An 89,640-nucleotide genomic window follows, 5' to 3' on the forward strand; every position below is an offset into this window, starting at 1 on the left:
GCTCGAGCAGAGATTGCCATTCTTGATTAGTGTGTCGTTGTGCCATATTCAAATCTCCTAATAGTTTGAGATCTGATCTTATGATTCGCAAAAATAAATGAACATGTGGGGTTTATGGGGCGCTTACGTTAATATCAATACGAAGCACTAGAGCAGTTAGAGGGTAATTTTTATTTAGCTGCTCACAAACTTCTTTTAAGGAAATCAATTTAAAATTATCATTTTCATTAAAACCACACTTAGGCGTATACCAACAAACTTTAGCGTTCTGTTCCTTGCGTAAGCGTATAGCGTGCTCCCAAACAAGATCTAAACGTGACTTACCTTCATCAAGTTCAGTATTGGGCACATCATAAAAACAATTGGCAATACCTGTGCCTCCTAAAGCACCATATTTATCTCCCACACCAAAATTACTAGGCTTTTCATAAGGCAGGTACTTTACATTCAAACTACCTTGATAAGTTTTACTATCTTGTGCTTTATTTATTTGTCTTTCTTGACCTATCAGCACTAATTTTTCAATCACATTAGTGCTGACAAGATTATTTACCGGATTAATAGCAATATCTAGCTGTTCAGTTTCTCGTTCTCGCTCCAACTTAACCATACGAAATTGTTCATTATCATTTGAAATGCCTTCTTTTTTGCTAATTGATTTAGGAGCAAGAATCAAATTAACAGCATTTCCTTGTGGCTGACTAATTCCTGTTATTTGCGCACAAAGAACGCTATCCCCTAAAGGAATCCCATAAAAAGAAAGCTGAATAGATTGGTTGTGCCAATATGGAATTATATATGAACTATCATGTTCTTTAGCTAAAATTATTTTGTTATTTACATCTTTTATAATTTTTCTTGTGTATCGATCGTACTTCAGATGATGTAAAAATATGGCATCTTTATGCGATAAATTTCGAGGTAGTATTACAGGACACTCACAGTCAGTTTCAGGTTCATCATTTAGATGTAATTTTTGCTCAACTTTACTCCAGTTATAAACAGAAATTATGCGTTTAATTTCACAGGAATAACCGTAATGAGCCATAAAAAACTGCAATGGATGAATTATGAATGAAATGTCGTTTTCAGTTACTATTAAAAGGCGATTTTTATCAACTTCAAATTTCGGTATATCGTTATAATGTACATAATCCCGATATTTAAAAGGATGATTTCCCGCATCATCCGAAATGGATCTAATTAATAAATTTTGTTTTTTTTCGTTAATCTTGACCTCATAGCGTTGTAATTTAAAGCGCTGTTTAGATTCGCCATTAACCCAAATACTACCAAAAGGGATTTTATGTAAATAATTTATAGGAACTTTTACAATCAGAAAGCTCTGACGCTCTTCACCATTCTTTGCGATATACGTTGGATTAGTTAATTGAACAAACTTTATTTCAACGAGTGTGTTAGATTGTTTTGTTGCAAGTCTATGATAATACCAAATAGCAACGTACTCACTTTCGCGGTAAAAAAAACCACCTACTTTACCACTTTCAAAGAAACGCAATAGTGAAAGCGAACAACGCCACTCTTCTCTTTCAAGTTGATGAGAATCAAAATAAGACACAGAATCACCAATTCATACACATTTAATAGTTGTTGAATTATACAACTATTTAGTTATGGTATGACAATTATTTGTATCTTTTGACGATTATTAGTAACTTTAACAACCGCCTCCCACTAGCGCCGCCATTGAACTGGAATGATGGGGCGATCGAAACGGACGATTTTTCCAATTGTGATGGTTAATATCGACATCGGTTAATGAGGCAACCGAGGCACTTTCTAATGCTTCATCATCTTCCATTTCCGGCAATAAATCACATAAACGAGACGCCAGCATGGTCTTTCCAGTACCGGGTGGCCCGAGAAAAAGTAAATTATGCGAACCGGCGGCGGCGATCTCTAATGCGCGCTTACCTTGTTGCTGGCCAATAATATCTTGTAGATCTCGTTCATTGGTTTTTACTGGCTCTTTTTCCGGTGAGATAAACAGTTGCAGATTTTGCTGGCCACATAAATCGGCGCACACTTCGAGTAAACTTGATGCCGACTTGTGTAAACCTTGCCCCACCAATGCAGCTTGATCGCCATTTTCATGTGGCACCACCAAACAGCGTGCGACTTTCTTACACGCTAAAGCGGCGGGAAGTACCCCTTTGACACGGCGCAAACCCCCCGATAACGCTAACTCACCAATAAATTCATACTGCGCTAGCTTGTTCAGCTTAATTTGCTGTGAGGCGGCTAAAATACCCAATGCGATCGGTAAATCAAAGCGCCCACCTTCTTTGGGTAAATCGGCTGGTGCTAAATTGACCGTGATACGTTTAGCGGGAAACTCAAAGTTCGAATTTAAGATCGCACTGCGCACCCGATCTTTTGATTCTTTGACTGTGGTTTCTGGTAACCCTACTAACGAAAAGCCCGGCATACCGTTGCTAATATGGACTTCGACAGTGACCTCGGGGGCTTCAACCCCAACACAAGCTCGACTGTGTATGATTGCTAATTCCATTAATTTCACCCTTATTTACGCTCGTGATGGTCGAAATTCTTATTTCTATTGTCCTGTATACAAGGTTTGAAGTGCGCCGTATGGTGAAAAAAGTGTGAGTTTTTGCTTGTAATATAACCGGGCTCTGTGATATCACTAGTAATACAGTTTACTAACGTCTTATTTACATACTGATTTACAGACTCATTGACATGGATAAGTAATGCACAAAGTCGCTCGATTCAACACTCTCATTCTCGTGGTCATTATTCGATCCGCGCGGGGATTAGTGAGCGACAAGTAAACACCAACACTAATAAGCCCCCGCACTCAAGTCCGGGGGCTTTTTTTATCAATAAGACATAAGCGAAAACAATAAAAATAATTTCAGAAGTTAAGTGACCGATCAAAGTTGAATACAGAGAAAAGTGCAAAGGGTCATAACTAGCCTTTTCTCAAGCGTCCAAACATGAGACTGCGTCTTTTCGGAGTATTCAAATAAATCAACCACTAAATGGAATCGAGAATAATTTCAGGGAGAGACAAAAATGAACGGATCGGAGCTGGTAGTCAGCGCATTGCAACAAGAAGGCATCAAAACCATATTTGGCTACCCCGGTGGTGCGATCATGCCAATTTATGATGCGCTATACGATGGTGGCGTTGAGCACATCCTATGTCGCCACGAGCAAGGCGCAGTAATGGCCGCGATTGGTATGGCACGCTCAACTCAAGAGGTGGCAGTCTGTATGGCAACCTCTGGCCCTGGTGCCACCAATTTAGTCACAGGTTTGGCCGATGCATTAATGGATTCTATTCCGATTGTTGCCATTACCGGACAAGTTGCCAGTACTCATATCGGCACCGATGCATTCCAAGAAATGGATGTAATTGGCATGTCATTATCTTGCTGTAAACACAGTTACTTAGTGACGGATATTAACGATCTTGCCCCGACCCTCTCCGAAGCATTTGAAGTGGCAAAATCAGGACGCCCCGGTCCAGTTTTAGTTGATATTGCTAAAGATGTTCAATTGGCCGAAGCGCCAGTTAAAATCTTGCCAGAATTCACTCCTCCTGCAATCCCAGTTGCCAGTCAAAATGCGATTGAGCAAGCACAACAAGTATTAGCCAATAGTCACAAACCGGTATTGTATGTCGGTGGTGGTGTACAACTGGCCAAAGCGACCGATTCAGTACGCCAGTTTTTGACTCACAACCCAATGCCAGCGGTCAGTACTTTAAAAGGGTTAGGCAGCATTGAACGTCATTATCCACATTATCTAGGTATGCTCGGTATGCACGGCACTAAAGCGGCGAACTTAGTGGTGCAAGAAGCGGATTTATTAATCGTGGTCGGTGCGCGTTTTGATGATCGAGTGACCGGTAAATTAGATACTTTTGCGCCACATGCCAAAGTGATCCACCTTGATATTGACGCGGCCGAGTTTAATAAACTGCGCTTATCTCACGCCTCGTTGCGCGGCGATCTCAACTTGCTACTGCCGCAATTAGAACTGAGTAATGATATTTCTGAATGGGTGGCACATTGCGATCGCTTACGCAGCAAATTCAAATGGCGTTATGACCACCCAGGCGATCTTATCTATGCACCAAAGCTACTTAAACAGCTCAGTGATATGATGCCAGATAACTCGATTGTCTCAACCGATGTCGGGCAACATCAAATGTGGGCAGCGCAACATATTCAACCGCGCGCGCCGCAAAACTACATTACTTCCGCCGGTTTAGGCACTATGGGATTTGGCTTACCCGCGGCAATGGGCGCTAAAGTGGCTCGCCCACAAGATGAATCGATCCTGATCACCGGTGACGGTTCTATTATGATGAATATTCAAGAGCTTGGCACATTAAAACGCCGTCAAATACCAGTAAAAATGGTACTACTCAATAACCAACGTTTAGGTATGGTGCGCCAGTGGCAATCACTGTTCTTTGATGGCCGCCACAGTGAAACGATTTTGGATGATAACCCTGACTTTATCATGCTGGCAAAAGCGTTTGATATTCCTGGTAAAACCATCACTCGTAAAGAAGAAGTTGAGCCCGCTCTCAAAGAAATGTTAGCCAGCAAGACCTCTTATTTACTGCATGTTTTAATTTCAGAAGAACAAAATGTTTGGCCATTAGTGCCACCGGGCGCGGCAAACCAAGATATGTTGGAGAACTCATAATGGACAGATATCAATTAAACATCCGAGCCGATGATCAGCCGGTTTTATTAGAACGAGTATTGCGTGTTATCCGACATCGTGGTTTTATTATCAGACAAGTGATCGCCACAGTGAATCATGAAAGTAATGTAGCTAACGTTGAAATCATTGTCGACAGCAACCGTCCAATCAGTATTTTGATTAATCAGATCGAAAAGCTATGGGATATTCTCACGGTTGAAACAGAATTATTGCAGACTCATCTCTCTGAGTAGATGGATCAATATCTTTATAAAGGAAGAAAAAGAATGGCGACTAGCACAGCAGATTTTATTTGGTTTAATGGTGAAATGGTTCCTTGGGCGCAAGCAAACGTCCATGTATTAACCCACTCTATGCACTACGGCACCTCAGTTTTTGAAGGGGTTCGTTGTTACGATACCCCAAATGGCCCGATTGTCTTTCGCCACCGTGAGCACATGGAACGCCTAAAAGATTCGGCTAAAATTTATCGTTTCCCTATCCCATACACGGTCGATGAAATCATGGAAGCGTGCCGCGAAACATTACGCGCCAATAAACTCGATTCTGCTTACATTCGTCCATTAGGTTTTATTGGCAATGTCGGACTTGGGGTTTGCCCTCCGGTTGATTCTGAAATGGAACTGATCATTGCCGCTTTCCCTTGGGGCTCATATTTAGGTGAAGAAGCTTTAGCTAATGGCGTCGATGCGATGATTTCTAGCTGGAACCGCGCCGCGCCAAATACCATCCCAACCGCAGCAAAAGCAGGTGGTAACTACCTATCTTCATTGCTAGTTGGCGGGGAAGCTCGTCGTCACGGCTACGATGAAGGTATCGCATTAAGTGTTAATGGGTATATCTCTGAAGGCGCGGGCGAAAATATCTTTGTGGTTAAAGGTGGAAAAATTGTAACACCACCGGCCACCAGCTCAATTTTACCCGGCATTACCCGTGACTCGATTGTAACGCTAGCCAAAGACTTAGGTTATGAAATCATAGAAGCCGATATTGCTCGTGAAGCGCTATACCTTGCTGATGAAGTATTTATGACAGGTACCGCAGCTGAAATCGTACCGGTGCGTAGCGTCGATCAAATTACCGTCGGCGAAGGCAAACGCGGCCCAATCACCGAGCATATTCAATCCACTTTCTTTGGTTTGTTTAATGGCTCAACCGAAGATAAGTGGGGCTGGCTCGATCCAGTCTACCCACAAGGTAAGTAAGCCGATTTAAAATACTCTTAAAATTATTGTTATATCCCCAAAGTAATTGGCGTTTCAGTGAGGCGACAAGTGAAAGAAAGCTCATGAGCATAGCGGGTCTATGTCCTCTTTTTTTAAAGATAGAGCCGAATAAACACTGTCAACAAAGCGGTCACTTCAAGTACGCAGGGGATAATTAAAAGGATTTAATTATTATGCCAATCTATCGCTCCGCCACTACCACTCATGGTCGTAATATGGCCGGTGCTCGTGCTTTATGGCGCGCTACCGGAGTAAAAGAAGAAGACTTCGGCAAGCCTATTATTGCAGTAGTGAACTCATTTACTCAATTTGTACCCGGTCATGTTCACCTTAAAGACATGGGCCAATTAGTGGCCGCAGAAATCGAAAAATCGGGCGGTATAGCCAAAGAATTCAACACCATCGCAGTTGATGATGGTATTGCCATGGGTCACGGCGGCATGCTGTATTCATTGCCTTCGCGTGAGTTGATCGCCGATTCAGTTGAGTATATGGTTAATGCTCACTGCGCCGATGCCATGGTATGTATTTCCAACTGCGACAAAATCACCCCCGGAATGTTGATGGCGTCACTGCGTTTAAATATTCCTGTGATCTTTGTTTCTGGCGGACCAATGGAAGCGGGCAAAACCAAGCTTTCTGATCAACTGATCAAGCTCGATCTGGTTGATGCCATGATCCAAGGCGCGGATCCAACCGTGTCAGATGAACAAAGTGAGCAAGTTGAACGTTCGGCTTGCCCTACTTGTGGTTCGTGCTCGGGCATGTTTACCGCCAACTCTATGAACTGTTTAACCGAAGCGCTTGGTTTAAGTCAGCCGGGTAATGGTTCAATGCTGGCCACACACGCCGATCGTGAGCAACTCTTTTTAACCGCAGGTCAGCGCATTGTTGATCTCGCCAAACGCTACTACTTAGAAGACGACGAATCGGCTCTGCCGCGTAATATCGCATCACGCTCTGCGTTTGAAAATGCGATGGCGTTAGATGTGGCAATGGGTGGCTCAACCAATACCGTTCTGCATTTAGTCGCTGCCGCGCAAGAAGGGGAAATTGACTTCACCATGGAAGATATTGATCGTATCTCTCGTCAAATTCCTAATATCTGTAAAGTAGCCCCTTCCACCCCAAAATATCATATGGAAGATGTGCACCGTGCTGGTGGCGTAATGGCGATTTTAGGTGAGCTAAACCGCGCAGGGTTGATCGATAACCAAACCAATACCGTACTAGGCATGACCATGGAGCAGCAACTGGCTCATTACGACATCATGCAAACCGAATCAGAAGACGTGAAAAAATTCTTCCGCGCCGGTCCTGCTGGTATTCGTACCACCAAAGCCTTCTCGCAAGATTGTCGCTGGGATAGCTTAGATGACGATCGTGAAAACGGTTGTATACGCACCAAGCAACATGCCTTTAGCCAAGATGGAGGTCTCGCGGTATTAAGCGGTAACATCGCTTTAAATGGCTGTATTGTGAAAACCGCAGGGGTCGATGAAAACAGCTTAACCTTCCAAGGTCCGGCGATGGTTTTTGAAAGCCAAGAAACCGCGGTTGAAGGCATTTTAGGCGGTAAAGTAAAAGCCGGCGACGTAGTGGTTATTCGTTATGAAGGCCCTAAAGGTGGCCCAGGCATGCAAGAAATGCTCTACCCTACTACTTATCTTAAATCGATGGGTTTAGGTAAAGAATGCGCGCTATTAACCGATGGTCGTTTCTCCGGTGGCACTTCGGGTTTATCAATTGGCCATGCATCACCAGAAGCGGCCGATGGCGGCACGATTGGTTTAGTCAATCAAGGTGACATCATTACTATTGATATTCCAAACCGCACCATTGAACTTGAAGTCAGTGAGCAAGAATTGGCACAGCGTCGCGCCAAACAAGACCAACTTGGTTGGAAACCGGCTAATCGTGAACGTGTGGTTTCTTACGCACTAAAAGCGTATGCGATGCTAGCCACCAGCGCCGATAAAGGTGCTGTGCGTGATAAATCTAAGCTAGAGGGGTAGCCCTTATGTCGGATGATGCCAGTCAATTATCACAACACTCATTACCTCACACTGGCGCAGAATACCTGCGTCATATCTTGCGCGCGCCGATTTATGAAGTCGCGCAAGTTACGCCACTGCAAAACTTAACCCGTTTATCGGAGCGAACGGGTAATCATATCCAGTTAAAGCGCGAAGACCGACAACCGGTGCATTCGTTTAAATTACGCGGTGCTTACAACATGGTCGCCAGTTTAACCGACAGCCAAAAACAAGCGGGCGTGATCACAGCGTCCGCGGGCAACCATGCTCAAGGGATTGCATTATCGGGTAAACATTTATCCATTCGCGCCATTATAGTGATGCCCAAAACCACACCAGATATCAAGGTGATCGCGGTACGCGGTTATGGCGGTGAAGTGGTGTTGTTTGGTAATAACTTTGATGAAGCCAAAGGGGAAGCCGAGCGCTTAGCCGCCGAGCATGGTTATACCTATGTACCACCCTTTGATCATCCATTAGTGATTGCCGGACAAGGCACCATTGGTATGGAGATGCTGCAACAAAACGGTCACTTAGATTATATCTTTGTTCCTGTGGGCGGTGGTGGTTTAGCGGCTGGGGTAGCAGTACTGATTAAGCAATTGATGCCAGAAATCAAAGTGATCGCCGTCGAGCCTGAAGATTCGGCTTGTTTAAAAGCCGCGCTCGATGCTGGTAAACCTGTCCCGCTGGATCGGGTGAGTATGTTTGCCGATGGTGTCGCGGTTAAGATTATCGGTAATGAAACCTTCCGCTTATGCCAACAAAACTTAGATGGTCATATTACGGTTTCCAGTGATGAGATCTGCGCTGCGGTTAAAGATATTTTTGAAGATACCCGCGCCATTGCTGAGCCTTCTGGCGCATTAGCCTTAGCCGGTTTAAAAAAACACGCCGAGCAACATCAACTTAAAGATAAACAACTGGGCGCGGTATTGTCGGGCGCGAACACCAATTTCCACGGTTTGCGTTATGTGTCTGAACGCTGTGAACTGGGTGAAAAACGCGAAGGTTTATTAGCGGTCACCATTCCTGAGCGTCAGGGTGCCTTTTTAGAATTCTGTCATTTAATTGGTGGTCGTGCGGTAACTGAGTTTAATTACCGTTATAACGATAATAAACAAGCCAATATTTTTGTTGGGGTGCGTTTACAAGAAGGCCAGCAAGAGCTGGATAATATTGTCGAAGACTTACGCAACGGCGGTTATCCGGTGGCCGATTTATCCGATGATGAAATGGCTAAACTGCATGTGCGCTATATGATTGGTGGTAAACCCTTACAGCCATTACAAGAGCGTTTATACAGCTTTGAGTTTCCAGAGTCGCCAGGTGCGCTATTAAACTTTTTAAGTACGCTAGGCACGCATTGGAACATCAGTTTATTCAATTATCGTAACCATGGAGCCGATTATGGGCGAGTGTTATGTGGCTTTGAATTGGATGATTCAGATTTAGAACGCTTCTCTGCCCACTTACAAGAGTTGGGTTATCAGTATAAAGATGAAAGCGACAGCCCAGCGTACAAGTTCTTTTTATCTTAATGGGTTGATTTTTTAATCTATAATAACCAAAAACCCACAACGAGTTGTGGGTTTTCTTTTTTGTGCCATAACTGTTAATAAAACAATGAGATTATTTGAGCGTATCGGTGGCCTTCTCAGACTCAGCAGGTTTATTGGCTTGAGGCGGAGTAACATCGGTTTCTTGAATAGCTTCAGTCGATGGCGCATCGACCACTTCTTGTTGCTGCGCTGCGTTATTATTGTCTTGGCTTACGCTGTCTACCGATGAGCTATCCGCATCCGATGGAGCCTCGTCATTGGCTTTAGAAGGCTCAGTGGCGACTTGGTCATCATCATTATTCACATCAGCAGCCTGTGCTTTTTCTGTTGCCTCTGAGCTTTGTTGCTTGGGTGTAAAACTGAATTTTTGACCCGCTACGGATGCATCAATAATCAAACCACCTTTAGTTGCAGTAAATATTGCCATATCATTAACATAACTGGCCGCAGTGCTTTGTTCGGTACCCGATTGACCTGCAGTGGCTGAGTTACCGGTAGTGCCCACTTGAGCATTGGCACCAATATTTAATGCCACGGCTGAGGCTTGGGCACCAAATGCAAATTCACCTTGAGTAAAATTATCTAAAGCATGTTTATTTTTAAAGAAGATAATTTCACTATAACCTTCACCACCAAATGAATAACCAATAGAAAGCTGGCTCATGGTCGACTCACCCAATAATTCAAGCTCAGGGTAAACACCGCGATACACTTGCCCAGTACCATAAGCACCACCAATAAAGAATGCCGCTTTACCTATGGTTGGGAAAACCGCAAAACCGTAGGCACTGCTAAATAACTTTTCAGTTTGTGGTGAACGTTTAAAGTTGATCAGACTATCGGTATAAGAATCTGCAGAGGCAGTTACTGACCATAATGTTATCCCCATCATTAGCGCTAACATCAGTTGTTTTAATGGCTTCATTATTCTTCCTTAAAAACGATTATGGCTAATATCATAGGACAAGTTACCCATTGGATATTAATCCTTATCAAATTTGATTAAAATTGATGACTAAATAAACATGTTACTGCTCGATTCTCTATATAACTGACCATTGAAATGTCATCATCAAGTAATATCGAATACAGAAAATATTCAGCCCATAAAATGAGCCTTTACGTGAACATCTGTAACTAACTTGGATATAGATAGCAAAATGCGAATTAAGTTCACTCTAACCACTGCTGATATAACTGTTGGCTATCACCGAGATAATCAATTAACCACTCCACCAACTTGTTACCATCATCTTTACGCCACACTAAACAACAGGCACTTAATGGTTTATCGCCACTTATTTTCGCTTCAATCAACTCGCCTTGCTCAATAAAGTGTTTGGCCATGTGGCGTGGCATATAACCCATTCCAACCTTATTTTTAAGGCATTCTATCGCACTAAACCAATTAGGTAATAATAAGCGTCGCTGTTGTATTGAATGCCATGTATGCCGCTTAGGCAGCAAGGTAGAGGTATCATCCAAACAGATGGCTGGCACATTGATTAAGTCGTCAGCCGTCAACTCTGTTTTGGCTGCTAATGGGTGATCACTGGCCATCACATAAGCCCAATCGATACTACCCATCGGTTTGACTCCGTAATCCCCACTAACAGGAATCGCAGAAGTAGCACCTATCACAATATCAGCTCGACCTTCTGAAATGGCTTCCCACGAACCATTAAATACCTCCATATTGATCTGCAACTCAGCAAAATCGAAAGTGCGATAAAAGTCTTCAATCAATGGTTTTAACTGCTCAAGCTTAACAATGTTATCTAAGGTTAATTTAACCGTTTTATTATAACCATTTTCCACTCGTTTGGTTTGCGCTTTAACTTCTTCCATATGACGCAGCAACTGACGAGCCTCATTGATAAAATGCTGCCCCGCTTCGGTTAATTCGACTTTACGCGCTAATCGGTTAAATATTTTCACGCCTAATTCATTTTCAACCTGACGAACCGCATAACTGATCGCTGATGGTACTTTATGCAATTGCTCAGCAGCGGCAGTAAAACTGCCTAAACGCGCGATAGTATCGAGCATTTGTAACGATTGTTTTGAGTACATATATCCTCACCTACTACCCATCAAAAATTTTGAACGATAACTCCAAATTATAACGTTTAATTTTGTCACAAAGAAGTTTTATACTGCTTAGTATCGGTATGGATGCGCTTACTTGCCATCAACCACAGACTATTTTAAGTGGCTTGTTTATGAATATTGCAAAAACACAACTCTTTTACCTTGCAGCACTTTCTATGTTGGGCTTTGTTGCTACCGACATGTACTTGCCTGCCTTTAAAGTATTAGAAGATCATTTTTCGACCGGTCCTGAATCGATCGCGCTTTCTTTATCTATCTTCTTAGCCGGTATGGCATCAGGTCAATTATTATGGGGCTTAGCAGCTGATAAATTTGGCCCTCGTAATACGCTCGCGGCAGGTTTAGTTTTATTCTCATTGGCTTCTTTAGGTTTAGGCTTTAGCCAAGAAGTATGGCAGTTATTAGGTCTACGCTTTATCCAAGCGATTGGTGTTTGTGCGCCAGCCGTCATTTGGCAAGCCATGGTGATTAAGCGTTATTCAAGCTCGGCTAGTCAGCAAATTTTTGCCACTATAATGCCGCTAGTAGCATTATCACCAGCGATTGCACCACAACTTGGTGTATTTTTGATGAGTCACTTTGGTTGGTCGAGTATCTTTATCTTCCTAACTGTCGTGGGCGCGGCTTTAACCGTTGTCACGCTAACTCAAGCAAAAGATCAAGCAGAAGAAGAACCAAAGACCACCTCAATCACCCAAGATATCAAAGCGCTATTTTCTTCACGCGTTTATCTCGGTAATGTTTTAATATTCGCAATGGCTTCTGCCTGTTTCTTTGCCTACCTTACTGGCATGCCAGAAATTATGACTAAGCTAGGTTATGACGCTAAAGATATTGGTTTAAGCTTTATCCCACAGACAATTGCATTTATGGCTGGTGGTTACTTTGGTAAACGTTATGTCGCTAAATTAGGCGATGCTAAGGTATTAAAAGTTTTATTGGCATTATTTAGCGTGTCATCAATTGTGATGTTTATTGCTTCTCACATGGCGATTAGCACTATTTGGCCAGTATTGATTCCATTCTGCTTTATTGCAGTGGCTAATGGCGCGTTGTACCCAATAGTGGTGAACCGTGCATTATCAAGCTGCAAAAACAGCCCTGCGACTGCCGCTGGTTTACAAAATAGCTTACAGATTTGTATCAGCGGTTTAGCCAGTGCTTTAGTGGCAGCGTATGCCAGTCAAGCGCTTCCAACCACGGGTATTGTTGCAGTCTTATGTATGGCTGGTTTATTAGGTGGTTACTTCTTGTCAACCTCAAAACAAGCTGTCACTTCAGAGTTACTCGAAGATAATTAAACTCTAAAGTCCCCCCCCCCTTTTTTTAGAATTGATATATTTTCGACATAAAAAAACCGCTTATTGACCATTTCAATGAGCGGTTTTTTATTATCTATGGTGTAAGCCTATTATTTCTTAACTGGACGTTTCCAACCGGCAATCACGCGCTCTTTCGCGCGAGTGATCACTAATTCATTTTCAGCCACGTTTTTAGTTACTGTCGTGCCCGCGCCAATGGTTACGCCATTTGCAATTGTCACCGGAGCAATCAGTTGTGAATCGGATCCGACAAACACATCATCACCAATAACAGTTTTAAACTTGTTGGCGCCATCATAGTTGCAAGTGATCACACCCGCGCCAACATTCACACGATCGCCAATGGCAGAATCGCCTAAATAGCTTAAGTGGCCCGCTTTTGAATCCAGACCTAATGATGAGTTTTTAATCTCAACAAAGTTGCCTACATGGGCTTTATTTTTCAGCTCAGTTCCTGGACGCAGACGCGCAAATGGCCCAACCGTACACTCTTCACCAACCGTCGCACCATCGATCACGGTATAAGGGCTGATCACGCTGTTGTCGTCGATTTCACAGTCTTTTAGCACACAACCTGCGCCAATCACCACGTTATCACCAATTGAAACATTGCCTTCGATGATAACATTGGCATCAATTTCAACGTCCATACCGCATTGCAGTTCACCACGTAAATCAAAACGGCTTGGATCGCGCAGCATCACACCTTGCTCTAATAATGTTTGCGCTTGCATCGATTGGTAAGCACGCTCTAAACGAGCCAGTTGAGAGCGATCATTGACCCCTTCAACTTCGATGGGATTAACCGGATGAACCGCTTCGACCGCGCGGCCTTCTTCATGTGCAGCGGCAATAATATCCGTTAGGTAATACTCACCTTGCGCATTTTCATTTTTAAGCGCCGCTAACCAACGTTTAAGATCGCCACCAGTGGCCACCATTACGCCAGTATTAATTTCTTTGATCAGCTTTTGTTCTTCGGTGGCATCTTTTTGTTCAACAATCGCCACCACAGGACCATTCTTACGAATAATGCGTCCATAACCTGCCGGGTTATCTAGGATCACGGTTAATAACGCGATACCACCGGTAGGTTGAGCTTCTAATAAGTTTTCTACCGTTTCAGTTGAGATCAGAGGTACATCACCATAAAGCACTAATACCTTTTCATCATCGGCAAAATCTGACGAGGCTTGATTCACCGCATGACCGGTACCCAACTGTTCGGCTTGGATAACCCAATTAACCGGCTCTTGGGCTAATTCTTGCTTCATTTGATCGCCACCATGGCCATAAACCAAATGAATATTTTGCGCGCCAACCGAAGAGCAAGTATCAATAACGTGTTTTGCCATCGAACGGCCAGCCAAAGTGTGCAGAACTTTTGGCTTATTTGAATACATACGAGTGCCTTTACCGGCAGCAAGAATTACAGCACTGAATTTCATAACAGAGTGTCCTATCAATAGAATTGCGGCAATTTTACCTTAAAGCGATCCAAACAAGGAAAAAAGCCGAGAATTAATCATCCCTTATCAAATAATAATTATCTAAACTGTGATCTTAGTTACGTTAAAAAAAAAGCGACCAATTAAGGTCGCTTATCTTTTGACTGCTAAAGGTATTAGCGGCGTTTTCTCGTCAATTCAATCACTCGTAATTGAGCCATTGCTTTGGCTAGCTCGCCAGCGGCTTGGGCGAAGTCAATATCGTTGTGCTGATTTTGAATATGCTCTTCAGCTTTACGTTTGGCTTCTTCTGCCTTCGCTGCATCTAGGTCTTCACCACGGATTGCGGTATCGGCCAGTACAGTCGCTGTACCAGGCTGAACTTCCAGCATACCACCAGAAACATAAATAATTTCTTCGTGGCCGTGTTGCTTAACTAAACGCACCATACCAGGCTTAATAGCAGATAATAGTGGAGTATGTCCTGGGTAAATACCCAATTCACCTTCACCACCGGTCACCATGAACGATTCAACAGTACCTGAAAATAATTTCTTTTCTGCACTGACGATATCGAGATGAAAGGTCATAGCCATGTTGCCTCCTAATTCGCTTTATCGCTTATGCCCAGCCGAAACCGGACATAGATTTAAGCTTACAGCTTCTTAGCATTCTCAACAGCATCGTCGATCGTACCGCAGTACATGAACGCTTGCTCAGGAATGTCATCGTAATCACCAGCGATTAGACCTTTAAAGCCGCGCAGTGTCTCTTGAAGAGAAACGTACACGCCAGGGTCGCCAGTAAAGACTTCTGCTACGTGGTAAGGCTGAGTTAGGAAACGTTCAATCTTACGAGCACGAGATACAAGTTGCTTATCTTCTTCAGATAATTCATCCATACCTAAGATCGCGATGATGTCTTTTAACTCTTTATAGCGTTGCAGTGTGGTTTGTACACCTTGTGCAATACCATAGTGCTCTTGACCAACAACCAGTGGATCCAACATACGAGATGAAGAATCTAATGGGTCAATCGCAGGGTATAGACCCATAGCAGCGATATTACGGTTAAGTACTACCGTTGCATCCAAGTGAGCAAACGTTGTAGCAGGAGATGGATCGGTTAAATCATCCGCTGGTACGTATACCGCCTGAACAGAGGTAATAGAACCTTGTTTAGTCGAAGTAATACGTTCCTGAAGAACACCCATTTCTTCCGCTAGAGTTGGCTGATAACCTACCGCAGATGGCATACGACCCAATAGAGCCGATACTTCTGTTCCCGCAAGGGTATAACGGTAGATGTTATCGATGAACAATAGAACATCACGACCTTCATCACGGAATCTTTCCGCCATGGTTAGGCCAGTCAGTGCTACGCGTAAACGGTTTCCAGGTGGCTCATTCATTTGGCCGTAAACCATTGCTACTTTAGATTTTTCAGGCTCTTCGATGTTTACAACACCGGCTTCCTGCATTTCAAAGTAGAAATCGTTACCTTCACGAGTACGCTCACCAACACCAGCAAACACAGATAAACCTGAGTGTTGTAATGCGATGTTGTTGATAAGTTCCATCATGTTAACGGTCTTACCTACACCAGCACCACCGAATAGACCGATTTTACCACCCTTAGCGAATGGACAAATTAAGTCGATTACTTTAACACCGGTTTCTAGAAGTTCCGTTACGTTTGATTGCTCTTCGTAACTTGGTGCAGGACGGTGGATAGCGTAAAGCTCTTCCGCGTCAATATCACCACATTCATCGATAGCATCACCTAAAACGTTCATGATGCGACCAAGTGTTTTTGTTCCTACTGGTACTGAGATTGGAGCACCTGTATTAGATACTTCCAAACCACGACGTAAACCATCAGAGCTACCCATTACGATTGCGCGAACCACGCCACCGCCAAGTTGTTGCTGAACTTCAAGAACAAGACGTTCTTTAGATTCAGAAACATTCAGGGCATCGTATACACGAGGTACACTGTCCTGTGGGAACTCTACGTCGACTACTGCACCGATGATCTGTACGATCTTACCTGTAGCCATCGTTAAATCCTCTAAACTATTTAATTACCTAAGCACTAATTTAATAACCATGCTCTAACTAATAACAAGACTAAACCGCTGCTGCACCTGATACGATTTCAGACAATTCTTGTGTGATCGCCGTTTGACGGGCTTTGTTGTACACAAGTTGTAAATCGTCAATCAAGTTGCTTGCGTTATCTGTTGCAGCTTGCATCGCCACCATTCTTGCCGCTTGCTCACAAGCAAGGTTTTCCACCACGCCTTGATACACTTGCGATTCAACATAACGTTTTAGCAAGGCATCGAGCAGTGGTTTTGGCTCGGGTTCATAAATATAATCCCAAGAATGTGTGCGTTTCATGTCATCGCTATCCGATTTAGGCAAAGGTAGCAATTGATCGATCGTTGGCTCTTGTACCATGGTATTAACAAAACTGTTGTATACCACGTACAGGCGATCTAATTCACCTTGATCATATTTCTCTAGCATAACGCCAATACTACCAATCAAAGCTTCAAGGTTTGGGTTGTCCCCTAATCCTGAAATTTGCGCCGATAGTTTTGCGCCCGTGCCTTTGAAAAAAGCGGTTGCTTTAGAGCCGATAACGGCCACTTCAACACCCACGCTTTTATCAGACCAATCTTTCATGTCATTCAGTGCTTTTTTAAACAAGTTAATGTTTAAGCCTGCACATAAACCACGATCGGTTGAAATAATGATGTAACCAACTTTTTTAGCTTCACGCTCTTCGAGATAAGGATGCTTATACTCTAAGTTTGCGTTTGCTACATGACCGATCACTTTACGCATTGTTTGTGCATATGGACGAGAAGCTTCCATTGCGTCTTGACTACGACGCATCTTAGAGGCTGCTACCATTTGCATTGCTTTCGTAATTTTTTGTGTGCTTTGAACACTACCAATTTTGGTACGAATTTCTTTTGCGCCGGCCATCGTTACACTCCGTTAATAAGGACTGACTAAAAGCAATCCCGTTAATGGATATTCGTTATATGGTGATGTTATTTCATGATTTACATTTAAAAAACATGAATACATCACCTACGAATTACCAGGTCTGGGTTGCGATAAAATCATCAACAAGCTTTTTAAGCGTTGCTTCGATTTCGTCGTTGTAAGCACCCGTTTTGTTGATTTCAGCAGCGAAATCAGCATATTGACCATGAGCGTACGACAGTAGTGCTGCTTCAAAATCCGCTAGCTTATTAAGTGCGATATCACCAAGATAGCCGCGCTCAGCTGCAAAAATTACCAAAGCTTGATCAAATACTGAGAATGGAGCGTATTGCTTTTGCTTCATTAGCTCAGTTACTTTTTGACCGTGGTCTAGCTGTTTCTTAGTTGCTGCATCAAGATCAGATGAGAACTGAGCAAATGCTGCAAGTTCACGATACTGTGCAAGTGCGGTACGAATACCACCAGACAGTTTCTTAATGATCTTAGTTTGCGCAGAACCACCTACACGAGATACCGAAATACCTGGGTCAACCGCTGGGCGAACACCGGCATTAAATAGCTCAGTTTGTAGGAAGATCTGACCATCGGTAATTGATATTACGTTGGTCGGTACGAATGCAGATACGTCACCGGCTTGTGTTTCAATGATAGGTAGAGCAGTTAAAGAACCGGTCTTGCCTTTCACTTCACCATTTGTGAACTTCTCAACATACGCTTCGCTTACACGAGATGCACGTTCTAGAAGACGGGAGTGAAGATAGAAAACATCACCTGGGAAGGCTTCACGGCCTGGTGGACGTTTTAGAAGTAGTGAAATTTGACGGTATGCTACCGCTTGCTTAGATAGGTCATCATAAACAATCAGAGCATCTTCACCGCGGTCACGGAAGTATTCACCCATTGCACAACCTGAATATGGAGCTAGGTATTGCAATGCCGCAGACTCAGAAGCCGATGCCACAACCACGATAGTGTTTGATAGTGCGCCGTGCTCTTCAAGCTTGCGTACTACGTTAGCAATAGTAGAGGCTTTTTGGCCAATCGCTACGTAGATAGAGAAAATTCCAGAATCACGCTGGTTGATAATGGCATCGATAGCCATTGCCGTCTTACCAGTTTGGCGGTCACCGATGATAAGTTCACGTTGACCACGACCGATTGGAATCATTGCATCAACAGACTTATAACCAGTTTGTACTGGTTGGTCTACTGATTTACGGTCGATAACACCTGGTGCAATCATTTCTACTGGAGAAGTGAGTTTTGCATCAATTGGGCCTTTACCATCAATAGGCTCACCTAGTGTGTTTACCACACGACCAAGTAATTCAGGACCAACAGGTACTTCAAGGATACGACCAGTACCCGTAACTTTCATGCCTTCCTGTAGGTTAGCATACGGGCCCATTACCACTGCCCCAACCGAGTCACGCTCAAGGTTAAGTGCGAGTGCGTAAAGACCACCCGGTAGTTCAATCATTTCACCCTGCATCACGTCCGCTAGGCCGTGGATGCGGATAATACCATCACTTACAGATACAATTGTACCTTCATTGCGAGCTTCACTTACAACACTGAATGACTCAATACGTTGCTTGATCAGTTCACTAATTTCTGTGGAATTAAGTTGCATGCTCCAATCCCCATTAAGACGTTAATGCATCATTCATACGGTTTAAACGACCGCGAGTTGAATCATCGATGATTAAGTCTCCGGCTCGAATAATAACTCCACTAAGTAGAGTCGCATCTACACTGCAATTCAGCTTAACTTTACGCTCAAGGCGCTGCTCAAGTTTGCTGCTGATTTCTGCGAGTTGACTTGGTGTTAATTCAATTGCGGCCGTAACCTCAACATCAACAATATGGTCATGTTCTTTTCTTAAGATAAAGAACTCTTCACAAATATCTGGCAGGGCCTTTAAACGGCCATTATGAGCAAGAACTTTAATAAAGTTTTTACCATGCTCATCAAACTGGTCACAAATAGAAACGAAGATATCAGCTATCTTCTCAGCCGCAATCGCCTTATTTAATAAGTCGACCATGCTTTCGTTATTTGCAACTTCAGCAGCAAAAGTCAACATTTCAGACCATTGGTCTAATGTGCCTTTCTCAACCGAAAATTCAAAAGCTGCTTTAGCATAGGGGCGTGCGATTGTAGTCAAATCAGACATGTGCGGCCCCTCTAGTTACAGTTTTGCAGTAATATTATCAAGAATATCTTGGTGTGCGTTCTGATCGATAGAACGTTCCAGGATTTTCTCAGCGCCAGCCATAGCTAATACAGCTACTTGCTTACGAAGTTCATCGCGCGCACGGTTGCGTTCGGTTTCAATTTCAGCTCGGCCTTGATCTAAGATCTTCTGACGCTCAACTTTGGCTTCAGTTTGGCTTTCTTCTAAAATTTGACTCTTACGCTTGTTCGCTTGATCGATGATCTCAGCAGCGGCTTTTTTTGCTTCTTTCAATTTGTCCGAAGCATTAGCTTGTGCTAGACCTAAGTCTTTAGCTGCGCGGTCAGCGGCGGCTAAACCATCAGCAATATTTTTCTGACGGTTTTCGATTGCAGCCATCAGTGGCGGCCATACATATTTCATGCAGAACCACACAAAGAGGGCAAACGCTATTGCTTGACCGATCAGAGTTGCGTTCATATTCACCGCATCTCTCCTTTGTTTGCAATTTAAAAACAAATACCTAAGTAAAAATTAAATTTTACTAGGCGACCGCAAACATGACATACAGACCTAGACCAACCGCGATCATAGGAATCGCATCCACAAGACCCATCACGATGAAGAATTGTGTACGAAGTAGAGGGATAAGATCCGGTTGACGAGCTGCACCTTCTAGGTATTTACCACCTAGCATACCGATACCAATTGCCGCGCCGATTGCAGCAAGGCCCATCATGATAGCTGCTGCAATAAAGAGCAGGTCCGTGTTTAATGCATTTTCCATGTTATAACTCCAAGTTTAATCTGAATGTTATGTAAATAATTGTATTAATGTTCTTCTGATGCTTGCGATAGATACACTATCGTCAAAATCATAAAGATAAATGCCTGTAGGGTGATAATCAAAATATGGAAGATCCCCCATGGCACGGAGAGAACCCATTGTGACCACCAAGGCAGAAGCCCAGCAATCAAAATGAAAATCAACTCACCCGCATACATGTTACCGAACAAACGCAGTCCCAATGAAACTGGTTTAGACAATAACGTTACCCCTTCAAGAATCAGGTTTACTGGAATAAAAGCCCAATGATTGAAAGGTTGTAAGCCTAGTTCTTTTGCAAATCCGGTAATACCTTTAATCTTAATGCTGTAATACAGAATCAAGATAAATACCCCTAACGCCATAGACATCGTAATGTTTACGTCAGCAGTTGGTACGACACGCAAATACGGAAGCCCTATTATGTGCTCACCTACGTATGGAATGAAATCAATTGGAATAAGATCCATTAGGTTCATTAGAAATACCCATCCGAAGACGGTTAAAGCTAATGGAGCAACTAATGCGTTCTTTCCATGGAAAATATCTTTTACTGAGGCATCAACAAACTCAACCACCATTTCAACAAAGCACTGTAGTTTTCCTGGAACGCCACTTGTGGCTTTTTTACCCACGCTGTAAAAGATCCACATCATCAAAGCGCCTAATAGCACTGAAATGACTAATGAATCAATATTAAACGTCCAGAATGTTGCAGTATCACCCACATGGACAACACCGTCACTGTTAGCACTTAAGTTAACAAGGTGGTGTGAGATGTACTCCTGAGGAGTTAATTCACCTGAACCAGCCATTAGATATCCTGTCTAATTACGTTTGATAACACCAATGACATAATGCATTGCACTACAAAGGCCAATATATAACCCACAAAAAAAGTAATTAAGTGCACATCAGTATATTTAAAGAAAAATACAAATAACGCGCCAGAAATTACAAATTTATAAATTACACTAACATAAGCTTTCGCCATGACCTTCGCTGCCGTATCTGCTCCGGGCTTATTCAAATATAAGCACGTCACAATATATGGCACGCTACACACTAGCCCCCCAAAGATGGCAGATTGACTCGCCATTTCTCCCTGTACATACAAGCTGATTAAGCTGAACGCGCCAACTACAATAAACTGAGTTAAAACTAAAAAAAACATTCTATTAACACCCAATTACATTTAATTTGGCTCAACTGTATGCGCAGAACATATTACACCCTACTCAACTATGATTACAGTCAATAGCAAGATGGAAAATGATTATTTTTACATTCTGTTAAATGATCAGCGATATCACTATAACATGGCTTTGTTGCGTAATTCAAATTTAGAGGTGACAACACTAGAATCGTATTATTTCAATCAATTCGGTAAGTTTTAGGCATACCTAGCCCTGATACTTTTAAGATCTTTCGACGTGTTTGCTTTAGTAAATTAGGTAGAACGTCTCCGTCACTGACATTCGAGAAAGTGAGTTCTGCCGCAATAATTTCATGAATAACGACATCAACACCTATATGTAACTTACGCCAGATCCGGCGCTTCCCATCAGTTCCATGTTTCCTGACTTTCCATTCTTGGATAGCTTCTTCATCAATCCAGAAAGTCAGTGAACCACGTTTAATCAGTGATTGATTATATAACTTCCAGTTTTTGGTCTTATAACGAGGTTTTGGCATGAATATCGATGGTTTAGTGGGGAGTAAACGATCTGATCGTCAGTTTCACATTTAGTTCCATCGAATTACGCAACAAAGCCCTATAACATGGTTAATTTATTTCGCTTTTTGTGTTAAGTATTTTAACAACCTGTTCCATATCATCGAAACTGATAGTTAGCTTGCCCTTTCCTTTAGCGTTGCGGCTAATTTCAACTTTATGACCAAATTGCGCTGATAACTGTTCGGCAAATTGCTGAGCATAAAGATCATCACTTGGCGTTTTCGCTGTTTTTGGTTCCAAATGTTTTTTTACCAGAGCTTCAGTTTGTCGAACGGTTAATTTCTTGGCAACTACAATTTTTGCAACATTACTTTGATCACATAACTCTAGTGATAACAGGGCTCTAGCGTGTCCCATCTCTAGTTTTCTTGATACAACGCAATGTTTCACTTCGTCATCAAGCGTATTGAGACGAATTAAATTGGTGACCGCAGTACGCGATTTACCAATAACATCGGCCACTTGTTGATGGGTTAATTCAAACTCTTGTTGTAAACGCTCAAGTGCTTGTGCCTCTTCGATAACGTTTAAATTTTCACGTTGAATATTTTCAATCAATGCCATTGCAATAGCAGCACGGTCTTGAACATTCTTAATCACGCAAGGAACTTGAGTTAATCCGGCTAATTTTGCCGCGCGCCAACGACGTTCACCGGCAATAATTTCAAATTTTTCTTCTGAAATCTGACGAACCACAATGGGTTGAATAATACCTTGGGAACGAATCGAGCAAGAAAGCTCTTCTAATGCTTCAGGCTGAATATCTTTTCGAGGTTGATACTTACCAGAGGAGAGTTGTGAAATGGCGATTTTTGCTAGCTGACCTTCAGAGGATAAGGCTTGGCTATGGTCGACTTTTTGTTGTTTCTCACGCGCTAATGAACTGGTAGAAAGTAGTGCGTCTAGACCTTTACCTAACCCACGTTTAGACATCGGAATGGTTTCCCTATTAATGATTTATATTGATATTTATATCACCTATTTTTGATAATCAATAGGTCTAAATTAAGAGACAAGCTGTTCTTCTCGACGCAGCATTTCGCCCGCTAACGCTAAATAGGCTTTTGAGCCAGCAGAATACTTATCGTAATACATGGCGGGTTTTCCGTGACTTGGGGCTTCCGCTAAACGAACATTACGCGGAATAACCGTGCGGTACATTTTATCGCCAAAGTGTTTTTTAAGCTGATCTGACACATCGTTAGCTAAGCGATTTCTTGGATCAAACATGGTGCGTAGAATCCCTTCAATTTTAAGGTCATGATTCACTACCGCAGCCAATTTACTGATAGTGTCCATCAAGGCAGTTAATCCTTCTAAAGCAAAGTATTCACATTGCATCGGCACTAATACTGACTGTGAGGCAGCCATCGCATTGATCGTCAGTAGATTAAGAGAAGGAGGGCAATCAATGAAAATGTAATCGTAGTGATCTTTTACGTTGGTTAAAGTATTTTTTAAACGTAATTCGCGAGCAAACACTTCCATCAATTTAATTTCAGCTGCGGTAACATCACCGTTAGCGGCAATTAAATCATAACCAGCGGTGGTGTCTTTACATACCACCTCGTCAAAAGGCAGTTCATCAACTAATAAGTCGTAAGCGGTATAATCAAGATCATATTTATCAACGCCACTGGCCATAGTCGCATTGCCTTGTGGATCAAGATCAATCACCAGCACCTTTCTTTTGGTCGCTGCCATTGATGCTGCAAGGTTAACGCAAGTGGTGGTTTTACCCACGCCACCTTTTTGGTTTGCAATTGAAATGATTTTAGCCACGATTACCTCGTTATAATGCCCGTTTTTCCAACAAGACCAAGTGACGGTCACCCTCTAACTCTGGAACTTGCAGTACCTTAACTTCAATCACGGCAAACTGTGCGGGTAATTGATCGATTTCATCTTCAGGCAATTGACCTTTTAGCGCAAGGAAAATACCACTATCTTGCTTAGGTAAGTGATGACACCACTCAACCATATCAGTAATGGAAGCAAAAGCACGACTGATCACGCCATCAAAACCTTGCTCAGGATCGAATTCTTCTACACGGCTTTGCACCGGCGTCACATTGGTGATGGCAAGTTCATGCACAACTTGCTTAATAAAACGAATTCGCTTACCTAAACTATCGAGCAACGTAAAGTCACTTTCAGGGTTTAAAATAGCCAGTGGAATACCAGGTAAACCTGGGCCTGTACCCACATCAATGAAACGGGATCCAACCAAGTGAGGGCTAACCACGGCGCTATCTAGGATATGTTTGACTAACATATCCATAGGGTTACGCACCGATGTCAGGTTGTAGGCTTTATTCCATTTATCCAGCATCACGACATAACCAACCAATTGGTCACGCTGTAATTCACTGACCACTAAGTCGGTTTGAGACAATAATGAATCCAGCTTAATGCGTAAATTATTATTGATTAAATTGCGATTCATGCCGCATCACCTTTTTTTAACAGGCCTTGTTTCTTTAAATGCACCAACAAAATAGAAATCGCGGCTGGAGTAATACCTGAAATGCGCGATGCAATACCGATAGTTTCTGGTTTGGCATTGCTTAACTTCATCACCACTTCATTGGATAAACCTTTCACCACCGAATAATCTAAATCGAATGGCAGTTTGGTGTTTTCATGACGCAGTGATTTATCAATTTCGTCTTGTTGACGCTGAATATAGCCTTGATATTTCACTTGGATCTCAACTTGCTCAGTGGCTTGTTGATCATCGACTTGCGCCGCAAATACTTCTAAGCTGGTTAATTTATCGTAGGTCATTTCAGGACGACGTAAAAGATCTTCACCATTCGCTTCACGCGTGATCGGCGTTTTTAACAGTTGATTCAATTGTTCAATATTTTCAGATTTTGGATTAACCCAAATATCTTTGAGACGTTGACGTTCTTGTTCGATATTTTCAACTTTTTGATTGAAACGCGCCCAACGAGCATCATCGACCAAACCTAACTCACGACCTTGTTCGGTTAAACGTAAGTCAGCATTATCTTCGCGCAATAACAAACGATATTCGGCGCGAGAGGTAAACATACGGTACGGTTCTTTGGTGCCCATAGTGGATAAATCATCGATCAACACGCCCATGTAAGCTTGGTCACGACGTGGGCTCCAAGCCTCTTTGCCTTGGGTATACAAGGACGCATTCAGGCCGGCCATTAAGCCTTGCGCTGCCGCTTCTTCATAACCCGTGGTACCGTTAATTTGTCCCGCGAAGAACAAGCCATTAATAAACTTGGTTTCATAACTTTGTTTTAAATCACGCGGATCAAAGAAATCGTATTCAATCGCATAACCTGGACGCATGATCTGAGCATTCTCAAAACCATTCATGGATTGAACAATTTTCACTTGCACATCGAATGGCAAACTGGTCGAAATACCATTTGGGTATAATTCTGTGGTAGTCAGTCCTTCCGGCTCAATAAAGATCTGATGGCTGTTTTTATCAGCAAAGCGCATCACTTTATCTTCAATCGATGGGCAGTAGCGTGGACCAATGCCTTCGATAACCCCAGAATACATTGGGCTACGATCTAAGTTATTACGGATCACATCATGGGTTTTTTCATTGGTGTGAGTAATAAAACATGGAATTTGTTCAGGGTGATCCTGTTTACTTCCCATAAACGAAAAAACAGGGATCGGGGTATCACCATGTTGTTGCTCAAGGCGAGAAAGATCAACCGTACGCGCATCAATACGAGGTGGCGTACCGGTTTTAAGACGATCAACTCTAAATGGAAGATCTCGCAGTCGATTGGCCAAGGCGATCGAGGGTGGATCCCCAGCCCGACCACCAGAAAAGTTTTCTAAACCAATATGGATCTTACCACCAAGGAAAGTCCCTACGGTTAACACCACAGCTTGAGCTTTAAATTTAAGCCCCATTTGAGTTACAACCCCAACCACTTGCGATCCTTCCACGATCAAGTCATCAACCGCTTGTTGGAACAAGGTTAAATTCGGTTGATTTTCAAGTGTTTGACGTACTGCGGTTTTATATAATAATCGATCGGCTTGAGCTCGAGTTGCTCGTACTGCTGGACCTTTAGAGGCATTAAGCGTTCTAAATTGAATACCAGATTTATCAATAGCTTGAGCCATTAATCCACCCAAAGCATCCACTTCTTTGACTAGGTGTCCTTTGCCAATTCCGCCAATGGCAGGATTGCAAGACATTTGGCCTAAAGTGTCGATATTGTGAGTAAGCAGTAATGTTTTTTGACCGGTGCGTGCTGATGCCAACGCAGCTTCCGTTCCTGCATGACCACCACCGACGACTATGACGTCAAAGTTTTCGTGATAAAACATGATCAGACCTCGAGTTCAATTGATGATCATCCGTTTAATGATCGATAAATAAATGGAGCGCTATTCTACCTTTTTTCAAGGGAAGAAAGAATCTATTTATCTAATTAAATAAAGGGCTCAAAGGCTTTAATATATATAAGATCTTTATATAGATCTTTTATTAGATCTATTATTAAGCAAGCACGATCTTGGGGATAACCGAGAAATGATCTTAAAGATCATGGAGTTTAGAAGGATCCTTTCCTGTGATCTAGCTTGGATCTTTTTGGGTATTAGCTGGGATCAAAATAGCTACTTATCCACAGTGCGATCTTTTTTATAAGTTATTAAGTGGATAACAAGGTTAGAAACACAGGATAAAGACCCACTTATGCACACGCCGTTTGGATGTTTTTTGAGCAAACAGTTTACTAATGAACAACCTGAAAGTAAAAAATGACCAAGATGTGGTATCACAAACTTGGTCATAAACAGGAATCGTAGTAAAAAATAGCGGCCTTTTTAGCTATCAGTGAAGGCATTAAGGTGGTGATTGAGCCATTCTTCAGCCGGATCTTCAGCGACGGAAGTGGTTAATATGTCTATTTCTAACGCTGGACAAAGCTCTTTTCCACCAATATCTAATAGCGTTGCTCTGGCGTCTTTACCTGCGCCACAGAAGGTATCGTAGCTGGAATCACCAATTGCGATAACGGCAAAAGAAACCTCAGACATACGAGGCGGTGCTGTTTTCAAGCTATCGATAAATGGTTGAATATTATCAGGATAATCGCCAGCACCATGAGTTGAGGTTATCACCAACCAGATCCCTTTTGCTTCTATTTCAGACAGCTTTGGTTGGTTATGGATGGTAGTTTGTAGCCCTTGTGCGATCAGAATATCACTTAAATGATCGCCGACATATTCGGCACCACCGAGTGTGCTTCCGGTAATAATGTGGATCATAACGTTCCTTGGTATCACTTATAAATAAGCGGAAATAGTAGAATTTTGGCGAGGAAATTGCGAATTATTATTGTTAATTCGTGGACCAATAAGCAAAAAAATTCCGCGCTCAACCACTGTTGAACACGGGATATTAAAGGCTATTTTTCAGATAAATCTAGGGGCTGTTAGTCTTTATTTGGCTTATTTACCAATACAAAAAGACGAGAAAATACGGCCTAAAAGATCATCTGAACTAAACTCACCCGTAATCTCATTTAGGTACTGCTGAGTGATCCTAAGCTCTTCTGCCAAGATCTCTCCTGCCATATAACCTTCAAGTTGCTGCTGACCTATGTCTAGGTGCTGAGCGGCGTTATCCAGTGCTTCTAGGTGACGACGACGCGCCATAAAGCTGCCTTCATTACCACCAGCAAAGCCCATGCAAGATTTTAAATGCTCGCGCAAGGCATCGATACCTTGACCAGTTTTGGCTGATAGGCTGATCAAGGTCGGATTATTAACATGGCAAATCCCCAGTCCTTCATCCGTTTGATCGGCTTTATTGCGGATCACTGTCATGCCTATATTGTCGGGCAAGCGTTCGGCAAAATCAGGCCAAATTTCTTTAGGATCAGTGGCATCTGTGGTGGTGCCATCGACCATAAATAGCACTCGATCTGCTTGGGCTATTTCTTCCCATGCGCGTTCGATGCCAATTCTTTCCACTTCGTCGGAGGCTTCGCGTAACCCCGCAGTGTCAATAATATGCAATGGCATACCGTCGATGTGTATATGCTCGCGTAACACGTCACGGGTGGTACCTGCAATATCGGTCACAATAGCGGAGTCTTTGCCTGATAATGCGTTTAATAGGCTTGATTTACCGGCATTAGGACGACCAGCGATAACCACTTTCATACCTTCACGAATGATGGCACCTTGGTTGGCTTCTTTGCGCACTGCGGCGAGATTATCTATGATGGCTTGCAAATCGCTGCTGACTTTACCATCGGCTAAAAAGTCGATTTCTTCTTCTGGAAAATCAATCGCCGCTTCGACATAAATGCGCAAGTAGATCAATGAATCGACCAGTTTATTGATGCGGCCAGAAAACTCACCTTGCAGAGAATTAAGCGCAGATTTGGCCGCTTCTTCTGAACTGGCATCTATTAAATCCGCAATTGCTTCGGCTTGTGTTAAATCGATTTTATCGTTTAAGAATGCGCGTTCAGAGAATTCACCTGGGCGGGCAGCTCGGATACCTTCAATTTTTAAAATGCGTCGGATCAGCATATCCATGACCACAGGGCCGCCATGACCTTGTAGTTCTAATACATCTTCACCGGTAAAGGAATGTGGGTTAGGGAAGAATAGCGCGATGCCTTGGTCTAGCTGTTTACCATCTTCATCTTTAAACGGTAAGTATTCGGCATAACGTGGTTTCACCGCTCGCCCCAGTACTTCCTGAGCAACCTGTGTGGCTTTTGGTCCTGATACTCGGATGATACCGACACCACCTCGACCGAGGGCGGTGGCTTGAGCTACGATTGTCTCTGTTGTCATAATAAAACCAATGAAAGATGAAAATGAAATAATAATACCCAATACGGTTCTATCCATATTGTTGGTTAGATATTAACGATAATGGGCGTAATACCAATTTCATTTAATATTTGTTCAATTTGAATACGCCGAAAAGGCGCTGATCCATCCTTGGTCGCTTGAGAAAAGGCCATCCATGGCCTTTGACACTTTTCTCTGTACTCAATTTTGAACGATCATTAAATTTACGGAATTGGTATAAATAGATTATCGGTTAAATCTAGATAAAGCAAAAGGCGACCATAGAGGTCGCCTTCGTGTTATTGGTTACTCGCTCTAAGGATTACTTTTTGCTTTTCTTAGAGTGTAAGCCTTTTTTCTCTAGTGCTCGGTAGATCAACGTTTGTTGTACCAAGGTCACGATGTTCGACATTAGGTAGTAAAGAACCAAACCAGATGGGAACCATAAGAAGAAGAAGATGAAGATAAGTGGCATAAACATCATCATTTTCTGCTGCATTGGATCGGTAACGGTTGTTGGGCTCATCTTCTGGATGATCAACATTGAGATACCCATCAATACTGGCAAGATGTAGTACGGGTCTTGCGCAGATAAATCGTGGATCCAACCAAAGAATGGTGAGTGACGTAATTCAACCGATTCCATCAATGCCCAGTAAAGTGCAATGAAGATAGGCATTTGAAGAATAATAGGGAAACAACCACCAAGTGGGTTTACCTTCTCTTCTTTATACATCGCCATCATTTCTTGGCTAACACGTTGACGGTCATCACCACAACGTTCTTTCATAGCGGCAATTTTTGGTTGCAGCATACGCATTTTAGCCATTGAAGTGTACTGAGCTTTAGTCAGTGGGTACATTGCACCACGAACCATAAACGTCAGTAGGATAATCGCGATACCCCAGTTACCTACAAAGCTTTGAATAAATGAAAGCAATGAGTGAAGTGGTTTTGCGATAAACCATAACCAACCGTAATCCACTACCAAGTCAAGGTGAGGGGCTGTTGCCGCCATTTGATCTTGAAGTTTAGGACCAGCCCAAAGCGTCGCTTTAAGTTCCGATGTTTGGTTGTTTGGGATCACCTTGTTCGCAGTACGGAAACCGATATCAGCCACATCACCGCTTACGCGAGAGTAAAGCACTGAATTTTTCTGGTCACGTGGGATCCAAGCTGAAGTGAAATAGTGTTGCAACATCGCAACCCAACCTTGTCCGTCAGTAATTTTGACATCTAGGTTTTTGTCTTTCATTTCATCAAATTTGTATTTTTTGTATTTGGTATCAGAGGTTGAGAATGCACCACCAGTATAAACTGGCATGCCAACGTGACCACCGCCTTTAACCATAGTTTGACGTAAACGCGCATACATACCGACCGTCGCATCTTGGCCCGATTGGTTATTAATGCTGTAAACCACGTCAACCGCATAGCTGTTACGCTTAATGATAAAGGTTTTAGTGTATGCGATGCCATTAGCTGAATAGGTTAATGGAATGCGTAATTCTTTTTGGCCATCAGCTAAAGCAAAAGACTCGGCACTGGTTTGATAATGTGGGCGTTTGTTGCCGCTCATTTCAAAACCTTGTGGGCCAACTAGACCACTTTGAGCAATATACTCATGATCTGGTGTGTCTTTTAGTAAAACGAAAGAATCTTTCGTTTTTAGTTCAGCGGCGTATTGATTTAATTTCGCTGAAACAACGTCACCACCGACAGGGTTGATTTCAAGATCCAACACATCAGTGTGAACTTTAATCGTATTCGCGGCAGGAAGCGTTTTCGCATGCTGAGAAGATAATGGATCAGCCGCTACTTGGGCTGGGTCATTCGGCAAACTAGTATCAGTTTGAGCCTGATGTACCGGAGCAGGTACGGGCTGATTGTCTTTGTTGTTCCATTGTTGGAACAGCAAAAAACTGATTAAAGCAAAAGCGATTAACAGAATATTACGTTGAGAATCCATTGTTATTTTTCTCTGTCGTGTTTTTGATTTGGTGGGACAGGGTCATATCCCCCAGCATGTAAAGGATGGCATTTACATAAACGTTTGCCTGATAAACAACACCCTTTTACACAACCATGTTCCTTTATTGCTTCAATAGCATAAGTGGAACATGTTGGCGTAAATCGACATCGAGGGCCAATTAAAGGGCTGATCAATCCTTTATACAGATTGATTAAACCAATAGCTAACCACGATAAGGGCGAGACAGGCGATGCCATAACTTCTCAAATATTTTAAAAACTTCTTCGTTACTCAAATCTTGAGCACTCTTTTTTGCAATTACCACAAAATCTTTACCAGGTAGATTGTGTTGTTGTAAACGAAAACTTTCACGAGCGATACGTTTAAAACGGTTACGACCAACGGCGGTTTTGATTTGTTTTTTGGGAACGGCTAATCCAAGTCTTGGATGGGAGAGTGTATTATTGCGAGCGATAATAGTGAAATGAGGGGAGCCTGCTCGATGAGCTTGCTGAAAGACGTTTTGATAATGCTCGGGAGTTAACAAACGTAACTCCCGAGTAAAAGTAGACTTAGTCAAAATAATTCAAGAATTACTTTGAAAGGCGCTTACGGCCTTTTGCACGACGTGCATTAATTGTTTTACGACCGTTCTTAGTAGCCATACGAGCACGGAAGCCGTGAGTACGTTTACGTTTAAGAACAGTAGGTTGAAAAGTGCGTTTCATGGTAATTACCTTTACTGATCAGTAGTTTATAGGTTCTTGTTAAACCCGGTGTGAGATGTTTTATCCGACACCTCTCAACAAAGAGGCGGAATTGTAATCATTGACTCGCAAATAGTCAATGGTTACGAGGCTTATTAAACAGTATTTTTGTGCTGAATAAAAAAACCATTGGCCTAAAAATCTGTGTGCGGATTATACGGTTTCTATTAACAAGTGCAAGGATCATCCTAAGATCATTTTTTACTCACACCTTATATACAAAGCTATACAAGCCATTGGTGCTTAGTATAGCTTTGTTCTTCTCGCTTTCGCGTATTATTTAGCCTTGATCATTATAATTAAAGCTGTGGACTAAATTGCCACTGGATTTGCCCTTCAATCGACTCTGCATGCAAATGATATAGATGGTAATCCGCCACTTTCGCGCGATGAGCAATACTAACAAGAGTGGTATCTGGCAGTTGCAGCTTGAGCAATTGATACATCGCTGCTTCGGTTGTTTCATCCAAAGAAGAGGTCGCTTCATCTAGAAATAGCCAATCCGGTTGCTGAACCAAAGCGCGCACAATCGCAATACGTTGCTGCTCACCCGGCGACATAATATGTGCCCAGTGTTGGCTACAATCGAGATCATGACTAAATTGTTCTAAGTGACAGTCTTTTAATAACTGCTTTAAGCGTTGATCATCGGCTTTAAGCTCGACATTGGGGTAACACAACACCTCACGCAGCGAACCTATCGGTAAATACGGTTTTTGCGGCAAGAACAAGCAATGTTGCGGCGTGCTAACCTGACCAGATGAATAAGGCCAAATGCCAGCAATGATTTTGAGCAGGGTACTCTTACCAATGCCTGATTTACCGCTGATCAAGGTGTGTTGACCCGCAATTAAGCTGAGATCCTCTATCTGACTGATCACTTGGCCTGTCGGTAAGGTGATCTTGGTATTGTGCAGGGTTAATTTATTATCCTGATTGGCAGTAACGCTTAATTCACTTTGTTGAACTTGAGTCTTGGTTAAGTGCATATCGTCATTATAAGTTGTTAAACGATCGACACTGGCTTTCCAACTGGCGAGGTTGGCATAAGAATCGACAAACCAGCTGACCGCCCCCATCACTTGGCCAAAGGCGTTGTTAATTTGCATCAACCCGCCTAGTTTTATCACGCCAGAAAAGAAGCTTGGGGCGGCGATCATCAGCGGAAAAATAATCGCTATTTGGTTATAACCACTATTAAAACCCACCACCTGCTTTTGTTTACGCATGATCTGCCAAGTGTTCTTCCATACATGACTAAAGCGGGTTTCAAGTTGATCGCGTTCTTTCGCTTCGCCTTGATATAAAGCGATACCTTCCGAGTTTTCTCGTAAACGCACCATAGAATAACGAAAATCCGCTTCAAACTTTTGTTGCATAAAATTAAGATTAATTAATGGTTTACCTATTTTATGCATAATAAAACTGCCGACAACAGCATAAGCTAACGCCGCCCAAACCATAAAACCGGGAATGGTGATTGCATGGCCAGATAGATGGAAAGTAAGCGGAGAGGACAAGCCCCATAAAATGGTAATAAAAGAGGCGAGTGTGACCACCGAATTTAATAACCCTAATGAAAGGCTTAATGTGTCACTGGTAAACTGATCGATATCTTCCGCAATACGTTGATCGGGGTTATCGGAATCTGTTTGTCCCAGTTCTAATTGAAAAAACGATCGATCACTTAGCCAATCAGAAAAATAGGCATTAGTTAACCAGCGGCGCCAACGCAACTGCAACATCATATTGAGGTAAATTCGATACACCGCAATCGCAATAAAAATGGCGGCGATCAGCGAAAATTTAAGTATTAGATGGGTAAAAGCGTCTTTATCGAGTTGCTGTAGGGCATTATAAAAATCAGAATTCCATTTATTGAGAATAACGGACATATATACCATGCCAAGGTTTAAGCAAATAATGGCAATTAATAACGCCCATGCGATGCCTTTTTCTTCTGATTGCCAATAAGGTTTAGACAGCTGCCAAACCTTGCCAAGAAAATGCTTCGAGGTTAAACGAAAAGATGATCGGCTGATCATAATGCTTTATTCCTTTCTAAAGGTATCCTTAAATGAGGATGTTAATAATGAATGAATACAATCGAAGAGGGGATTGTAATCAGATAGTTATGCCAAATCTATGCTTAATAAAATGATAATTGACTATTAACAGACCAGAAAACCACAACTGAGTTCAACCGAAGAATGAATGACTGAGGATAATCATGGGATAAGGTGTGATCAGTAGTTTTAATTAGGCAATCAATGCTTGATAACGAAAAGATCCAGATTGGGGATAACTTTTATGTTATTAACAGTTATTAACTCATCAATTGACAATTGATCACTAATTTTGGGATAAAAAAAGCATTACTGCCCAAAAACTGTGAATAAGTTGAGATCTTATTCACTGATCTCAGGATCTATTACTGGTGATCTTGTGAGTTGGGATGTAGAATTACCTTCCTTTAAGATCATTTCATTTCGTGTGAGGTTTCCGTGTCGTCTTCGCTATGGTTGCAGTGCTTGCAACAACTTCAAGAAGAGCTTCCCGCCACTGAGTTCAGTATGTGGGTTCGTCCACTTCAAGCAGAACTTAATGACAATACACTCACTCTATTTGCACCGAACCGTTTTGTGCTCGACTGGGTTCGTGATAAATACCTCAATAGCATTAATCGTTTGCTAAAAGAATTCTGTGGCTCTGATACGCCTAACTTGCATTTTGAAGTGGGCAGTAAGCCGACTCATGCTCCAGTGGCGCGTCCAAAACGCACTGCCGCCGATGTGGCAGCTGAATCGTCAGGACCGGCACAAGTTCAGCAAAGCCGCCCATTAAATAAATCGTGGGATACCGGACAACGTGAAGTCGTGATAGATGTTAATCACAGATCAAACGTTAACCCTAAGCATAAGTTTCATAACTTTGTTGAGGGTAAATCAAACCAACTCGGTTTAGCGGCTGCCAAACAGGTATCGGATAATCCTGGCGTATCTTATAACCCACTCTTTTTATATGGCGGAACAGGTTTGGGTAAAACTCACCTGTTGCACGCGGTGGGAAATGCGATTGTAGAAAGCAAACCCGATGCGCGCGTGGTGTACATGCACTCTGAGCGTTTTGTGCAAGATATGGTAAAAGCGCTACAAAATAATGCCATCGAAGAATTTAAACGTTACTACCGTAGCCTTGATGCCTTATTGATCGATGATATTCAATTTTTCGCCAATAAAGAGCGCTCGCAAGAAGAATTCTTCCATACCTTCAACGCATTATTAGAAGGTAATCAACAGATCATCCTAACTTCCGATCGTTATCCAAAAGAGATCAACGGAGTAGAAGATCGCTTGAAATCTCGTTTTGGTTGGGGATTAACCGTTGCGATCGAACCGCCAGAGCTAGAAACTCGCGTGGCGATCTTAATGAAAAAAGCCGAAGATCATCAAATTACCTTAGCCGATGAAGTGGCATTCTTTATTGCCAAGCGTTTACGTTCGAATGTACGTGAATTGGAAGGCGCATTAAACCGCGTGATCGCCAATGCGAACTTTACCGGCCGTCCAATCACCATCGATTTTGTGCGTGAAGCATTGCGAGATTTATTGGCGTTGCAAGAAAAGTTAGTCACCATCGACAATATTCAAAAAACGGTGGCGGAATACTACAAAATTAAAATGGCTGACTTATTATCTAAGCGTCGTTCTCGTTCTGTCGCGCGTCCTCGTCAATTGGCGATGGCATTATCAAAAGAGTTAACCAACCACAGCTTGCCAGAAATTGGCGATGCCTTTGGTGGACGAGATCATACAACGGTATTGCATGCGTGCCGTAAAATTAAAGAACTGCGTGAAGAAAGCCATGATATAAAAGAAGATTACTCCAACTTAATCCGTACTTTATCGTCTTAATTTTTCACCATTGTTTATCACATTTGCGAGTTAGAATAGATCATGAAATTCACCATTGAACGTAGCCAACTGATAAAACCACTACAACAAGTCTCTGGCGCTTTAGGCGGCCGTTCGACTTTACCTATTCTTGGTAACTTGTTGATTAAAGTTGAAAATGGCGAATTATCGATTACCGCCACCGATCTGGAAGTAGAACTAGTTTGCCGCTTGGCGTTAAGCGATCATTTTGAACCGGGTAGCACCACCGTTCCTTCACGTAAGTTTTTAGATATTTGTCGCGGCTTGCCCGATGATGCTCGTATCGACATTACTTATGAAAACGATCGCTTATTGCTTAAATCGGGTCGCAGCCGCTTTACTTTAACCACGCTGCCTGCGACTGATTTCCCAAATATTGAAGATTGGCAAAGTGATGCGCAAGTAACGATTACTCAAAATGAATTACGTCGTTTAGTCGAAAAAACCCAATTCTCAATGGCCAACCAAGATGTACGTTATTACTTAAACGGCATGTTGTTTGAAATTGAAGGCACTACCTTACGTTCAATTGCCACCGATGGTCACCGTATGGCGGTATCTGAAACCGCTCTCGTTGGTGAGTTTAGCCAACAGCAAGTGATCGTGCCGCGTAAAGGGGTACTGGAATTAATTAAGTTACTTGATCGCCCAGATGAAAATGTCACGCTGCAAATTGGTAGCTCCAATATTCGCGCCAATGTAAATGAATTTACTTTTACTTCTAAGTTAGTCGATGGTCGCTTTCCTGATTATCGTCGCGTGATGCCGCAAACAACCACCAAAACCTTAGAAGCCGATTGTGATGTTTTGCGTCAGTCATTTTCACGTGCGGCTATTTTATCGAATGAAAAATTCCGTGGTGTGCGAGTCAATCTAGCCGGCGCTGAAATGCGCATTACTGCAAATAATCCAGAGCAAGAAGAAGCGGAAGAAAACCTCGATGTGAATTATCAAGGCGAACCGTTAGAGATTGGCTTTAACGTAAGCTATGTATTGGATATTTTAAACACGCTTAAATGCCAAACGGTACGTATGTCATTAAGTGATGCCAATGCCAGTGCTTTGATTGAAAACGTAGATGATACAACCGCTATGTACGTTGTGATGCCAATTCGACTTTAATGATGCGAATTTTTAGTAAAATCAGTGGTTAATCTATGCCTTTAGTGCGTTTAGCCATTCAACAGTTTCGCAATATTAAAGCCTGTGATCTCGAACTATCATCAGGCTTTAATTTTCTTATCGGCCCCAATGGTAGTGGTAAGACCAGCGTGCTTGAAGCCATTTACCTATTAGGTCATGGCCGTTCATTTCGCACCAATTTAACCGGTCGTGTGATCCAACATGAGAATAGTGAACTGTTTGTGCATGGTCGCTTTATCAATAACGATGACTATGAATTGCCAATTGGGATCAACAAACAGCGCGATGGCAGCAGCGAAGTCAAAATTGGCGGTCAAGGTGGACAAAAAATTGCCCAACTTGCTCAAACGCTACCGCTGCAGTTAATTCATACCGAAGGATTTGAACTGTTAACCGAAGGGCCTAAGTTTCGTCGTGCCTTTATAGATTGGGGTGTATTTCATACTCAACCTCATTTCTATCAAGCATGGGCTCGTTTCAAGCGTTTAATGAAGCAACGCAATGCTCTATTAAAGACTGCGCGCAGCTATCAAGAGCTCAGTTATTGGGATCAAGAGTTGGCACAGTTAGGCGAAACAATAAGTCAATGGCGCGCCGATTACATTGCACAGCTTAAGCCGATTGCCGAACAAATTTGCGCGGTATTTTTACCTGAATTTGAAGTGAAAATTCAGTACTATAGGGGATGGGATAAAGACACCCCATTCGCAGACAGTTTACAAACTAATTTTGAGCGTGATCAGCAGCTCGGTTACACCTTTAGTAGCCCCAATAAAGCTGATCTAAAACTAAAGATTGCCGCTACACCGGTAGAAGACATTTTGTCACGCGGACAGTTAAAATTAATGGTGTGTGCGCTGAGATTAGCGCAAGGCCAACATTTAAGCCAAGCGACCGACAAACAGTGTATTTATTTAATTGATGACTTTGCATCAGAACTAGATAGTCAACGTCGCACACGTCTGGCACAGTATTTAAAGCAGACGCAGGCACAGGTTTTTATAAGCTCTATTACTGCAAGTCACATTGTTGAAATGCAAAGTGAAAATAGCAGGATGTTTCATGTGGAACATGGCAAAATAGAGCAAGGATAATTAAGGCGAGAACAATACATGTCGAACACTTACGATTCATCGAGTATTAAAGTACTTAAAGGGCTAGATGCCGTACGTAAACGTCCAGGAATGTATATCGGTGATACCGATGACGGTACTGGTCTGCACCATATGGTTTTCGAGGTCGTCGATAACTCAATTGATGAAGCGTTAGCGGGTCATTGTTCCGATATCATTATCACCATTCACGAAGACAACTCAGTTTCTGTTAGTGATGATGGCCGTGGTATTCCAACCGAATTGCACGAAGAAGAAGGCGTTTCAGCCGCAGAAGTTATCATGACGGTACTTCACGCTGGTGGTAAATTCGATGATAACTCGTATAAAGTATCGGGTGGTTTGCACGGTGTTGGTGTTTCCGTTGTTAATGCCTTATCTGAAAAAGTCGAATTGACCATTAAGCGTCAAGGTGAGATTTTCCAGCAAACTTATAATCATGGTGTACCGGCTGCAACGCTTGCTGTGATTGGTAGCACAGAAGATTCAGGCACTCGTATTCGTTTCTGGCCAAGTGAAGAGACCTTTACTAACATCGAATTCCATTACGATATTTTAGCTAAGCGTTTACGTGAACTTTCATTCCTAAACTCAGGTGTATCGATTCGCTTAAATGATGAGCGTGAAATTGATAAATCGGATCACTTTATGTTTGAAGGCGGCATCCGTGCTTTCGTTGAGCATCTAAATCGCAATAAAACGGCGGTGCATCAAAAGATTTTCTATTTTGACCATGAACGTGAAGAAGACGGCATTACGGTTGAAGTTGCCATGCAATGGAACGATAGCTTCCAAGAAGGGGTGTACTGTTTCACCAATAACATTCCTCAACGCGATGGTGGTACTCACTTAGCTGGTTTCCGTGGGGCGTTAACCCGTACCCTGAACAACTTCATGGACAAAGAAGGCTACTCCAAGAAAGCTCAAGCGGCGACATCGGGTGATGATGCTCGTGAAGGTCTAACTGCCGTCGTTTCCGTGAAAGTGCCGGATCCAAAATTCTCAAGCCAAACCAAAGATAAGCTAGTTTCATCTGAAGTGAAATCAGCGGTTGAGTCGGCAATGAGTGAAAAGCTATCGGAATTCTTAATTGAAAACCCAAGCGAAGCCAAAATTGTATGTGGCAAAATTATTGATGCAGCGCGCGCGCGTGAAGCGGCTCGTAAAGCGCGTGATATGACACGTCGTAAAGGCGCATTAGATTTAGCCGGTTTGCCAGGTAAGCTAGCGGATTGCCAAGAAAAAGATCCTTCTCTTTCTGAACTCTACATTGTGGAAGGGGACTCTGCTGGCGGCTCAGCCAAGCAGGGGCGTAACCGTAAAAACCAAGCGATTTTGCCACTGAAAGGTAAAATCCTAAACGTTGAAAAAGCACGTTTTGATAAAATGCTGTCTTCACAAGAAGTGGCGACTCTTATCACTGCATTAGGTTGTGGTATTGGACGTGATGAATACAACCCAGATAAATTGCGTTACCACAACATCATCATCATGACCGATGCCGATGTCGATGGTTCTCACATTCGTACTTTGCTTTTGACTTTCTTCTACCGTCAAATGCCAGAGCTTATCGAGCGTGGCTACATCTACATTGCTCAACCGCCACTTTACAAAGTGAAGAAAGGCAAGCAAGAGCAATATATTAAAGATGAAGACGCAATGGAAATGTACCAAGCTGGCCTAGCACTTGATAACGCAGGTTTGTACGTTAATGCTGATGCTCCAGCGCTGGCGGGTGCGCCGCTTGAAGCTTTGGTTCTTCAATACAATGAAGGCATGAAGCTTATCAAACGTATGAGTCGTCGTTACCCACATGCGATGATCCAAGAGTTGATTTACACCCCACGTCTTACCGCCGAAATGAGTAAAGACTCGGCGCAAGTTCAAGCTTGGGGTCAAACTCTGGTTGAGCAACTTAATGCCAAAGAAGTAGGGGCAAGCCAATACACGCTTGAAGTTGAAAAGCACGAAGAGTTGGGCGTAAGCTTAGCGAAACTTGTGGTGCGTACTCACGGTGTGACCCATGAATATGTGGTTTCTCTAGATTTATTGAACTCGAAAGAATACAGCCGTTTAGCAGACCTTTCTGAAAGCTTAGAAGGCTTGATTGAAGAGGGTGCTTACGTTAAACGTGGCGAACGTACTCAAAGCGTATCGACTTTTGTGGAAGCGCTTAATTGGTTAATCAAAGAATCTCGTCGTGGTCTTTCACTACAGCGTTACAAAGGTCTAGGTGAAATGAACCCTGACCAGCTTTGGGAAACCACAATGGATCCTGAAACTCGCCGTATGATGCAAGTCACCATTGATGATGCAGTCGCATCGGATGAATTGTTTACCACCTTAATGGGTGATCAAGTTGAACCTCGTCGTAAGTTCATCGAAGACAACGCATTGAAAGTGGCTAACCTAGACGTATAGAAAATACCTTTAGTTAAATCAACACTCAAAACCCTCGCCAGTGATGTCGAGGGTTTTTTAATACTATGTGCTAATCTAATGGCGATAAAACTCGGCTCTAGCGGCATTGTTGATAGCCAAAAAAAGAGTAGAGATTGATATAAGGTCGAGGAGATAAGTCACAAAACAGCACTGAAATAAAAGAGAACTAAGGTTGCGAAAAAAAACGCCTAAAGAGTGTGTCACATCAAAAGTTTAATAAGGTTTTTTTTCTATTGTGGGTGCGGTGTTATTGACAGGTGTCATAACCGCTTTGATTGGATTTCAAAGCACAATATTTATGGATTCAAGGACGATATAGCCAAGGAAAAACAAGCTATATGTTATCTATTATAATTGCGTTAATTGTGACGGTTTGTGTCGCAACCTGTGTCCTTAAAGGATACAAAGCACAGGCGGTTCTTATTGCTGGTGGTATCGTGTTAATGATCGCTGCCATTTTAATTCACGGTACAGTACCACTTCCTGCCGAACAATCTACCGGTTCAGAATGGCTCGATATATTCCAATTTATTACTAATACTTTTTCTAGTCAAAGTGCCGGTTTGGGACTAAAAATCATGGCAATCGCAGGTTTTGCGATTTATATGCATGAAATTGGTGCTTCAGAATCTCTCGTTACTTTCTTAACTCGACCATTAGCCAAAATTAAACACATGCCGTATTTATTTATGGCGATGTGCTTCATTATCGGTGAGTTCCTATCTATCTTCATTACCAGTGCTTCAGGGCTTGGGGTATTGTTGATGGTGACGCTTTACCCATTAATGCGCAGTGTTGGTTTAAGCCGTTTATCCGCTTGTGCACCGATCGCAACTGCCGTGGCGGTTGAAATGGGTCCTGGTCAAGGTAACGTTAACTTTGCTGCCGACATTATTGGTATCAACGTGGTTGATTATGTGGTGCATTATCAGATCTTAGTCGCATTTGCTGCGCTAACCGTGATCGCTGTTTTACACATGGTTGTGCAAAAAACTATGGATGTAAGAGATGGTCATATTGCCAGTGAGCACATGCACCTTGCAGAAGCCGAAGCTGAAACGCTTAATCTTGAAGAAGATAAAAAACCAAAAGCGCCAGCCATCTACGCGATTCTTCCGGTGATCCCGCTAGTATTGATTTTCACTTTCAGTAAATTGGTGATCAGCTCTATTACTATGGATGTGACCACCGCGATGTTTGTGTCGCTCTTTATCACGCTGATTTTTGAATTTATCCGTCGTGGTAATGCCAAAGCGGTAGTGGAATCTATCCAATATTTCTTCGATGGTATGGGTCGTCAATTTGCTAATGTGGTGACCTTTATTGTGGCCGGTCAAACCTTTGCTGAAGGTCTAAAATCGATTGGTGCTATTAACACGATTGTTAATGCAGCAGAGCATGCCGGTTTTAGCCCCGTGTTAATGACGATTGTGATGGTATTAATCATTATGGTATCGGCTATTTTAATGGGGTCTGGCAACGCTGCTTTCTTCTCATTTGCTAACCTTGTACCTGAAATTGCAGGTAAAATGGGGATCGCACCAGTGATGATGCTTCTTCCTATGCAATTTGTTGCTGGCATGAGCCGTAACATTTCACCAATTGCGCCGAATATGGTGGCGATTGCCGGGGTGGCCGATGTCTCGCCGTTCGATTTAGCCAAGCGCACCGCCATCCCGATGTTGGGTGGTATTGTGATTTCTGTTTTAGTCAGCATATTAAGTTTTTAATTCTTTGCTGATGCTTTTCTTATACTTAAATTCTGAGGTTGTAGTAATAGGCTGCAACTTCAAATTCAATGATCATTACATTATTTAGATTTAGGAGTCATTATGGATATCATGCTATTTAGCAATGGTAAATTACCTGGTAATACTCAACTACTTGAGTTTGGTCTGGACTGGATTGAAGCTATGGTAAAACGCACAGGGGCAAAAAACTTTGTATTTATCCCTTACGCGATGATCCGTGGTGATTACCAAGAGCGCACCGAACAACTGCAAGCGGGTCTTGGTAAATTTGGCTGTAAAGTCACCAATATTGAAAGCGCCGATGATCAGGTCAAAGCTCTGCAAGAGGCCGATGGTATTTTGGTGAGCGGTGGCAACACTTGGGTATTAAATAAAATGCTGCATGATAAAGGTTTAGTGGGTCCACTTCGTCAAGCGGTACTACAACAAGATAAGCCTTACATTGGCTGGAGCGCTGGTACCAACATTGCCGCGCCAACCATGTGTACCACCAATGATATGCCAATCGTCAGCGCAGCGATTTTAACCTCATTAAACTTTGTACCATTCCAAATTAACCCGCACTACATTGAAGCAACAATGGAAGGGCACATGGGTGAAACTCGTGATGAGCGTATTGAAGAGTACTTATTAATGAACCCACATCAAGTGGTGGCGGGCATCCCTGAAGGGACGTTACTGCATATTCAAGATGGTAAGTTGTCTTACTCTGCGGCTAATGGTAAACCAATGAAGTTGTTTGCTAACAAGCAAGAGCCACAATATTTTGAAGCTGGATCTGATATTCAATTCTTAATGGAAAGAGGCTGCTAAACCCTCTATTACTCTAATCCTGAAAAGTACTTTCTATCTGAAAGTGCTTTTTTTTTGCTTTAAAGCTTGAAAGTGATCGTCCGTATCCTTATATATATTTATGAAGACGATGCCACTAGGGTCGTTTGAGATCGTTTATTGAGTTTCGCCGTTAGGGTTACCAATAAGCATTGTAAGTTAGAGAACACAGCAAGTTAAAAATAGCTGCTTTTTCATATTGAAATGCGAGCTACCACTATTGCTTAATATAAAAGGATAGTCTTATGCGTAATGTAGATTTTGCCCCCCTATACCGTAATGCCATTGGTTTTGATCGTTTATTTAACCTAATGGAATCGAACAACACCAAGAATAGCTCCGGCGGTTACCCTCCATATAATATCGAGCAAAAAGACGAACATCATTATCGTATTACGATGGCGGTAGCGGGTTTTGCTGATGAGCAGCTTGATATCACTCAGCAAGAAAATATGTTAATCGTGCGTGGTGAACGTCAAGCCGATGAAAATAAAAACTACGTTTATCAAGGTATTGCAGAGCGTGATTTTGAGCGTAAATTCCAATTAGCGGATTATGTTAAAGTGATTGGCGCCACCATGGAAAATGGTTTATTACATGTCGATCTCGAACGTGAAATCCCAGAAGCGATGCAGCCGCGTAAGATTGCGATAAATGGTCAAAAACTGATTGAAAGCTAATATTTATCCTATTTTAAGCGGGAATAAAGGGTGCGCAGATTGCACCCTTTTTTATGCTTGAAACAAAACTATTTAGCGGTGTTTTTTTTATAAATGATTGATATCACATGTTTTGTGACCAATTGTTAACAAGTGGTGTTTAGAATGTTGAGATTGATTTAGATTAATAAATATCAGCCAGTCTGGTCTAATCTGTAGATATCGAGTTAGGAATACTCATGATTAATTAGATCAGAAAAAAGGATGCATATATGTCTAAAAAATTAACCACTGCGGCTGGGTGTCCAGTGGCGCATAACCAAAATGTCCAGACTGCCGGAAAGCGCGGCCCTCAATTACTGCAAGATGTATGGTTTCTCGAAAAACTGGCCCATTTTGATCGCGAAGTGATCCCTGAGCGTCGTATGCACGCTAAAGGTTCTGGTGCTTACGGGACTTTCACCGTTACCCACGATATTAGCCAATATACCAAAGCCAAAATTTTCTCTGAGATTGGTAAAAAAACCGATCTGTTTGCTCGCTTTACTACCGTTGCTGGTGAGCGTGGCGCAGCCGATGCCGAGCGTGATATTCGTGGTTTTGCTTTAAAATTTTATACCGAAGAAGGTAACTGGGATTTAGTCGGCAACAATACGCCGGTTTTCTTCTTGCGTGATCCACTTAAATTCCCCGACTTAAACCACGCGGTAAAACGCGATCCGCGTACCAATCTACGTAGCGCCGATAATAACTGGGACTTCTGGACATCATTACCCGAAGCATTGCACCAAGTGACAATTGTGATGAGTGATCGTGGTATTCCTGCCACTTACCGTCACATGCATGGTTTTGGTAGCCATACCTTTAGTTTTATCAATGCTGACAATGAGCGTTTCTGGGTTAAATTCCACATGAAATCTCAACAAGGGATCAAAAACTTAAGCGAAGTAGAAGCGGCGAAACTGATCGGTGAAGACCGTGAAAGCCACCAGCGCGATTTGCTTGATAGCATTGATAATGGCGATTATCCAAAATGGAAATTCCAAGTTCAGATCATGCCAGAAGCTGATGCTGAAAAAGTGTCTTATCACCCGTTTGATTTAACCAAAATTTGGCCACATAAAGATTATCCATTGATCGATGTGGGGGAGTTTGAGCTTAACCGTAACCCTGAGAACTTCTTTGCTGAAGTCGAGCAATCTGCATTTAACCCCGCGAGTGTGGTTCCGGGGATCAGCTTCTCGCCCGATCGCATGCTGCAAGGGCGCTTGTTCTATTATGGCGATGCACAGCGTTACCGTTTGGGGGTGAATCATCATTCAATCCCAGTCAATGCACCACGTTGCCCAGTACACAGTTATCATCGTGATGGCGCAATGCGGGTCGATAACAACCATGGCGGCACTATTGGTTATGAACCAAACTCCCAAGGTGAGTGGGCAGAGCAACCCGATTTCTCCGAGCCGCCATTAAGACTCGATAGCGCCGTCGCTCATTGGGATTTCCGCGAAGATGATGATGATTACTACTCACAACCACGTGCATTATTCCAATTAATGACCTCAGAGAAGCAACAGATCTTGTTTGAAAACACCGCTGGTAATATTGGTGGTGCCGCCAAGCATATCCAACTACGTCATTTAAGCAATTGTTACAAAGCAGACCCTGCTTATGCGGCCGGTATTGCTAAGTTACTAGGCATTGAAGAGAGTGAATACGCGAGTTAATCGCAGATTTTTGTGGTAAATAAAATAATGCCGAAGTGAGAGCTTCGGCATTATTTTTTAATTACTCCAAAAGGAGGGAGTAGGGTTATTTTATCTTTACATAAGGGTATATATTTTTTATCGATGAATTAAAAAATGACCCTTTTGACTTAGAGTTAACAAATAATTCAAACTCTTTATAGGGAACATTTAAGTATCGATATACAGAAGAGTCGAAAAATTTTATATCAAGCACTTGGCTGAGTTTTGAGTAACCATAGCTGATCATAGCAGAACTATAGGTTATATTTTTATCGGCTATTGGTGGTGGATATAGTTGGCTGATAATATTCCTGATATTAGTTGCTGCAATATTAGACTGGCCTAGCTTATGCAAATAAGAAACGATAAGAGAATGCCCAGTGAAATCAGATAGACTGAAATCATTATCATAATTTGAAGGAAGAGCACCAATAGTATAACGGATCGCTGCCATTATAAGATCATTATCATTAGTGATAAAACCCATTAAGTGTGGGTATTGATCACCTGTATATCCGCCCACGCTGCTGGTTGGTAAAGCGAAACCAAAATAGCCTAACATTCTATAGTCATGCAATGTTGAACCGTCAGGGTATTGATAACTTGAATATAAATTATCGAGCAAGGCATTGGTGTAAAAGTTACCTTGACTATGTCCAATTAACACGACCCTTTTGCATTCATCAAGTAACTTAGTCACAGATGAATAGGCATGCTGAAAAGTTTGATCTTGGTAATAAGTATCATGAATTTCTTCCAATATTGCAGACATAACATCAGTCGTTTCTTGGGCTGATTGTTGAGAGGTTGGTGCAGTATCAAACCCTGAGAATGTATTAGATATATTTTCTTGAACTGCTTTATTAACATTGAGTTCGGTGAATTTTTGCAAGGCTACTTGTTTGAATTGTATAAGGAATGATTCACTTTGATTCCAAGAACCATTCGAATTAATATCGAAAGTGAAATTCCAATTATACAAGTTGTTATGTGAAAAAAATTCTAGTTCAGAGATGTTTTTATTATAACTTTCTTTGTTAGTAAACATACCGTTTATATAGTGAATATTGGTGTTGTCTACATTTTCTGAACAATTGGCATAAGTTAGTTTTGAAATAATAACAATCAAGAGTAATATATGTTTCATCATTTTTCCTCAAATTCCGCACATGATCTATTATCAATATGATTTTTATTCATATCAATAATATTTGCCAACTTGGATTGGGCCATACGGTAAGAGAAAGATCTATGTATTGAGCTAAAATATAGATTATTAGGGGGTATATAACCATTGTTTTTATAAATCTTATCTTGAGAGCAAGAATATAATGAACTAGAAGTTATAATGGCTCTTTCTGCTGTTTTTTTATCAATTAGCTCTTGATCTATAAAGTAAAACTCGGTTGTTATTCTCCAGCTTATCCCTAAAGCCTTAGCTAATTCCTTATCTTTTTCATTGCTATAAGTTTGTTCAATTTTGGCTTCATATTCATCATCAAGGCCATTATTGTTGCTATCGATACCTAAAATGGCGGCTTTACTTTCAGGATCTAAAGTTGGGTCTGGTTCTGTGGGAGGGGTTGGTTTATCGGCTCCAATCAGTATCAACCAAGGGGCATTGTTATGTGGTGTCGTACCATGATTCCAATATTTGGATAAATAGAACTTACCTTGATAGGCAACTACATCACCACCGTGGTATGAAGTAGATGCATCCCATTCTGGTTTGTTGTTAGGGAATGTAATCCAGCCATCCCAATTGTTTTTATTATTGGCTGGTGGGGATTTTTTATTCCAATGAGTCGAAACATAAATTACACCGTCTTTCTTGACCATATCACCAGCATGGTAAGTGGTATTCTTATCCCATTCATCATACGCATACGCGAATGGTGATAATAAAATAAAGTAAATAAAAATTATTTTTTTCATGTTATTCCCTTCTTAATAAAAGAAGAAAAATACAGAATGTTATTGGTGATGTTGAGTGGTTTTTGTGTTTAGTAGAAAGATTGTTTGTTATTTTAGATAAGCTGAATATTTTTAATGAATGAGTTTCATTTTTTCTTATTTGTGAGAGAAAAAATGAAACTCAGTCTATTTTAAAACTTTATACGCCTTATTCACTTCCTCGGCAATGATCTCAATACCTCGTTGTATGTCGTCATCACTTTGCACGTAGTTCATGCGTAGGCATTGATGGGCGTGATCCCACTTTTCTTCTTTCGCTTCTTGACCAAAGAAAAAGTATTCACCCGGTACAATCAATACACCACGGGCTTTTAGGCGTTGGTAGAGTTCGATGCTGGTGATGGGCAGTTGATCAAACCATAGCCATAAAAAAATCGCCCCTTCGGGTTTATGGATTTTAAAGCGAGGATCGGGGATGGCGGTTTGCAGTAACTCTACCGCATGTAAGGCTTTGCGCTGGTAAAAGGGTTTGATCACATTTTCGCTTAATGGTAATAAATCCCCTTGTTCAATCATGTGATTGGCTATCGCTGGGCCGATGCTGCACGGCGCGAGGTTAACAATACCATTGATGTTGGTCATGGCTTGGGTCATGGCTTCACTGGCGATCACGATGCCGCAGCGCACGCCGGGTAAGCCTAATTTCGATAAGCTCATGCACAAAATAGTGTTGTCATTCCAAAACGGGGTAACATCTTCAAAGATAATGTCTGGGAATGGGGTGCCGTAAGCATTATCGATAATTAATGGAATATTGTTGGCGCGGGCCAGTTTATCAAGCTTACACACTTCTTCATCGGTTAAGACGTTTCCGGTCGGATTGGTAGGGCGTGAGGCGCAAATTGCAGCGACAGAATCATCGACATGTACTTGCTCAAAATCAACATGATATTTGAACATGCGGTTCTCAAGGATTTCGATTTCAGGATGATAAGAAATAAAAATATCTTCATCGATACCGGCATCGCTATAACCGATATATTCTGGGGCGAGAGGGAGTAAGATTTTTTTATGACTGCCATCGTCATGTTTACCGGCAAATAGATTAAAAATAGAGAAGAATGCGCTTTGGCTGCCGTTGGTAAGGCTGATATTTTTGCTGCTGATATCCCAACCGTAAGTGTCTTTTAATAGCTTGGCTAGGCTTTGGGTAAAGGTGTTTTTACCTTGTGGGCCATCATAGTTGGTCATGGCGTTAATTAATTCGCCACTGGCAAGCATATCGGCGCTGGCTTGCTTGAAGTATTCTACCATTTCTGGAATGGCGGCTGGGTTTCCACCTCCGAGCATGATCGCGCCAGGGGTACGCAAACCATCATTGAGATCGTCCATTAACTGGGTAATACCAGAGAATCGATTAAACTTATTACCAAACTTTGAATACTGCATAACCCAACCTAATCCATTAGTGTTCTACTGCCCAACATACACGAAATATCGAGCATGGAGAAGGTGGGATTTTTCTGGTATTAGCAATATATTTTATTTTTCAAACACAAAAAAACCTAAGCTAACCTCATCAAATGAGTGTCGCTTAGGCTTTTATTTCAAAGGTATATTTCTGATAATAAACCTTATTTATTCTGCCACTCTATTTCTGCAACAAAGAAATATCCGCGATCTGCAAGAACAAGTTACGTAGGTTGTTCAGCAGTGTTAAGCGGTTTTTCTTCAATGCTTCATCATCGCTCATTACCATCACATTATCGAAGAAAGCATCAACTGGTTTGCGTAGCGCGGCCAACTTGCTCAGGGCTTGTTGGTAGTCACCAGTGGCGAATGCAGGCTCGAGTGCTTCGGTCATCACTTCGACTTCTTCGGCTAAGGCTTTTTCTGCGTCTTCTTGCAGCAGCGTTAACTCGATCTCAGCGCTTAATTCACCATCGAATTTAGCGAGGATATTACCAACACGTTTATTGGCAGCCGCCAGTGCTTCGGCTTCGTCTAGTCCTCGGAAGTGAGAAACGGCTTTTACGCGTTGATCGAAGTCTAACGGCTTGGTTGGGCGACGAGCTAATACCGCTTGAATAATATCAATGCTAAATCCAGCGTCTTGATACCAAGCGCGGAAACGACCAAGCATGAATTCAAGAACGTCGTCTTCAACTTTTTGGTTGCTTAGGTCTACTTTGAACAGTGATTTAGTTTGTGCGATTAAATCGACTAAATCTAGATGGTAACCTTTCTCAACGATGATGCGCAAAATACCTAATGCAGCGCGACGTAGAGCAAATGGATCTGAGCCTTTTGGCGCTTGGCCAATGCCGAAAATACCAACTAAAGTATCCAGTTTATCGGCCATAGCTACTGCGGCTGCCACATCGGAGCTTGGTAGGTCATCACCGGCAAAGCGAGGCATGTACTGCTCGTTTAGCGCCACTGCGACTTCTTCATCTTCACCATCATGGCGAGCATAGTGCATGCCCATAACGCCTTGGGTATCGGTGAATTCAAATACCATCGAGGTCATCAAGTCGCACTTGGCAAGTAAGCCTGCGCGTTTTGATTTTGCTACATCCGCGCCAATCGCTTCAGCAATTAAGCCGGCAAGATCGGTAATGCGATCGGTTTTATCTTTAATCGTACCAAGTTGCTTTTGGAAGATCGCAGTTTCAAGCTCTGGAAGATGAGATTCTAAAGTACGCTTACGGTCGGTGTTGAAGAAGAATTCAGCATCGGCTAAACGTGGGCGAACCACTTTCTCATTACCTTCAATTACTTGACGTGGATCTTTCGATTCAATGTTCGACACAAAGATAAAGTTAGGTAGCAACTTCTTATTATCGTCGTACACAGGGAAGTATTTTTGATCGCCTTTCATGGTATAAACCAAAGCTTCAGAAGGCACTTTCAAAAACTCTTCTTCAAACTTAGCGGTTAATACTACAGGCCATTCAACCAAAGATGTTACTTCTTCAACTAAGTCATCTTCAAGATCGGCGGTACCGCCAACCGCAATGGCGGCTTGTTGCGAGTCACGCAGAATAATAGCCTTACGCGCTTCGTAATCGGCCATAACCTTGCCTTTTTCTTCTAGCAAGCTTGGGTATTGATCGGCGTTGTCGATAGTAAATTCACGTTCGCCCATAAAGCGGTGGCCGCGAATAGTACGAGCAGAAGCTACGCCTAAGATTTCACCTTCGATCAGTTCATCACCTAACAAGATAGTCAGGGTTTTCACTGGACGAATAAATTGAGTGTCTTTGTCAGCCCAACGCATTGGCTTGGCGATAGGAAGGTTAGATAATGCTTTTGCTGCCATATCTACCACCAGTGCTTGTACCGGTTGGCCTTTCACTTGCTGTTTGTGCAGTAGCCATTCACCTTTATCAGTTTTTAGACGCTCGGCTTGCTCAACTGTAATGCCATTACCACGCGCCCAACCTTGAGCAGCTTTGGTTGGATTACCGTCGGCGTCAAAAGCAGAAGCAATCGCAGGACCACGTTTTTCAACGATTTTGTCTTGTTGACCTTCTTCTAAATCCGTCACTTTTAACGCTAAACGACGAGGAGAGGCATACCACTTAACACCAGCATGCGCGATAGCCGCTGATTTAAGTTCTGCTTCAAAGTTAGCGGCAAAGCTTTCTGCTAAGGTGCGAAGCTGGGTTGGTGGTAATTCTTCAGTACCGAGCTCAATTAAAAAATTCTTCGCCATGATTACTTCTCCTCGCTTTTTGAGTCATTGTTTTTACACATTGGGAATCCCAACGCTTCACGAGAGGCGTAATAAGCTTCGGCGACTGCTTTAGTTAAATTACGAATACGTAAGATGTAACGTTGACGTTCGGTAACAGAAATTGCTTTGCGTGCATCGAGTAGGTTAAAGGCATGACCCGCTTTTAAAATGCGCTCGTAAGCGGGTAAAGATAACGGTGTTTCAAGTGCCAGCAATTCCTGACATTCTTTTTCACACTGATCGAAGAAGCCCAATAGGAAATCAACATCCGCGTGCTCGAAGTTGTAAGTCGATTGCTCAACTTCGTTTTGATGGAAAATATCACCATAAGTCACTTTACCTAGCGGGCCATCAGTCCAGACTAAGTCGTAAACAGAGTCGACACCTTGGATGTACATGGCTAAACGTTCGATACCGTAAGTGATCTCGCCAGTAACCGGTTTACACTCAAGGCCACCGACTTGTTGGAAGTAAGTAAATTGTGTCACTTCCATGCCGTTTAGCCATACTTCCCAACCAAGACCCCAAGCACCAAGAGTTGGGTTTTCCCAGTTATCTTCTACGAAACGAATATCGTGCACTAAAGTATCAATGCCTAACGTTTCTAGTGAACCTAAGTACAACTCTTGAATATTGTCAGGTGATGGTTTGATGATCACTTGAAACTGATAATAGTGTTGCAGGCGGTTTGGGTTTTCACCGTAACGACCATCAGTAGGGCGACGTGATGGTTGTACATAAGCAACCGCAATTGGCTCAGGCCCGATCGCGCGTAGGCAGGTCATTGGGTGAGAAGTACCCGCACCTACTTCCATATCTAAAGGTTGAACAATGGTACAGCCAACTTGGGCCCAATAATCCTGCAGCGCGAGGATCATTCCTTGAAAGGTTTTGACGTCGTATTTTTGCATAACTTTATTTGCCTACTCTGTTCGCGCAATGTGTATCGCAATTTGTGTACAGGGGGTATTTGTATTTCAAGCCGATGTGGCATTAAATACAAACAACCCCTAATAAATAGTCAATCAGTATAGCGAGTTCACTTATTGGCCTCAATCTGTGATTGCAGGAAAAGGCGCTAACTTATAAGCTTTGACCGCAAGATACGCCTGAAAAACACAATAAATAACAATAAAGGCGCTCAATTACCCAACGAATGTGAGATAAGCAATGTTAGATGTAATGTTATTAGCGTTAGCGCTGAGTATGGATGCTTTTGCGGTGTCGATTGGTTTAGGCTCAAAATTGGCTAGTCAATCACCCCAATCAGAACAAACAAAACCGTTAGATTTAGCGCTTAAAGCTGGCATTTATTTTGGATTATTCCAAGTATTAATGCCGTTTATTGGCTTTTTAGGCGGCCATGGTGTGTTAGGTTGGATTGAAGGTTATGCGTCTTGGATTGCGTTTATATTATTGTTCTTTATTGGCGCTAAAATGATTTATGAAGCGTTTTCAGAAGGAATTGAAGACGATATTTGCCAAGTGACCCATCGCATAATGTTAACGCTCGCGATTGCCACCAGTGTTGATGCGATGGCGGCAGGGTTTAGTTTGCCGTTGTTGGATGTTAATCCGTTTGTTGCTTGCGCCATTATTGGTATCGTGACTTTTATCTTTAGTTTTATAGGTGTGTTTATCGGGCGAAAAAGTGGCACTTGGTTGGAGAGTAAAGCGGAACTGGCTGGCGGAATTGTGTTGATATTGATCGCGTTTAAGCTTTTGTTGGTTTGATGGCTAAATTTATGATTAAAAACGAGTTTAATAATAAAGAACTAAAATAAGACTCGATTAATGGTTTTGTCATTATCATAGCTTACAATGTATAGATTGAGTGAATGTATTGGTGAGGTGACTTATGTTGACACGTTATGCAGGAATGACCCCCAAAAGCCAAAGCTATTTATTTACTTTTGGCTTAGCGTTAACTTTTATTGGCATGATGCTAACTAGTATGTGGTTGCCAATGGTAGCGGGTGCGATCATCTTATCTATGTTAACGGTCGAAGCTTGGATTCGAGTGTTGTACATTATTCCTCTTAATCAAAAGCTTACCGAATTAAATAAGCGTGTGGATAAGCTACAACAGCAACTTTCTCAGAAAAAAGAGAGCGATTAATGAGTTAAGGCTGCTCACTGGTGATGACGGCGTTATGCATCCAGCAGCCTTATTGACTCTCTTAATTGGGTTTTTGCACTGTCGTATTTACAAGCCTTTCTTGATCAAAAATTGATACGGCAATTGCTCGGTTTGAGCGGCGATCAGTTGATGATCCATAAAGCGGCAAAAACTTGGAATATCCCGCGTGGTTGATGGATCGTCGGCGGTGATCAGTAAAGTTTCACCATCTTGTAGGGCGCGGATGTTTTTTCGCACCATCATCACCGGCTCTGGGCAGCGTAGCCCTTGGGCATCTAATATTTTAGTCGCGTTATCAGCAGTAAATGGCATTGTGTTATACCCACTCAATCTCTTCATCGGCGTGTTTAGCGCATTCGGTTTTAACGAGTGCGAATAATTCCACTCCAGTTTTTGAGCAAATCCATTCATTTTCAACGTATTTAAAATGATAGCCACCGGATTTAGAGGCTAACCAAATTTCGTGCATCGGCTCTTGGCGATTAATAATGATTTGGCTGCGATTTTCAAATTCAAGCGTCATCACATTGCCCGACACTTCATAATCAATATCGGCGCCAGACTCATCAATCGCTTCTTCGATCGCCGTCATTTGAATATCGACCAGTTGATGAAATTCAGTATCATTCATATTTTGTTTATCCTTTATTGAGGCTGGGTGCTGATATCGCCCGTTTAGTATTGCTTTTCTTGTATGTGATGCGATTATAGAGGGCATTAAATCATTAATCACGATATCGATATGAAAAAACACACTTTAGCATGGTTTGCCTTGCTGGTAACAACCTTAGCCGGATGTGGTCAAACTGGGCCGCTTTATTTACCTCAAGATCAGCCAGAGCCAAGCAATACTGGCGCGGTTTCAATTAAAGGTAAAGATGGTTCAGTTGTTGTTGAGCCAGCACAAAGCGCGGCGTCATCGACGATAGATCCAGCGGCAAGTAGCGCGGAATCGACCTTAGATACCCAGCCGCAACCATCGAAAACAGAAGCACAATCTCAACCCGAATAATCGGCACAGTAAAGGAAGACAAAATTGGATTATTTTAATTATCAGGATGATGGTCGGCTTTGGGCTGAAAATGTATCTCTTACTGAGTTAGCAAATCAACATGGCACGCCGTTGTATGTGTATTCGCGCGCGACATTAGAGCGTCACTGGAAAGCGTTTGATTGTTCGGTGGCAGAGCACCCGCATTTAGTCTGTTATGCAGTTAAGGCGAATTCCAATATTGGGGTGTTAAATGTTCTGGCTCGTTTAGGGTCGGGTTTTGATATTGTGTCGGGCGGTGAGCTTGAACGTGTGATTGCCGCCGGTGGTGATGCGAAAAAAATCGTATTCTCTGGTGTGGGTAAAACCGCAGTTGAAATGAAGCGTGCGTTAGAGTTAGGCATTAAATGTTTTAACGTTGAGTCAGAGCCTGAACTTGAGCGTTTAAATAAAGTGGCAGGTGAACTCGGGGTGATTGCGCCAATCTCACTGCGGATTAACCCCGATGTTGATGCCCATACGCACCCGTATATTTCGACAGGTTTGCGTGATAATAAGTTTGGTATTGCATTTGATCGCGCGCCACAAGTGTATGCATTTGCCAACAGTTTGCCGAATCTTAATGTGCAAGGTATTGATTGCCATATCGGTTCGCAATTAACCGAATTAGAACCGTTTATTGATGCCATCGATCGCTTGTTAGCCTTGATTGATGAGCTAACCGCGCAAGGTATTCATATTCGTCATTTGGATGTCGGTGGCGGTTTAGGGGTGGTGTATCGTGATGAATTGCCACCTCAACCTTCTGATTACGCCAAAGCATTATTATCTCGCTTAGAAAATCACAGCCATCTTGAGCTTATTTTTGAACCGGGTCGCGCCATTGCTGCTAATGCTGGGGTGTTGCTGACCAAGGTTGAATTGCTAAAACCGACTGAGCACAAAAATTTTGCGGTGATTGATGCGGCGATGAATGATTTGATCCGTCCTTCTTTATATCAAGCTTGGATGAATATTGTGCCAGTCGCGCCGCGTAAAGGTGAGGCATTAACTTACGACTTAGTTGGCCCGATTTGTGAAACCGGTGATTGCCTTGGTAAAGATCGCGAATTAGTGCTGGAAGAAGGCGACTTATTAGCGGTGCGCTCGGCAGGTGCTTATGGTTTTGTGATGGCTTCTAACTACAATACTCGTGGTCGTGCGGCAGAAGTGATTGTCGACGGCTCGCAAGCCCATGTGGTTCGCCAGCGTGAAAAAGTGGAATCGCTGTGGGAGCTAGAAAGCTTACTCCCTTAAATTTTATCGCCAATTGGTGATGTTTTATTTTTAAATTTTTATACGCTTAATGAGGCAGTATGCATTTCCATTTTTCTAAAATGCACGGTTTGGGTAACGACTTTATGGTGGTCGATTGTGTTACCCAAAACATCTTCTTTTCCCCTGATCTGATCCGTCGTTTAGCCGACCGTCATACTGGTGTTGGCTTTGATCAATTGTTGGTGGTAGAAGCGCCTTATGATCCAGAAACCGATTTCCATTATCGTATTTTCAATGCCGATGGCAGCGAAGTAGAACAATGTGGCAATGGTGCCCGTTGTTTTGCTCGTTTCGTGCGTATGAAAGGCTTAACCAATAAATACAGTATTAATGTCAGCACCAAAAAAGGTCGTATGATCTTAAAAGTGGAAAGCCACGATATGGTGACGGTTAATATGGGTAAGCCGGTATTTGAACCAAGCAAGATCCCGTTTAAAGCCAAACAAGCGGAAAAGACCTACATTCTACGCGCTGGCGAACACACTTTATTTTGTGGTGCAGTCAGTATGGGGAATCCGCATGTAGTGACCATTGTCGATGATGTGGATAGCTTTGATGTGGAATCGGTAGGTCGATTACTTGAATCCCACGAACGCTTCCCTGAACGTGTTAACGCCGGCTTTATGCAAATTCTCGATCGTAATAATGTGAAACTACGGGTTTATGAACGTGGTGCGGGCGAAACCCAAGCTTGTGGTAGTGGTGCGTGTGGCGCGGTAGCGATTGGGATTGACCAAGGCTTATTAGATGCCGAAGTGACGGTACAATTACCCGGTGGTGAGTTGCGTATTTTCTGGATAGGTGAAGGTCATCCATTGCACATGACAGGCCCTGTGGCACATGTGTATGATGGTCAAATTACCTGCTAACCACTAGTGAATAGCGATTAACATTGAGGATGCTGCAAAGACGCTGGCCTATCTATGGGCACTTTAAAAAGACCATAGATGATCTTGGGCACTTTTCTCTATCCTCATGATTAATTCGCTTTATTATCCGCTTATAATTTTTACAACAAAAAGAGTGTCTTGTGTCCGTAACTGAACAGAAAATTGCCGCTGATAACTTAACCGCTGAAATCGTGGCGGATTACTTAAAAGATCACCCCGACTTTTTTGCTGATCGCGGACGCTTGTTAGATCGCTTATCAATTTCGCATCAGCAACAAGGCGCAGTGTCATTAGTCGAAATCCAAATGCGTCGGCAACGACAAAAAATTGAAGAGTTGGAAGAAGATATTACCCAGTTAATGTCACTGGCAGCTAAAAATGATCGCACTTTTCATCAGTTAATGGACTTACAGCAGCAGTTATTGCGTTGTGACTCTTTATCGCAATTAGTCACCGCATTGGATGGGTATGCCAACAATATCGGCTTAAAATCGCATATATTTTTACTCGATCAGCAATACAATAAATGGGCGCTAGAAGCCGAAACCCATCAACGCTTTATTACCAATCACCTCAATGGTAAGCAAGCGTATTTAGGCCGCTTAAATCGCAATGATCGTCACGCTTTATTTGGCGGAGATCGCTTCGCGAGTGATGAACTGTCTGAATTAGGCTCTTATGTGATCTTGCCTTTAGTGCGTAAAGAGAGCTTAGGCTTATTAGCGTTTTCAAGCCAAGAAGGTGGCCACTTCCAACCTGAAATGGATACGCTATTTCTCAATCATCTTTGTGCGCTGGTAGCCTTTTTAGTGGTCTCAATCACTCAAGAGGATGACGCAGAGATAAACTCAGTTGAAAAACTGAGTTGCGTCAACGAGTCTTAATATGAATTTTGAGCATGACGTCGTCCCTGAGAACTTTGCTCAACCCTTGCAGCGATTTTATGATTATCTGATCAATGAAAAAGGCTTGAGTGAGCGCACCAAAGCCAATTACCAGCAACAACTCACCACCATTGCATTGCAACTGTCTGAATCGGGCTTAACTTGTTGGCAAGACATTGACGCCGCTTGGGTCAGGCAAGTTGCCAGTAAAGCCAAGCGAGAGGGATTAAAAGCCAGCAGTATTGCTACGCGTCTTTCTTCATTGCGCAGTTTTCTCGATTACTTGATTGTGATTGGTCTGCTACAAGCTAACCCAGCCAAAGGGGTGTCTGCGCCGAAGAAGCAACGTCCACTGCCCAAAAATCTTGATGTCGATGAAATGGGGATCTTGCTAGAAGTGCAAGGTGATGACCCATTAGCGATTCGTGATCGCGCCATGATGGAGTTAATGTACGGCGGCGGTTTGCGTTTAGCCGAATTGGTGGCGATTGATGCCAAGCAAGTGCATTTAAGTCACGGCAAAATGGATCAAGGCGAAATTCGTGTTATTGGTAAAGGCAATAAAGAACGTAAAGTGCCGGTGTCGGGTTATGCCAAAGAATGGCTAGAGCGTTGGTTGCAGATCCGTGCTTCATTGGCTGCAGAAGATGAGCCTGCTTTATTTGTGTCGCAACGTGGTAATCGGATTTCTCATCGCAATGTGCAAAAGCGCATGGCGGAATGGGGCATTAAACAAGGGGTGTCTAGCCATATTAGCCCGCACAAACTGCGCCATTCCTTTGCTACCCATTTACTTGAATCCAGTGGTAACCTCCGCGCGGTGCAAGAGCTACTTGGACACGAAAATATATCTACCACGCAAATTTACACCAGCTTAGACTTTCAACACTTAGCGCAGGTGTATGATAAAGCCCATCCAAGAGCCAAGAAAATCAAATCATCTGACGACTGATCAGGTCACCCTGTCTGTATAAGGAAATCCTATGTCTATGCGTTTCTACCGCAATATTCCTACCATCAAGGCGATGACCTTTGATCTCGATGACACCCTATATGATAACTATCCGGTGATCATGTCGGTCGAAAAAAGGGCGACCGAGTGGTTGCATCAACATCATCCGATCAGCAAACAAATGGATCACAAGCAATGGCGCGCGTTTAAACTCAACCTTGCCAAGCAAACCCCTTTCTTACAAAGCGATGTGAGCACATGGCGATTTCAGCAGATCCGGCAGGGATTAATCCATTTGGGTTACGATAATCCAAAAGCTTCTCACGCTGCACAAGAGTTAATGGATTTAGTCTTGGTTTGGCGTCATCAAATTGATGTTCCAGAGTTAACCCACCAAGTGATGAGCAAATTAAAGCAACAACTACCGCTGATCGCGATCACTAATGGTAATGTGAATCCCGCCAATATTGGCTTGGGTGAGTATTTTGATTTGGTGTTAAACGCCGGCCCTGATGGTTGGGCAAAACCACATGGTGAAATGTTTACCACTGCACTGGCGCATTTAAACTTACCGCCAGAGAATGTGCTGCATGTGGGAGATAACTTAGTCTCTGATGTCTCCGGTGCTAAGTACGCGGGTATGAGCGCTTGCTGGATTAATGATTTTTCTAAGGTGTTAACACAACAAAATGATGCCAAATTATTGCCGGATGTGGAGATCACCTCGGTAGAGGATTTGTTGTTTTTTGTGAGGTGATGCTTCTCTCAGAATGTGAAGGGTCGTTGCTATTTAGCTTTTTATTTCTCGTGCTTATTTTCATACTAATATGCGGTTAATTCAGCGGCTAGCCTTCGGCGACCAACCTTTTTTCAACAGCCAAAAAAGGTGGTAAAAAGGCTGCTGCGAGAAATTTTGTGATCTTGTTTGAGCTTGGCATTTTCGCTATCGGCTTCAAGAGGGCGTCCATGCCCTCAAGAAGCCTAGCCGTCATCCATGACTGCTTACGCAAAAATACTGGCGTTCAAACAAGCAAAATTTAGGCAGATGATCGCTGAAATCACCGCGATAACCAAATCTGCTCCCTCCCTTTATCAAATACATTGTGGTTAAACACCTGAATTATCAGTCAAGGGAGGGTTGTTGTATGCTGGTGGTTAAGACTTATAAACCCGATGATTTCTATCTTCTTCATATACCTTTAAAAACAATTCAAAATAATCTTGTAGCTGGGCAATTTCTGCTTCAGAACTCATATTCAACTCAGATAACAATCCAATTCCTACTTCACAGGTGCATAGGTTTCCGGCGGCTTGGTTGCGGCGTAGGGCGTAATGCGAGGCTTGCTTTGGTTGCAGAGTGATTTTAGGCAATTCCTTTAACCAAGGGCTTTTGTTGAGCATCTTGTTTGCTTCTTGCCAAGTACCATCCAAAATTATCAATAAAGGTGAAGCATTAGGATGCGGCGATTGGGTGCGCAGGGTTGAAGCCTCGATCGCTTCTTCGCTAGGAAAGACAACATAAGTCGGTTGCTGTTTGATTTGCTCAAGTAATGCGGCTGGTGGATTAACTCGATCCCAAGTATGGCATTGGCAATGGGGTAAGCATTGTAGCAACTTGCCGGTGTTGGTGGTGCGGGTGAGTTCATTAGGGTGGGTTAATAACGCCAGATTGAGAGGTGACGATAATATCGGTTGTTGATCGCATACGCATTGATAGCGTAAACCGCAGTGAGGGCAAGCCGATGGTGGGGTCGAGAGTGTGTTGGCTGAGGGAGACATAGATGTGCTCGTTAAAAAATGCGCAGAGGGCATGATACCACTGTGCGCATTTTATGTTGTGATTCGCCTTAATGTTGCAGTAAGAAATAAACCTTACATCTTCACGCCTTTGATGGCAGGGGTTTGATCGGCAAACAATACCACCGAGCTCAGTGATGCTCCGTTATCGGTATTGAAATCCGAGGCCATGCTGGCGTTATTTGGGTAACTCACCCCTGTGTACTCTAGAGCTTTTTGTGCCGCTTTTGCACCGCCACCACTGACTGGAACCACTAAATCGCGCCAACCGTTATGTTGATAATTGGCTACTGTGATTGGATTGCGCACGCAGGTAATGCGACTATTGAAGCGCCATTCATTATTTTGGTTTTCAAAAATCAGCATGGTACAACCGCCGCTGCCACACCAATTCATCATGGCGAGCAGTTCGTCGTTTCCATCACCATTTAAATCATACTTGAGCCAGATATAACGATTACCGCTTGGATCGGTACGGTTAATGGCAAAGTAGTTGCGCATGGCTTTATCAACCTTGGCATCAAACTGGGTGCTGGCATTAATCGCGGCGGGCGTTAATGTGGGAAGCACGCCTTGGGTCTTGCTGTTCTCGCCCTCGACCATAGTGACGGCGGATTGCATTCGATCAAGGCTTAGTCCATTGATGCCAATTGGGTAGATTTGATTATTAATTTGCTCGCTATCGGCGTGGAGTTGAAAGCCTCTAATGGTGAATAATCGTTGTGATACCACCGCTTCACCTTGATGCTGAGTCATCACTACATGCAGTTGTTGTCCGTTCGCTTGTTGCCAATAACCGGTTTCAATTAAGCTTGGATCGCCATTTTTGTAAATATAACGAGTAGTGGCGGTGTGATCGGGCTGTAATTCTAATTGAGTGGTTAAGCCGCTAGCATCGGGTTGGCTTTGATAAGTGGCGACATATTGTTGAGCGTTATCTTGGTTGGCAAGGGTGGCACAACCATGCAAGGTTTTATCCTTGGTATTAAATGCAGCATTCCAAGCATATAAGGCACCGCTCATGGTGTCTTGGCAAGTTTGTTTATTGAGTGTCAGATCATTTTTTTCAAATTGATAGCGGCGTTGCGTCGGGCTGATGTTGCTATCATTGACGTTGCTTGTGGTTTTTTTATTGCTGATACTTGTTTTGGTTACTTGGCCTTTGGCGATCGAGAGGCTCCAGTTGGGCTCGTTGCCAAATGCTCGTAGCGCTGTATTGGTGGTTTGGCATTTATTACCAGTCTCAGAGGCGATTTGATTAAGATCGGAAACTAGAAAACGTGCCACATAAGCAGAAGAGTTGCCTTTGGTTGGGGTCGGTTGCAACTCACCAAATAACTCAGCATAAAAAGGCCCATTGCCGTCAGTGCGCATTTGGTTTAATTGGGCGAGTATTGGAGCGGGTAACTCTAACCAATATTGAATGCTACTGTTGCAAGGTTGAATTTGGTAACCGTTATCTTTAAAACTGATTTCACCAGATAGCATATAAGGAAGAACATCGACGGTTTTTACCACAGATAGTTCAGTTGTTTGAGGTTTTAACTCTTGTGGTTCAGTTGGAGCTTGGCTAGAACAAGCGGCTAACAGTGAGACGACCACGAAAGTGAGCGGAATGGTAAAAGCCTTCATGTTACTTTCCTTTAATGTAGATGCCGTTATATTGGGTATATAGACTGAAAACAATGAGTAAGGTTCATTATGGCATATTGGTTATTTAAAACAGAACCCGACACCTTTTCGATTGATAGCTTGCAGCAGAAAAATGTCTCGTGTTGGGAGGGGGTACGCAATTATCAAGCAAGAAATATGTTGCGTGATCAAGTGAGCGTGGGCGATGAAGTCCTAATTTACCACTCGTCTTGTAAGCAGATTGGCGTGGCGGGGGTAGCGAAGGTGACGCGAGCTGCTTACCCTGACCATTTTCAATTTGATGCCAACAGTGATTATTTTGATGTTAAGTCTGATCCCAGTAATCCACGCTGGGTAATGGTGGATATTGAATTTGTGAGTAAGTTGTCGCGCATCATCCGTTTAGCCGAGATGAAAGCCATGCCTGAATTGGCGGAAATACCGTTGGTTAAACGCGGTAATCGTTTATCGATCATGCCTGTTTCTGCGTTGGAGTGGCAGGCGATTTTAAATCAGGAATAAAAAAATCGCTGCATCCTGTTATATTTCAGGAGCAGCGATGTTAAGTTTGAATCTGCTATTGACCGATTTACAACAAATTATCTTCTAAGTAATGCGCCACCGCTTCATCGACGCTGCTGCCAATCACTTCATTGTCTGGTAATGCAATCTTTACTTTCTGGTGCGCAGTACCCATCACGAGGCCTTTATGGGCAGCCAGTAGCATTTCCGCATCATTCATGCCATCGCCAAACGCAATGCAGTTCTCTAACTCTTTACCTAAGGCTTGCGCCACCGCTTGCAGGGCGTGACCTTTAGACACATTCAACGCCATCATTTCTAAACACCAAGGGGTCGAGAAAGCAATGCTCAAACGATCGCCATATTGTGCTTTAAGATCGGCTTCATACTTGGCCAGATGGTCATGATCGGGATGGGTGAAGAACAGCTTCGCAATGTCCTCCGTTGGCGCATTATCTTGATCGAATAAGGCGTAATTAAAACCAGATTCTTCATGATATTTACTGAGCTTTAAATCTTCTTTATTGGTCAGCCAGTCGTTACTGCGATAAATATGAATGCTATTGGTTGGATCTTGTTTGATGATATCGACGATGGGTTGGATCAAATCGCCATCAATATTTTTGCTATAGAACAATTGATTGTCGGGTGTATGCACTCGCGCACCATTTGAGGTGATCATATAAGCCGGAATGCCAGCACTGGCTCGAAAAGTTGCCACGTCAACATGATGACGACCGGTCGCAAAGATAAAAGTAAAACCTTGTTGATGCAGTTTTTTTAACGTCTGTTTGGTGAAATCACCTAAGGTGTGATCAGGAAGTAACAGGGTGCCATCTAAATCAGAAGCAACTATATGATAAGGGTGAGTAACGTGCGAAGAATGGGACATATGACCTCTTAATAGGCTTTTATATGATTAAAAAGGAATGCGTTGGTTGTAAGCAGTGTACGCCAATTAAACGAGGAAAAAGAGGGTAAAGCTGACTTTCCTCTTTTCCGGTAACTGTTATTTAAAAAATGTTAGCCTTTTAAAAAGGTTAACGTTTCATTTAGCGCTTGGTTACGCAGGCTATCAATTTCAAAAAACACTTCGTGCTTTGAACCTTTCATTTCAACTAATGTGGCGAGATTTTCATGGTGTTTATTGATTTTATTGACAAATTTATTTTGTGCAGTGTTGTCGACCACAATGTCTTCACTGGCTTGCAGTAATAATAGCGGCACATTGATTTTATCTGCTTGTTGGTGGCATAAACGAGTGGTGTTGAGTGATTGATTGACCCAATGACGACTGGGACCACCAAGTTGAATATCTGGTTGTTGTTCATAAAGATCGCGAAACCACTGATAACGGATCGGACTATGAGTCAGATCGTTAGCCGAAAATGGGCTGACATGGTAACCCTTTTTCCCTGGTAAATAGCCTATCGGGTTGCGTGATGCCATCCACTTTGACAATGGAACAGCCAGAGAGCGCAAGTACCAAGGCATGTGGATGCCAACCATTGGAGCGCTTAATACCACCCGCTTGAAACCATGATTAGGATGGGTTTGTAGGTAACGGGTACTGATCGCACCGCCCATTGAGTGGGCGATGAGAAACTTCTCTTGATAGTTTTCATCGAGATCAAAGTGGCGCAAAATATGATGTAAATCTTTGATGTAATGATCAAATTTTTCAACATGACCTAAGTGACGGTCTGGCGAACTGCGATCGGATAATCCTTGGCCGCGATGATCATAAGAATAAATATCATAACCTTGCTGAGAAAGGTCATAGAAGAGTTCTTGGTACTTACACACACTTTCAATCCGGCCATTCACCACCACGATTGCTTTGGTGTTTTCAGGGTGAGTGAGTGATACCCAATACAGTTTTTTTCCTTCCTGCCCTTCAATATAACCTTCTTTTTTGGTGTTCCAAAAAGGCGTGAGCGTGCTGATAGAAAATGCTAATAAATTTTCTTCCTGGCTAAATGAAGGCGCTTGTCCACTTGGGAGTTCCATGATAATTCCGAATTAAACTCATATCGATGATTAAGCCTAAACTATGCCATTAATTAGGTGTGAGTCGTAGCTTTTTTTAAGGCTTGGCTAGGGGCAGTTGATCTTTCGTGATTAAATTTTGTTCGAGATAAAAGCCTTTTAATCGAGGCAAGTCGATTGAAGCCTAGTTATTCTAAGTAAATGAGACTTAACGAAGAGTAAAAGGCTTTTAGCCGAACCCTTCGGGCTGCGTTTGTTGGTCTTTTCTACTTCGTCATCGGCTTTTCGTGTAGCCAGCTACACCACAAAGCCTCTTCCTTGTATAAAAACCCAACAATTCGCAGCAAAAACAACCACGAAAGATCAACAGCCCCTAGCATGATGTTGATTTTAATTCCATGAATGTTCAATCACGATTAATGGTTTTGGCAAAGTGCTGAAATTTGTCGCCGCAGTAGGTTAAAACCCCTTTATCGCCAGGGCTTAATGCGTGGAAGTAGTGGATGCCGACTTTGAATTCACGCTTAGGCCCCATTGGCTGCTTTTGCACATAAATCCAATATTCTTGATTTTCTTCACCCGGCTGAGTGTTTGGGATTTCAACGATTTGAGTATTGAGCACCACGACATTGACTTTTTGTTCTTTGGCATCGAATCCAAGTATGTGCTTTTTATTAAACGAGGAGTAGCTGATAAAAGCCAACACAATAATGAGCAATAAACACAATAATAGAGTAAGAGGCATCGAACAGTATCCTGATAAAAATTAATGCGTTAGTGTATCTATTTGTGAAGGGGAATGGTGACTCTCTATTCTGAATTCGTGATCTATGTTGTTATTAACCACAGTATTAGGGGGAAATAGTTACTTTGTTGGGTTCCCTTGCAGTAAGCTAAACCTATCAGTTAAGGAATAAGGATGGTACCGTGTCCGATATCGAAAAAATAACCTCTCGCAGGCAGCGTTTAGAGCAACTACTTAGAGATCAGTACTATGCCGAGGGCCAAGGTTTAGATGATTTAATTAACAGTTGCGAGCAGCGCTTGCCTCAAGCTGTTGTTAAAAAAATGCGGCTGATTGCGGAGATTGCTCAAAAACTCTCAGATGATGTCGATTACAAAGTACCAGATTGGGCGGAACTTGATCGGATGTGTCGCGAGTGTGAAAAAGAACTCACCCCAAGAAGTGGTCGTTTTGTTTGGGGGGTGGCGATTGTCTTGATGTTGGCGATGACATTGGGCGCAGTATTGTTTTACCACTTAAATTGGGATTCTATCTCTTCTCATCTGCCTTAAGCTATGTGCTGAAAAGCGGATTTACTGATCGCCAGATAAACAAAAGGACGCTATTAGGCGTCCTTTTTGTTTTGTCTGCTTGATTAAGAAATCATTGGTAATGTCATTAAACCAACCATTACTGCAATCATTACTAATCCCTGTCTTTGTGAAGTTGTCATTTTATTTTTTCCTTTTTATTGGTTACCTTTAGAGCAACTATAGCAAGATTAAGTGGTTTGATCTAGATCTATTTGTTTTTCGCTCAAAAATACAAGTTTAATGTCATAGTTTTGTGTTGTTACTTCTATGCTGTGGCATATGATTACAGCGTGGAATGATATGTTTCATTTATGATGTGATATTTTATTTATTTAAGTTGTTGTTTTTAATGTGTTTAAGTCTTTTTTTTCTATTGGTTTATTTTTTCATTCATTCAAGTGTCTTAATCTGGAGGCTAGTAGTTCTCGGGGTGGTTTTTATAGTGTTTTTCTGGTTTTACTTTTTTTACTGTGGTTTTTATCTTCATATTTTGTCTATTTTTCAGCTTCACGATCGATTCTTAGTAATTAATTGACGGTTATAATTTTGATTTTTGTATAATTAAACCTAATAAAAACAATTGTTTTTTAATTAAGTTATTGAATAATGTGTGTATTTTATTGGTTTTGATTGTTGGTTTTTTTATAAGTTATGATTTTAGCGGTTTGTTTACCTTGCCGGCTAGAACGTGGCTAGGATGCTAGGTTTGCCTTTATATTGGCTGAAGTGGGGTAGAAATGGCTTTTCATCTTTACCTTATGTAAGTGTCTCATTACACTTAGTACACGATTCTAAAGTCAGGGGCTGGCATGATCTATTGGTTAACAATGAGTGTATTGACCGTCTTAATGTGTATTACCATTAAGAATGAGTCAAATAACGCCTTGAGAATACTGAAACCTGCCTCTTTGATTGTGTTAATATCATCGGTATTATTAACTCATCCACCTTATTCATTAGCTTATTTGGCACTATTATGTGGTTTAAGTGTCTCTCTATTTGCGCTGTTAAAAGAAGCTTTTGGTAAACTGTCTAAAAAAGGGGAGTTTATCTGCTTCGCGCTGATTTCTAGTTGTTATAGCGTGATTTTTTGGATCCAAGTTGAAGCGGTGAGTTGGGGGATGCCAGTGATACTGATGGCGTTCTCGATAGTACTGTTCTTTTTATTGTTGCCTTTATTTGAAGGGTTTGTGGTGCCTGCTGCTGCAATCGGTATTATTGTGTGGCAATTATCATGGGCGGCGGGTGAAGTGTGGAAAGCGCATCATTTATTAGTGGATCTAACCGGATTTATTGGTAGCTTGATTTTAGCTTTATCCGCTTTAATCTGGGTGGTGCATCACTTTAAGGCTTCGTTTCGATATTCTAACTATGTTTTTTTAGTCTCATATTTCGTCGCTCAAACCTTAATCACCAGTTCGATTATTTTTTAATGTGCGTATTTTTACCCTCATCCACTCCATGTGCTTGGATTGGATATAACCCCTATTAAATCTATTGATTGGATTTGATGTTTTAGGAAATATTATGGAAATCTTCTCGGCAGCGGTGATGCTGTTTTTAATTATGGATCCACTGGGTAACTTGCCGGTGGTGCTGTCGATCTTAAAACATTTAGATCCTAAGCGTCGTCGTAAGGTTCTGATCCGTGAATTGCTGCTGGCATTGGGTGTGTTGTTGCTGTTCTTGTTTGCGGGTAAATCCATTTTGGGCTTTTTGCATGTACAACAAGAAACCTTAAGTATTTCTGGCGGTTTGATATTATTTATTATCGCGATCCGAATGATTTTCCCTCAGCCTGGTGGTGTAGTCGGACTTGCTGCTGGTGAAGAGCCCTTCTTTGTACCGCTAGCGGTGCCTATGATTGCGGGGCCGTCAGTAATTGCTTCTTTGTTGCTGTTGTCGAGTCAACACCCGGATAAGATGGTGGATTGGTCTTTGGCGGTATTGCTTGCTTGGTTAGCAACGTCGGCAGTTTTAATGTTTTATGGCTTCTTCAATCGCATATTAGGCGAAAGAGGCTTAAACGCAATTGAGCGCTTGATGGGCTTGTTGTTGGTGATGGTCTCGACGCAAATGTTCTTAGATGGTTTGAAGCAGTTTTTAGCTTAATATCAATCGTAATCACTATCTGATCATCTAATTCGTTTGATTGCTATCAGCCAATGGCAGAGCGATATTTTAACATATTGAGATGATAAAAACCCGCATCTATTCTTCTTGCTTGTTATAGCGAACAGGAAAGGGGATGCGGTTTTTTTATGCCTATTTAAAATATTTATTTTTAATGTCGATTAAGGCAAACGTACCGAAGATAAAGATCGATATTTTTTCCCAGCGAGTCAGTTGTACATCTGGGCCTAATGCATTGCCAGAAAATAACAGGCTTTGTAAACCGTGCATAAAAATGGTGAAGATGGCCATCACATTTAAAGCAATGTGGGTGATACCAGGGAAAGGTTGGATAAAGTTAGTAATAAATACTCCCCAAACCACCAACATAAATAGCTTAGCAAAAATAGTGAATATCGCTTCCATGGCTTACTCTGCTTGACGTTGATAAAGGCGGTAGCACACTTGCCCCGCGGTTTTTTCTCGGTGTAATTGCCAATCTTGCGGTAAGGCTGGCAAGGTTAGCTCTTTTTCGGTTTCGATATAAATCAGCGCTTCAGGGGCTAGCCAATGATTAGTGGCTAATAATGCGATGGTCTTTTCTAATAAATCTTGTCGAAAAGGCGGATCAATAAACACCACATCATAAGGTGTACCTGATTGTTGCAAAAATAACAGTGAGTCTTGTTGTAATACTTCAATATTGTTGGCGTTTAAGTTACTCACATTTTGACTTAATTGCTGCTTGGCTGATTTATTCAACTCTAGCATCGTGACATGTTCGGCTTGACGTGATGCCGCTTCAAAACCTAATCCGCCCGAACCGGCAAAGAGATCCAAACAACGGGATTGGGAAATATCAGACGCTAACCAGTTAAACAGCGTTTCTTTGACTCGATCGGTGGTTGGACGTAAACCTTCAGCATCGTACACTGGTAGCTTTCGGCCTCGCCATAAGCCACTGATTATCCGTACGAAACCACCTGTTGATTTTTTATTCGCCGGTTTTTGGGTGTTGCGTCTGACCATTATTGAACTCACTACAGATAAACCCGTCTTATTTGAAGAAGTAACTTCAATAACTTTGGGGTTGAATTTTTTGCTTAAAGATTAAGTGCTAGTATATAGCAAAATTAACATCAGCTGTTGTATCAAGTAAAACGGCTATCGCTTTAAGTAATATGGGTAAAGATAATCAGACATTAGTTTGGTATTATCTCCGTCACAACATTATTAATATCATCACTTTTATTCAAGTGAGCGCTAGGATTCCCCAATGACAGGTAAAAAGAAACGCGGTTTACTTTCATGGTTAGGTTTTGACGATGAAGAAGCTCAAAAAAATGCAGCCGTTGAAGCAGAACAATCACAAGAGGCCAGTTCGGACCAAACAGAGTCGCAAGAATTAGACTCGGAAAATAGCGATCCCGCCAGTGAAGCCCTACAAATAAGCGATGTTGATTCTGAGGGTGAAGCAAACACCGACCAACCTGAGTTATCCGACAGTGAAGCTAATATTGCCGTTGAAGAACAACAAGAGTCAGACGTTCATGCCGCGCAAGCACTTGAAGTCAACCGAGTCCAAGAGCAAACCAAGCCGACGGAAAGTTTCTTTGCTCGTCTAAAGCGCAGCCTGCAACGCACCAAACAAAATATTGGTGCCGGTTTCTTTGGTCTGTTTAAAGGCAAACAGATCGATGAAGACTTATTTGAAGAATTAGAAGAACAATTACTCATTGCTGACGTTGGCATGAACACCACCAGCAAAATTATTGATAGCCTAACCGAAAAAGCGTCACGCCAAGATCTGAAAGATGGCGAAGCGTTATATGGCATCTTAAAGCAAGAAATGGCCGATATCTTAGCCGAAGTTCAACAACCACTCGAAATCGACAGCAGCAAAACACCGTATGTCATTTTAATGGTTGGCGTGAATGGCGTAGGTAAAACCACCACCATTGGTAAATTAGCCAAGCAATTCCAATCACAAGGTAAGTCGGTCATGTTGGCGGCAGGCGATACGTTCCGCGCCGCAGCAGTGGAGCAGTTGCAAGTATGGGGGCAGCGTAATGATGTGCCGGTTATTGCTCAACATACTGGCGCCGACAGTGCTTCGGTTATTTATGATGCGATTGAAGCGGCGCGTGCGCGTGGTGTGGATGTGGTGATCGCCGATACCGCCGGTCGCTTGCAAAATAAGAGTAACTTAATGGAAGAGTTACGTAAAATTGTTCGCGTAATGAAGAAGATTGATGATTCAGCCCCACATGAAGTGATGTTAACTTTAGATGCGGCGACTGGTCAAAATGCCATTAGCCAAGCCAAATTATTCAGCGATGTGGCGCCGGTAACGGGTATCAATTTAACCAAATTGGATGGGACCGCCAAAGGTGGGGTTATTTTTGCTTTAGCCGATCAATTTAAAATTCCAATTCGTTATATTGGTGTCGGTGAAGGTATTGACGATTTACGTCCGTTCGATGCGCATGATTTTATTGAAGCATTATTTAGCCGCGAAGAGTAATACCTAGAATGGGTTTTAAATGAAGTTGCAGAATTGCCGCAACTTTATTTGTTTTGTCCTAAGCAAGTAATAAGTAAAGCGAATCGGTGACAGAGGAAAATCAATGATCCAATTTCAACAAGTGAGCAAAGTGTACCGTGGCGGGCATCAAGCGCTGCAAAAGGTCAACTTTCATCTGCATAAAGGTGAAATGGCTTTTTTAGGTGGCCATTCTGGCGCGGGTAAAAGTACTTTGCTTAAGCTGATATGTGCGATTGAACGTCCAAGTGACGGTAAGATTTTATTTAATGATCACGATATTAGTCGTATCAAAAGTGGCGATATTCCTTTTTTACGTCGCAATATCGGTATTATCTTTCAAGATCATAAATTGCTTATGGATCGTACCGTATTTGATAACGTTGCGTTACCAATGCGGATTGAAGGCGCGCCTGAAAGCGAAATCAAACGTCGCGTTTCTGCCGCATTAGATAAGATCGGCATGCTAGATAAAGCGCCATGTTTACCGCGTCAGCTATCGGGTGGTGAGCAACAACGTGTAGGTATTGCGCGCGCGGTGGTCAATCGCCCTCGTCTATTGCTCGCCGATGAACCGACCGGTAACCTTGATCATGCACTGTCACATCAAGTATTAAATCTGTTAGAAGAATTTAATCGCGCTGGTGTCTCTATTATTTTGGCCACGCATGATCTGGAACTGGTTAATAGCCGCCCACAATATCGTCGTTTAGAATTGAATCAAGGTTTCTTAAGTGAGGTCGAGCGTTATGGCCAGTAAGTCGGTTAAAGCGATGAATAAAGGTAAAACCAATAAAGCCAGACCAAAGTCAGAAGGTTTTTTTAGTACCCATATCAAGCAAGCAAAAGCGTCTTTTCGCAGTTTAATGCAGCGACCAATGGGGACAATTTTAACTATTACCGTGGTGGCAATGTCACTGGCTTTGCCCGCCATTTTTTATACTGCCGGTAAAAATATTGCCACCTTAGCCGAAGATATGAACAGCGCATCTCAAGTGAGTGTTTATATGAAGGAAGGCACCCCTGAAGCACGCTTGATGGTGTTAAAAGATCAAGTAGAAAGCTGGCCAGATGTGCAATCGGTGCAATATATTTCCTCCCAACAAGGGTTAGAAGACCTCAGCCATTTTGCTGGTTTAGAGCAAGCGATGTCTTTACTGAGTGATGCCGCATTGCCACCAGTATTGGTGATCTTGCCGAAAAATGCTTCTCAGCATACCGACGTGGTGAAGGCGATGGCGCAAAAGCTACAACGTGAAAACGGGGTAACCGATGTTCGACTCGATGAGGATTGGTTCTCTCGTTTAGATGCCATGAAAGATTTGGCTTATATTGTGTCGTATTCTTTTGCGATCTTAATGTTAGTGTCGGTCTTTTTGATTGTAGGCAACACCCTGCGCTTTAATGTCTTAGCTCATAAAGATGAAATTCAAGTCATGAAACTGATTGGTGCTACCGATCGCTTTATTCTCCGACCTTACCTTTATACGGGTTTATGGTTGGGGTTAATTGGCGCCGTTACCGCTTGGGTATTAACCATGGGCGTGACTCTGTTGATCAGCGGTGCGGTGGATAATTTATCGGCATTGTATGATAGCCACTTTAGCTTGATCAGCTTAGGTTGGGATGAAAGTGTCTTGTTATTAATGCTCGGTTCAATATTGGGTTGGGGCGCGGCCAATTTATCGGCGCGTAAACACTTAAAAGAAATCGAACCGGTTTAAGCATGGAACTCTGCTCTTAATGAGTAGTCCAAAGTATTAGAGACTGTGATCCGATAAAATCGGCCGTTGTGAATTCAACGGCCGATTTTGTTGGTTTTTTGGTTGATTTCGGTTACCAAGTTAATGATGAGGTCGCTGACTTTGACAAGATCACTCACATTTTTCGATTTTGGTGCAAATTGACCAGTTTGTTACACTTGCATTCAAGTTATTTGCTATGAATAATAGTCGCCCCCTTGAAGCTGGTTAAATTTCAGTCCAGAATAGGTGGGTTAAATCGAAGCACATCTCTAGTTTTGTATTCATGAGAGAAAACGAGGAATTCAATGTCTAACGCATATCCAATGGCTTTTGTCACCACAGATAGTCTAGATAGTTACATCCGAACAGTTAACAGCTACCCAATGCTGAGCGCTGAAGAAGAGCGTGACCTAGCCGAGCGCTTACATTATCACGATGAAATTGATGCGGCGAAAGGCCTCATTTTGTCACATCTAAGATTCGTTGTTCATGTTGCTCGTGGTTACTCTGGTTATGGTTTACCTTTGGCTGACCTTATCCAAGAAGGTAATATTGGTTTAATGAAGGCGGCTAAACGTTTTAATCCTGAAGTGGGTGTTCGCTTAGTGTCTTTTGCTGTGCATTGGATCAAAGCGGAAATTCACGAATATGTATTGCGTAACTGGCGCATCGTAAAAGTGGCAACCACTAAAGCTCAGCGCAAATTGTTCTTTAACCTGCGTAAGTCGAAAAAACGCTTAGGTTGGTTTAATAATGGCGAAGTTGAAACGGTCGCGAAAGAGCTTGGTGTGTCACCAAAAGAAGTGCGTGAAATGGAATCTCGCTTAGCGGCGCAAGATCCTACCTTTGAAGCACCGTCTGAAGATGACGATGCGGTTTCATCCTACACCGCTCCAGTATTGTATTTAGAAGATAAGCATTCTGATCTTGCCGACAGTGTTGAAGCTGAAAACTGGCAACAACATACGACGGGTCGTTTAGGTCATGCAATGGCAACACTTGATGAGCGTAGTCAGCATATTGTGCGTTCTCGTTGGTTAGAAGATCAAAAATCCACTCTGCAAGAGTTAGCCGAAACGTACAGCGTTTCAGCTGAGCGTATTCGTCAGTTAGAAAAGAATGCGATGAAGAAATTAAAAGCGGCAGTGGGTGAGTTTTAAAACGGTAAACAGACCCAAATAAGCCTTAAAAAGTCAAACAAGCCAAGGTCGGATGATCTTGGCTTTTTTTGTGGATCAAAATGTCGAGATCAAGCAAAAAGCCTTGATCGATAGCGGAAAAGATCAATTTTATATCTGTGGATAAAGGTGTGGGGAACTGATGTGTCAATTAAGATCAACATACACAATATATAGTGTATAGCGGGTTTGATAAATGTGAGTAAATTTATGCTTACCCACATTTTGATCAGGATCCTCACTACATGTTGTGGATCTTTATTTTTAAAACCACGTTATCAACGTAATTCACAGCTTTATCCACACCTGCTCATAAAATAAGCAATAAAACTTATCCCCACTTTTTCTTGGTCTAATTTTGCTGTGGGATACGTTATACTGTCGCCCAGTTTTGCGGTATTAGATGGAAAAATTATGCCAATCAATCGGTTTGGCGTAATAATGCTAATTCGATTCAGTTTCGAACCAATTTTGTAAAAAGGAAGCAATAACAATGGAGCAGTTTCTACAAATCAATGTTGAGCAAGCCCAGCAGTTAATGATCAATCAAGCCGCGGTATTATTTGATATTCGCGATCCGCAATCTTTTGCGCTTGCCCACGCAGGTGAGGCGAAACATTTAACCAATGACACTATGGTGGCGTTATTAGAAGAGTTGGAATTTGATCAACCGATTTTAGTGATGTGTTATCACGGTATTAGTAGCCAAGGTGCGGCGCAATATTTAGTGAATCAAGGCTATGAAGAAGTGTATAGTGTTGATGGTGGTTTTGAAGCTTGGCAACGAGCCGAACTGCCACAAGAAAAAATGGCTTAATTTCTCAATCCGTTGAAACAGCAGTAGGTTGTCGCATGATCCGTTTGGTTACTATTAATAATCCCCGCATTGCTCAAGCCTTTATTGATTATATGGCATCGCGTCAAATCACCATTCAAATGTTGCCTGAAGGCAGTGGCCAGTTCGCTTTGTGGTTAAAAGAAGTGGAGCACCAAGTTGAAGTAGAAGCTGAATTAGCGATGTTCCTGAAAAGCCCGAGTGACAGGAAGTATCAAGCGGCATCATGGCAAGTCGCCGATAGCCGTACTCAACAGTTTAACTACGACAACCCAAGCATTATGGCGATGGTTAAAGCAAAAGCGGGCCCACTAACCTTAGCTATTATGGCCATTTGTTGCGCTATTTATGCGCTGCAGTTTTTAGGTTTTGGCCAACCGATCCTGCAAGCTTTACACTTTCCTGCTAGTCCATCTCAAGAGTGGCAAATATGGCGCTGGGTTTCTCATGCCTTTTTGCATTTTTCAGTGGCTCATATTGCGTTTAACCTTTTGTGGTGGTGGCAATTTGGCGGTGATATCGAGAAAAAGCTCGGTAGTGGTAAGTTGCTGCAAATCTTTTTGGTTTCGGCGGCATTGTCTGGTGCGGCGCAATATTGGGTCGGGGGTGCTAATTTCGGTGGTCTTTCTGGGATTATTTACGCTTTGATGGGCTATTTATGGATAGTCGGCTGGCGTCTACCTGAGAAGGGCGTGTCGGTTCCTCGTCCTTTAGTGATTTTTATGCTGGTGTGGTTAGTACTGGGCTTTATTCAGCCAGTGATGGCAATCGCGAATAGTGCTCACCTAGCGGGTTTGTTATCGGGTTGCGTGCTCGGCGCGATTGAGTCTAAAAAAACAGCTTAAAAGAGGATTTAGTCGGGTGTTTGTTCGACTAATCGTATTTTCTCTTTGAGTGAATTGTTACAATGAACGCCGATCTCGACTTAAATATCCTTGCTGTAGAATTATTATGAAAGCAGATTACGCTGATTACTTTAAAATTATCAATGACATTAGTTGGCAGAGTGCTGACGTATTTGATTTTTCTTCTTGCTTAGAGCCAAGTTGGTTATTAGAACTTGGATCATTATCGCGGCTATTTTCTCAACATTGCCAATCTCTCAGTGCCGATGTGATCCAAAATACGCAGATAGACGCGAGTCAATTAACCGACTTTCAACGCGAAATGCTTGGTAATGAAGCCTGTTTATTACGAGAAGTGATTTTAGCCGCCGATGATCAACCTTGGTTATTAGGCAGTACCTTGATCCCGCTATCCTCTCTTAGCGATGCTCAGTTTGATCTGGCTAAGCAAGGTTCAAAGCCTTTAGGTTTGACCGTATTTCAAGCCGAGCAAGTAAAGCGAAATGGATTACACTTAGCAACCAAAGCAACCGATTTAGGCTTATTAGCGGCGCGGAGTTCGCGATTATGGATGAATGATAAGCCAATGCTAGTGACCGAATTATTTTTACCTGCATCACCTATTTATCGAAAGGATTCACTTAAATGAGCATGATATTGCTGTCAGTGCCGTTGTTTTTAAATGGATGTAATGATTAATGAATATGACCAAAGCTCGCGCCTTTTGGCAGTTAACGCGTATGAATCGCCCAATTGGATCGCTATTGTTAATGTGGCCGACATTATGGGCGCTACTATTAGCGGGCGGTGGTGTGCCGCAGTGGCATGTGGTGTTGGTGTTTGTGTTGGGGGTGTTTTTTATGCGCTCAGCAGGGTGCGTGATCAATGATTACGCCGATCGCAAATACGATGGACATGTTAAGCGCACCAAAGATCGTCCTATCCCATCGGGGTTAGTCAGCCCGAAAGAAGCCCTCGTTTTATTTTTTGTATTGGTGATCGTTTCATTTTTACTGGTGCTAAGCATGAACCGTTTAACCATAGAGTTATCTTTGGTTGGGGTGGTATTAGCCTTTATTTATCCTTTTATGAAACGTTTTACCCATGTACCGCAACTATTTTTAGGTTTGGCATTTAGCTGGGCTATTCCAATGGCGTGGGCAGCAGAAGCTGGACATTTACCGATGGAAGTGTGGTTACTGTTTGTGGTTAACGTGATGTGGACGATTGCTTACGATACTCAATATGCGATGGTCGATCGGGATGATGATTTAAAGATTGGGATTAAATCGACCGCAATTTTATTTGGTCGTTTCGATAAGTTAATCATTGGTTTATTGCAGTTGATGACCTTATTGCTGCTGATGGTGCTGGGTAAGTGGATGCAGTTAGGTGAGAGCTACTATTGGGGAATTCTTGTTGCCGCTGCATGGTTTGTGTATCAACAGCGTTTAATCCAAGATCGCAGTCGAGAGGGCTGTTTTAAAGCATTCTTAAGTAATAACTATGTAGGAATGGTGATCACAGCAGGCATCTTAGTAAGCTTGTTGTAAATGATTAATCAATTAAAATAATCAGGCTATCCGCGATAAAAACGCCGCACATATTGTCATTAATATGCGCGGCATTTTTTATGCTGTTATTTGAGACACTCATGAAGCCGAACCGATGCTGTCAATATTGAGCATAGAGAAAAGTGTCAAAGACCATAGATGGTCTTTTCTCAAGCGCCCATGGATGGGACAGCGTCTTTTCCTCATGCTCACATTGATAGCAGCTTAGCGTGTATTATTTCTTCTTCTGTAACACACTTTCTTGTAGCGTCAGTTGGACTTCTGGCGACAATAACTCACCGAGCAAATCGACTAAAATTTGAGTTTTGTGTTGCTCATCTGGATTGGTGTTTTCAATGTAACCTTGCTGTTTTAAGGTTTGGAAGAAAGAAATAAACACGCCTTTATCGAAAAATTCTGGGGCATTGATGCCATGTAATCGACCTAAACGCTGGGCGATATCTTGGCTCTGTTGCTCTAGAGTGGTTTTGTCGATATCAGGGATCGCCACCAATTGAGTCAGCGCCACAGCATAACGCTGTAGGGTTTCAACAATGGTACGAGACAGTAGAATGAGTGTTTGCACTTGAGTAGTGTTGGTGGCTAACTCGCCATCGGACTCAATAATTAACTGCTGGCGTATTAATTCATCCACCAACTTATTGACCACATCTTGCAACTCTTGCTCGGTATGATGCAAAAATAACTCTGCTTTTAAGAATGGGTAAATCAAAGCAATCGCATGCTGTAATTGGCTGCGGGTAATGTGCTCTTTTTGAATAATCAAATGAGCAATTAACGACGGCAATGCAAACAGATGAATGATGTTATTACGATAAAAGGTCATCAAAATAGATTGCTGACGATCCAGTGAAATGATGTCGCCTTTGCTGTCTTGTTCAACTTGAAATTTATCTAATTTTTCAGCGTGTTGGACTAATTCGGCCGCAGTAGCATTGGGCACGGTCGAGGTCGCGGTGTACGGCACTTTAGTTAACAGTGAGATATAGCAATCAATTTGCTGCTCTAACTTGTGACGAGACAGGGCGCGTTGGTTTGAAGCCAGCAGCGCGGTGGCACATAATGTCAGGGCATTAGTGGCGGCCGCATCATTAATATGAGTCATCATCTTGTTGGCGAGTTTATTGACCACCGGATTCATCCATTGTGGTTTTTGGTCTAATTCCTGCTGATCGTTCTCCGTTTTACTTGACCAACCCGGCACTTGCTCATTTAAGAATTGATTGAGGTTAATTGGCTCACCGAAGTTGACATAACCTTGGCCAAAATTACGCAGTTTGCGAATGGTTTTGAGTACCATGCCGGCATTTTCTTTTTCTTTGCGCTTGCCAGTGAGTTCTTTGGTGTAAGTGGCCACTTCCATCACATGTTCATAACCAATATACACTGGCACCAAAGTCACTGGGCGGTTTAAGCCGCGCAACATGGTTTGAATGGTCATGGCTAACATGCCGGTTTTGGCTTGCAATAGACGACCGGTGCGTGAGCGGCCCCCTTCACAAAAAAATTCAACCGAATAGCCTTTGGTAAATAACTCAGTTAAATATTCACGGAAAATAGTGGAGTACAGCTTGTTGCCTTTAAAGGTTCGACGTATAAAAAAGGCGCCACCATGACGAAATATTGGGCCAGCAGGGAAGAAGTTTAAATTCACACCCGCGGCAATATGTGGCGGGACCATGCCTTCATTATGCAGTACATAAGACAGTAATAAATAATCCATGTGGCTACGATGGCAAGGGACATAAATGATCTCATGGCCATCTTGTGCCAGCTTGCGCACCACCGACATGTTGTTGATATTTAAGCCTTGATACAACTTGTTCCACAACCAACCTAAGAAACGTGCGCCGACCTTGATCAGAGAATAGGAAAAGTCTGCTGCGATTTCATCTAAAATGTCTTTGGCTTGTTTTTGCGCTTTTTCGTGCGAAATGTTTTTTGATTGAGCTTCATCGGCAATCGCTTTTTGAATTGCCGGTGATTGCAATAAGCGATCAAATAACACCTTGCGTTGTGGCAGGCTTGGGCCTGAAGCGGCGAGTTTTTGGCGCGAGAAGTGAATACGAGCCACGCGCGCGAGTTTGTGAGCAATCACTTCGTCGACACCGTGGTTGTCTGCCATGTAGCGCAGAGAAACTACTGGGCTAAAACGGATCAAACAATCACGCCCAGAAGAGACTAATACGCGGGTTTTTTGGCAGGCGCTCATAGCTTGTAAGTAGGACTTTTCGTGACCTTCTTTATCTGGTTTTCGACCCCACAATATTGAAGTAGGCAGAATTTGAATATCGAGTTCAGCATCATGCTGATGGCGCTCTAATAACTCAGAAAATAATAAAACCGATTTTTTTGGCAGAATAGGCTTGGTGCCCATCGCCGTGCCTTTAGCGGTAAGGAAAACAAAACGGTTATATTCTTTATCATTAATCACTAATGGACTGAGCGGATCAGGAAGACCTAATTTTTTGGCTTGAGTCTGCAAAGAGATAAGGTCAATATTAGAATCAAAAGGCAGCACATACACTATCGGCTTGGTTAAGTCGAGTTGCAGTTCTTCTACCGGCTTGGCGGGAATCGTTTTACCTTTCACCATGACAGAAAGGGGCAGCTTGAGAAATGAACGAGAAATCAAGTGTCCATAAGACATAGCGGTGTGAGCCTCAAATATGTATACCCTGTTTGCATGGATATAAGTCTAGTAAATACGCATTAAAAATAGCCAAAAGAAGGCTACCTATGCTCTAAGTTTGGCTATTCTACCTTTTTCAGTGTCATTTGGCTTGTGTTGATCAAACGTGGCTAAAATTAAGTAGGAGAGAGGCCGACTCTTTGGGTAAATAGATCTCGTGAACTGAGTAATAAAAAATCATTATTTATCTGGAGTTATAAAATATTACTGTATATACTCACAGTCAACTGTATAAAAAGACAGGTGGAGTATGAAACCCTTAACCCCTCGTCAGCAACAAATTTTTGAGCTGATTAAAGATAAAATAGACATCACAGGAATGCCGCCTACTCGCGCCGAGATTGCTCGTGAGCTTGGGTTTCGTTCTGCCAATGCTGCTGAAGAGCATTTAAAAGCTTTGGCGCGTAAAAATGTGATTGAAATTATTCCGGGTGCCTCGCGTGGTATTCGGATTATTCAAACCGAAGCTGAATTACTGGAAGAGCAAGGTCTGCCCTTGATTGGACAGGTGGCAGCAGGTGAACCGATCTTGGCGCAAGAGCATGTCGAGAGTCATTACCAAGTTGATCCGAGCATGTTTAAACCACAAGCAGATTTCTTATTACGCGTGCATGGCATGAGTATGAAAGATATTGGTATTGTGGATGGTGATTTGCTTGCGGTTCATAAAACCCAAGATGTACGCGACGGTCAAGTCGTAGTGGCTCGCGTCGATGATGATGTGACTGTTAAGCGTCTCGAGCGTAAAGGTGCCACGGTTTTGTTGCATGCCGAGAATGAAGAATTCAGCCCAATTGAAGTGGATTTAACCCAGCAACAATTGTCGATTGAAGGCATTGCAGTCGGGATTATTCGCAATAATACTTGGATGTAAACCTTACGATTATTCTCATCAGTTAACTTCTCACATAAGAGTTAACTGATGAATTTGTTCACCTTGATTTTAGTCTCCTCGCTTCCTCGTTATTCCATCTCTTTTTTGGCCGTTTTAGTTGTTGCTTCACGGTAATTTAATTCGTCCAGTGGCAGCGTCTGCTCATTGCATTTTCTGCGTATTCAATGGATCAATGTTTAAATGGAATTGGTATTACATTCCTTCGCCAATCTTACTTGAATGGCCTCTTGTTCGAACGCTCTAAATTCGGCAGCTTAAAATCACTTGGGTATATATGCCGCATTTGTTCTCCATCAATAGCGCGATTGGTATAAACTAGCGACTCATAAAGAGAGGATTTTTCGTGATCAAGCAACTCCAACATATTCTGTCGCAACGCTCCATTCATCAGCAGGTGTTAGTACTCGCTATTCCTATGGTGCTATCAAACATTACCGTTCCATTACTTGGTTTAGTCGATGCGGCGGTGATTGGTCATCTTGATCGATCTTGGTATTTAGGTGGCGTTGCATTAGGCAGCACTATGATCAGTGTGACCTTTTGGTTGCTTGGCTTTCTTCGTATGGCGACCACCGGTCTTACCGCGCAAGCTCAAGGTGAGCAAAACCAAGAAAAATTAGCCCAAGTTTGGTTGCAAGGTATGCTGGTCGCTTTGCTATTGGCGGGGGTGTTTTTATTACTCCATTCGCCGATCGCCGATCTGATTTTTTCTTTCAGTCATGCCAGTGAAGAAGTGAAGCATTATGGCATGCAGTATTTTTCTATTCGGGTGTGGAGTGCGCCAGCCGCTTTAGCTAATTTTGTTATTTTAGGTTGGCTGCTCGGAACTCAAAATGCTAAGGCTCCAATGTGGCTGGTGATCACCATTAATGTTGCCAATATTGCACTAGATGTGTTGTTTGTCTTGGTGTTTGATTGGAAGGTGGCGGGCGCGGCTTGGGCATCGGTATTATCTGACTATACCGGTTTGGCGCTGGGGTTATTTTTTGTGTTCCGAACTTGGAAAAAACAACAGCTTCCTTCGCTATGGTCTCTTTTTCCATCAGCGACTCATAATATGGGACGAATGCTAAAACTTAATAGTGATATCTTTTTGCGTTCGTTATGCCTACAAGCCGTATTCAGTTTTATGACTTTCCAAGGCGCTGCATTAGGCGATGATATTGTTGCTGCTAATGCGGTATTAATGAGTTTCTTGATGATGGTGTCTTATGGCATGGATGGCTTTGCTTATGCAATGGAGGCGATGGTTGGTAAAGCGGTTGGGGCTAAAAATCGCGATCAATTGCTGAATTCATTGATTGGTACTTCATTTTGGGGCTTAGTATGCAGCCTAGGATTAACCTTGGTCTTCTTATGTTTTGGTGAAGATTTAATTCGGTTGATCACTGACATCAGCAGCGTACAACTGCAAGCGGATACTTACTTACCTTGGCTGATCATTATGCCGATTGTGTCTATGTGGTGCTTTCTACTCGATGGCATTTTCGTTGGCGCGACCAAAGGCAAAGAGATGCGCAACAGTATGTTGGTAGCAATGCTGTGTTTCTTTGCACTGTATTTTAGCTGTGCCAGTTGGGGCAACCATGCATTATGGTTCTCGATGGTCACCTTTATGGGAATGCGCGGCATCGGTTTGGCGTTTATTTTTATTAAACAGTGGCGGTCTGAACGATTTGTTGAAGTGAACTAGACATGATATCAATTTGAATACGCCGAAAAGACGCTGTCCCGTCCTTGGTCACTTGAGAAAAGGTCATCCATGACCTTTTACACTTTTCTCGGTATCCATATTGAATGCTCATTAAATTTCTGTGATTGTTATTAAAGCCATTGATATTAGAAAAACAAAGGAGCCTAAATCAGCTCCTTTATTTTTATTGTTGTTTAATCAAAAATTCAGATAATTAAAACAATCGATTCAAACCATTCAGTGCCGCCACACGGAATGCTTCTGCCATGGTTGGGTAGTTAAAGGTGGTATTAACAAAATATTCTATGGTATTGGCTTCGCCTTTTTGCTCCATGATCGCTTGTCCGATGTGGATAATTTCAGCTGCACGTTCGCCAAAACAATGGATGCCTAAAATTGCTTTGGTTTCTCGATGGAATAAAATCTTCAGGCTGCCAACGTCTTTACCCGCAATTTGTGCGCGTGCTAAATGTTTGAAGGAAGCGCGACCGACTTCATACGGAATTTTGGCCGCGGTCAGCTCTTGCTCGGTTTTACCAACAGAACTGATTTCTGGAATGGTGTAAATACCAGTCGGAATATCGTCGATTAGTACGCCATCAGATTTTCCTTTGGCAATTGCTTGTGCCACAAAACGACCTTGGTCATAAGCGGCGCTAGCAAGACTCGGATAACCAATCACATCACCAACAGCATAAACATGCTCAACACTGGTTTGATAATCACGGTTAACGCAAAGCTGACCACGAGAGTCTGGGGTTAAGCCGATATTTTGTAGATCGAGCTTATCGGTATTACCAGTTCGGCCATTGGCATATAAGAAACAATCGGCTTTCATCTTCTTACCCGATTGCATATGAATGATCACACCATCTTGAGTGCCTTCGACTTTTTCATAGGTTTCGTCATTGCGGATCACCACACCACTGTTCCAAAAGTGATAAGACAGCGCATCGGAGGTTTCATTATCTAAGAATGCCAAGAGACGATCACGAGTATTAATCAGATCGGTTTTCACTCCCAGACCTCGGAAAATAGAAGCGTATTCACAACCGATAACGCCAGCACCATAAATAATAATATGGCGTGGATCGTGTTTAAGGCTTAAGACCGTGTCGCTGTTGTAAATGCGAGGGTGATTAAAATCAATGTCGTCAGGTTGATAGGGGCGAGAGCCTGTGGCTATAACGAACTTGTCTGCGTTGTAGTGTTCTAATGAGCCATCCGATAATGCGACAGAAATTGAATTTGGCCCAGTAAAACGAGCTTTACCAAATAATAAGGTGCATTCGTTGCGGTCATAAAACCCTTGGCGTAGGCGAGTTTGTTTGTCGATAACGCTTTTAGCATGGCTTAAAATATCGGAAAACGAAGCGGTTAAACGGGTGTTGTTTTTGCAGAATAAAGGGTTGCTATTGAATTCAATAATACGGCTAACCGCGTGGCGCAATGCTTTGGAAGGAATGGTTCCCCAGTGAGTACAACCGCCGCCGACACTATTTTCTTTTTCGATAATTGCGACATTGAGTCCGGCTTTCGCCAAGCCCATTGCTGCGCCTTCACCGCCAGGGCCGCTGCCGATGACGATGGCATCAAAGTGTGTTAAATCCTGCATGATCTACCCTTGTTATTATTCACAACAAAATATTATCACTATATTAACCTATTCATTTTTAGGGTAAATGAATAGTACGAAAGACAGTCGGGGGGATCACAAAGATAACTGGGCGATGATTTGTCAGGGTATCAGATTGTCGGTATATTAGAGCTTGAGTCGCTTTGGGTAGATTAAAAACCTTGGTTTAAGTGATTAAAATTAATAATTAAAATAGATAAGTAGACATCCCTATGGGTATAAGAGCTCAACAAAAAGAGAAAACACGCCGCTCATTGATTGATGCCGCTTTTGGGCAACTGAGCGCCGATCGAGGTTTTTCTAATTTAAGTTTACGTGAAGTCTCACGCGAAGCCGGTATCGCACCAACCTCTTTTTATCGTCATTTTAAAGATATGGATGAATTAGGTTTGGTGATGGTGGATGAAGGCGGTTTGTTATTACGCCAATTAATGCGCCAAGCTCGTCAGCGAGTGGTGGTAGAAGGCAGCTTGATCCGCACATCAGTCCAAACCTTTATGGAATTTATCGAGCATAATCCTAATGTATTTCGCCTTTTATTGCGTGAACGGTCAGGAACTTCGGCCGAATTTCGTACTGCTGTGGCGCGTGAAGTGCATCACTTTGGCGCTGAATTAGCTGAGTATTTAGCTAAAACGGGTTTGGAAAGAGAATGCGCTTCTATTCAAGCAGAGGCCTCGGTGACGATTGTATTTACCTCTGGCGCAGAAGCTCTCGATTTGGATGCCGATGATCGTCATCAGCTATCGGAACGAATGATCACTCAATTGAGAATGCTCGCCAAAGGAGCAATGATGACGCGAAAAGTGAATACCGAACAAACTCAGTCAGAGTAATTCCATTTAATATTTGATCAATTTTAATAGGCCGAAAAGACGCTGATCCGTCCTTTGTCGCTTGAGAAAAGGTCATCTATGGCCTTTGACACTTTTCTTTGTACTCAATTTTGAACGATCATTAAATTTATGGAATTAGTATAATAGCTGAGCATTAAGTTTCTATCCCTGCAGTCCATTCTAAAAAGACAAACAAAAAGCCGTTGCGACCAATAATTCTGGCAGCAACGGCTTTTTAGTATTGGTTGGGTATTCTAAATTACTTACGCTCTAAAAACACGCCTACTTCCATATGGTGAGTGAATGGAAACTGATCAAATAGCGCAAAGCGGGTGATGTTGTGGGTTTGAGATAGAATGTTTAAGTTATCTTTAAGCGTTTCTGGATTGCATGAGATATACATAATACGCTCATAACCTTGCACCATTTTGCATGTGCCTTCATCCATACCTGAGCGTGGTGGATCAACAAAGATGGTGTTGCAGTTGTAACTGGTTAAATCAATGCCGTTATCTTTTAAGCGACGAAATTCTCGTTTGCCTTCCATCGCATCGGTAAAATCTTCCGCTGACATGCGAATGATTTGGACATTATCAATGTTATTGGCTTTGATGTTGTATTGAGCTGAATCGACAGATGGCTTGGCCAGTTCTGTTGCCAGTACACGTTCAAAGTTTTGTGCCAGTGCCAGAGAAAAATTACCGTTTCCGCAGTACAGTTCAAGTAAATCACCTTGGCTGTCTTGGGTGCAATCAACCGCCCATTCCAACATCTTTTGCGCCACAATACCGTTTGGTTGGGTGAAACTATTCTCAACTTGTTGGTAGATATAAGGTTTGCCATTTACTTGCAGTTTTTCGATCACGTATTCGCGATCCATTACAATTTTCATCTTGCGTGCGCGGCCAATCAAATCAAGCTTAAACCCTTCATCATTCAGGCGTTGCTTTAATGCTTGTGCTTGTTGCTTCCATTTTTCATCTAATTGACGGTGATAGAGCAACGACACTAAGATCTCGCCACTTAAGGTCGATAAAAAATCCACTTGGAACAGTTTATGGCGCAAACTGTGATTCGGTTTCATCGCCTCTAATAGCAGTGGCATTAAATCGTTAATTAAACGACTGGCCGTTGGAAATTGATCGACACGGTATTTTTCACGCGTTTCTTGGTTGAACATGACGTAATACATGTCTTCACCTTCATGCCACACTCGAAACTCAGCGCGCATACGATAATGCTGCTCTGGAGATTCAAACACTTCAATATCTGGAGTCGTAAACTCACCAAACATCTCATCGAGACGCTGCAGTTTGCCTGTCAATTGTTGTGCATAGCGATCTGCGCTGCTGTTTACCGTTGCCATAAAGTGAGCCTTTTGTGGTGTGCTTTGAAAATGAAGTTACTTAGGTATCGAACCGGAAGCGCAGATTTTATCTATCGCAGCATAGATGTCCAGTATTGAATGAAAATCATGGTTTACTTGAATGTATGAGGCACAAATCATTCGTTACTATCAATAATAGTGTAGACAAGCCGATAGTGGCGCATTAGGATCGACCTTGCTGGTGACCTCATCATTTTTTTAAAAGAATTTTGAGGCTGAAAAGGGAATTTGGTGTAAATCCAGAACTGACGCGCAGCGGTGAGAAGAACGAAACTTTCAAGGTTAAGGAATAACCAAAACACTGTTTAACTTGTAATAAGTGAATGGGAAGTGAAAGGAGTAGGCGATAGTAATATCATGCTTTAAGTCCGAAGACCTGCCAGCAACGGAGCAAGTGCTCGCAATGTTTCTCGCGTTTTAGGACTAACAATATAATGAAAAAAACACTTTTAGCGGCGTCTATTATGACGTTGTGCACCCCTCTATCTTTTTCATATGCTGCTGAGGCAGTTTCATCGACATCTTCGGATGCAACTCAAGCCAGTAATGATGTCGCGGCACCAATGTCGGATCCCCATACTGATGTGATGTTAGTGACGGCGACCAAGCGCACCGATTTAGTTACCAATTTGGTCGCGCCAGTTATTGAAATCACCAAAGCGGATATTGAAAAAAGCCAAGCCAATACCATGCAAGAAGTCCTGCGCCAATTACCCGGTATTCAATTTAGTTCTAATGGTGGTTATAACCAACCGAGCCGAATTTATGTGCGCGGTAGCAGTAATGTGGTGGTGTTATTTAATGGTATGCGTTTAGGCAGTGCAACTTTAGGCTTTAGCGATATTAGCCAATTGCCATTAGCCGGCGTGGAAAAAATAGAATATATCCGAGGTGCAAGGGCGGCAGTTTATGGTGCTGACGCTAGCGCTGGGGTGATCAATATCATTACACGAGGTGAGGAACAAAGTAGTAAAGGTAAGGTTGAGGCCACCGGTGGATCAAATGGCTATCAAAGCTATACCGCCAACGCTGCCATTGTGCCAACGGATGATTCTTGGTTGAACTTGACGACTCAATATCAACGTGCTGATGGTTATGATGTGGCAACATTTGGCGATTCAGATCGAGATGGTTTTGAAAATACCAATGTCATTGCGGATATGGGCACACAACTTAACGATAATTGGTTAATTCGATTAAGTGGTTATTACCACCAAGGTCGTAGTGAGTACGATTATGATCCTGCTTGGGGGGTGAGTTGGGACCGTAATAAAACCAATAACTATAATGTGGCGGGACAGGTAATTTATGTAGGAAGCAAGCTGACTTCCAATCTGTCTTATGCCAATAGCCAAGATCAATCAGAGAGCCAACATAATTTACCGTCAAGCACCATTGTCACTAAACGAAATCAAGTATCATGGCGTAATAATTTTCAGTTTAACCATTATGACAGCGTTGGTTTTGGCGCTGAGTATATTAATGATGATGTGGGTGATTCTGATTTATATAATAGTTATGGTGGGAACTATCAGCGCTACGAAGTGAAATCACGTGATAATAAAGCGGGTTACTTAACGCTGAGTCATAATGGAGAAGTGTTGCAAACCGAAGGCAGTGTTCGTTTTGATGATAATGAACAATTTGGTGATAAAACCACTTGGCAGCTAGGTGCTGGCTGGAGATTTGTGGATCCATTACGTTTAACCGCTAATGTCGGTACTGGATTTAAAGCGCCGACTTTTAATGACCTTTATTATCCAGGCTACGCTAATCCGGATTTGAAACCTGAAGAATCAACCAATTATGAAGTCGCGCTAGAAGGTGATCACAGCTGGATAAATTGGCGCTTAGCGGGCTTTTATAATGATGTTGATAATCGAATTTCTTGTCAGTCGGCCTACTCAACTTGTATTAACGACAGTTTAACGATTACGGGCGTTGAATGGACCGGACAATTTGAAACGGGACTACTAAGCCATAATGTTTCTCTGGAATACTTAAAGCCAGAAGATAAAGCGACAGGGGAAGATGCTATACGGATTGCACGTCAAAACCTTAAGTGGCAGGTAGGGTATCAAGCCGAAGTTTGGCAAGTCAATATGAGCTATGTGTATCAAGGTGATCGTAAAGATAATGGTGGAACTGAGCTGGATGCTTATAGCTTGGTCGATCTCGCGGCAAGTTATGACATTACCGAGCAATGGAAGTTATCCGCACGGATTGATAATTTACTGGATCGCGATTATGAGACCGCCGCGAATTATCTTTCACCAGAGCGCAGTTATTACGGCTCGATTGCTTATCAGTTTTAATCTTCACGTATCAACAGTCCCTAGATATTATTGATAAAATTAAAGCGCTTTCGGGCGCTTTTGTTTCCTCTATTCGTTTGCGTACCATATACTTTACTCGCATTACAACGTCGATTGATATGGGACGTACAGCATTATCAGTTTAAAAAAGAGGAATAAGTGTGGCCAATATTTTAGTTTTTGATTCAGGGGTCGGTGGCTTATCTGTATATCAAGAAATCCAGACTTTACTGCCTCAGCATAACTATATTTATTTATTTGATAATAAAGCTTACCCATACGGAGAGTTGGAACCTCAACGCTTAATTGAGAGAGTCAGCCGATTTATGCGATCAATGGTCGAAAAACATGCGATAGATTTAGTTGTTATTGCATGCAACACCGCCAGCACCATTGTACTGCCTCGCTTACGCCAAGAATTAAAGATCCCTGTCGTTGGTGTCGTTCCTGCGATTAAACCCGCGGCGGCTATATCCCAAAAAGCAATTGGATTAATTGCCACACCTGCCACGGTTGTACGTAGTTATACTCATAACCTCATCAAAGAATTTGCCCCTAACTCAAAAGTGGAACTGCTTGGTTCAACTCGTCTTGTTACGATGGCGGAAGAAAAATTGAGAGGAACGGCTGTTAATCTAGTTGAATTGCAGCAGATCCTTACCCCACTGCTTAATCAAATTGATACTGCTGTCTTGGGTTGTACCCATTTCCCTCTATTAAGAGAAGAAATGCAGTTGGTATTGGGAAAAGGGGTGACATTGATTGATTCTGGTAAGGCAATTGCTGAAAGGGTCAAAAGGTTGTTAGATGCCAATATGGTTGATAGCAGTTCGCGGTTATCTCCATACGCTATATACAGCAGCGCCACACCTTGGGAAGGTGTGGCGCTGAATATAGGTTTAGCTAAGTTTGGGTTTAGTCCTGTTCGGACATTCCCCCTTCCGGATGCTTAGGATCATTAGCAACGCGAACTTTTAAAGTACGCTGCATGTAATCTTTTTCATTTAGATTGCTGATAATGTTGTCGGTATCAGCTTCTGCTACTACGACAAAACCAAAGCCGCGACGCTTACCGGTTCTTTTGTCTTTCATTAGACGAACCGCAAGTACATCACCATATTCTGAAAAAATCTGACGAACGTTCGATTCATTGGCTTTATATGGAAGGTTGCCCACATAAAGAGTTTGAGTCGAAGTTGCCTCTTTATCCAAAGTATCTGAAGAGCTAGCTTGTGCTGAAGGTGATGCAGAAGTAGAAAGAATAAGAGTGGTTGCAACAACACCAACTAGAAAACTAACAACAGGTGAAACATTAATAGAGAAAAATAACACGGCACCGACTACTGCAAGCGCCATAACCATAATAATTGATTTTTTTGAGTTCATATTTGAATACTACATATTGATAAAAGAAAGAGTGAATGCGTCTGTATAAAAGACAGACACAATTATTTTACGTTTAATAGCTAATTATTGCCAATTTAATGCTGTGACATCGCTCAAATGTTTAAATTATAATCAAAAAAAAACATATCGCTGGTAAAGTAACCGCTTGAACAATAAATTGAAAAAAGCCCTTGCCAATGTGACGGTGATCTCTATAATGCGACCTCACTGACACGGTGCACACAGCCTAACGGCCGCAACGAGTCAGAGGTCATAACCTTCTCAAAAAGGTTAACGAAAAAAGATTGTAGAAAGTGTTTGACACGCCCAATCAAATCGTTAAAATGGCCGCCCTGTTCAACGAGACGCAAGTCACACGAACAGTTGCTCTTTAACAATTTAAACCTATCAATCTGTGTGGGCACTCGTTGATGATAATCAATAAAGCTTCTTAGGAAGCAAAAATGATTTCAATGAACTGAGTGACCAAATTGAACAATTT

General features: G+C 42.5%; 80 protein-coding genes, 3 pseudogenes and 1 riboswitch. Of the genes and pseudogenes, 39 read left to right on the forward strand and 44 right to left on the reverse strand.

Translation table 11 applies throughout. The features are described from left to right. Positions 1 to 112 precede the first annotated feature (112 nt). Positions 113 to 1,579, reverse strand: coding sequence for a hypothetical protein (locus tag HC723_RS08010; protein WP_190338712.1), 1,467 nt, complete (start codon positions 1,577 to 1,579; stop codon positions 113 to 115). Between the two features lie 105 nt (positions 1,580 to 1,684). After that, positions 1,685 to 2,533, reverse strand: a pseudogene (locus HC723_RS08015) (YifB family Mg chelatase-like AAA ATPase); the annotation flags it as partial. A gap of 527 nt (positions 2,534 to 3,060) precedes the next feature. Between HC723_RS08015 and ilvG the strand changes: the two are divergent. The 5 genes from ilvG to ilvA all read left to right on the forward strand — a co-directional run bounded on the left by ilvG (position 3,061) and on the right by ilvA (position 9,531). Further along, positions 3,061 to 4,707 carry an acetolactate synthase 2 catalytic subunit gene (ilvG, locus tag HC723_RS08020; RefSeq protein WP_190338714.1) on the forward strand — a complete coding sequence of 549 codons (1,647 nt, stop codon included), beginning with the start codon at positions 3,061 to 3,063 and terminating at the stop codon, positions 4,705 to 4,707. Next, a complete protein-coding gene (ilvM, locus tag HC723_RS08025) occupies positions 4,707 to 4,961 on the forward strand; it encodes an acetolactate synthase 2 small subunit (RefSeq protein WP_153448062.1) in 255 nt (84 codons plus the stop codon). The genes ilvG and ilvM overlap by 1 nt, the downstream gene beginning before the upstream one ends. Positions 4,962 to 4,994: 33 nt before the next feature. Beyond that, entirely contained in the window at positions 4,995 to 5,933 is a 939-nt protein-coding gene (locus HC723_RS08030) for a branched-chain amino acid transaminase (RefSeq protein WP_153448063.1), read from the forward strand. Between the two features lie 194 nt (positions 5,934 to 6,127). Next, positions 6,128 to 7,969 carry a dihydroxy-acid dehydratase gene (gene ilvD, locus HC723_RS08035; protein ID WP_190338715.1) on the forward strand — a complete coding sequence of 614 codons (1,842 nt, stop codon included), beginning with the start codon at positions 6,128 to 6,130 and terminating at the stop codon, positions 7,967 to 7,969. A 5-nt stretch (positions 7,970 to 7,974) separates the two neighbouring features. Next, positions 7,975 to 9,531 carry a threonine ammonia-lyase, biosynthetic gene (gene ilvA, locus HC723_RS08040; RefSeq protein ID WP_153448065.1) on the forward strand — a complete coding sequence of 519 codons (1,557 nt, stop codon included), beginning with the start codon at positions 7,975 to 7,977 and terminating at the stop codon, positions 9,529 to 9,531. Positions 9,532 to 9,622: 91 nt separating this feature from the next. Here the strand turns inward: ilvA and HC723_RS08045 are convergent, their stop codons facing one another. Both HC723_RS08045 and punR read right to left on the reverse strand, forming a co-directional pair. Beyond that, positions 9,623 to 10,477, reverse strand: a complete 855-nt coding sequence (locus HC723_RS08045; protein ID WP_190338716.1) for a lipid-binding SYLF domain-containing protein — start codon at positions 10,475 to 10,477, stop codon at positions 9,623 to 9,625. Positions 10,478 to 10,725: 248 nt separating this feature from the next. Beyond that, complete coding sequence (gene punR / locus HC723_RS08050; RefSeq protein ID WP_190338717.1) at positions 10,726 to 11,625, reverse strand: DNA-binding transcriptional activator PunR; 900 nt, start codon at positions 11,623 to 11,625, stop codon at positions 10,726 to 10,728. 149 nt (positions 11,626 to 11,774) lie between these two features. Between punR and punC the strand changes: the two genes are divergently transcribed. Beyond that, positions 11,775 to 12,965 carry a purine nucleoside transporter PunC gene (punC, locus tag HC723_RS08055; RefSeq protein WP_190338718.1) on the forward strand — a complete coding sequence of 397 codons (1,191 nt, stop codon included), beginning with the start codon at positions 11,775 to 11,777 and terminating at the stop codon, positions 12,963 to 12,965. 110 nt (positions 12,966 to 13,075) lie between these two features. Here the strand turns inward: punC and glmU are convergent, their stop codons facing one another. The 22 genes and pseudogenes from glmU to HC723_RS08165 form a co-directional block, all read right to left on the reverse strand. Then, on the reverse strand, positions 13,076 to 14,434 hold the full coding sequence (gene glmU, locus HC723_RS08060; protein ID WP_190338719.1) for a bifunctional UDP-N-acetylglucosamine diphosphorylase/glucosamine-1-phosphate N-acetyltransferase GlmU: 1,359 nt from the start codon (positions 14,432 to 14,434) through the stop codon (positions 13,076 to 13,078). Between the two features lie 176 nt (positions 14,435 to 14,610). Continuing rightward, entirely contained in the window at positions 14,611 to 15,030 is a 420-nt protein-coding gene (locus HC723_RS08065; protein WP_153448070.1) for a F0F1 ATP synthase subunit epsilon, read from the reverse strand. A gap of 59 nt (positions 15,031 to 15,089) precedes the next feature. Next, a complete protein-coding gene (atpD, locus tag HC723_RS08070) occupies positions 15,090 to 16,493 on the reverse strand; it encodes a F0F1 ATP synthase subunit beta (RefSeq protein ID WP_190338720.1) in 1,404 nt (467 codons plus the stop codon). Between the two features lie 70 nt (positions 16,494 to 16,563). Next, entirely contained in the window at positions 16,564 to 17,430 is an 867-nt protein-coding gene (gene atpG / locus HC723_RS08075) for a F0F1 ATP synthase subunit gamma (protein WP_190338721.1), read from the reverse strand. Between the two features lie 115 nt (positions 17,431 to 17,545). Continuing rightward, on the reverse strand, positions 17,546 to 19,087 hold the full coding sequence (atpA, locus tag HC723_RS08080; RefSeq protein ID WP_153448073.1) for a F0F1 ATP synthase subunit alpha: 1,542 nt from the start codon (positions 19,085 to 19,087) through the stop codon (positions 17,546 to 17,548). 13 nt (positions 19,088 to 19,100) lie between these two features. Beyond that, entirely contained in the window at positions 19,101 to 19,631 is a 531-nt protein-coding gene (atpH, locus tag HC723_RS08085) for a F0F1 ATP synthase subunit delta (protein WP_153448074.1), read from the reverse strand. 15 nt (positions 19,632 to 19,646) lie between these two features. Beyond that, positions 19,647 to 20,117, reverse strand: a complete 471-nt coding sequence (gene atpF, locus HC723_RS08090; RefSeq protein ID WP_178306476.1) for a F0F1 ATP synthase subunit B — start codon at positions 20,115 to 20,117, stop codon at positions 19,647 to 19,649. A gap of 58 nt (positions 20,118 to 20,175) precedes the next feature. After that, complete coding sequence (gene atpE / locus HC723_RS08095; RefSeq protein WP_153448075.1) at positions 20,176 to 20,418, reverse strand: F0F1 ATP synthase subunit C; 243 nt, start codon at positions 20,416 to 20,418, stop codon at positions 20,176 to 20,178. A 44-nt stretch (positions 20,419 to 20,462) separates the two neighbouring features. Beyond that, the gene (gene atpB / locus HC723_RS08100) at positions 20,463 to 21,272 is read right to left on the reverse strand and encodes a F0F1 ATP synthase subunit A (protein ID WP_153448076.1); all 810 of its coding nucleotides are present in this window, start codon (positions 21,270 to 21,272) and stop codon (positions 20,463 to 20,465) included. Continuing rightward, positions 21,272 to 21,631, reverse strand: coding sequence for an ATP synthase subunit I (locus tag HC723_RS08105; RefSeq protein WP_153448077.1), 360 nt, complete (start codon positions 21,629 to 21,631; stop codon positions 21,272 to 21,274). Before HC723_RS08105 ends, atpB begins: the two co-directional genes overlap by 1 nt. 227 nt (positions 21,632 to 21,858) lie before the next feature. Then, a pseudogene (locus HC723_RS08110) lies at positions 21,859 to 22,152 on the reverse strand (transposase); the annotation flags it as partial. A gap of 91 nt (positions 22,153 to 22,243) precedes the next feature. After that, positions 22,244 to 23,128: a ParB/RepB/Spo0J family partition protein gene (locus HC723_RS08115; protein ID WP_190338722.1), complete on the reverse strand. Its 885-nt coding sequence runs from the start codon at positions 23,126 to 23,128 to the stop codon at positions 22,244 to 22,246. A gap of 72 nt (positions 23,129 to 23,200) precedes the next feature. Further along, positions 23,201 to 23,977, reverse strand: coding sequence for an AAA family ATPase (locus tag HC723_RS08120; RefSeq protein ID WP_190338723.1), 777 nt, complete (start codon positions 23,975 to 23,977; stop codon positions 23,201 to 23,203). A gap of 10 nt (positions 23,978 to 23,987) precedes the next feature. After that, on the reverse strand, positions 23,988 to 24,641 hold the full coding sequence (gene rsmG / locus HC723_RS08125; protein WP_153448080.1) for a 16S rRNA (guanine(527)-N(7))-methyltransferase RsmG: 654 nt from the start codon (positions 24,639 to 24,641) through the stop codon (positions 23,988 to 23,990). Beyond that, a complete protein-coding gene (mnmG, locus tag HC723_RS08130; RefSeq protein ID WP_153448081.1) occupies positions 24,638 to 26,533 on the reverse strand; it encodes a tRNA uridine-5-carboxymethylaminomethyl(34) synthesis enzyme MnmG in 1,896 nt (631 codons plus the stop codon). The genes rsmG and mnmG overlap by 4 nt, the downstream gene beginning before the upstream one ends. Before the next feature lie 501 nt (positions 26,534 to 27,034). Then, positions 27,035 to 27,478 carry an FMN-binding protein MioC gene (mioC, locus tag HC723_RS08135; RefSeq protein ID WP_190338724.1) on the reverse strand — a complete coding sequence of 148 codons (444 nt, stop codon included), beginning with the start codon at positions 27,476 to 27,478 and terminating at the stop codon, positions 27,035 to 27,037. 183 nt (positions 27,479 to 27,661) lie between these two features. Beyond that, positions 27,662 to 29,023, reverse strand: a complete 1,362-nt coding sequence (mnmE, locus tag HC723_RS08140; protein ID WP_190338725.1) for a tRNA uridine-5-carboxymethylaminomethyl(34) synthesis GTPase MnmE — start codon at positions 29,021 to 29,023, stop codon at positions 27,662 to 27,664. A 322-nt stretch (positions 29,024 to 29,345) separates the two neighbouring features. Beyond that, positions 29,346 to 30,992 (reverse strand): membrane protein insertase YidC, encoded by a 1,647-nt coding sequence (gene yidC, locus HC723_RS08145; RefSeq protein ID WP_153448084.1) that lies wholly within the window; start codon positions 30,990 to 30,992, stop codon positions 29,346 to 29,348. Positions 30,993 to 30,994: 2 nt separating this feature from the next. After that, entirely contained in the window at positions 30,995 to 31,252 is a 258-nt protein-coding gene (gene yidD / locus HC723_RS08150) for a membrane protein insertion efficiency factor YidD (protein ID WP_153448085.1), read from the reverse strand. Continuing rightward, positions 31,219 to 31,542: a ribonuclease P protein component gene (gene rnpA, locus HC723_RS08155; RefSeq protein ID WP_233282246.1), complete on the reverse strand. Its 324-nt coding sequence runs from the start codon at positions 31,540 to 31,542 to the stop codon at positions 31,219 to 31,221. Before rnpA ends, yidD begins: the two co-directional genes overlap by 34 nt. Positions 31,543 to 31,588: 46 nt before the next feature. Continuing rightward, entirely contained in the window at positions 31,589 to 31,723 is a 135-nt protein-coding gene (gene rpmH / locus HC723_RS08160) for a 50S ribosomal protein L34 (protein ID WP_017024264.1), read from the reverse strand. A 338-nt stretch (positions 31,724 to 32,061) separates the two neighbouring features. Continuing rightward, complete coding sequence (locus HC723_RS08165; protein ID WP_153448087.1) at positions 32,062 to 33,807, reverse strand: ABC transporter ATP-binding protein/permease; 1,746 nt, start codon at positions 33,805 to 33,807, stop codon at positions 32,062 to 32,064. A 459-nt stretch (positions 33,808 to 34,266) separates the two neighbouring features. Here HC723_RS08165 and dnaA point away from each other — a divergent pair, with 459 nt between their 5' ends. From dnaA to HC723_RS08205, 8 genes are all read left to right on the forward strand, one after another. Continuing rightward, a complete protein-coding gene (gene dnaA / locus HC723_RS08170; RefSeq protein ID WP_153445495.1) occupies positions 34,267 to 35,676 on the forward strand; it encodes a chromosomal replication initiator protein DnaA in 1,410 nt (469 codons plus the stop codon). A 42-nt stretch (positions 35,677 to 35,718) separates the two neighbouring features. Continuing rightward, a complete protein-coding gene (gene dnaN, locus HC723_RS08175; RefSeq protein WP_153445496.1) occupies positions 35,719 to 36,819 on the forward strand; it encodes a DNA polymerase III subunit beta in 1,101 nt (366 codons plus the stop codon). A gap of 35 nt (positions 36,820 to 36,854) precedes the next feature. Continuing rightward, entirely contained in the window at positions 36,855 to 37,934 is a 1,080-nt protein-coding gene (gene recF, locus HC723_RS08180) for a DNA replication/repair protein RecF (RefSeq protein ID WP_153445498.1), read from the forward strand. Positions 37,935 to 37,952: 18 nt separating this feature from the next. Next, positions 37,953 to 40,373: a DNA topoisomerase (ATP-hydrolyzing) subunit B gene (gene gyrB / locus HC723_RS08185; protein WP_190338726.1), complete on the forward strand. Its 2,421-nt coding sequence runs from the start codon at positions 37,953 to 37,955 to the stop codon at positions 40,371 to 40,373. A gap of 359 nt (positions 40,374 to 40,732) precedes the next feature. After that, a complete protein-coding gene (gene dcuC, locus HC723_RS08190) occupies positions 40,733 to 42,124 on the forward strand; it encodes a C4-dicarboxylate transporter DcuC (protein ID WP_190338727.1) in 1,392 nt (463 codons plus the stop codon). Positions 42,125 to 42,226: 102 nt separating this feature from the next. After that, the gene (gene pepE, locus HC723_RS08195; RefSeq protein WP_190338728.1) at positions 42,227 to 42,958 is read left to right on the forward strand and encodes a dipeptidase PepE; all 732 of its coding nucleotides are present in this window, start codon (positions 42,227 to 42,229) and stop codon (positions 42,956 to 42,958) included. Positions 42,959 to 43,221: 263 nt separating this feature from the next. Next, on the forward strand, positions 43,222 to 43,656 hold the full coding sequence (locus HC723_RS08200; RefSeq protein ID WP_153445506.1) for an Hsp20 family protein: 435 nt from the start codon (positions 43,222 to 43,224) through the stop codon (positions 43,654 to 43,656). Positions 43,657 to 43,907: 251 nt separating this feature from the next. After that, positions 43,908 to 45,362, forward strand: a complete 1,455-nt coding sequence (locus HC723_RS08205) for a catalase (protein ID WP_190338729.1) — start codon at positions 43,908 to 43,910, stop codon at positions 45,360 to 45,362. Between the two features lie 85 nt (positions 45,363 to 45,447). On the opposite strand, the gene HC723_RS08210 is transcribed toward HC723_RS08205, so the two are convergent. From HC723_RS08210 to glyQ, 5 genes are all read right to left on the reverse strand, one after another. Then, the gene (locus HC723_RS08210; RefSeq protein ID WP_190338730.1) at positions 45,448 to 46,530 is read right to left on the reverse strand and encodes a KTSC domain-containing protein; all 1,083 of its coding nucleotides are present in this window, start codon (positions 46,528 to 46,530) and stop codon (positions 45,448 to 45,450) included. Further along, positions 46,530 to 47,318 (reverse strand): carbohydrate-binding protein, encoded by a 789-nt coding sequence (locus HC723_RS08215; protein WP_190338731.1) that lies wholly within the window; start codon positions 47,316 to 47,318, stop codon positions 46,530 to 46,532. The genes HC723_RS08210 and HC723_RS08215 overlap by 1 nt, the downstream gene beginning before the upstream one ends. Before the next feature lie 165 nt (positions 47,319 to 47,483). Next, complete coding sequence (locus HC723_RS08220) at positions 47,484 to 48,746, reverse strand: valine--pyruvate transaminase (RefSeq protein WP_190338732.1); 1,263 nt, start codon at positions 48,744 to 48,746, stop codon at positions 47,484 to 47,486. A 202-nt stretch (positions 48,747 to 48,948) separates the two neighbouring features. After that, the gene (gene glyS, locus HC723_RS08225) at positions 48,949 to 51,015 is read right to left on the reverse strand and encodes a glycine--tRNA ligase subunit beta (RefSeq protein WP_190338733.1); all 2,067 of its coding nucleotides are present in this window, start codon (positions 51,013 to 51,015) and stop codon (positions 48,949 to 48,951) included. 2 nt (positions 51,016 to 51,017) lie between these two features. Then, the gene (gene glyQ, locus HC723_RS08230; protein ID WP_153445516.1) at positions 51,018 to 51,947 is read right to left on the reverse strand and encodes a glycine--tRNA ligase subunit alpha; all 930 of its coding nucleotides are present in this window, start codon (positions 51,945 to 51,947) and stop codon (positions 51,018 to 51,020) included. 259 nt (positions 51,948 to 52,206) lie between these two features. On the opposite strand from glyQ, the gene HC723_RS08235 reads away from it, so the two are divergent. Further along, positions 52,207 to 52,770 carry a manganese efflux pump MntP gene (locus HC723_RS08235; RefSeq protein ID WP_190338734.1) on the forward strand — a complete coding sequence of 188 codons (564 nt, stop codon included), beginning with the start codon at positions 52,207 to 52,209 and terminating at the stop codon, positions 52,768 to 52,770. A gap of 124 nt (positions 52,771 to 52,894) precedes the next feature. Next, positions 52,895 to 53,155 (forward strand): hypothetical protein, encoded by a 261-nt coding sequence (locus HC723_RS08240; protein ID WP_190338735.1) that lies wholly within the window; start codon positions 52,895 to 52,897, stop codon positions 53,153 to 53,155. Between the two features lie 87 nt (positions 53,156 to 53,242). Here HC723_RS08240 and tusA read toward each other — a convergent pair whose 3' ends face one another. Together tusA and cyaY are read right to left on the reverse strand one after the other, a co-directional pair. Continuing rightward, positions 53,243 to 53,488: a sulfurtransferase TusA gene (gene tusA / locus HC723_RS08245; protein WP_153445522.1), complete on the reverse strand. Its 246-nt coding sequence runs from the start codon at positions 53,486 to 53,488 to the stop codon at positions 53,243 to 53,245. Positions 53,489 to 53,492: 4 nt separating this feature from the next. Continuing rightward, positions 53,493 to 53,807 (reverse strand): iron donor protein CyaY, encoded by a 315-nt coding sequence (cyaY, locus tag HC723_RS08250; RefSeq protein ID WP_153445523.1) that lies wholly within the window; start codon positions 53,805 to 53,807, stop codon positions 53,493 to 53,495. 111 nt (positions 53,808 to 53,918) lie between these two features. On the opposite strand from cyaY, the pseudogene lptM reads away from it, so the two are divergent. From lptM to yigB, 6 genes and pseudogenes are all read left to right on the forward strand, one after another. After that, positions 53,919 to 54,017, forward strand: a pseudogene (gene lptM / locus HC723_RS17425) (LPS translocon maturation chaperone LptM); the annotation flags it as partial. Positions 54,018 to 54,212: 195 nt separating this feature from the next. Then, complete coding sequence (gene lysA, locus HC723_RS08260) at positions 54,213 to 55,463, forward strand: diaminopimelate decarboxylase (protein ID WP_153445527.1); 1,251 nt, start codon at positions 54,213 to 54,215, stop codon at positions 55,461 to 55,463. 59 nt (positions 55,464 to 55,522) lie between these two features. After that, complete coding sequence (dapF, locus tag HC723_RS08265; RefSeq protein WP_153445529.1) at positions 55,523 to 56,353, forward strand: diaminopimelate epimerase; 831 nt, start codon at positions 55,523 to 55,525, stop codon at positions 56,351 to 56,353. Between the two features lie 161 nt (positions 56,354 to 56,514). Beyond that, positions 56,515 to 57,258, forward strand: a complete 744-nt coding sequence (locus HC723_RS08270) for a DUF484 family protein (protein WP_225874273.1) — start codon at positions 56,515 to 56,517, stop codon at positions 57,256 to 57,258. Position 57,259: 1 nt separating this feature from the next. Continuing rightward, positions 57,260 to 58,210, forward strand: a complete 951-nt coding sequence (xerC, locus tag HC723_RS08275; protein ID WP_190338736.1) for a tyrosine recombinase XerC — start codon at positions 57,260 to 57,262, stop codon at positions 58,208 to 58,210. A 37-nt stretch (positions 58,211 to 58,247) separates the two neighbouring features. Continuing rightward, positions 58,248 to 58,967 carry a 5-amino-6-(5-phospho-D-ribitylamino)uracil phosphatase YigB gene (gene yigB, locus HC723_RS08280; RefSeq protein WP_190338754.1) on the forward strand — a complete coding sequence of 240 codons (720 nt, stop codon included), beginning with the start codon at positions 58,248 to 58,250 and terminating at the stop codon, positions 58,965 to 58,967. 398 nt (positions 58,968 to 59,365) lie between these two features. Here yigB and HC723_RS08285 read toward each other — a convergent pair whose 3' ends face one another. Both HC723_RS08285 and HC723_RS08290 read right to left on the reverse strand, forming a co-directional pair. Beyond that, a complete protein-coding gene (locus HC723_RS08285) occupies positions 59,366 to 59,989 on the reverse strand; it encodes a tRNA-uridine aminocarboxypropyltransferase (protein WP_190338737.1) in 624 nt (207 codons plus the stop codon). Positions 59,990 to 60,082: 93 nt separating this feature from the next. Next, positions 60,083 to 61,639, reverse strand: a complete 1,557-nt coding sequence (locus HC723_RS08290) for a hypothetical protein (protein ID WP_190338738.1) — start codon at positions 61,637 to 61,639, stop codon at positions 60,083 to 60,085. Positions 61,640 to 61,708: 69 nt separating this feature from the next. Here HC723_RS08290 and HC723_RS08295 point away from each other — a divergent pair, with 69 nt between their 5' ends. Next, positions 61,709 to 62,161, forward strand: a complete 453-nt coding sequence (locus tag HC723_RS08295) for an EVE domain-containing protein (protein ID WP_190338739.1) — start codon at positions 61,709 to 61,711, stop codon at positions 62,159 to 62,161. A gap of 67 nt (positions 62,162 to 62,228) precedes the next feature. Here HC723_RS08295 and HC723_RS08300 read toward each other — a convergent pair whose 3' ends face one another. The 3 genes from HC723_RS08300 to HC723_RS08310 form a co-directional block, all read right to left on the reverse strand. After that, entirely contained in the window at positions 62,229 to 63,053 is an 825-nt protein-coding gene (locus tag HC723_RS08300) for a Cof-type HAD-IIB family hydrolase (RefSeq protein WP_153445539.1), read from the reverse strand. 131 nt (positions 63,054 to 63,184) lie between these two features. Then, positions 63,185 to 64,171, reverse strand: a complete 987-nt coding sequence (locus tag HC723_RS08305) for an alpha/beta fold hydrolase (RefSeq protein ID WP_153445541.1) — start codon at positions 64,169 to 64,171, stop codon at positions 63,185 to 63,187. A gap of 385 nt (positions 64,172 to 64,556) precedes the next feature. Then, complete coding sequence (locus tag HC723_RS08310) at positions 64,557 to 64,895, reverse strand: DUF2500 domain-containing protein (protein WP_190338740.1); 339 nt, start codon at positions 64,893 to 64,895, stop codon at positions 64,557 to 64,559. Between the two features lie 182 nt (positions 64,896 to 65,077). On the opposite strand from HC723_RS08310, the gene HC723_RS08315 reads away from it, so the two are divergent. The 3 genes from HC723_RS08315 to HC723_RS08325 all read left to right on the forward strand — a co-directional run bounded on the left by HC723_RS08315 (position 65,078) and on the right by HC723_RS08325 (position 67,579). Further along, positions 65,078 to 65,446 (forward strand): DUF4145 domain-containing protein, encoded by a 369-nt coding sequence (locus HC723_RS08315; RefSeq protein ID WP_153445545.1) that lies wholly within the window; start codon positions 65,078 to 65,080, stop codon positions 65,444 to 65,446. An 830-nt stretch (positions 65,447 to 66,276) separates the two neighbouring features. Further along, positions 66,277 to 66,900, forward strand: a complete 624-nt coding sequence (locus HC723_RS08320; RefSeq protein WP_190338741.1) for a lysoplasmalogenase family protein — start codon at positions 66,277 to 66,279, stop codon at positions 66,898 to 66,900. Between the two features lie 94 nt (positions 66,901 to 66,994). Then, positions 66,995 to 67,579: a YhgN family NAAT transporter gene (locus tag HC723_RS08325; RefSeq protein WP_190338742.1), complete on the forward strand. Its 585-nt coding sequence runs from the start codon at positions 66,995 to 66,997 to the stop codon at positions 67,577 to 67,579. Positions 67,580 to 67,732: 153 nt separating this feature from the next. On the opposite strand, the gene HC723_RS08330 is transcribed toward HC723_RS08325, so the two are convergent. Further along, on the reverse strand, positions 67,733 to 68,005 hold the full coding sequence (locus tag HC723_RS08330; RefSeq protein ID WP_190338743.1) for a DUF1145 domain-containing protein: 273 nt from the start codon (positions 68,003 to 68,005) through the stop codon (positions 67,733 to 67,735). A gap of 3 nt (positions 68,006 to 68,008) precedes the next feature. Next, positions 68,009 to 68,608 carry a 16S rRNA (guanine(966)-N(2))-methyltransferase RsmD gene (rsmD, locus tag HC723_RS08335; RefSeq protein WP_190338744.1) on the reverse strand — a complete coding sequence of 200 codons (600 nt, stop codon included), beginning with the start codon at positions 68,606 to 68,608 and terminating at the stop codon, positions 68,009 to 68,011. A 247-nt stretch (positions 68,609 to 68,855) separates the two neighbouring features. Here rsmD and ftsY point away from each other — a divergent pair, with 247 nt between their 5' ends. The 8 genes from ftsY to ubiA all read left to right on the forward strand — a co-directional run bounded on the left by ftsY (position 68,856) and on the right by ubiA (position 76,277). Next, on the forward strand, positions 68,856 to 70,103 hold the full coding sequence (gene ftsY, locus HC723_RS08340; RefSeq protein WP_153445554.1) for a signal recognition particle-docking protein FtsY: 1,248 nt from the start codon (positions 68,856 to 68,858) through the stop codon (positions 70,101 to 70,103). 103 nt (positions 70,104 to 70,206) lie between these two features. After that, positions 70,207 to 70,881, forward strand: a complete 675-nt coding sequence (gene ftsE / locus HC723_RS08345; RefSeq protein WP_153445556.1) for a cell division ATP-binding protein FtsE — start codon at positions 70,207 to 70,209, stop codon at positions 70,879 to 70,881. After that, positions 70,871 to 71,845 (forward strand): permease-like cell division protein FtsX, encoded by a 975-nt coding sequence (gene ftsX, locus HC723_RS08350; RefSeq protein WP_190338745.1) that lies wholly within the window; start codon positions 70,871 to 70,873, stop codon positions 71,843 to 71,845. Before ftsE ends, ftsX begins: the two co-directional genes overlap by 11 nt. A gap of 326 nt (positions 71,846 to 72,171) precedes the next feature. Then, positions 72,172 to 73,026: an RNA polymerase sigma factor RpoH gene (gene rpoH / locus HC723_RS08355; RefSeq protein WP_153445559.1), complete on the forward strand. Its 855-nt coding sequence runs from the start codon at positions 72,172 to 72,174 to the stop codon at positions 73,024 to 73,026. A 511-nt stretch (positions 73,027 to 73,537) separates the two neighbouring features. After that, complete coding sequence (gene glpE, locus HC723_RS08360; RefSeq protein WP_190338746.1) at positions 73,538 to 73,861, forward strand: thiosulfate sulfurtransferase GlpE; 324 nt, start codon at positions 73,538 to 73,540, stop codon at positions 73,859 to 73,861. Positions 73,862 to 73,896: 35 nt separating this feature from the next. Then, on the forward strand, positions 73,897 to 74,724 hold the full coding sequence (gene glpG / locus HC723_RS08365; RefSeq protein ID WP_190338755.1) for a rhomboid family intramembrane serine protease GlpG: 828 nt from the start codon (positions 73,897 to 73,899) through the stop codon (positions 74,722 to 74,724). A gap of 106 nt (positions 74,725 to 74,830) precedes the next feature. Further along, positions 74,831 to 75,373 carry a chorismate lyase gene (locus HC723_RS08370; RefSeq protein WP_190338747.1) on the forward strand — a complete coding sequence of 181 codons (543 nt, stop codon included), beginning with the start codon at positions 74,831 to 74,833 and terminating at the stop codon, positions 75,371 to 75,373. Positions 75,374 to 75,422: 49 nt separating this feature from the next. Then, on the forward strand, positions 75,423 to 76,277 hold the full coding sequence (gene ubiA / locus HC723_RS08375; RefSeq protein WP_190338748.1) for a 4-hydroxybenzoate octaprenyltransferase: 855 nt from the start codon (positions 75,423 to 75,425) through the stop codon (positions 76,275 to 76,277). A 235-nt stretch (positions 76,278 to 76,512) separates the two neighbouring features. Here ubiA and plsB read toward each other — a convergent pair whose 3' ends face one another. Beyond that, complete coding sequence (gene plsB, locus HC723_RS08380) at positions 76,513 to 78,948, reverse strand: glycerol-3-phosphate 1-O-acyltransferase PlsB (protein ID WP_190338749.1); 2,436 nt, start codon at positions 78,946 to 78,948, stop codon at positions 76,513 to 76,515. A 292-nt stretch (positions 78,949 to 79,240) separates the two neighbouring features. On the opposite strand from plsB, the gene lexA reads away from it, so the two are divergent. Further along, positions 79,241 to 79,864 (forward strand): transcriptional repressor LexA, encoded by a 624-nt coding sequence (gene lexA / locus HC723_RS08385; RefSeq protein WP_153445571.1) that lies wholly within the window; start codon positions 79,241 to 79,243, stop codon positions 79,862 to 79,864. A gap of 364 nt (positions 79,865 to 80,228) precedes the next feature. Further along, on the forward strand, positions 80,229 to 81,578 hold the full coding sequence (gene dinF, locus HC723_RS08390) for an MATE family efflux transporter DinF (RefSeq protein WP_190338750.1): 1,350 nt from the start codon (positions 80,229 to 80,231) through the stop codon (positions 81,576 to 81,578). A 214-nt stretch (positions 81,579 to 81,792) separates the two neighbouring features. Here dinF and sthA read toward each other — a convergent pair whose 3' ends face one another. Further along, a complete protein-coding gene (sthA, locus tag HC723_RS08395) occupies positions 81,793 to 83,193 on the reverse strand; it encodes a Si-specific NAD(P)(+) transhydrogenase (protein WP_190338751.1) in 1,401 nt (466 codons plus the stop codon). 233 nt (positions 83,194 to 83,426) lie between these two features. Here sthA and fabR point away from each other — a divergent pair, with 233 nt between their 5' ends. After that, positions 83,427 to 84,050 (forward strand): HTH-type transcriptional repressor FabR, encoded by a 624-nt coding sequence (fabR, locus tag HC723_RS08400; protein ID WP_153445577.1) that lies wholly within the window; start codon positions 83,427 to 83,429, stop codon positions 84,048 to 84,050. Between the two features lie 259 nt (positions 84,051 to 84,309). Here fabR and trmA read toward each other — a convergent pair whose 3' ends face one another. Then, positions 84,310 to 85,416, reverse strand: coding sequence for a tRNA (uridine(54)-C5)-methyltransferase TrmA (gene trmA, locus HC723_RS08405; RefSeq protein WP_190338752.1), 1,107 nt, complete (start codon positions 85,414 to 85,416; stop codon positions 84,310 to 84,312). 183 nt (positions 85,417 to 85,599) lie between these two features. Continuing rightward, positions 85,600 to 85,835, forward strand: a riboswitch (cobalamin riboswitch). Between the two features lie 36 nt (positions 85,836 to 85,871). Between trmA and HC723_RS08410 the strand changes: the two genes are divergently transcribed. After that, on the forward strand, positions 85,872 to 87,752 hold the full coding sequence (locus HC723_RS08410) for a TonB-dependent receptor domain-containing protein (protein ID WP_190338753.1): 1,881 nt from the start codon (positions 85,872 to 85,874) through the stop codon (positions 87,750 to 87,752). A 161-nt stretch (positions 87,753 to 87,913) separates the two neighbouring features. Continuing rightward, positions 87,914 to 88,705: a glutamate racemase gene (gene murI / locus HC723_RS08415; RefSeq protein WP_153445583.1), complete on the forward strand. Its 792-nt coding sequence runs from the start codon at positions 87,914 to 87,916 to the stop codon at positions 88,703 to 88,705. Here the strand turns inward: murI and HC723_RS08420 are convergent. Further along, a complete protein-coding gene (locus HC723_RS08420; protein WP_153445585.1) occupies positions 88,668 to 89,138 on the reverse strand; it encodes an RNA recognition motif domain-containing protein in 471 nt (156 codons plus the stop codon). The genes murI and HC723_RS08420 overlap by 38 nt on opposite strands. Positions 89,139 to 89,640: the final 502 nt, after the last annotated feature.

The organism is Vibrio sp. S11_S32 (genome assembly GCF_014694465.1).
In the GTDB taxonomy this organism is placed as follows: Bacteria; Pseudomonadota; Gammaproteobacteria; order Enterobacterales; family Vibrionaceae; genus Vibrio; species Vibrio algicola.

Bases quoted from the DNA above. Each gene is read 5' to 3' on its own strand.
- ilvG (WP_190338714.1), top strand. From the start codon at position 3,061: ATGAACGGATCGGAGCTGGTAGTCAGCGCATTGCAACAAGAAGGCATC.
- ilvM (WP_153448062.1), top strand. From the start codon at position 4,707: ATGGACAGATATCAATTAAACATCCGAGCCGATGATCAGCCGGTTTTA.
- HC723_RS08030 (WP_153448063.1), top strand. From the start codon at position 4,995: ATGGCGACTAGCACAGCAGATTTTATTTGGTTTAATGGTGAAATGGTT.
- ilvD (WP_190338715.1), top strand. From the start codon at position 6,128: ATGCCAATCTATCGCTCCGCCACTACCACTCATGGTCGTAATATGGCC.
- ilvA (WP_153448065.1), top strand. From the start codon at position 7,975: ATGTCGGATGATGCCAGTCAATTATCACAACACTCATTACCTCACACT.
- HC723_RS08045 (WP_190338716.1), bottom strand. From the start codon at position 10,477: ATGAAGCCATTAAAACAACTGATGTTAGCGCTAATGATGGGGATAACA.
- punR (WP_190338717.1), bottom strand. From the start codon at position 11,625: ATGTACTCAAAACAATCGTTACAAATGCTCGATACTATCGCGCGTTTA.
- punC (WP_190338718.1), top strand. From the start codon at position 11,775: ATGAATATTGCAAAAACACAACTCTTTTACCTTGCAGCACTTTCTATG.
- glmU (WP_190338719.1), bottom strand. From the start codon at position 14,434: ATGAAATTCAGTGCTGTAATTCTTGCTGCCGGTAAAGGCACTCGTATG.
- HC723_RS08065 (WP_153448070.1), bottom strand. From the start codon at position 15,030: ATGGCTATGACCTTTCATCTCGATATCGTCAGTGCAGAAAAGAAATTA.
- atpD (WP_190338720.1), bottom strand. From the start codon at position 16,493: ATGGCTACAGGTAAGATCGTACAGATCATCGGTGCAGTAGTCGACGTA.
- atpG (WP_190338721.1), bottom strand. From the start codon at position 17,430: ATGGCCGGCGCAAAAGAAATTCGTACCAAAATTGGTAGTGTTCAAAGC.
- atpA (WP_153448073.1), bottom strand. From the start codon at position 19,087: ATGCAACTTAATTCCACAGAAATTAGTGAACTGATCAAGCAACGTATT.
- atpH (WP_153448074.1), bottom strand. From the start codon at position 19,631: ATGTCTGATTTGACTACAATCGCACGCCCCTATGCTAAAGCAGCTTTT.
- atpE (WP_153448075.1), bottom strand. From the start codon at position 20,418: ATGGAAAATGCATTAAACACGGACCTGCTCTTTATTGCAGCAGCTATC.
- atpB (WP_153448076.1), bottom strand. From the start codon at position 21,272: ATGGCTGGTTCAGGTGAATTAACTCCTCAGGAGTACATCTCACACCAC.
- HC723_RS08105 (WP_153448077.1), bottom strand. From the start codon at position 21,631: ATGTTTTTTTTAGTTTTAACTCAGTTTATTGTAGTTGGCGCGTTCAGC.
- HC723_RS08115 (WP_190338722.1), bottom strand. From the start codon at position 23,128: ATGTCTAAACGTGGGTTAGGTAAAGGTCTAGACGCACTACTTTCTACC.
- rsmG (WP_153448080.1), bottom strand. From the start codon at position 24,641: ATGAATCGCAATTTAATCAATAATAATTTACGCATTAAGCTGGATTCA.
- mnmG (WP_153448081.1), bottom strand. From the start codon at position 26,533: ATGTTTTATCACGAAAACTTTGACGTCATAGTCGTCGGTGGTGGTCAT.
- mioC (WP_190338724.1), bottom strand. From the start codon at position 27,478: ATGATCCACATTATTACCGGAAGCACACTCGGTGGTGCCGAATATGTC.
- mnmE (WP_190338725.1), bottom strand. From the start codon at position 29,023: ATGACAACAGAGACAATCGTAGCTCAAGCCACCGCCCTCGGTCGAGGT.
- yidC (WP_153448084.1), bottom strand. From the start codon at position 30,992: ATGGATTCTCAACGTAATATTCTGTTAATCGCTTTTGCTTTAATCAGT.
- yidD (WP_153448085.1), bottom strand. From the start codon at position 31,252: ATGGCATCGCCTGTCTCGCCCTTATCGTGGTTAGCTATTGGTTTAATC.
- rpmH (WP_017024264.1), bottom strand. From the start codon at position 31,723: ATGAAACGCACTTTTCAACCTACTGTTCTTAAACGTAAACGTACTCAC.
- HC723_RS08165 (WP_153448087.1), bottom strand. From the start codon at position 33,807: ATGATCAGCCGATCATCTTTTCGTTTAACCTCGAAGCATTTTCTTGGC.
- dnaN (WP_153445496.1), top strand. From the start codon at position 35,719: ATGAAATTCACCATTGAACGTAGCCAACTGATAAAACCACTACAACAA.
- recF (WP_153445498.1), top strand. From the start codon at position 36,855: ATGCCTTTAGTGCGTTTAGCCATTCAACAGTTTCGCAATATTAAAGCC.
- gyrB (WP_190338726.1), top strand. From the start codon at position 37,953: ATGTCGAACACTTACGATTCATCGAGTATTAAAGTACTTAAAGGGCTA.
- dcuC (WP_190338727.1), top strand. From the start codon at position 40,733: ATGTTATCTATTATAATTGCGTTAATTGTGACGGTTTGTGTCGCAACC.
- pepE (WP_190338728.1), top strand. From the start codon at position 42,227: ATGGATATCATGCTATTTAGCAATGGTAAATTACCTGGTAATACTCAA.
- HC723_RS08200 (WP_153445506.1), top strand. From the start codon at position 43,222: ATGCGTAATGTAGATTTTGCCCCCCTATACCGTAATGCCATTGGTTTT.
- HC723_RS08205 (WP_190338729.1), top strand. From the start codon at position 43,908: ATGTCTAAAAAATTAACCACTGCGGCTGGGTGTCCAGTGGCGCATAAC.
- HC723_RS08210 (WP_190338730.1), bottom strand. From the start codon at position 46,530: ATGAAACATATATTACTCTTGATTGTTATTATTTCAAAACTAACTTAT.
- HC723_RS08215 (WP_190338731.1), bottom strand. From the start codon at position 47,318: ATGAAAAAAATAATTTTTATTTACTTTATTTTATTATCACCATTCGCG.
- HC723_RS08220 (WP_190338732.1), bottom strand. From the start codon at position 48,746: ATGCAGTATTCAAAGTTTGGTAATAAGTTTAATCGATTCTCTGGTATT.
- glyS (WP_190338733.1), bottom strand. From the start codon at position 51,015: ATGGCGAAGAATTTTTTAATTGAGCTCGGTACTGAAGAATTACCACCA.
- glyQ (WP_153445516.1), bottom strand. From the start codon at position 51,947: ATGCAAAAATACGACGTCAAAACCTTTCAAGGAATGATCCTCGCGCTG.
- HC723_RS08235 (WP_190338734.1), top strand. From the start codon at position 52,207: ATGTTAGATGTAATGTTATTAGCGTTAGCGCTGAGTATGGATGCTTTT.
- HC723_RS08240 (WP_190338735.1), top strand. From the start codon at position 52,895: ATGTTGACACGTTATGCAGGAATGACCCCCAAAAGCCAAAGCTATTTA.
- tusA (WP_153445522.1), bottom strand. From the start codon at position 53,488: ATGCCATTTACTGCTGATAACGCGACTAAAATATTAGATGCCCAAGGG.
- cyaY (WP_153445523.1), bottom strand. From the start codon at position 53,807: ATGAATGATACTGAATTTCATCAACTGGTCGATATTCAAATGACGGCG.
- dapF (WP_153445529.1), top strand. From the start codon at position 55,523: ATGCATTTCCATTTTTCTAAAATGCACGGTTTGGGTAACGACTTTATG.
- xerC (WP_190338736.1), top strand. From the start codon at position 57,260: ATGAATTTTGAGCATGACGTCGTCCCTGAGAACTTTGCTCAACCCTTG.
- yigB (WP_190338754.1), top strand. From the start codon at position 58,248: ATGCGTTTCTACCGCAATATTCCTACCATCAAGGCGATGACCTTTGAT.
- HC723_RS08285 (WP_190338737.1), bottom strand. From the start codon at position 59,989: ATGTCTCCCTCAGCCAACACACTCTCGACCCCACCATCGGCTTGCCCT.
- HC723_RS08290 (WP_190338738.1), bottom strand. From the start codon at position 61,639: ATGAAGGCTTTTACCATTCCGCTCACTTTCGTGGTCGTCTCACTGTTA.
- HC723_RS08295 (WP_190338739.1), top strand. From the start codon at position 61,709: ATGGCATATTGGTTATTTAAAACAGAACCCGACACCTTTTCGATTGAT.
- HC723_RS08300 (WP_153445539.1), bottom strand. From the start codon at position 63,053: ATGTCCCATTCTTCGCACGTTACTCACCCTTATCATATAGTTGCTTCT.
- HC723_RS08305 (WP_153445541.1), bottom strand. From the start codon at position 64,171: ATGGAACTCCCAAGTGGACAAGCGCCTTCATTTAGCCAGGAAGAAAAT.
- HC723_RS08310 (WP_190338740.1), bottom strand. From the start codon at position 64,895: ATGCCTCTTACTCTATTATTGTGTTTATTGCTCATTATTGTGTTGGCT.
- HC723_RS08320 (WP_190338741.1), top strand. From the start codon at position 66,277: ATGATCTATTGGTTAACAATGAGTGTATTGACCGTCTTAATGTGTATT.
- HC723_RS08325 (WP_190338742.1), top strand. From the start codon at position 66,995: ATGGAAATCTTCTCGGCAGCGGTGATGCTGTTTTTAATTATGGATCCA.
- HC723_RS08330 (WP_190338743.1), bottom strand. From the start codon at position 68,005: ATGGAAGCGATATTCACTATTTTTGCTAAGCTATTTATGTTGGTGGTT.
- rsmD (WP_190338744.1), bottom strand. From the start codon at position 68,608: ATGGTCAGACGCAACACCCAAAAACCGGCGAATAAAAAATCAACAGGT.
- ftsY (WP_153445554.1), top strand. From the start codon at position 68,856: ATGACAGGTAAAAAGAAACGCGGTTTACTTTCATGGTTAGGTTTTGAC.
- ftsE (WP_153445556.1), top strand. From the start codon at position 70,207: ATGATCCAATTTCAACAAGTGAGCAAAGTGTACCGTGGCGGGCATCAA.
- ftsX (WP_190338745.1), top strand. From the start codon at position 70,871: ATGGCCAGTAAGTCGGTTAAAGCGATGAATAAAGGTAAAACCAATAAA.
- rpoH (WP_153445559.1), top strand. From the start codon at position 72,172: ATGTCTAACGCATATCCAATGGCTTTTGTCACCACAGATAGTCTAGAT.
- glpE (WP_190338746.1), top strand. From the start codon at position 73,538: ATGGAGCAGTTTCTACAAATCAATGTTGAGCAAGCCCAGCAGTTAATG.
- glpG (WP_190338755.1), top strand. From the start codon at position 73,897: ATGATCCGTTTGGTTACTATTAATAATCCCCGCATTGCTCAAGCCTTT.
- HC723_RS08370 (WP_190338747.1), top strand. From the start codon at position 74,831: ATGAAAGCAGATTACGCTGATTACTTTAAAATTATCAATGACATTAGT.
- ubiA (WP_190338748.1), top strand. From the start codon at position 75,423: ATGAATATGACCAAAGCTCGCGCCTTTTGGCAGTTAACGCGTATGAAT.
- plsB (WP_190338749.1), bottom strand. From the start codon at position 78,948: ATGTCTTATGGACACTTGATTTCTCGTTCATTTCTCAAGCTGCCCCTT.
- lexA (WP_153445571.1), top strand. From the start codon at position 79,241: ATGAAACCCTTAACCCCTCGTCAGCAACAAATTTTTGAGCTGATTAAA.
- sthA (WP_190338751.1), bottom strand. From the start codon at position 83,193: ATGCAGGATTTAACACACTTTGATGCCATCGTCATCGGCAGCGGCCCT.
- fabR (WP_153445577.1), top strand. From the start codon at position 83,427: ATGGGTATAAGAGCTCAACAAAAAGAGAAAACACGCCGCTCATTGATT.
- trmA (WP_190338752.1), bottom strand. From the start codon at position 85,416: ATGGCAACGGTAAACAGCAGCGCAGATCGCTATGCACAACAATTGACA.
- HC723_RS08410 (WP_190338753.1), top strand. From the start codon at position 85,872: ATGAAAAAAACACTTTTAGCGGCGTCTATTATGACGTTGTGCACCCCT.
- HC723_RS08420 (WP_153445585.1), bottom strand. From the start codon at position 89,138: ATGAACTCAAAAAAATCAATTATTATGGTTATGGCGCTTGCAGTAGTC.